Source organism: Arthrobacter sp. 10L424 (assembly GCF_056395325.1).
Genome location: NZ_JBFTJH010000008.1, coordinates 1 through 113,168 on the forward strand (window position 1 = coordinate 1; position 113,168 = coordinate 113,168).

Annotated in this window: 110 protein-coding genes, 1 tRNA gene, 1 other RNA gene and 1 riboswitch (1 of these 113 running past the window's edge); of the genes, 72 read left to right on the plus strand and 40 right to left on the minus strand. The window is 66.9% G+C overall.

The features are described 5' to 3' along the window. Window positions 1–1,096 (minus strand): GH25 family lysozyme (locus AC1DC5_RS13870; RefSeq protein WP_476865537.1); only part of this gene is annotated, 1,096 nt, incomplete at its 3' end. Window positions 1,097–1,678: 582 nt separating this feature from the next. On the opposite strand from AC1DC5_RS13870, the gene AC1DC5_RS13875 reads away from it, so the two are divergent. The 13 genes from AC1DC5_RS13875 to ssrA all read left to right on the plus strand — a co-directional run bounded on the left by AC1DC5_RS13875 (window position 1,679) and on the right by ssrA (window position 11,982). Then, window positions 1,679–2,902, plus strand: coding sequence for a CpaF family protein (locus tag AC1DC5_RS13875; protein WP_476865538.1), 1,224 nt, complete (start codon window positions 1,679–1,681; stop codon window positions 2,900–2,902). Beyond that, a complete protein-coding gene (locus AC1DC5_RS13880; RefSeq protein ID WP_441404588.1) occupies window positions 2,902–3,759 on the plus strand; it encodes a type II secretion system F family protein in 858 nt (285 codons plus the stop codon). The genes AC1DC5_RS13875 and AC1DC5_RS13880 overlap by 1 nt, the downstream gene beginning before the upstream one ends. After that, window positions 3,756–4,697, plus strand: coding sequence for a type II secretion system F family protein (locus AC1DC5_RS13885; protein WP_476865539.1), 942 nt, complete (start codon window positions 3,756–3,758; stop codon window positions 4,695–4,697). Before AC1DC5_RS13880 ends, AC1DC5_RS13885 begins: the two co-directional genes overlap by 4 nt. Before the next feature lie 100 nt (window positions 4,698–4,797). Next, entirely contained in the window at window positions 4,798–5,028 is a 231-nt protein-coding gene (locus AC1DC5_RS13890) for a hypothetical protein (RefSeq protein WP_476865638.1), read from the plus strand. A 57-nt stretch (window positions 5,029–5,085) separates the two neighbouring features. Beyond that, a complete protein-coding gene (locus tag AC1DC5_RS13895; RefSeq protein ID WP_476865540.1) occupies window positions 5,086–5,430 on the plus strand; it encodes a TadE family protein in 345 nt (114 codons plus the stop codon). Further along, on the plus strand, window positions 5,411–5,854 hold the full coding sequence (locus AC1DC5_RS13900; RefSeq protein WP_476865541.1) for a hypothetical protein: 444 nt from the start codon (window positions 5,411–5,413) through the stop codon (window positions 5,852–5,854). Before AC1DC5_RS13895 ends, AC1DC5_RS13900 begins: the two co-directional genes overlap by 20 nt. Before the next feature lie 110 nt (window positions 5,855–5,964). Next, window positions 5,965–6,375 carry a pilus assembly protein TadG-related protein gene (locus tag AC1DC5_RS13905; RefSeq protein WP_476865542.1) on the plus strand — a complete coding sequence of 137 codons (411 nt, stop codon included), beginning with the start codon at window positions 5,965–5,967 and terminating at the stop codon, window positions 6,373–6,375. Between the two features lie 52 nt (window positions 6,376–6,427). Beyond that, entirely contained in the window at window positions 6,428–7,543 is a 1,116-nt protein-coding gene (prfB, locus tag AC1DC5_RS13910) for a peptide chain release factor 2 (RefSeq protein ID WP_476865543.1), read from the plus strand. 216 nt (window positions 7,544–7,759) lie between these two features. After that, on the plus strand, window positions 7,760–8,563 hold the full coding sequence (ftsE, locus tag AC1DC5_RS13915) for a cell division ATP-binding protein FtsE (protein WP_441404595.1): 804 nt from the start codon (window positions 7,760–7,762) through the stop codon (window positions 8,561–8,563). Next, on the plus strand, window positions 8,560–9,474 hold the full coding sequence (gene ftsX / locus AC1DC5_RS13920; RefSeq protein ID WP_441404596.1) for a permease-like cell division protein FtsX: 915 nt from the start codon (window positions 8,560–8,562) through the stop codon (window positions 9,472–9,474). Before ftsE ends, ftsX begins: the two co-directional genes overlap by 4 nt. 25 nt (window positions 9,475–9,499) lie before the next feature. Beyond that, window positions 9,500–10,903, plus strand: a complete 1,404-nt coding sequence (locus tag AC1DC5_RS13925) for a peptidoglycan DD-metalloendopeptidase family protein (protein ID WP_476865544.1) — start codon at window positions 9,500–9,502, stop codon at window positions 10,901–10,903. Window positions 10,904–11,024: 121 nt separating this feature from the next. Continuing rightward, on the plus strand, window positions 11,025–11,495 hold the full coding sequence (smpB, locus tag AC1DC5_RS13930) for an SsrA-binding protein SmpB (protein ID WP_224047014.1): 471 nt from the start codon (window positions 11,025–11,027) through the stop codon (window positions 11,493–11,495). A 118-nt stretch (window positions 11,496–11,613) separates the two neighbouring features. Beyond that, window positions 11,614–11,982, plus strand: a transfer-messenger RNA (tmRNA) gene (gene ssrA, locus AC1DC5_RS13935). A gap of 135 nt (window positions 11,983–12,117) precedes the next feature. Here ssrA and AC1DC5_RS13940 read toward each other — a convergent pair. From AC1DC5_RS13940 to AC1DC5_RS14000, 13 genes are all read right to left on the minus strand, one after another. Then, window positions 12,118–12,252, minus strand: coding sequence for a hypothetical protein (locus AC1DC5_RS13940; RefSeq protein WP_263422131.1), 135 nt, complete (start codon window positions 12,250–12,252; stop codon window positions 12,118–12,120). A gap of 49 nt (window positions 12,253–12,301) precedes the next feature. Next, complete coding sequence (locus AC1DC5_RS13945; RefSeq protein ID WP_476865545.1) at window positions 12,302–12,673, minus strand: hypothetical protein; 372 nt, start codon at window positions 12,671–12,673, stop codon at window positions 12,302–12,304. Window positions 12,674–12,735: 62 nt separating this feature from the next. Then, a complete protein-coding gene (locus AC1DC5_RS13950; RefSeq protein ID WP_476865546.1) occupies window positions 12,736–13,110 on the minus strand; it encodes a fluoride efflux transporter FluC in 375 nt (124 codons plus the stop codon). Continuing rightward, a complete protein-coding gene (locus AC1DC5_RS13955; protein WP_441404600.1) occupies window positions 13,107–13,523 on the minus strand; it encodes a fluoride efflux transporter FluC in 417 nt (138 codons plus the stop codon). The genes AC1DC5_RS13950 and AC1DC5_RS13955 overlap by 4 nt, the downstream gene beginning before the upstream one ends. Next, complete coding sequence (locus AC1DC5_RS13960) at window positions 13,524–14,237, minus strand: metal-dependent transcriptional regulator (protein ID WP_476865547.1); 714 nt, start codon at window positions 14,235–14,237, stop codon at window positions 13,524–13,526. 16 nt (window positions 14,238–14,253) lie between these two features. Next, window positions 14,254–15,540, minus strand: a complete 1,287-nt coding sequence (locus tag AC1DC5_RS13965) for an Nramp family divalent metal transporter (protein ID WP_476865548.1) — start codon at window positions 15,538–15,540, stop codon at window positions 14,254–14,256. Between the two features lie 169 nt (window positions 15,541–15,709). Then, a complete protein-coding gene (locus AC1DC5_RS13970) occupies window positions 15,710–16,468 on the minus strand; it encodes a class I SAM-dependent methyltransferase (RefSeq protein WP_476865549.1) in 759 nt (252 codons plus the stop codon). A gap of 90 nt (window positions 16,469–16,558) precedes the next feature. Then, window positions 16,559–18,025, minus strand: coding sequence for an aminotransferase class V-fold PLP-dependent enzyme (locus tag AC1DC5_RS13975; RefSeq protein ID WP_476865550.1), 1,467 nt, complete (start codon window positions 18,023–18,025; stop codon window positions 16,559–16,561). A gap of 34 nt (window positions 18,026–18,059) precedes the next feature. After that, a riboswitch (SAM riboswitch) is annotated at window positions 18,060–18,173 on the minus strand. 87 nt (window positions 18,174–18,260) lie between these two features. Beyond that, on the minus strand, window positions 18,261–19,718 hold the full coding sequence (locus tag AC1DC5_RS13980; RefSeq protein ID WP_476865639.1) for a glutamyl-tRNA reductase: 1,458 nt from the start codon (window positions 19,716–19,718) through the stop codon (window positions 18,261–18,263). A gap of 177 nt (window positions 19,719–19,895) precedes the next feature. Then, a complete protein-coding gene (gene hisN / locus AC1DC5_RS13985) occupies window positions 19,896–20,708 on the minus strand; it encodes a histidinol-phosphatase (RefSeq protein WP_476865551.1) in 813 nt (270 codons plus the stop codon). Between the two features lie 55 nt (window positions 20,709–20,763). Next, window positions 20,764–21,879, minus strand: a complete 1,116-nt coding sequence (rsgA, locus tag AC1DC5_RS13990; protein ID WP_441404606.1) for a ribosome small subunit-dependent GTPase A — start codon at window positions 21,877–21,879, stop codon at window positions 20,764–20,766. Continuing rightward, a complete protein-coding gene (gene aroA, locus AC1DC5_RS13995) occupies window positions 21,863–23,266 on the minus strand; it encodes a 3-phosphoshikimate 1-carboxyvinyltransferase (RefSeq protein WP_476865552.1) in 1,404 nt (467 codons plus the stop codon). Before aroA ends, rsgA begins: the two co-directional genes overlap by 17 nt. 7 nt (window positions 23,267–23,273) lie before the next feature. After that, the gene (locus tag AC1DC5_RS14000) at window positions 23,274–23,822 is read right to left on the minus strand and encodes a DoxX family protein (RefSeq protein ID WP_441404608.1); all 549 of its coding nucleotides are present in this window, start codon (window positions 23,820–23,822) and stop codon (window positions 23,274–23,276) included. A 333-nt stretch (window positions 23,823–24,155) separates the two neighbouring features. On the opposite strand from AC1DC5_RS14000, the gene AC1DC5_RS14005 reads away from it, so the two are divergent. Both AC1DC5_RS14005 and rsrA read left to right on the plus strand, forming a co-directional pair. Further along, complete coding sequence (locus tag AC1DC5_RS14005; protein WP_476865640.1) at window positions 24,156–25,025, plus strand: sigma-70 family RNA polymerase sigma factor; 870 nt, start codon at window positions 24,156–24,158, stop codon at window positions 25,023–25,025. Further along, complete coding sequence (gene rsrA, locus AC1DC5_RS14010; protein ID WP_441404609.1) at window positions 25,022–25,282, plus strand: mycothiol system anti-sigma-R factor; 261 nt, start codon at window positions 25,022–25,024, stop codon at window positions 25,280–25,282. The genes AC1DC5_RS14005 and rsrA overlap by 4 nt, the downstream gene beginning before the upstream one ends. Before the next feature lie 103 nt (window positions 25,283–25,385). On the opposite strand, the gene AC1DC5_RS14015 is transcribed toward rsrA, so the two are convergent. From AC1DC5_RS14015 to AC1DC5_RS14035, 5 genes are all read right to left on the minus strand, one after another. Next, window positions 25,386–25,460: a 50S ribosomal protein bL37 gene (locus AC1DC5_RS14015; protein WP_104061284.1), complete on the minus strand. Its 75-nt coding sequence runs from the start codon at window positions 25,458–25,460 to the stop codon at window positions 25,386–25,388. A 120-nt stretch (window positions 25,461–25,580) separates the two neighbouring features. Beyond that, a complete protein-coding gene (locus AC1DC5_RS14020) occupies window positions 25,581–26,201 on the minus strand; it encodes a PadR family transcriptional regulator (protein ID WP_441404610.1) in 621 nt (206 codons plus the stop codon). Further along, complete coding sequence (locus tag AC1DC5_RS14025; protein WP_476865641.1) at window positions 26,201–27,028, minus strand: DUF4097 family beta strand repeat-containing protein; 828 nt, start codon at window positions 27,026–27,028, stop codon at window positions 26,201–26,203. Before AC1DC5_RS14025 ends, AC1DC5_RS14020 begins: the two co-directional genes overlap by 1 nt. A 138-nt stretch (window positions 27,029–27,166) precedes the next feature. Then, window positions 27,167–27,766 (minus strand): GDSL-type esterase/lipase family protein, encoded by a 600-nt coding sequence (locus tag AC1DC5_RS14030; RefSeq protein WP_441404611.1) that lies wholly within the window; start codon window positions 27,764–27,766, stop codon window positions 27,167–27,169. A 132-nt stretch (window positions 27,767–27,898) separates the two neighbouring features. Next, window positions 27,899–31,696, minus strand: a complete 3,798-nt coding sequence (locus tag AC1DC5_RS14035; protein ID WP_476865553.1) for a multifunctional oxoglutarate decarboxylase/oxoglutarate dehydrogenase thiamine pyrophosphate-binding subunit/dihydrolipoyllysine-residue succinyltransferase subunit — start codon at window positions 31,694–31,696, stop codon at window positions 27,899–27,901. A gap of 329 nt (window positions 31,697–32,025) precedes the next feature. Between AC1DC5_RS14035 and guaB1 the strand changes: the two genes are divergently transcribed. From guaB1 to AC1DC5_RS14075, 8 genes are all read left to right on the plus strand, one after another. Then, entirely contained in the window at window positions 32,026–33,486 is a 1,461-nt protein-coding gene (gene guaB1, locus AC1DC5_RS14040; protein ID WP_476865554.1) for a GMP reductase, read from the plus strand. 321 nt (window positions 33,487–33,807) lie between these two features. Then, the gene (locus AC1DC5_RS14045) at window positions 33,808–35,145 is read left to right on the plus strand and encodes a hemolysin family protein (protein WP_476865555.1); all 1,338 of its coding nucleotides are present in this window, start codon (window positions 33,808–33,810) and stop codon (window positions 35,143–35,145) included. Beyond that, window positions 35,142–36,206: a hemolysin family protein gene (locus tag AC1DC5_RS14050; protein WP_476865556.1), complete on the plus strand. Its 1,065-nt coding sequence runs from the start codon at window positions 35,142–35,144 to the stop codon at window positions 36,204–36,206. The genes AC1DC5_RS14045 and AC1DC5_RS14050 overlap by 4 nt, the downstream gene beginning before the upstream one ends. A gap of 108 nt (window positions 36,207–36,314) precedes the next feature. Continuing rightward, entirely contained in the window at window positions 36,315–37,280 is a 966-nt protein-coding gene (locus AC1DC5_RS14055; RefSeq protein ID WP_476865557.1) for a metal ABC transporter solute-binding protein, Zn/Mn family, read from the plus strand. 110 nt (window positions 37,281–37,390) lie between these two features. Then, window positions 37,391–38,206 carry a metal ABC transporter ATP-binding protein gene (locus AC1DC5_RS14060; protein WP_476865558.1) on the plus strand — a complete coding sequence of 272 codons (816 nt, stop codon included), beginning with the start codon at window positions 37,391–37,393 and terminating at the stop codon, window positions 38,204–38,206. Next, entirely contained in the window at window positions 38,207–39,094 is an 888-nt protein-coding gene (locus AC1DC5_RS14065) for a metal ABC transporter permease (RefSeq protein WP_476865559.1), read from the plus strand. A gap of 84 nt (window positions 39,095–39,178) precedes the next feature. Next, window positions 39,179–39,808: a TetR/AcrR family transcriptional regulator gene (locus AC1DC5_RS14070; RefSeq protein ID WP_476865560.1), complete on the plus strand. Its 630-nt coding sequence runs from the start codon at window positions 39,179–39,181 to the stop codon at window positions 39,806–39,808. Then, the gene (locus AC1DC5_RS14075; protein ID WP_476865561.1) at window positions 39,805–41,427 is read left to right on the plus strand and encodes an MDR family MFS transporter; all 1,623 of its coding nucleotides are present in this window, start codon (window positions 39,805–39,807) and stop codon (window positions 41,425–41,427) included. Before AC1DC5_RS14070 ends, AC1DC5_RS14075 begins: the two co-directional genes overlap by 4 nt. Here the strand turns inward: AC1DC5_RS14075 and AC1DC5_RS14080 are convergent. Beyond that, window positions 41,424–41,882 carry a Fur family transcriptional regulator gene (locus AC1DC5_RS14080; protein WP_441404709.1) on the minus strand — a complete coding sequence of 153 codons (459 nt, stop codon included), beginning with the start codon at window positions 41,880–41,882 and terminating at the stop codon, window positions 41,424–41,426. The genes AC1DC5_RS14075 and AC1DC5_RS14080 overlap by 4 nt on opposite strands. A 105-nt stretch (window positions 41,883–41,987) precedes the next feature. Between AC1DC5_RS14080 and AC1DC5_RS14085 the strand changes: the two genes are divergently transcribed. After that, window positions 41,988–42,644, plus strand: a complete 657-nt coding sequence (locus AC1DC5_RS14085) for an MBL fold metallo-hydrolase (RefSeq protein ID WP_441404621.1) — start codon at window positions 41,988–41,990, stop codon at window positions 42,642–42,644. Window positions 42,645–42,656: 12 nt separating this feature from the next. On the opposite strand, the gene AC1DC5_RS14090 is transcribed toward AC1DC5_RS14085, so the two are convergent. Beyond that, window positions 42,657–43,754, minus strand: a complete 1,098-nt coding sequence (locus tag AC1DC5_RS14090) for a PLP-dependent cysteine synthase family protein (protein WP_441404622.1) — start codon at window positions 43,752–43,754, stop codon at window positions 42,657–42,659. A gap of 52 nt (window positions 43,755–43,806) precedes the next feature. Between AC1DC5_RS14090 and AC1DC5_RS14095 the strand changes: the two genes are divergently transcribed. Then, window positions 43,807–44,679 carry a sulfurtransferase gene (locus AC1DC5_RS14095; protein ID WP_476865562.1) on the plus strand — a complete coding sequence of 291 codons (873 nt, stop codon included), beginning with the start codon at window positions 43,807–43,809 and terminating at the stop codon, window positions 44,677–44,679. A 197-nt stretch (window positions 44,680–44,876) separates the two neighbouring features. Here the strand turns inward: AC1DC5_RS14095 and AC1DC5_RS14100 are convergent, their stop codons facing one another. After that, a complete protein-coding gene (locus AC1DC5_RS14100) occupies window positions 44,877–46,394 on the minus strand; it encodes an HNH endonuclease (RefSeq protein ID WP_476865563.1) in 1,518 nt (505 codons plus the stop codon). A gap of 124 nt (window positions 46,395–46,518) precedes the next feature. Between AC1DC5_RS14100 and AC1DC5_RS14105 the strand changes: the two genes are divergently transcribed. The 4 genes from AC1DC5_RS14105 (at window position 46,519) to AC1DC5_RS14120 (ending at window position 49,809) form a co-directional block, all read left to right on the plus strand. Then, window positions 46,519–47,046: an RNA polymerase sigma factor gene (locus AC1DC5_RS14105; RefSeq protein WP_476865564.1), complete on the plus strand. Its 528-nt coding sequence runs from the start codon at window positions 46,519–46,521 to the stop codon at window positions 47,044–47,046. Then, entirely contained in the window at window positions 47,043–48,128 is a 1,086-nt protein-coding gene (locus tag AC1DC5_RS14110; RefSeq protein WP_476865565.1) for a CU044_5270 family protein, read from the plus strand. Before AC1DC5_RS14105 ends, AC1DC5_RS14110 begins: the two co-directional genes overlap by 4 nt. A 95-nt stretch (window positions 48,129–48,223) precedes the next feature. Beyond that, the gene (locus AC1DC5_RS14115) at window positions 48,224–49,384 is read left to right on the plus strand and encodes an NAD(P)-dependent alcohol dehydrogenase (RefSeq protein ID WP_476865566.1); all 1,161 of its coding nucleotides are present in this window, start codon (window positions 48,224–48,226) and stop codon (window positions 49,382–49,384) included. Beyond that, complete coding sequence (locus AC1DC5_RS14120; RefSeq protein WP_476865567.1) at window positions 49,381–49,809, plus strand: HIT family protein; 429 nt, start codon at window positions 49,381–49,383, stop codon at window positions 49,807–49,809. Before AC1DC5_RS14115 ends, AC1DC5_RS14120 begins: the two co-directional genes overlap by 4 nt. 7 nt (window positions 49,810–49,816) lie before the next feature. On the opposite strand, the gene hrpA is transcribed toward AC1DC5_RS14120, so the two are convergent. Together hrpA and AC1DC5_RS14130 are read right to left on the minus strand one after the other, a co-directional pair. Continuing rightward, window positions 49,817–53,839 carry an ATP-dependent RNA helicase HrpA gene (hrpA, locus tag AC1DC5_RS14125; RefSeq protein ID WP_476865568.1) on the minus strand — a complete coding sequence of 1,341 codons (4,023 nt, stop codon included), beginning with the start codon at window positions 53,837–53,839 and terminating at the stop codon, window positions 49,817–49,819. 160 nt (window positions 53,840–53,999) lie between these two features. After that, complete coding sequence (locus AC1DC5_RS14130) at window positions 54,000–54,167, minus strand: hypothetical protein (protein ID WP_441404630.1); 168 nt, start codon at window positions 54,165–54,167, stop codon at window positions 54,000–54,002. Window positions 54,168–54,259: 92 nt separating this feature from the next. On the opposite strand from AC1DC5_RS14130, the gene AC1DC5_RS14135 reads away from it, so the two are divergent. Then, window positions 54,260–55,228, plus strand: a complete 969-nt coding sequence (locus tag AC1DC5_RS14135) for a GlxA family transcriptional regulator (RefSeq protein WP_476865569.1) — start codon at window positions 54,260–54,262, stop codon at window positions 55,226–55,228. Here the strand turns inward: AC1DC5_RS14135 and AC1DC5_RS14140 are convergent. The 5 genes from AC1DC5_RS14140 to AC1DC5_RS14160 all read right to left on the minus strand — a co-directional run bounded on the left by AC1DC5_RS14140 (window position 55,225) and on the right by AC1DC5_RS14160 (window position 58,065). Further along, the gene (locus AC1DC5_RS14140) at window positions 55,225–55,530 is read right to left on the minus strand and encodes a protealysin inhibitor emfourin (protein WP_441404632.1); all 306 of its coding nucleotides are present in this window, start codon (window positions 55,528–55,530) and stop codon (window positions 55,225–55,227) included. The two genes, AC1DC5_RS14135 and AC1DC5_RS14140, sit on opposite strands and share 4 nt — an antisense overlap. 59 nt (window positions 55,531–55,589) lie before the next feature. Further along, window positions 55,590–56,648: a M4 family metallopeptidase gene (locus AC1DC5_RS14145; protein ID WP_476865570.1), complete on the minus strand. Its 1,059-nt coding sequence runs from the start codon at window positions 56,646–56,648 to the stop codon at window positions 55,590–55,592. 296 nt (window positions 56,649–56,944) lie between these two features. Then, window positions 56,945–57,265, minus strand: a complete 321-nt coding sequence (locus AC1DC5_RS14150; protein WP_476865571.1) for a hypothetical protein — start codon at window positions 57,263–57,265, stop codon at window positions 56,945–56,947. Window positions 57,266–57,333: 68 nt separating this feature from the next. Next, entirely contained in the window at window positions 57,334–57,771 is a 438-nt protein-coding gene (locus AC1DC5_RS14155) for a hypothetical protein (RefSeq protein ID WP_476865572.1), read from the minus strand. A 108-nt stretch (window positions 57,772–57,879) separates the two neighbouring features. Beyond that, on the minus strand, window positions 57,880–58,065 hold the full coding sequence (locus AC1DC5_RS14160) for a hypothetical protein (protein WP_476865573.1): 186 nt from the start codon (window positions 58,063–58,065) through the stop codon (window positions 57,880–57,882). Window positions 58,066–58,265: 200 nt separating this feature from the next. Here AC1DC5_RS14160 and AC1DC5_RS14165 point away from each other — a divergent pair, with 200 nt between their 5' ends. Next, window positions 58,266–58,721, plus strand: a complete 456-nt coding sequence (locus AC1DC5_RS14165; RefSeq protein ID WP_476865574.1) for an SRPBCC family protein — start codon at window positions 58,266–58,268, stop codon at window positions 58,719–58,721. A gap of 25 nt (window positions 58,722–58,746) precedes the next feature. Here AC1DC5_RS14165 and yidC read toward each other — a convergent pair whose 3' ends face one another. The 5 genes from yidC to AC1DC5_RS14190 all read right to left on the minus strand — a co-directional run bounded on the left by yidC (window position 58,747) and on the right by AC1DC5_RS14190 (window position 62,680). Next, window positions 58,747–59,544: a membrane protein insertase YidC gene (gene yidC / locus AC1DC5_RS14170; protein WP_476865575.1), complete on the minus strand. Its 798-nt coding sequence runs from the start codon at window positions 59,542–59,544 to the stop codon at window positions 58,747–58,749. Between the two features lie 106 nt (window positions 59,545–59,650). Beyond that, window positions 59,651–59,723, minus strand: a tRNA-Arg gene (locus tag AC1DC5_RS14175). Window positions 59,724–59,801: 78 nt separating this feature from the next. Then, window positions 59,802–61,334 carry an FAD-dependent oxidoreductase gene (locus tag AC1DC5_RS14180; protein ID WP_476865576.1) on the minus strand — a complete coding sequence of 511 codons (1,533 nt, stop codon included), beginning with the start codon at window positions 61,332–61,334 and terminating at the stop codon, window positions 59,802–59,804. After that, window positions 61,331–62,203: an FAD:protein FMN transferase gene (locus AC1DC5_RS14185; protein WP_476865577.1), complete on the minus strand. Its 873-nt coding sequence runs from the start codon at window positions 62,201–62,203 to the stop codon at window positions 61,331–61,333. The genes AC1DC5_RS14180 and AC1DC5_RS14185 overlap by 4 nt, the downstream gene beginning before the upstream one ends. 39 nt (window positions 62,204–62,242) lie before the next feature. Further along, complete coding sequence (locus AC1DC5_RS14190; RefSeq protein WP_441404641.1) at window positions 62,243–62,680, minus strand: FMN-binding protein; 438 nt, start codon at window positions 62,678–62,680, stop codon at window positions 62,243–62,245. 245 nt (window positions 62,681–62,925) lie between these two features. Here AC1DC5_RS14190 and argS point away from each other — a divergent pair, with 245 nt between their 5' ends. The 26 genes from argS (at window position 62,926) to AC1DC5_RS14320 (ending at window position 92,381) form a co-directional block, all read left to right on the plus strand. Then, window positions 62,926–64,590: an arginine--tRNA ligase gene (gene argS / locus AC1DC5_RS14195; RefSeq protein WP_476865578.1), complete on the plus strand. Its 1,665-nt coding sequence runs from the start codon at window positions 62,926–62,928 to the stop codon at window positions 64,588–64,590. 5 nt (window positions 64,591–64,595) lie between these two features. Then, window positions 64,596–66,083, plus strand: coding sequence for a diaminopimelate decarboxylase (lysA, locus tag AC1DC5_RS14200; protein WP_476865579.1), 1,488 nt, complete (start codon window positions 64,596–64,598; stop codon window positions 66,081–66,083). Then, window positions 66,084–67,418 (plus strand): homoserine dehydrogenase, encoded by a 1,335-nt coding sequence (locus AC1DC5_RS14205; protein ID WP_476865580.1) that lies wholly within the window; start codon window positions 66,084–66,086, stop codon window positions 67,416–67,418. Continuing rightward, window positions 67,419–68,525 (plus strand): threonine synthase, encoded by a 1,107-nt coding sequence (thrC, locus tag AC1DC5_RS14210; RefSeq protein ID WP_441404645.1) that lies wholly within the window; start codon window positions 67,419–67,421, stop codon window positions 68,523–68,525. Between the two features lie 2 nt (window positions 68,526–68,527). Then, window positions 68,528–69,514, plus strand: a complete 987-nt coding sequence (thrB, locus tag AC1DC5_RS14215; RefSeq protein WP_476865581.1) for a homoserine kinase — start codon at window positions 68,528–68,530, stop codon at window positions 69,512–69,514. A 326-nt stretch (window positions 69,515–69,840) separates the two neighbouring features. Continuing rightward, complete coding sequence (gene rho / locus AC1DC5_RS14220) at window positions 69,841–72,021, plus strand: transcription termination factor Rho (RefSeq protein ID WP_476865582.1); 2,181 nt, start codon at window positions 69,841–69,843, stop codon at window positions 72,019–72,021. A gap of 190 nt (window positions 72,022–72,211) precedes the next feature. Further along, window positions 72,212–73,285, plus strand: a complete 1,074-nt coding sequence (gene prfA / locus AC1DC5_RS14225) for a peptide chain release factor 1 (protein WP_224046965.1) — start codon at window positions 72,212–72,214, stop codon at window positions 73,283–73,285. Between the two features lie 15 nt (window positions 73,286–73,300). Then, window positions 73,301–74,185 carry a peptide chain release factor N(5)-glutamine methyltransferase gene (gene prmC, locus AC1DC5_RS14230; protein ID WP_476865583.1) on the plus strand — a complete coding sequence of 295 codons (885 nt, stop codon included), beginning with the start codon at window positions 73,301–73,303 and terminating at the stop codon, window positions 74,183–74,185. A gap of 42 nt (window positions 74,186–74,227) precedes the next feature. Beyond that, window positions 74,228–74,998 (plus strand): L-threonylcarbamoyladenylate synthase, encoded by a 771-nt coding sequence (locus tag AC1DC5_RS14235; RefSeq protein ID WP_476865584.1) that lies wholly within the window; start codon window positions 74,228–74,230, stop codon window positions 74,996–74,998. Window position 74,999: 1 nt separating this feature from the next. Next, entirely contained in the window at window positions 75,000–75,914 is a 915-nt protein-coding gene (locus tag AC1DC5_RS14240) for a glycosyltransferase (RefSeq protein ID WP_476865585.1), read from the plus strand. 1 nt (window position 75,915) lies between these two features. Next, window positions 75,916–76,872 (plus strand): glycosyltransferase, encoded by a 957-nt coding sequence (locus AC1DC5_RS14245; protein ID WP_476865586.1) that lies wholly within the window; start codon window positions 75,916–75,918, stop codon window positions 76,870–76,872. A 174-nt stretch (window positions 76,873–77,046) separates the two neighbouring features. Beyond that, window positions 77,047–78,921 (plus strand): polysaccharide biosynthesis protein, encoded by a 1,875-nt coding sequence (locus AC1DC5_RS14250; RefSeq protein ID WP_476865587.1) that lies wholly within the window; start codon window positions 77,047–77,049, stop codon window positions 78,919–78,921. Then, the gene (locus AC1DC5_RS14255; protein WP_441404653.1) at window positions 78,918–79,943 is read left to right on the plus strand and encodes an MraY family glycosyltransferase; all 1,026 of its coding nucleotides are present in this window, start codon (window positions 78,918–78,920) and stop codon (window positions 79,941–79,943) included. The genes AC1DC5_RS14250 and AC1DC5_RS14255 overlap by 4 nt, the downstream gene beginning before the upstream one ends. 121 nt (window positions 79,944–80,064) lie before the next feature. Then, complete coding sequence (locus AC1DC5_RS14260; RefSeq protein ID WP_476865588.1) at window positions 80,065–80,550, plus strand: hypothetical protein; 486 nt, start codon at window positions 80,065–80,067, stop codon at window positions 80,548–80,550. Beyond that, entirely contained in the window at window positions 80,543–80,872 is a 330-nt protein-coding gene (locus tag AC1DC5_RS14265) for a hypothetical protein (RefSeq protein ID WP_476865589.1), read from the plus strand. Before AC1DC5_RS14260 ends, AC1DC5_RS14265 begins: the two co-directional genes overlap by 8 nt. A 91-nt stretch (window positions 80,873–80,963) precedes the next feature. After that, window positions 80,964–81,764, plus strand: coding sequence for a F0F1 ATP synthase subunit A (gene atpB / locus AC1DC5_RS14270; protein ID WP_476865590.1), 801 nt, complete (start codon window positions 80,964–80,966; stop codon window positions 81,762–81,764). 79 nt (window positions 81,765–81,843) lie between these two features. Beyond that, complete coding sequence (gene atpE, locus AC1DC5_RS14275) at window positions 81,844–82,062, plus strand: ATP synthase F0 subunit C (protein WP_003804776.1); 219 nt, start codon at window positions 81,844–81,846, stop codon at window positions 82,060–82,062. Window positions 82,063–82,110: 48 nt separating this feature from the next. Continuing rightward, window positions 82,111–82,659, plus strand: a complete 549-nt coding sequence (locus AC1DC5_RS14280) for a F0F1 ATP synthase subunit B (protein ID WP_476865591.1) — start codon at window positions 82,111–82,113, stop codon at window positions 82,657–82,659. Then, window positions 82,659–83,483, plus strand: coding sequence for a F0F1 ATP synthase subunit delta (locus AC1DC5_RS14285; RefSeq protein ID WP_441404658.1), 825 nt, complete (start codon window positions 82,659–82,661; stop codon window positions 83,481–83,483). Before AC1DC5_RS14280 ends, AC1DC5_RS14285 begins: the two co-directional genes overlap by 1 nt. Window positions 83,484–83,570: 87 nt before the next feature. Then, on the plus strand, window positions 83,571–85,208 hold the full coding sequence (atpA, locus tag AC1DC5_RS14290; protein WP_441404710.1) for a F0F1 ATP synthase subunit alpha: 1,638 nt from the start codon (window positions 83,571–83,573) through the stop codon (window positions 85,206–85,208). A 76-nt stretch (window positions 85,209–85,284) separates the two neighbouring features. After that, the gene (locus AC1DC5_RS14295) at window positions 85,285–86,178 is read left to right on the plus strand and encodes a F0F1 ATP synthase subunit gamma (RefSeq protein WP_441404659.1); all 894 of its coding nucleotides are present in this window, start codon (window positions 85,285–85,287) and stop codon (window positions 86,176–86,178) included. 80 nt (window positions 86,179–86,258) lie between these two features. Continuing rightward, window positions 86,259–87,713, plus strand: a complete 1,455-nt coding sequence (atpD, locus tag AC1DC5_RS14300) for a F0F1 ATP synthase subunit beta (protein WP_056426125.1) — start codon at window positions 86,259–86,261, stop codon at window positions 87,711–87,713. Between the two features lies 1 nt (window position 87,714). Beyond that, window positions 87,715–87,999 carry a F0F1 ATP synthase subunit epsilon gene (locus AC1DC5_RS14305; protein ID WP_104172348.1) on the plus strand — a complete coding sequence of 95 codons (285 nt, stop codon included), beginning with the start codon at window positions 87,715–87,717 and terminating at the stop codon, window positions 87,997–87,999. Window positions 88,000–88,009: 10 nt separating this feature from the next. Then, window positions 88,010–88,441, plus strand: coding sequence for a DUF2550 domain-containing protein (locus tag AC1DC5_RS14310; protein ID WP_441404660.1), 432 nt, complete (start codon window positions 88,010–88,012; stop codon window positions 88,439–88,441). A 5-nt stretch (window positions 88,442–88,446) separates the two neighbouring features. After that, window positions 88,447–89,829: an alpha/beta hydrolase gene (locus tag AC1DC5_RS14315; RefSeq protein WP_476865592.1), complete on the plus strand. Its 1,383-nt coding sequence runs from the start codon at window positions 88,447–88,449 to the stop codon at window positions 89,827–89,829. After that, window positions 89,826–92,381 (plus strand): bifunctional lysylphosphatidylglycerol flippase/synthetase MprF, encoded by a 2,556-nt coding sequence (locus AC1DC5_RS14320; RefSeq protein WP_441404662.1) that lies wholly within the window; start codon window positions 89,826–89,828, stop codon window positions 92,379–92,381. The genes AC1DC5_RS14315 and AC1DC5_RS14320 overlap by 4 nt, the downstream gene beginning before the upstream one ends. 633 nt (window positions 92,382–93,014) lie before the next feature. Here AC1DC5_RS14320 and AC1DC5_RS14325 read toward each other — a convergent pair. Beyond that, on the minus strand, window positions 93,015–93,218 hold the full coding sequence (locus AC1DC5_RS14325) for a cold-shock protein (RefSeq protein ID WP_024365900.1): 204 nt from the start codon (window positions 93,216–93,218) through the stop codon (window positions 93,015–93,017). Between the two features lie 318 nt (window positions 93,219–93,536). Continuing rightward, the gene (gene nucS, locus AC1DC5_RS14330) at window positions 93,537–94,232 is read right to left on the minus strand and encodes an endonuclease NucS (RefSeq protein WP_476865593.1); all 696 of its coding nucleotides are present in this window, start codon (window positions 94,230–94,232) and stop codon (window positions 93,537–93,539) included. 59 nt (window positions 94,233–94,291) lie between these two features. On the opposite strand from nucS, the gene AC1DC5_RS14335 reads away from it, so the two are divergent. Together AC1DC5_RS14335 and AC1DC5_RS14340 are read left to right on the plus strand one after the other, a co-directional pair. Beyond that, complete coding sequence (locus tag AC1DC5_RS14335) at window positions 94,292–94,645, plus strand: ATP/GTP-binding protein (protein ID WP_476865594.1); 354 nt, start codon at window positions 94,292–94,294, stop codon at window positions 94,643–94,645. A gap of 125 nt (window positions 94,646–94,770) precedes the next feature. Continuing rightward, a complete protein-coding gene (locus AC1DC5_RS14340) occupies window positions 94,771–95,577 on the plus strand; it encodes an alpha/beta hydrolase (protein ID WP_476865595.1) in 807 nt (268 codons plus the stop codon). An 86-nt stretch (window positions 95,578–95,663) separates the two neighbouring features. On the opposite strand, the gene AC1DC5_RS14345 is transcribed toward AC1DC5_RS14340, so the two are convergent. Next, window positions 95,664–96,845, minus strand: a complete 1,182-nt coding sequence (locus AC1DC5_RS14345; RefSeq protein ID WP_441404666.1) for an AI-2E family transporter — start codon at window positions 96,843–96,845, stop codon at window positions 95,664–95,666. A 318-nt stretch (window positions 96,846–97,163) separates the two neighbouring features. Here AC1DC5_RS14345 and AC1DC5_RS14350 point away from each other — a divergent pair, with 318 nt between their 5' ends. From AC1DC5_RS14350 to AC1DC5_RS14385, 8 genes are all read left to right on the plus strand, one after another. After that, window positions 97,164–99,092: a hypothetical protein gene (locus tag AC1DC5_RS14350; RefSeq protein ID WP_476865596.1), complete on the plus strand. Its 1,929-nt coding sequence runs from the start codon at window positions 97,164–97,166 to the stop codon at window positions 99,090–99,092. Between the two features lie 136 nt (window positions 99,093–99,228). After that, window positions 99,229–100,233, plus strand: coding sequence for a co-chaperone YbbN (locus AC1DC5_RS14355; protein WP_441404668.1), 1,005 nt, complete (start codon window positions 99,229–99,231; stop codon window positions 100,231–100,233). Then, the gene (locus AC1DC5_RS14360) at window positions 100,233–101,333 is read left to right on the plus strand and encodes an NADH:flavin oxidoreductase/NADH oxidase (protein WP_441404669.1); all 1,101 of its coding nucleotides are present in this window, start codon (window positions 100,233–100,235) and stop codon (window positions 101,331–101,333) included. Before AC1DC5_RS14355 ends, AC1DC5_RS14360 begins: the two co-directional genes overlap by 1 nt. A gap of 97 nt (window positions 101,334–101,430) precedes the next feature. Then, entirely contained in the window at window positions 101,431–102,237 is an 807-nt protein-coding gene (locus AC1DC5_RS14365) for an ABC transporter ATP-binding protein (protein ID WP_441404670.1), read from the plus strand. Then, a complete protein-coding gene (locus AC1DC5_RS14370) occupies window positions 102,219–103,790 on the plus strand; it encodes a transporter (RefSeq protein ID WP_441404671.1) in 1,572 nt (523 codons plus the stop codon). The genes AC1DC5_RS14365 and AC1DC5_RS14370 overlap by 19 nt, the downstream gene beginning before the upstream one ends. A gap of 139 nt (window positions 103,791–103,929) precedes the next feature. After that, window positions 103,930–104,712 carry a glucosamine-6-phosphate deaminase gene (nagB, locus tag AC1DC5_RS14375; RefSeq protein ID WP_441404672.1) on the plus strand — a complete coding sequence of 261 codons (783 nt, stop codon included), beginning with the start codon at window positions 103,930–103,932 and terminating at the stop codon, window positions 104,710–104,712. A 90-nt stretch (window positions 104,713–104,802) separates the two neighbouring features. Next, window positions 104,803–105,111, plus strand: coding sequence for a DUF3039 domain-containing protein (locus AC1DC5_RS14380; protein WP_374724962.1), 309 nt, complete (start codon window positions 104,803–104,805; stop codon window positions 105,109–105,111). Window positions 105,112–105,322: 211 nt separating this feature from the next. Continuing rightward, window positions 105,323–107,110 (plus strand): DEAD/DEAH box helicase, encoded by a 1,788-nt coding sequence (locus tag AC1DC5_RS14385; protein WP_476865597.1) that lies wholly within the window; start codon window positions 105,323–105,325, stop codon window positions 107,108–107,110. Window positions 107,111–107,199: 89 nt separating this feature from the next. On the opposite strand, the gene AC1DC5_RS14390 is transcribed toward AC1DC5_RS14385, so the two are convergent. The 3 genes from AC1DC5_RS14390 to AC1DC5_RS14400 form a co-directional block, all read right to left on the minus strand. Then, entirely contained in the window at window positions 107,200–107,547 is a 348-nt protein-coding gene (locus tag AC1DC5_RS14390; protein ID WP_476865598.1) for a hypothetical protein, read from the minus strand. Window positions 107,548–107,661: 114 nt separating this feature from the next. After that, complete coding sequence (locus AC1DC5_RS14395) at window positions 107,662–108,330, minus strand: isochorismatase family protein (RefSeq protein ID WP_476865599.1); 669 nt, start codon at window positions 108,328–108,330, stop codon at window positions 107,662–107,664. After that, window positions 108,330–109,658 (minus strand): nicotinate phosphoribosyltransferase, encoded by a 1,329-nt coding sequence (locus AC1DC5_RS14400; protein WP_476865600.1) that lies wholly within the window; start codon window positions 109,656–109,658, stop codon window positions 108,330–108,332. The genes AC1DC5_RS14395 and AC1DC5_RS14400 overlap by 1 nt, the downstream gene beginning before the upstream one ends. Before the next feature lie 154 nt (window positions 109,659–109,812). On the opposite strand from AC1DC5_RS14400, the gene clpS reads away from it, so the two are divergent. From clpS to rph, 5 genes are all read left to right on the plus strand, one after another. Then, window positions 109,813–110,184, plus strand: a complete 372-nt coding sequence (clpS, locus tag AC1DC5_RS14405) for an ATP-dependent Clp protease adapter ClpS (protein WP_441404677.1) — start codon at window positions 109,813–109,815, stop codon at window positions 110,182–110,184. Further along, window positions 110,177–110,743 (plus strand): DUF2017 domain-containing protein, encoded by a 567-nt coding sequence (locus tag AC1DC5_RS14410; protein WP_476865601.1) that lies wholly within the window; start codon window positions 110,177–110,179, stop codon window positions 110,741–110,743. The genes clpS and AC1DC5_RS14410 overlap by 8 nt, the downstream gene beginning before the upstream one ends. Window positions 110,744–110,850: 107 nt before the next feature. Beyond that, complete coding sequence (murI, locus tag AC1DC5_RS14415; protein ID WP_476865602.1) at window positions 110,851–111,891, plus strand: glutamate racemase; 1,041 nt, start codon at window positions 110,851–110,853, stop codon at window positions 111,889–111,891. Beyond that, complete coding sequence (locus tag AC1DC5_RS14420; RefSeq protein WP_441404680.1) at window positions 111,888–112,685, plus strand: MBL fold metallo-hydrolase; 798 nt, start codon at window positions 111,888–111,890, stop codon at window positions 112,683–112,685. The genes murI and AC1DC5_RS14420 overlap by 4 nt, the downstream gene beginning before the upstream one ends. A gap of 52 nt (window positions 112,686–112,737) precedes the next feature. Next, window positions 112,738–113,168, plus strand: partial view of a ribonuclease PH gene (gene rph / locus AC1DC5_RS14425; RefSeq protein WP_441404681.1) — the 5' portion only. Its footprint extends 328 nt past the window's final position; 431 of the gene's 759 nt are visible here — the first part of the coding sequence; its start codon is at window positions 112,738–112,740; its stop codon lies off the right edge, out of view.

A 113,168-nucleotide genomic window follows, 5' to 3' on the forward strand; every position in this document is an offset into this window, starting at 1 on the left:
GAGAGATTTGGGCGCCGGTCGCTGCGGTCCAGTAGATCGCACCGTTTTGGTAGCCCTGGGATTTGGCTCCGTTCGCGGCGGTCCGTATGTCGGTGGTGGGGTAGCCGAGGGGCCCGGATTCCCAGCCTTGGGCGCCCCAGGCGTCGCGGATGACACCGGATGAGATGCGGGCGCCGTTGGCTGCGGTCCAGTAGATCGCACCGTTTTGGTAGCCCTGGGACACCCCTCCGTTCACGCCGGTCTTCAAACCGGTCACGGCCCGTCCCAGCCCCGGAGAAACAGCCGCCAGATCAGCAATCGCCCTAACAGCGGCTTGCGGAATTCCGGCGTTGGCGAAAGCACTCAACTCTGCGTAGCTCCCGTTCCAGACATTGGAATCTCCGGCGAAAGGGCCGGACTCGCTGTACTGCCAGAAGGTGTAGCTCGACCAGCTCGATGGTAGGGGGCCGGCGTAGTTGCTGGCTGAACTGGGCCAGTAGGCGGTCCACAGCGGGAAGTCGCCAAATCCGGCTGCGTCACCGACGCACTGTTTCCACCACGAAGTGTTGGTATAGATGACCGGCATCCGGCCCGTCAGGGACAGCATCGTATTGCCGAAGTCGCGCGCCCAGCCTGCTAACTGGCCGGCAGACATGTCGTAACAGGTGTTTCCCTGATAGAAGCCATTGATAGTCCGTCCCGCATACGGGTTCGTCTCTAAGTCGAGAACCGGCGGCAGCGTATAACCGTCAGCGGACCAGCGGCCACCGCCCTGGACGAAGATTCTGGCTTGGTCCGCTCCCGAGGACGCCATGGGGTTGGCAAAATGATAGGCGCCCCGGATCATGCCTGCGTTCCGGGCACCTTGGTATTGGGAAGCGAAGGACGGACTCGAATAGTAATTGCCTTCAGTGGCCTTGATATAGGCGAAGCGGGCACCCATGTTCCACTGCTCCTGCCAATTGACGCCTGCTTGGTAGTAACTCACGTCCAGGCCCTGGACGCCAAACGTTGGGGTCCAGGTCCCTTCCGTGGCCAGCGACTCCGTTTTTGCGGGGGTACCACCGGTGGCGCCATGGCCCATCTCGGCACCGCCCGGACCGGCAGCCGCTGCCATCACGGACCTGTAGTCTGCTGGCGCCCCCGTCGTTGTTGCGGAAGGGCTCTGCTGGATTTCAGGGGTAATCGTTGAGGGTGCGCTGGTCGCTGCGGGTGACGGGTATGCCGTTGCGGACGGTGAAGGTGACCAGGTACCGGTAGGAGTCGCCGAGGTGCTCGGTGAGGGCTCGACGGCACCCGCCGGAGCAGCCAGCCCTGCACCCGCCAACAGAGCGGTGGCCAGAAGCGCGGCTCCAGCCCGGCTCTGGAGGTGACTGTTGGGGGGAAGTAGGGTCCGCTTCATTTGCCGCTCCGGAACAATGACACGATGGTGGCCGCGTCATGGTGGTCTCGCACCCGGGCTGAGCAATGCAAAGCTGTCCGCGATGTGAGAATGTCTGACTTGTCGCGCCCACCCTAACATCGCCTACTAGGGTGAACCAGAGTTTCTGGTGTTACTAGTGTGATAATTGTTATGAATCCGGATGGGGGTTTTCCACATACAGCCCGGCCAGGCCTTGTCCCGTGGCCCGCCCAACCTTAGGTTTAACCCAATTGCAGCGCCCCGGGGACTGGGCAAGCAGTCATATTGGGGGCCACTGTGGAGGCTGTACGCATTGTCGAGGACGAAGTCCGCGAGCTGATTCGACGGCGTGGCCTCGACCCGTTGAGGCAGGCCGGTGAAGTTCGCCGCCTTGTCGAGGCAGCCGTCATGGATTACGACGAGCGGGCCCTGCTGGGCCCCCTCCCGCCAATCGGTCCGCTGGAGACAGCCAGGCGGTTCGTCTTCGACGCAGTAGCCGGGTTCGGGGCTCTCCAGCCGCTGCTCGACGACCCGGCCATCGAGGAAATCTGGCTCAACGCTCCGAACGAGATCTACGTGGCCCGGAACGGCGAATCCGAGCTGACCTCGGTTTCCCTCACCGACCAGCAAGTCCGGGACCTTGTGGAACGGATGCTCAAGAGTTCCGGACGCCGGCTCGACATGTCCTCCCCCTTCGTCGATGCCGCCCTTCCGGACGGTTCCCGGCTGCACGTCGTGATTCCGGACGTGACGCGGCGTCACTGGGCCATCAACATCCGCAAGTTCGTCGTGAAAGCCAGCAGGCTCGAACATCTCGTGGAACTGGGCACGCTGACACCGCAGGCAGCCCGGTTCCTCGGCGCGGCCGTGGCCAGCGGCCTCAACATCCTGGTCTCCGGCGCAACCCAGGCGGGCAAGACCACCATGCTCAACTGTCTGGCGGCGAGCATCGGGACCCGCGAGCGCGTCATCACCGTCGAGGAAATCTTTGAGTTGCAGTTTCCGCTGCGGGACGTCGTGGGGCTGCAGTGCCGGCAGCCCAATCTGGAAGGTGAAGGCGAAATTCCCATGCGCAGGCTGGTCAAGGAGGCCCTGCGCATGCGCCCTGACCGGTTGGTGGTGGGCGAGGTCCGCGAGGCCGAGAGCCTGGACATGCTGATCGCCTTAAATTCAGGCATGCCCGGCATGTGCACCGTCCACGCCAATTCGTCCCACGACGCCGTCACCAAGATCTGCACTCTCCCGTTGCTGGCAGGCGAGAACATCTCGAGCGCCTTCGTCGTGCCGACGGTCGCTTCCTGCATTGATCTTGTGGTCCACTGTGCCCGCCATGCCAGCGGACGGAGAGAGGTGACGGAGATCCTGTCCTTGGGCCGTCGAGTGGAAAACGGCATCATCGAGTCCTCCATGGTCTTCGCGCTCTCGGACGGACAGCTGCAACCCAAGGCCAACTCGATGCCGGCCGCCGAGAAGTTCGCCCGTTCCGGTTATGACGTCGCGGCACTGCTGGAGCCGCGCTGATGGCCGCGATGCTCGGCATGCTTGCCGGTGCGGGGCTCCTGCTGGTCTGGTGGTCTGCCTGGGAACAACCCAACGCTGCCAGTGCCAGTCCTTCCAAGACCAGACGTCTGGAGGACCTGCTGCGGACCGCAGGAATCGAGAAGGTCAGCGGCCCCGGCCTGCTGGCAAGCTGCCTCGGCGTCGGAGTCTTCACAACCCTCGTCTTTTTTGCCGTGACCAGGTCCTGGCCGATCGCGGGCTGCTTTGGCCTGTTCGGGGGCTGGCTTCCCATGGCCATCGTGAAATGGCGCGCGCGGAAGCGCTCCGCAGTGCTGCGCCAGCTCTGGCCCGACGTCGTCGACCACCTGCGGTCGGCGATCCGGGCCGGTCTGTCGCTCCCGGAGGCACTCATACAGCTGGGTGACAAGGGTCCGGAGGAACTCCGCCAGGTGTTCCGCGATTTTGGCTCCGACTACCGTTCGGGAGGGCAGTTCGATCCTTCACTGACCCGCCTGAAGGACCGGCTGGCGGATCCCGTGGCCGACCGGATCATCGAGGCCCTCCGGCTGACCAGGGAGGTTGGCGGCTCGGATCTCGGCCGCTTGTTGGGCACCCTGGCGGAATTTCTGCGGGAGAGCGCCCGCACCAGAAGCGAGCTGGAGGCGCGTCAATCCTGGACCGTCAACGCCGCCCGGCTTGCGGTGGCAGCGCCCTGGATAGTCCTGGTGCTGCTGGCAAGCAGGCCCGAAGCGGTGGCTGCATACAACACACCCGTCGGGGCCGCCGTCCTGCTTGGCGGGCTGGCGGTTTCCCTGATCTCCTATGCCGTCATGTTGCGCATTGGTGCGCTGCCGGCCGATGAGAGGGTGCTCCGGTGACCGGGCTGACGGCGGCGGCAGTGGCCTGCGGACTCGTCCTCGGCAGCGGCGCCTGGCTGTTGATGGTCAGGCTGCCATTTATGCGCCCGGCTACGTTTGTTGAACGCATCGCCCCTCAGCTGAAGTCCCATAACGTGGAATCCCGGCTCCTGCGGACCGTACCGGGAAACATCACTCCTTTCGGACCCCTGGAGAGGATTCTGCGTCCGGTCATCGGCGACGCCGTGACGCGGCTGGGGAGACTTAGTCCGGGTTCCTCCGCGTTGAACCGTCGTCTGGCCAGATCCGGGAGCGGCAAGTCACCGGCCGACTTCCGGGCAGAGCAGCTTCTCTGGGGCGCGGCCGGATTTGTCCTTGCGGTCGGAGCCGTCGTTCTTTTCGGCGCGGCCGGACGGTTCAGTCCCCTCCTGGCCGTCGTGCTGGTGCTGGGCGGCGCGGCCGGTGGTTTCATGCTGCGGGACTACCTGCTGGGCGCCAAGGTCAGGAAGCGCGAAGCGCGCATGATGGCGGAGTTCCCCAGCATTGCCGAGCTCATGGCACTCGCGGTGAGTGCAGGTGAAAGTGCCACGGGCGCGCTGGACAGGGTGTGCCGCAGCGCCCGGGGTGAGCTGTCGAAGGACTTCACCCGCGTCCTGGCGGAGACCCGGGCAGGGAAGCCGCTCGTGGAAGCCCTGCAGGAGTTCTCGTCACGGACGGAGCTTGGTCCGTTGCTCCGCTTCGTGGACGGTCTGATCGTGGCGGTCGAACGGGGAACGCCTCTCGCCGATGTGCTGAGGGCACAGGCCCAGGACGTGCGGGACACGTCTAAGCGCGACCTGATGGAGTCCGCCGGAAAGAAGGAAATCGCAATGATGGTGCCCGTCGTCTTTGGCGTTCTTCCGCTGACAGTCTTGTTCGCCGTCTACCCTGGCCTGGCCGCGATCAGCATGGGTTTGTAGATCAGCGCGGCTTTGTAAAAGGGGCAAAAGGAACCGCAAGAAAACAGACGATGACAACCGAACCGACAAAGGGGAGAAAGTGAAACAGATCCCAAACCGCATGGCGCTATGGCTCTGCAGCATCAACCTTGTGCCCGGACTTGCCAGATTTTCCGCGGCACACGAGGTCACGGGACCTGAGCAGGCCGGTGATCACCCCGAGCGGGGCGATGTGCCGGGCTGGGTGATGATCACCTTGATGTCGGCCGTCCTCGTAGCAGCCCTGCTCGCGCTTGCCGGCCCCGCCCTGGAAGGACTGTTCAACCAGGCCATGGACAAGGTCGGGCAGTAGCACGTGCGGCTGCCCGGCAGAGGCTGGGGCAGAACTGACGAGCGGGGCTCGGCGGTGGTGGACTTCGTCCTTGTGGGCGGACTGCTGACGCTGTTCTTCCTCGCCATCATCCAGCTCACCCTGGTCCTCCACGTCCGGAACACGTTGATCGACGCCGCGGCCTCGGGCGCCAGGTACGGGACCCTCGCGGACCGCGGCGCCGGGGACGCCAAAGATCGGACTGCGCAGCTGATTGGGGTCGCGCTCAACCAGGAGTTCGCCACAGACGTGACGACCGCCGAGGCCACGTACCAGGGCGTCCGGACCCTGGAGGTCACCGTCCGCGCGCCTCTGCCCGTGATCGGGCTGATCGGTCCCCGCGCAGTCCTGGAGGTGAAGGGGCATGCGGCCATCCAGCCCTAACGGCGGCGGCGACGCCGAGCGGGGAAGCGCCGTCGTCGAATTCACGTTCCTCTCACTGCTGCTGATGGTGCCGCTGGTCTACTTCATCATCACCATGAGCCAGCTCCAAGGCGGTTCCTTCGCGGTCGTCGGCGCCGCGGACCAGGCCGCCAGGGTCTTCGTCGCCCAAACCGACGCCGCCGGCGGTCGGGCAGCCGCAGAGCAGGCCGTCCTTCTGGCGCTCGCCGACCACGGGCACTCCGCGGCAGGCGCCCGGGTCGAAACGAGTTGCGCCCCGGCAGACTGCATGGCCGCCGGCTCGGCCGTGACGGTCACCGTCCATCTCACGGTGCCGCTGCCGTTGGTCCCGTTCAGCGAGGCACTGAATCTGAACGCGGGGCAACTCAGCGCCTCCGCCACGCAACTGGTGGGCCGCTTCCGATGAGTCGTCCCCCAAAGCAGGGTCCCGGGCAGCGCCCCGGGCGGCGTCCGCGGCAAGAACCGGGCACCGGTCGACCACGCCGGGGCCAGGACAACGACGAGGACGGGCAACTCATGGTGCTGATCATCGGCTACGTGCTGCTCGCCCTGCTGCTGGCCACCGTTGTCACCGCCGCCTCGAGCGTCTACATCGAACACAAGAAGCTCCTGTCGCTGGCCGACGGAGCCTCCGTGGCCGCCGCGGACAGTTTCACGCTGGGACAGCTTGAGACCGCCGGCGGCAGCCCCACCGCCGTCCTCACCGGCGCCCGGGTGCGGGGCGCCGCCGTCGACTTCCTGGACCGCAGCAGCTCCTACACCCGGTTCAGCGGCCTCAGCATCGGGCCGGGAACGGGCAGCCCGGACGGCTCCACCGCCGTCGTGGTGCTCAGCGCCGCCGTCCACCCGCCCGTGGTCAATTTCCTGGTTCCTGACGGGATCAGGATCGAGGCGAGTTCGACGGCGCGTTCCCGGCTCACGCGGTGAGCCCCGGGCCGGGTCCGGGCGGCTCGCACGGATAGCGTAGGCTTAAAAAACCATGGCAAACATTGATTTTCCCGCAGAAATCCGCGCCCTGCGCGCCACGTACACCTCGATCGAGAACGTTTCGAACGTTGAGGCGCTGAAGGAAGACATCGCCGAGCTCAGCGAACGGGCCGGCGAACCGAATCTGTGGGACGATCCCGCGGCCGCCCAGGTGATCACGTCGAGGCTCTCGCATCGCCAGTCCGAACTGGCCCGCCTGAACTCCCTCACGTCCCGGATCGACGACCTGGAAGTCCTCGTGGAGCTGGGCCAGGACGAGGACGACGCCGACTCCATGGGTGAGGCCGCGGCCGAACTGGAGTCGATCCGCAAGGCGCTGAAGGACCTCGAGGTCGTGACCCTGCTTTCCGGCGAGTTCGACGAGCGCGAGGCGGTCGTCACGATCCGCGCCGGCGCCGGGGGAGTGGACGCCGCCGACTTCGCCGAAATGCTGATGCGGATGTACCTGCGCTGGGCAGAACGCCACGGATACCCGACCACCATCATGGACACCTCCTACGCCGAGGAAGCCGGGCTCAAGTCCGCCACCTTCGAGGTCAAGGCCCCCTACGCCTACGGCACGCTCAGCGTCGAGGCCGGCACGCACCGCCTGGTCCGGATCAGCCCGTTCGACAACCAGGGCCGCCGCCAGACCTCGTTCGCCGCCGTCGAAGTCATCCCGCTGATCGAGCAGACTGACTCCATCGACATCCCGGACAACGAGATCCGCGTCGACGTCTTCCGGTCCTCGGGCCCGGGCGGCCAGTCCGTCAACACCACGGACTCCGCCGTGCGCCTGACCCACATCCCCACCGGCACCGTGGTCTCGATGCAGAACGAAAAATCGCAGCTGCAGAACCGTGCCGCCGCCCTGCGGGTGCTGCAGTCCCGGCTGCTGCTGCTGAAGAAGGAACAGGAGGACGCCGAGAAGAAGGCGTTCGCCGGCGACGTCAAAGCCTCATGGGGCGACCAGATGCGCTCCTACGTCCTGAACCCGTACCAGATGGTCAAGGACCTCCGCACCGAGCACGAGGTCGGCAACACCTCGGCCGTCTTCGACGGCGAGATCGACGACTTCATCGACGCCGGCATCCGCTGGCGGACCGACAACCGCAACGCGGACAAGTAGACGCAACCAGTAGGCACAGGCAACCAGCCCCATCCGCCTCTTGCGTCACATCCGCCCCGCGGGTCTAATCCTGCGACACGCCCCCGTGCTCAGCCGGTTCCGCCCGGGCCCGTGCGTATAGTCGAGAAGCCGGAGCTCTACTTCCCCCACTAGAAAGCCCGCGCGCCGGCAGCAGAACTGGGCCCTACCGTCCCCGTCCTGCAGGGTTCTAGGGCCATGATCCGTTTCGAAAATGTCACCAAGGTCTATGACCAGAAGGCGCGACCCGCGCTGGACTCCATCAACCTTGAGATCGACCGCGGCGAATTCGCCTTCCTCGTCGGAGCCTCGGGTTCCGGCAAATCGACGTTCCTGCGCCTCGTCCTTAAAGAGGACCGCGCATCCTCCGGCGCCGTGTATGTGGCCGGCCAGAACGTGGCGAATATTTCCAGCTGGCGCGTGCCCAGGCTCCGCCGAGGGATCGGCGTCGTGTTCCAGGACTTCCGCCTGCTGCCGCAGAAAACCGTGTTCGCCAACGTCGCCTTCGCCATGCAGGTCATCGGCAAGAGCCGCAGCGTCATCCGCGACACCGTGCCCGAGGTCCTCAAGACCGTCGGCCTCGAAGGCAAGGAAAACCGCCTCCCGCACGAACTGTCCGGCGGCGAGCAGCAGCGCGTGGCGATCGCCCGCGCCGTCGTCAACCGCCCCGGCATCCTGCTCGCGGACGAGCCCACCGGCAACCTGGACCCCACTACGTCCATGGGCATCATGGGTGTGCTGGACAAGATCAATCAGAACGGCACCACTGTGGTCATGGCCACCCACGACGACGACATCGTCAACGAGATGCGCAAACGCGTCGTCGAACTCCGCAACGGCGTCATCATCCGGGACGAAGCCAAGGCACTCTACACGTCCATGATTCCAGTCGTGGGCCAGTCCCGCCGGCTGCGGGATGCGAGCGGCCGGGATCCCCAGTCCGCTGCCCCGGCAGCCACCACCCGCGCCGAAGCCCGCGCCGCAGGGGAGGCCCAGCTGTGAGGCTCCAATTCGTCCTCGCCGAGATCGGCAGCGGCCTGCGCCGCAACCTGTCCATGGTGGTCTCGGTCATCCTTGTGACGTTCGTGTCGCTGACCTTCGTAGGCGCCGCCGGCATGCTCCAGCTCCAGATCAACCAGATGAAGGGCTACTGGTACGACAAAGTCCAGGTCGCTATCTTCCTCTGCAGCGACGGTTCGACGGCGGCCGGGTGCGCCACCGGCCCCGCCACTGCGGAGCAGCAGGAAAACCTGCGCAAGGTTCTGGAGTCGCCCGCGGTTGCCCAGTACGTCAACGACTTCCAGTTCGAGTCCAAGGACGACGCCTACAAGCACTTCAAGGAACAGTTCTCCAATTCCCCGATCGTCGACTCGGTGACGCCGGACCAGCTTCCCGCCTCCTTCCGGATCAACATGAAGGACCCGGAGAAGTACCAGATCATCAGCGAAACCTTCTCCTCGCAGGCCGGCGTCGAAACCGTGATCGACCAGCGCCAGCTCCTGGAACGGCTCTTTTCCGTCATGAACGCGGCCTCCCTCGTGGCCGTGAGCGTCGCCGGCGTCATGATCATCTGTGCCATCCTGCTCATTGCCACCACGATCCGGCTCTCGGCCTTCAGCCGGCGCCGGGAGACGGGGATCATGCGCCTCGTCGGGGCGTCGAAGATGGTGATCCAGCTGCCGTTCATCCTCGAGGGTGTAATTGCCGCCGTGATTGGCGCGGCGCTGGCGTCCGGAACGCTGTGGGCCGTGGCGCACTTTTTCCTCGGCGGTTATCTGTCCAGGCAGTATCCCGACACCGCCTTCATCTCCGCAGGTCAGACGCTGATTCTTGCACCGGCACTGATCGGCCTGGGCATTTTGCTGGCAGGGGTATCATCTCTCCTGACGCTACGTCGATACTTGAAGGTCTAGCGTGCTTAACGAAAAAGGAACGTCCATGACATCGCTGCAACGACCCGCCCCGAAACCGGGCCCGGCCCGGCTCCGCGTGGCTGGCCGCCGCAGCCGCCTCGTCAGCGCCACGCTAGCGCTCGTCCTGGCGGCGAGCATGGGCGCGTCTACCCCGGTGGCGTTCGCCGACAACCTTGAGGACCAGCAGGCCACCCTCCGCGACGAGGCGGCCCGGGTCCAGCATTCCCTCGAATTCGTGGACTCCCGTATCGCCCAGGCCGCCTCGGACCTGGTCCTCTACCAGGGCCAGCTTCCCGGTGCCCAGCAGGCCCTGCTGGACGCCCAGGGGCGCGTCGCGAGTGCGGTCAAGGAAGCCGAGGCCCTCGCAGCCCGCGTGGACCTTGCGCAGCAGAACAAGGCCAAGATCACCCAACAGCTCGAGACGGACCAGCAGAAAATTGCCGACACCAAGAAGCTGATCGGCCAGATCGCCACCCAGGCCTACAAGTCCGGCGGTGTGCCGTCCAATCTCTCGCTGTTCTTCGGCTCCAACAACGGCGGCAGCCTCACGGATACCATCGACCTGGCCGACCAGGCGATGCGCAGCCAGAACTCCGCGATGGACAAACTCACCCAGCAGAACGCCACCAACATCAACTCCCGGGCCCGGCTCGAAGCCGTGGAAGCCGAGATCAAGGATCTTAAGGCCAAGGCCGACGCCGCGCTGGCACGCGAACAGGCCGCCCGCGACGAGGCGGAGGCCCAGAAGGCCCAGGTGGACAAGCTCATCGCCGACACCACCCGGCTCGACGCCGAACTCCAGGCAGCCAAGCCGGGAATCCAAAATCAGCTCGCCCAGGTCAAGGCCCAGCAGGACGCTGTCGCGGCTGAAATCGCCGAACGCGACCGCAAGCTGCGCGAAGCCTGGGAAGCCGAGCAGCGGCGCATCGCGGAGGCAGCCGCAGCCGCGGCCCGCGCCCAGGGCCAGGCTAAGCCCCCGTATGTGCCCGCCCCGCCAGGGAACCCGTCCGCGTTCGGCCTCCGGAGCCCCTTCAACGGCGTCCGGATCAGCTCGGGCTTCGGTTGGCGCGCGACGCCGCCGGGCACCATCGACTTCTACGGCCAGGGCGGCTACATGCACACCGGCATCGACTTTGCCGCGGCCTGCGGCACCCCCGTCTACGCCGCGGCGGCAGGCACAGTGTACTCCGCGGGATGGGCCAACGACGGCGGCGGCAACAACGTCAAGATCTCGCACGGCGTTGTCCAGGGCAACTCCCTGACAACGATCTACTACCACAACGTCAGCGTTACGGTATCGCCCGGGCAGCAGGTCAGCCAGGGACAGCTGATCGCCTACTCGGGAACCACGGGCAACTCGACCGGCTGCCACTCGCACTTCGAGACCTGGCTCAACAGCCGGGCCGTTGACCCGATGGGCCTGCTCTGATCCGCCCGGAGCGGAAGCGCTCCGGCCGGACCGCGGCCCTGCCGTAAACTGGAGGAAGCCCTCCGTCCCGGTCCTGCACCGATCCGGTATAGGGCCTCCCCTCGATCCAAGGAGTTCTACCGTGCCGAAAGAAAGTGGCCGTAAGGTAGTGGCCACCAACCGCAAGGCCCGGCACGACTACCTCATCCTCGACACCTACGAGGCCGGCATTGCCCTCATGGGGACGGAAGTGAAGTCCCTCCGCGAGGGACACGCCTCCATGGTGGACGGCTTCTGCACGTTCTACAACGACGAGCTGTGGATGGAGGGCATCCATATCCCCGAATACCACCAGGGGAGCTGGACCAACCACGCCGCACGCCGCCGTCGGAAGCTGCTGCTGCACCGCGATGAACTCACCAAGATCTCGCACAAAATCCGCGAATCGGGCTTCACCATCGTCCCGCTGCAGCTGTACTTCGTCGACGGCCGGGCGAAAGTGGAGATCGGCGTCGCCCGCGGCAAGAAGGAATACGACAAGCGACAGACGCTGCGCGAGCAGCAGGACAAGCGCGAGGCCCTGCGCGTCATGCGCGAGCGGAACCGGCGCTGACGAACCGCCGGACCGGCCAGGGAATGAATCCGGTGGGCCTTGCGTTATGATTGGTAGTCCGGGATGGACTCGTAAGTGTCCAGTCCGGGTTGAAAAAAGATAGTTGATAAAAAAATACGGGGATGATCGGTTTCGACGATGTTAGTCGCGACAGGTGAAGCGGGCCGAGGATGCAGAATTATCTCGTAAACGCTGTCTGCAAACCAATAAGTGCCGAATCAAAACGCACTGACTTCGCTCTCGCTGCCTAAGCAGTAAGACAGTCCGTCAGCCCGAGGTTGCTATTGCCCCGGATCCTGGCGTCATTTAGATAGCCACTGCTGTTTACCTCCGTCATCGGGGTGAACGGGACTCTTAGATGACTGGGCCCGGATCGGCCAGCTGTTTGCAGCATGGCCGGGGCCGAGAAAATCCGACGCAAACTGCGCCCGGAGAAGCCCTGACAACACGACATCGGACGGGGGTTCAATTCCCCCCATCTCCACCATCGGAGCCCCGGAAACGGTGCTCCACCCCGTAGAGTCCCACACAAAAGGCCGGAAGCTTCAGCTTCCGGCCTTTTGCTTTGCCCGGTTGTTGGCAGAAGCGGCCCGGCTGGCGGGCGGCGCTCATCCGAGTGCGTTCAGCGCTTCTTGATGTGGGCAACGGGGTCCGAGTGCGTCTCTGCGACGTTCTTGGACTTCTTCTCGGCCCGTTTTTCCTTGATGGTCTTCACGGGTTTCTTGACCGCGCTCCGGTGCGGCGTTTTGTCAGGCATGTGGGCGCTCCCTAACAGCAGGGGGCCGGGATGGCCCCGTGGTACTAAGTTACGCCTCAGGTACCGCGACGTCCACGATGCCGACGAACCTGCTGCCCACACCCTCATACTCGCTGCGGACCAGCCCGGCGCCGACGCCGGGAACCTCGTACGGGGCGTGGTGCGCACAGCACACATAAGTGAAGTCCGGCCACCACTTCTTCGGCCGGGCAGCCTCGGAGAATCCGCAGACCGCACACGTCAGCTGGACCCAGACCGGGCGTTTGCCGGTCCGGTTGGCCTTGGACTGCACCAGCCACGCCGGCGGGTTGTCCAGGAGTTCGCCGAGCTCGGCGTCGCTGAGCCGGGGCGGGATACTGTGACGGTGGGCCATCTCCAGCGGAATGTCGAGGATCTGGGCTGCTTCACGTCGGGTAACCATCCTTCAAAGATACGGGATGGGAGGGACCTCGAACTGCCCGCGAAAGGCCTGCGTTACGCCCGTCACAGGCCGGTGACGGCCAGCCCGAGCGCTGCCGCGGCCAGGCCGGCGATCAGGTTGGCGGCAATGTTGGCGGCGGCCGCGCGGTACCGCGTCTCGCTCACCAGCCGCACCGTGGCGGTGGTCCAGGAACTGAAGGTGGTCAGGCCGCCCGCGAGCCCGGTCGCGAGACCGGCCTGCCACTCTGCCCCCAGCCCCAGCCGGACCGTCAGCCCCACGGCCGCGCCGATGATGAAGGAGCCGGCGACGTTGACCGCGAGGGTCGCCCACGGCCAGTGCGGATGGCGCCCCGGGTGGTGCGCGAACCAGGAGTCGACGGCGAAGCGCAGCAGGGCGCCCGCGACGCCGAAGACCCCCACCAGGGCGGCGGTGATCATGATGCCTTGCCGGTGAGGTCGGCCAGGGCCTTGCCGGTCTTCCATCCGGCGGCTGCTGCGCCGAGTCCCAGGACGAGGGAGAGCCCGAGGTAGGCCAGCCAGCTGGCATGGAAGCCGCCACGGTACAGCTGGTCAAGGGAGAACACCACCGCCGAAAAGGTCGTGAACGAACCCAGCAGCCCGGGGCCGAGGCCGGCCCGCAGCCAAAAGGCGGTCTTTGGCCGTGCGATCCAGACGGTGGTGAGGGACGCGAGGACAAAACTTCCGACGACGTTGATCACCAGGGTGGTCCACGGGACGCTCCCCGCCGCCTCCGGGAACAGCAGCCCGGCCCCGTAGCGCAGTTCCGTTCCGATCAGGCCGCCGACGGCGACGGCGGCCCAGGCGCGCCAGCCCGGCAGTCCAGCCCGCATTCAGCGCCGTTCGAGGCGGCAGCCGGGATGGGTCGTCTCGCTGTGGACCCAGAGCGCGGAGGCTACTTCCTCGGCCAGGTCGAATTCGCGCCGGGTCCCGCCGGAGCCGATGCGTACCACCAGGGCACCGCCGAAGGGCTTCCTGCCCAGCACCTCGACGTCGGCGTCCAGCGCGATCTTCTCGGCGGAAAGGTAGCGCAGCAGCTCGGGGTTGTCGTCGCTGATGCGGGTGATCAGGCCGGTGTGGCCGTCGTCGAGCTCGCTCATCCGGTGGGCCGCAGGCATCTCCACGGAGCCGTCAGCGGCCGGGATCGGATCGCCGTGCGGATCCCGCACCGGGTTTCCGAGCTTCGCAGCCATCCGTTCGATGAAGGTGTCGGAGACGGCATGTTCCAGGAGTTCGGCTTCATCGTGGACCTCGTCCCAGCGGTAGCCGAGCTCCCGCACGAGGAACGTCTCGATGAGGCGGTGCCGCCGGACCATGGACAGCGCCAGCCGGACGCCGTCGGCCGTCAGCGTGATGGCGCTGTAGGGCTGGTGGTCCACCAGGCCCTGGTCCTTGAGTTTGCGGACCATCTCGGAGACCGAAGAGTTGGCGACGCCGAGGCGCTGGGCCAGCTGGGTGGAGGTGATGGGCTTGTCCTGCCACTCCGTAAAGGAGTAGATGACCTTGACGTAGTCCTCGATCGAGGAGGATGGCAGGCTGGTCTTCACACCGTCCAGCCTACCGTCAGGCGGCGCCGGAGAAGGTCAGCCACAGCAGGACGAGGTTGAGTGCGACCACCAGGACCACGGCGGTGATGGCGGCAACGCGGAGTGCCATTCCGTCCGCGAAGCGGCCCATCAGCGCCTTGTTGCTGGTCAGGACGACCAGCGGGACCAGGACGAAGGGAATGCCGAAGCTCAGGACGACCTGGCTGAGGACCAGGCCCCAGGTGGGATCGAAGCCGATGCTCAGCAGCACTACGGCAGGAATGAGGGTGACGACCCGACGCGTCATCATCGGGATCCGGATCTTGAGCAGGCCCTGCATGATGGAGCCGCCGGCGTAGCAGCCCACGGAGGTTGACGCCAGCCCGGAGGCGAGCAGGCCGACGGCGAAGATGACGCCGACGATCGGACCCAGGTTGGCGGTGATCGCGGCGTGGGCGCCCTCGATGGTGTCCGTTCCCTCCTCGCCGCCCAGGGTCGATGCGGCGAGGAGCAGCATCCCGATGTTCACGATCCCGGCAATGGCGAGGGCCGCCACGACGTCCCAGCGGGTGGCTTTGACCAGGCGCGTCATGGCTGGCGCGGGCACGTGGAGGTGCGGGTTCGGGCGGTGCCGGTCCCGGGAAAGGGCCGAATGGACGTAGATGGCGTGGGGCATCACCGTGGCGCCGAGCATGCTGGCGGCCAGCAGCACGGTGTCCGGACCCTGGAAGCCCGGGATCAGGCCGGCTGCGACGCCCGCCGGGTCCGGCGGGCTGATGAAGAGGCCGGCCAGGAACCCGATGGTGATGATGCCCAGCAGGAAGATGATGATGAACTCGAAGGGCCGCTGCCGGTTCCGGGCCTGGACTGCCAGCAGGAGCATGGAGACGCCGCCGACGATCACGGCGCCGAGGGGCAGGGGAAGCCCGAAGAGCAGGTAGAGCGCGATCGCCCCGCCGACCACTTCGGCCAGGTCGGTGGCAGCGGCCACGATCTCGGCCTGGACCCAGAACGCGCGGCGCCAGACCGGCTTGAGCCGCTCACCGAGGATCTCGGGCAGGCTCTTCCCGGTGACGATTCCGAGCTTGGCGGACTGGTACTGGACCAGCACGGCCATGATGTTGGCGGCCACCAGAACCCAGACCAGGAGGTAGCCGTACTGGGCGCCGGCTGTGAGGTTCGCCGCCACGTTGCCGGGATCCACGTAGGCGATCGAGGCGACGAACGCAGGGCCCAAAAGGCCGATCATGGCGCGGCGGCCGCCCTTTTTCCGCCGGGCGGGTACCTGTGGCGCCGGCGCTTCGTGTCCTGTTACTTCCAGCACGGCGGGCTCCCCTGGGTAGGTGCGTCACGACAACGCGGCCGGTGGCGGCGCGCTGTTGCCCGCCCCATAATTTGTAGCTGCCTATAAACAATTATTAGGCATACCGAAACCATAGGCCAGCGTGCAGATTCGGTGCAACGCCGGCGCGTGAAACCGTGGGCCCGCCGGGTCAGGCCCGGACGGCCCGCCAGCTCTGTGTCAGGTAGGGGAGGGGGAGTATTTCGCCAGGGCCGTGGCCCAGATGTTCGTGCAGGTACCACTCGAGATTGCCCAGGACCTTGGCGCGGACCGCTTCGCTGGCTGCAAGGTAGTAGCTGCGGGACTTGGTCAGCTCCATGATGTCGGCGGTGCGCACGGGATCTTCCCAGCGGGTGAGGTGGCTCTCCAGCCCCCCGAATTCAGGGCCCAGCGGCGGCCTGAAGTGGGGTTTGTGGACGTCGCCGGCATGCATGATCCGCGAGAGCCGGTGCACCCAGGGAACGGACGTGTCCAGCTGGTTCCAGACGAGCCCCAGGACACCATGGGGGCGGAGGATCCTGGCGATCTCCGTGCTGGCCAGCACGGGATCGCACCAGTGCCAGGCCTGGGCGACCGTGACGACGTCGAAAGCCCCGGAGGGCAGACCCGTGTGCTCGGCGGTACCCTCGACGGCGGTGACGCCCGGAAGCGTCCTGCGCAGCTGCTCCAACATGTCGGCCGACGGGTCAACAGCCACCGTGTGCAGCCCGCGCCCGGCCAGCAGCGCCGTGAACTTCCCGGTGCCGGCGCCCAGGTCCGCGGCGTCCTTCGCCCCGGCGGGAATCAGCCAGTCGGCCGAGTCGTCGGGGTAGCCCGGGCGCACGCGTTCGTAGTGCTCCCCGCCGTCCTGGAAGCTCTGCCCGAGCTCCTGGCGCCGTTCCCCGTGCAGTTTGGGGCCACCGCGTGCCACGTGCGATCTCCTTCGGCAGGTCCGGATGGGTACCTTTCGAATTTACCGCACGCGGCAGGGGCTGCGATGCCAGGTTGGTTCCCCGCCCGGTCAGTCCTGGGTGCAGGGGGCCGCGCCGGCAGTGCCGGGCGTGTTGGGTGCCCAGTGCGGGTAGCTGCGGGTGTCGTTGGCCGGAACCCACCTTCCCGCGTCCACCACGTAGTCCCAGCCGAGGCCGGTCTGGCGCAGCTCCTGGATACCGGCGAGCAGACGCTGGGCGTCCTCCAGCCGGGACCCGACTCCGAAGCTGGCCCGCAGCGAGCCGGAGGGCAGCCCGAGCCGACGGAGCAGGGGGTGCGCGCAGAACCGGCCGTCGCGCAGCCCGATGCCGTGTTCGGCCGAGAGATACGCCGCCACCAGGCCCGCGTCGTAGCCTTCAACGGAGAAATTGACGACGCCGATCGTGCCGGTGCCGGCCCCGTTCCCCGGTTCGTGGCCTGCCGGCACGTCGTAGGACGCACTGTCCGCGAAGATCTGGTGAACGGTCACGCCGTCGATCCGGGCGAGGCCCTCGACGAGGAACGACCGGATGGCGTTTTCGTGCGCGTGCCACTGTTCCACGTCCAGGCCGGCGATGACCTGGGTGGCCCGGGCCAGGGTGGCGGCGCCGAGGACATTGGGAGAGCCGCCTTCATGCCGGGCGGGGCCGGTGGTCCAGCTGACCGTGTCAATCCGGGCGTCCTGCACGGCTCCGCCGCCGGCCAGGTGCGGCGTGCCGGCGTCGAGCCAGTCGGGACGGCCCACCAGCACGCCCGCGCCGAAGGGCGCGTAGAGCTTGTGCCCGGAGAACGCTAGGTAGTCGACGCCGTCCGCGGCGATGTCGATCCGCCGGTGCGGGGCCAGCTGGGCGGCGTCGACGACGATCCGGGCGCCGTATTCGTGGGCCAGGGCGGCCAGTGCCCGGATCGGCAGGATCTCTCCGGTGACGTTGGAGGCGCCGGTGACGGCGAGCAGGCTGACGCCGCCGTGGGCGAGTTCCCCGCGGAGCAGTTCCAGCGTGGCGGCGAGGGTGGGCGCGGCGATGACGCTGCGGTGCGGCACCCGCTGCCAGGGCAGAAGGTTGGCATGGTGTTCGATGTCGAGGTAGAGAACCTCGCCGGTGTGCACGCCGTCGACGACGGGCAGGCAGCCGGCCAGCAGGTTCAGGGAGTCGGTGGTGTTCCGGGTGAAGATCACGGCGTCGTCCGGGCGGCCGCCCACGAAATCGCGGACGATGGTGCGGGAGTTCTCGTAGACCGAGGTGCTGATCTGGGAGGCATAGCCGGCGCCGCGGTGGACGCTGGCGTAGAACGGCAGGATTTCGTTGAGGTAGGCCGAGACCACCGACAGTGCGGGCGCCGAGGCACCGTAGTCCAGATTGGCGTAGCGGACGTGGCCGCCCCGGATCAGCGGCGCCTGGATCTCGGCGCCCGTCACCGCGGCCAGCGGACGGCGGGCGATGGCGAACCGCGCATCGGGATGCGCTTGGCCGGCGACGGCATGGAGTTCGGGGGTGGCGGGAATGGTGGCAGTCGTCATGGGACCTCGCTTGAAAAGGACCCCACGTACCGGGGATCCGCGCTTGCCGGGTCCGTTCCGGACCGGCCAGGTCGTCACCCGGGGCACCCCGCCGCGAATGGAGGGTTGCCGGCCAGCAAACCGGGGTTTAGCGCTGGCACTCGTGACCTGTTTCGAGCCTAGGACATTCCCCGCCCGCGCGAAAAGGTGCTGGCTGATTGTGAAGCTGTTTGTTACGCGGGCGCTAGCACACTCGCTAGCACGCTGCGCTGGCTGCGGCGATGCCGGTCCGGGGCCTCGTCAGGAGCTGCAAAGTTGAACAGGTTCCCGGGCATCCGGCGCCCGGGCGGGCGGTGCCGCCGCAGACCGGATTTGCCGTCGCTGCGACCGCTTCGGCGGGCTCTTCGGCGGGTTCCCGGACTGGCCGGGCGGCGTCCCGGCTCGGGGCGGTCCGCTGGCTGCCGGTGGAGATGCTGAGGCCGAACAGGGCATCGAGGGCAGCGGCGTAGTCGTCCTGGCGCCCAAGCGCGGCGAGCTCCCGGCCGCGGACCGTCGGGGTATGGAGCAGGCGCCGGATCAGATGCCGGAGGGCGAGGTTCACGTCGTCAGCCGAGGCAGACCGGCCATGCTGTTTGCTGACGCGTTCCATTTCGCTGTGGAGGACCTGATGGAGGTGCTCGCGCAGGGCGACGACGGCGGTGTCCACGGCGCGCCCGGCTTCCTCTTCCTCGAAGTGGCGTGCCGCCTGCTGGACCAGGGCGCGGGCGCGGCGCAGCGCCGCGGCGTCCGCCGGGGGAGCAGCGCGGTGCACCGATTCCAGCGTGATGAGTTCGACGCCTGGCAGCCCGCCCACGCGGGGGTCGAAATCGTGGCTGGGAGCGAGGTCGATGATGGTGAGCGGACGGGCCGCACCCTCACGCCACCAGGTGAGGGCGGCAGCGTCGAGCCGGGCCCCCGAGCCGCTGCAGCCAATGAGGAGGTCCGCCCCCGCAACGGCTGCCGGCAGCTGGCCGGCGGAGAGGGCGGTGCCGCCCCTGGCCGCCACGAAGGTCTTCGCGCGGCCGGAGTGGGAGAAGACCGAAATGTCGGTACATTTCCGGTTCCGGAGCAGCTCCGCGACGCACGCGGCGTAGGCGCCGGTCCCGAAGAGAACGGCCGACGCGCCGGCGATTCCGGCCTGTTTGGTGCCGTCCCGCGGGCCTCCGGCGGCGGCAAGGTCCAGGGCAACGGAAGCGATGGATCTGCTCGCGCTGCTGAGTGCGGTCTGTGCCCCCACGTCCTTCGCGGTGCGGGATGCGGCCTGGAACAGCCTGCCCAGCCGTCCGCTGGTGGTTCCGGCGGCCTGCGCGTCCGAGAGTGCGCGCCGGACCTGGCCGGCGACTTCGCGTTCACCCACGACGACGGAATCCAGCCCCGCTGCAACGGCGAAAAGGTGTTCCGCGGCCGCAGTTCCCCGTAGTTCCTCGAAGAGGCCCGAAAGGCGGATCGTGGGCAGCCCGGAACCGAGATGGACCGACTCGAGGACGTCCGTGCGGGCGGCTGCCAGGCCCGCCTCGGACGGGACTTCGCAGTAGATTTCGAATCGGTTGCAGGTGGACAGGACCACGGAAGCGGCGACGGGCGAGCCGCCGGCGAGAAGCTGCGGCGCGAGCCCGGTGGCGGCTGCGTGCAGTGCGGCGGCCGATTCGGGCCCCAGGTCCCGGTACTTCGCCATGAGCACCAGTAGTACGGGGCCGATCCCGGCGGTGCCGCCAGTCCGGGCATGAGCTGTGTCAGACAAGGCTGCTCTCCTCCCAAAAAGATGCCCTACCTTGAGGCCGGCTGAGGCCGGCCGTCTTGGACAGCGTCGTACAGGGAGGTTGCGGAATCCTTGGGGCGGGTCCGCGGGTTGCTAGAGCAGGTCGTCCAGGCCGGGGTTGAGGCGCTTGAGGACCTCGGAGTGGAGGATCGAGTTGGTGGCGAGGGCGTTGCCGCCGAAGGGGCCGTCTTCGCCTTCCAGGGAGGTGAAGCGCCCGCCTGCCTCGGTGACGATGGGTACCAGGGCGGCCATGTCGTAGAGGTTCAGCTCGGGCTCGCAGGCGATGTCGACGGCGCCTTCGGCCACGAGGCAGTAGGACCAGAAGTCCCCGTAGGCGCGGGTGCGCCAGACTTCCTCGGTGAGGCCGAGGAACTCGTCGAGGTTGCCGCGCTGCTTCCAGCCGCCCAGGCTGGAGTAGGACAGGGAGGCGTCCGAGAGTTCCGAGACGTTGGAGACCTTCAGCCGGGTGGCGGCGGCCAGCGACCGGCCCATGTAGGCTCCGGCGCCCTTGGCGGCCCACCAGCGTTTGCCCAGTGCGGGGGCGCTTACGACGCCGACCACCGGCTCGCCTTCGTCGACAAGGGCGATCAGTGTGGCCCAGACGGGGACGCCGCGGACGAAGTTTTTGGTCCCGTCAATCGGGTCGATGATCCAGCGGCGGGAGCCGTGGCCGGAGCTGCCGAATTCCTCGCCGAGCACGGCGTCGCGGGGGCGGGAGCGGGACAGCTGGCCGCGGATGGCTTCCTCGGCTGACTTGTCGGCGTCGGTCACCGGCGTGAGGTCCGGCTTCGTCTCGATCCGAAGGTCGAGCGCCTTGAAGCGGCTCATGGTCTGGGAATCTACGGAATCTGCCAGTACATGGGCAAGGCGCAGGTCATCGTTGTAGCTCGAAGCGGGTTGACTCATGGTTCCAAACTACCGCCAAAGCGGGCGGGGGAGCGGTAGGCGGCACCGCAGCCGGCTACGAGACGGTGCCCAGTTCCTTGACGTCCTGTGCTTCCATCCGCGGGTCCGTCCCCAGCAGGCGGCGGAGCGAGGCGAGCCGGGCCGGGCCGGATTCGCCCGCGTGGCCGGCAGCCACCCAGGCGTCCACTCCGCAGTTGACGGCGCTGGAATCGTGCTTGCAGCCCCGCTCGCAGTCGTCGGTGCCGGGCTCGAGGTCCGGGAAGGACCGCAGGATCCGGTCCGGGTCCACGTGGGCCAGGCCGAAGGAGCGGATGCCCGGGGTGTCGATGATCCAGCTGCCCGCCGGGGCATCGTTGACCTTGAGGGCCAGGGCGGAGGACGACGTGTGGCGGCCGCGTCCAGTAACGGCGTTGACCCCGCCGGTGGCGCGCTCGGCGCCGGTCAGGGCGTTCACCATGGTGGATTTGCCGACGCCGGAATGGCCCAGCATGACGGTGACCTTCCCGTCGAGGTGGCCGCGCAGCTGCGAGACGGCGTCCTTGTCCAGGCGCGCGGACAGGCCGTCGTCGGAGCGGGCGTCGATGCCGGAGGCAGCGGAATCCGCCGTCTTGGAGATGATCACCGGGAAGGCAAGGTGCTGGTAATTGGAGAGGAGTTCCGCGGGATCCTTGACGTCGGCCTTGGTGACCAGTAGCAGCGGCTCGATGCCGGCGTCGTACGCGGCGACGAGGGCGCGGTCGATGAAGCCGGTCCGCGGCTCCGGGTTGGCGGCCGCCACGACGATCACCAGCGTGTCGGCATTGGCGACGACGGCGCGCTCGATCGGGTCCGTGTCGTCGGCGCTGCGCCGCAGGAGGGTCTTGCGGTCCTGGATCTTGACCAGCCTGGCCAGCGTGTCCGGTTCGCCGCTGACGTCCCCGACAAGGGAGACGAAGTCGCCCGCAACGACCGGGTTGCGGCGCAGCTCCCGGGCGCGGGCCGCGATGATCTTGCGCTCTTCGGGTGTGCCTTCGGCGACGACGGCGGTGTAGCGGCCGCGGTCCACGGTGATGATCCGGCCGGTGACGGCGTCGTCATAGGCGGGCCGGTCCTTGGTACGGGGCCGGGATCCCTTTTTGTTGGGGCGGATCCGGACGTCGGATTCGTCCCAGGAATCAGTGCTGCGTGCCACCGGCGGAGTCCTTCTCTGCTGCGGTTCGCTGCGCCAGCATGGCTTCCCAGAGTTGTGGGAAGTCCGGCATGGTCTTGGCCGTCGTCGCGATGTCCTCGACCTCGACGCCGGGCACTGCCAGGCCAAGGATGGCGCCCGCCGTGGCCATGCGGTGGTCGGCATAGCTGTGGACGACGCCGCCGCGCAGCGGCGCCGGGCGGATGACGAGGCCGTCGCCGGTCTCCTCGGCATCCCCGCCCAGGCGGTTGATCTCGGCCACGAGGGCGGCGAGCCGGTCCGTTTCGTGCCCGCGGAGATGGGCGATGCCGGTCAGTCGCGAGGGGCCGGTGGCGAGGGCGCACAGTGCTGCCACGGTGGGCGCGAGCTCGCTGGTCTCGTCGAAGTCGGCACCCTTGATCTCGGCCCCGCCGGTGACCGTCAGGGTGCCGTCCGTGAGTGTGACGGCGGCACCCATGGCCGTGAGGATGCCGCGCCAGAGGTCGCCGACCTGCGTGGTCTCTGCGGGCCAGTTGGGGATCCGCACGGTCCCGCGGGTGGCGAGGGCCGCCGCCAGGAAGGGGCCGGCGTTAGAGAGGTCCTGTTCGATCCGCTGGTCAAAGGCGCGGATCGGACCGGGGGAGACAACCCAGTGGTTCGGAACGGAGTCATCGACGCTCACGCCGACGCCGCGCAGCACGGCCACGGTCATGTTGATGTGGTCCAGGCTCGGCACGGGCTTGCCCGGGTTTTCGGCGCTGCGGTGCTCCAGGTGAAGACCGTCAGTGAAGCGGGCGCCGGCCAGCAGCAGGGCGGAGACAAACTGCGATGAGGCGCTGGCATCGATGACGAGGTGGCCGCCGCGGACCTCCCCCGTGCCCTGGACGGTGAACGGCAATGACGACGCCGATCCGCCATCGGGCGCGCTGACCGCTACGCCGAGTCCGGCCAGGGCCTCGATGATGGTGCCCATCGGGCGTTTGCGCGCGTGGGGGTCGCCGTCGAACAGTGACGCCCCCCGGCGCAGGGCCGCGACAGGCGGCACGAAGCGCATGACCGTCCCGGCCAGGCCGCAGTCGATCGCGGCCGGAGCCCCGGAGGGTTCCGTGCTGATGGGCGTGACAGCCAGATCGGGGCCGAAGGCGCCGTCGCCCGGAACCTCGGTGATGGTGGCGCCGAGTTGCCGCAGGGCCTCGATCATCAGGGCCGAATCCCGGGAGTGCAGCGGAGCGCGCAGCCGCGAGGGCCCGTCGGCGAGAGCCGCCAGCACGAGGTACCGGTTGGTCAGGGACTTCGAGCCCGGCACGGTGACCGTCGCGTCAACGGGCCGTTCGGCGAAGGGCGCCCGCCAGAGCGGAGGGGTCCCGGCCGGAAGGGGATGGGCGGCTGCGGTGGGGGTGGTGCCGGTCATTGCTGTTTTAGGCTCCGTGGGTGTGGTCTACGGCTTTGCGCACGGCCTTGTCGGCCTTCTTAAGCTGTTTGCCGGTGGTCTTCTTGACGTCGGCGGCGAGGTGGCCGGCGTTCTTCTTGGCATCGGCTGCGAGGTGTTCGGCGCGCCAGGCCAGGCTGGGCCTGCCATTGGTGTCGACGGAGGCCAGCAGCACGCCGCCGGTCAGCGAGACGTTTTTCAGCAGCTGCTTGCGGCGGGCGTCGCGGCCTTCCTTGGACGTTATGTCCGCACTGCGCCATTCAACGTAGCCGTTGAGCGCGGAGATGACAGCCAGGACGGTGGCTGCCAGGCGTGCTGACTTGCCGAGTGCGAGGAGGACCCCGGCTCCAACCTGTGTGCCGCCGATAACGCGGGCCAGGACCTTCTCGTTGGTCTGGAAGGGAAGGGACTCCGCGGCGCGGCGCAGCAGGGGTGAGAGCTGCGTCGCGGTGTCGTCCGCATTCTTTAGCTTGTCCATGCCCGCAAGGACGAAACTGGAGGCGAGCATGGGCCGGGCGAGAAAGCGGACAAAGGACATGAATTTCCTCCTGGATGGACGAACCGCGGAATCAATGCGGGAGAACCGGTTCTAGTCTTGCACTTTTGCGGAATATTTGCCTGCCCGGCGGGGTTGTGAATGACAGGTCCAGGCCGCCGGTTTGCGGCTGGTCAAGGGGCAAGACAACAAGAGCACGATAACGAGTCAGGCCAGCCCACATGCCGGGCTGGAACACGGTGCCGTGGCTGGAGGATTCCGGCGTGGCGCCAGGGAGGCGGAGATTTGGTTCTGGTGAAGGACAAGCTCACACGTGGCACCGCGCTTATCGGGGACATTGCGCAGCCTGCGGCGGATCCTGCCGCGTTGTGGACGATGGCCCTGCAGGATGGAGCGGTGCGGGCGATTACGGACACCCGCCGGAAGGTAACAGTAGACTTGAAGGCAATGAGCACCATGGATCCGGCCGTTGCGGCCATGCACGAGGCAGCCGGAAACGGCGCGACGCCCGCCGAGTCACCTGTTGCCGGCCCTGCCGGCGCACCCCCCAGCCCTGCCTTGGCGCCCAACGCCGCGCACGATGCGGCCGCCCAGGAGCTGATCGTGGACGGCCAGGCCCTGGATGTTGCGACGGAAACGGCTGAGGACCGCCGGGTGCGGTTCGAACGCGACGCCATGCAGTATGTGGACCAGCTGTATTCCGCGGCCATGCGGATGGCCCGGAATCCCGCGGATGCCGAGGACCTCGTCCAGGAGGCCTACACGAAGGCTTTTTCGGCCTTCCACCAGTACAAGCCGGGCACCAACCTGAAGGCCTGGCTGTACCGCATCCTGACAAACACCTACATCAATCTTTACCGCAAGCGGCAGCGCGAGCCGCTGCAGTCCAACTCGGACACCATTGAGGACTGGCAGCTGGCCCGGGCGGAGTCGCACACGTCCTCGGGACTGCGCTCGGCCGAGGCCGAGGCGCTCGACCACCTGCCGGATTCCGACGTAAAACGGGCGCTGCAGGCCATCCCGGAGGAATTCCGGCTGGCCGTGTACTTCGCCGACGTCGAGGGATTCGCGTACAAGGAAATTTCAGACATCATGAACACGCCGATCGGGACCGTGATGTCCCGGCTGCACCGGGGCCGGAAAATGCTGCGGGATATGCTCGCCGACTACGCCGCCGAGCGGGGATTCAGGGCCGCAGATGCCACCGCGGCGGCCGGAAGCAACAAACAGGAGAACAGGAAATGAGCGACTGCCAGGGACTGGGCGATTGCGATGACGCCCGGATGCAACGTATCTACGAGTATCTGGATGGTGCCCTCACCCGCGATGACATCGCGGAGATCAAGGACCATCTGGACGGCTGCCCCGAATGCTTTGAGCAGTACGACCTCGAATGTGTCATCCGCGTGATGGTGAAGCGTTCCTGCACCGAAGCCGCCCCGGAGAACCTGAAGAACTCGATCCTGGACCGGATCCACTCCAGCAACCCCGTCGAGGCCTGACCCAGGCAGAACCGGCGCCGCCCGAATACGATTAAACAGATGACCCCGGAAACCGTGAGGTTTCCGGGGTCATCTGTCCAAAGCTGTGGTTCCTAAGCGTTGCTTAGGCGTTGGGGCGCTTGCCGTGGTTCGCGCCGCCACGCTTACGGTCACGACGTTTACGTGCACGCTTGCTCATAGCTGGCCTCCTTAATTTTTGGTACTCAAAAGAGCTGCCCTCAAGTCTCCCACATCAGGGGACCCGCCGCGAACCGGCGGGCGGGCAGGTGTCCCGGAGGGGCAATGCAAAGTGAAACGATTAGTCCAGGGAATTCCGGATAGAGATCCGGGCCTGGTCCAGCACCGTCCTGACCGTCTCCAGCGTCACCGGCGTGATCGGGTGCCGGCCGCCGTGGCGGCGCAATTCCACCCGGATGTCGTCGCGGAACGCCTGCACCAGCATCTCCGCTTCCCGCAGCCGGCCATCGCTCTCCTGCGAGTAGCGCTGGCCCGCCAGCGAGGCGACCGTTGAACCGGCCGCGCGGGCCGAGGAGCGTGCGGCCTCGGCGGTTGCCGCCAGGTCCGCCCGCAGCCCGCGCATGTTGTCCTTGATGTCCTGGCGCAGGTTGTCCGCGAGCCGCCGGACCGATGCGGAGATGTCGTTTTCCACGCCGGCAAGTTCGTCCCGCCGGCTGTTCAGCTCCAGGAGCCCGGCCGGGGTGATGCTGTAACGGGTCCGGCGGCCTTCGGTGTGCGTGGCCACGAGCCCTTCCTCTTCCAGCTTGCCGAGCCGCGGATAAATGGTCCCGGCACTGGGGGAGTAGGTGCCGCCGAAACGTTCGCTGAGCGCCTTGATGAGTTCGTAGCCGTGCTTGGGGCCGGTCTCCAGCAGGGCCAGGAGGTAGAGCCGGAGGGCGCCATGGGCGAAGACCGGAGGCATCAGAGCCCCGTTTCGGTGTCCGGGGCCGGCGGGCGGTGGAAGATCGACGTCTTGCCCGAGACGGAGTTGGTGCGGACCAGCATGAGCTGGGAATCGGGCCCGGCGATGGTCTGGACGCCGCCGCCGGGCTGGGCGTACTTCGTGTCGCCAATGACGACGGCGCCGCTGGCGGACTTGGCAATGATGTCCACCCCGACGTCGTGCGGGACGCGGATGGTGACGTCACCCGACACCGAGTTGGCGCCAAAGTCCTGGGTAAAGCCGTGCAGGTCGAAGCTCAGGTCTCCGCTGACGGTGTTGGCGCGGATGTGGCTGAAATCGCCGGAGGCGGTGATCTCGCCGGAGACGCTCTTGGCCGTCAGGACGCCGTGGTGGTTGCGGGCGATCACTTCGCCGCTGACAGTGTTGACGGCCAGGTTTCCGGAGGTGCCGTCGGCCAGGACGGAACCGGAAACCGTGTTGAGCCGGGTGTGTCCGCTGATTCCGGAGACCATGCCGTCGCCGCTGACGGTGCCGGCCTCGACGTCGACGCCGGCTGGCAGGGCGATGCTGATGACCGCCGAGTTGTTGCTGTTGTTGCTGACGGTGTCCATCAAATTCTTGAACCAGCCCTGCGGGCCGTGCAGCTGGTGCCGGACCTCGAGGCGTCCGTCCACGATGCTGATCGCCAGCGGATCGCCGGAGACCTCGGAGACCTCGATTCTGGCGACGGCCTCCTCATGGGTGACGATGTCGAACCGGCCCCGGACTATGCCGAGCTTGAGCGACCGGACGCCGTCGACGTCGATGGTCTGCGGACCGGTGACGGTCCAGTTGTTCTCCGTCATGCTGTTCTCTGACATGGTTCCTCCGGGAGGGCGATACTTCATGCGACGGTTACGATATATCGCGACTATGAAGTCACGATATATCGCCGCAATTGCACGGTCAAGATATATCGCGAATTTCCCGGGGCAGGGCGGGGCCTATTCGGGGGTTTCCATCCCCAGCCACTGGAACCAGCCCCGGTGCAGCACAAGCCACGCCATCAGCCCGTAGCCGGCCTGGCCGGGCGTGCCCCCGTTGGCGGCGAGGTCCTGCCGCCACTGTTCATGGTTGAGCAGGGGGGAGAAGGTGTCGACGTAAAGATGTTTGCGCCGCGTGGTGACATCGGCGAAGGCGGTATTGAGCTCGCCGAGCCGGCGGTTCTGGGCCGGGTCCAGTGACGGCGGCGGGCCCACGACAAAAACCTCGATCTTGCTCTGCGAGGCGGAGTCGAGGATGTTGGCGAGGTTGAGCCGGCTGCGTGCAGTGGAGAGGCCAAACTCGACATCTCGGCCGGAAAGGCCAATCACCAGGCGGTTCTCGTGGTGGCTGTTGAAGCGGCGGCCGGCTTCCTCAAGCCAGCGGGCGGCCAGACCCTCAGTTCCCTCCTGTGGACAGGGAAGGGAATAGCATTCCAACGACAGTCCGTCCTGCGGCGTGCGCGCCAGGACCCGCCCCAGCCAGCCCAGCGCCCGGGGGTCACCCAGGCCGGCCAGCAGTTCATCGCCCACGGCTGCGATCCGCAGCTTTCGATCTTCCACGACTACCTCTTCACTCCAGAGCGTCCATTGAACCGCCCCCGGACGACAACGGTGCCCGGGGACGGTGACGGTTTAAACAACTCTGCCCGGCCGGAGTTGCGTGATCCAATCTCCGGCCGGGCAGCGTTGACCTTACTTACGTGCGAATGCCTGCTTGAGCAGTGTGTCCTGCTCGGCCGAGTGGCGCTTCATCGATCCAGCCGCGGTGGCAGCCGAGGCAGGGCGGGAAACGAGGCGGACCCGGCGGTCCAGCGCGTCCGGAAGGTTCAGGCCGATGAACGGCCACGGACCCTGGTTGGCGGGCTCGTCCTGGGCCCAGACAACCTCGGCGTTCGTGTACTTGGCAAGCTCCGCGGCAATCTCGGCGGCAGGCAGCGGGTAAAGCTGCTCGACCCGGATGATCGCCGTGGTCTTGTCGCCGGTCTTCTGCCGGGTGGACAGCAGATCGTAGTACAGGCGTCCGGAGACCAGCAGGACACGTTCGACGGCGTCGGCCTGCAGCTGCTCGTGCTCGGGGATGACTGGCCGGAAGGTGCCGGTGGTGAAGTCCTCCACGGAAGACGCTGCGGCCTTGAGGCGGAGCAGCTGCTTCGGCGTGAAGATGATGAGCGGCTTCCGCGGCCGGCTGTAGGCCTGGCGGCGAAGCAGGTGGAAGTGCGACGCCGAGGTCGTGGGGTTGGCCACGATCATGTTTTCTTCGGCGCACATCTGCAGGAAGCGCTCGATCCGGGCGGAGGAGTGGTCCGGCCCCTGGCCCTCGTAACCGTGCGGCAGCATCAGCACGAGCGACGAGCGCTGGCCCCACTTCTGCTCGGCCGAGGAGATGAACTCGTCGATGATGGTCTGCGCGCCGTTGACGAAGTCGCCGAACTGCGCCTCCCAGAGCACCAGGGCATCCGGGCGTTCCACCGAGTAGCCGTATTCGAAGCCCATGGCCGCGAATTCCGAGAGCAGGGAGTCGTAGATCCACAGCTTGGCCTGGTCATCGGAGAGGTGAGCCAGGGGCAGCCACTCGTCGCCGTTGGCGCGGTCGTGGAAGACGGCGTGGCGCTGTACGAACGTGCCACGGCGGGAGTCCTGGCCGGCGAGCCGGACGGGAACGCCTTCCATGATCAGCGAACCGAACGCAGCCAGTTCGCCGAAGCCCCAGTCGATGCCGCCGTCGCGGGACATGACTTCGCGCTTCTCGAGGAGCTGCTTGAGCTTCGCGTGGACCGTGAACCCCTCGGGGATGTCGACGTGTGCCTTGCCGATGCGCGCCAGCGTCTCCGCGGAGATCGCCGTCGACGCCGGGGCGCTGATGCCGGAGTCGGACTGCTGTGCCATCGGGCGCTCCAGATCCGATACCGCGGCGGAATCCGCAGTGATGATCGGAATCGGCGACGTCTGCGCGGCATGCGTTTCCGCGAAGACACGCTCCAGCCGTTCCTGGTAGTCGCGGAGCAGCTGCTCGGCTTCTTCCTCGGTGATGTCACCGCGGCCGATCAGGGATTCCGTGTACAGCTTGCGGACCGAGCGCTTGGCCTCGATCAGGTTGTACATCAGGGGCTGGGTCATCGAGGGGTCGTCGCCCTCGTTGTGGCCGCGGCGGCGGTAGCAGACCATGTCGATGACAACGTCCTTGTGGAACCGCTGGCGGAACTCGTAGGCGAGCTGGCCGATGCGGACCACGGCTTCGGGGTCATCGCCGTTCACGTGGAACACCGGCGCCTGGATCATCTTGGCGACGTCCGTGGAGTACGTGGACGACCGCGACGAGGACGGGGCGGTGGTGAAGCCGACCTGGTTGTTGACCACGATGTGGATGGTGCCGCCGGTGCGGTAACCGCGCAGCTGGGAGAGGTTGAGCGTTTCAGCGACAACACCCTGCCCGGCGAACGCGGCGTCGCCGTGCACCATGATCGGCAGCACGGGGAAGGCTTCGCCCTGGTCGAGGCGGTCCTGCTTGGCGCGGACGATGCCTTCGAGGACGGAGTCCACGGCTTCGAGGTGCGACGGGTTGGCGGCCAGGTAGACCTTGGTCTCCTTGCCGTTGTCCGAGGTGAACGTGCCCTCGGTGCCGAGGTGGTACTTCACGTCGCCGGAGCCCTGCACGGAGCGCGGGTCCTGGGTGCCCTCAAATTCGCGGAAGACCTGGGCGTAGGTCTTTCCGGCAATGTTGGTGAGCACGTTGAGCCGGCCGCGGTGGGCCATGCCGATCGCCACTTCGTCGAGTTCGTCGTCGGCAGCGTCGGAGATGATGGCGTCCAGCAGCGGGATCAGCGACTCGCCGCCCTCGAGCGAGAAACGCTTCTGGCCGACGAACTTCGTCTGCAGGAAGGTCTCGAATGCCTCGGCAGCGTTGAGCTTGGAGACGATGCGCAGCTGCTCGTCGCGGCTCGGCTTGGAGTACGGGTGCTCCAGCTGGTCCTGGAACCACTTGCGCTCTTCCGGGTCCTGGATGTGCATGTATTCGATGCCGGTGGTGCGGCAGTAGGCATCGCGGAGCACGCCGAGGATGTCGCGGAATGCCAGCATGGGCTTGCCGCCGAAACCGCCGGTGGGCCATTCGCGGTCCAGGTCCCACAGCGTCAGGCCGTAGGTCAGGACGTCGAGGTCCGGGTGCTTGCGCTGGACGTACTCGAGCGGATCGGTGTCCGCCATGAGGTGGCCGCGGACGCGGTAGGCGTGGATGAGCTGCTGGATGCGGGCGACCTTGTTGATCTCGTCGGCCGGGTCCACCTGCAGGTCCGGGCTCCAGCGCACGGGCTCGTAAGGGATCCGCAGGGATTCGAAGATCTCGTCGTAGAAGTTCTGGGCGCCCAGCAGGAGCTGGTGGACCAGCTTCAGGAACTCGCCGCTGCCGGCACCCTGAATGACGCGGTGGTCATAGGTCGAGGTCAGGGTAAGGACCTTGCTGATGGCGTTGTGCGCGATGATCTTCGCGCTGGCGCCCTGGAATTCCGCGGGGTAATCCAATGCGCCGACGCCGATAATGGCGGCCTGTCCCTTGGACAGACGCGGCACGGAGTGCACGGTTCCGATGCCGCCCGGGTTGGTCAGCGAGACCGTGGTGCCGGAGTGGTCATCGGCCGTCAGCTTGCCTGCGCGGGCACGCTTGATCAGGTCCTCGTACGTGTGCCAGAACTCGGAAAAGTTGAGGGTCTCCGCCTTCTTGATGTTCGGGACCATCAGCAGGCGCGTGCCGTCGGGCTTGGGCATGTCGATGGCGATGCCGAAGTTGACGTGGGCCGGCTGGACTGCGACTGGCTTGCCGTCGACCTCGTCGTAGTAGACGTTCATCGAGGGGAACTGGGCCAGGGCGCGGATGACGGCGTAACCGATCAGGTGCGTGAAGGAGACCTTGCCGCCACGGGCACGGGCAAGATTGGAGTTGATCACCACTCGGTTGTCGATCAGCAGTTTCGCCGGGATCGCCCGCACGCTGGTGGCGGTCGGAACCTCCAGGCTGGTGACCATGTTCGACGCGATCGCCTTGGCCGGTCCGCGGAGGACGGAGACGACGTCTTCCTCGGGAGCCGTGGGGGCCTTGATGTTCTTGGGCAGCTGGGCCGGGATGGGCGCAGTGCCGGGGCCGGCTTCCGAGGTCTTGGAACCGTCGCGGGCAATGGTGGCCGGAGCCTTCTTCGCGGCGGGAGCGGCGGGAGGAGCGGCCGAGGCCGGGGCGGGGGCTGCAGGTGCGGCCGGCTGCGCTGCCGGAGCCGCAGGAGCTACCACGGGAAGTTCGCGGGTGGCGGGGTGCGCAACTGCCGCTGCGCCCGAGGTCCCGTTGGTGGAGGCACTGTCTCCGGCGCCAAAGGATTCGAACAAGGGCCACCACTTGGCATCCACCGTGTTCTTGTCCTGCTGATAACGCTCGTACAGTTCGTCAACGAGCCACTCGTTTCCGCCAAATTCCTCTGGTAGACGGTGGCTAGGCTGCTCTGGCACTTGAATTACGCCTCTTCCATGAGTTTGATTCCCACTGGTTTCACGGTGCCGCAGCACAACGATTGAACCAGTCTCCGCGTCCAGTGAACCCAGACCCCTGCCAGTCTAGTGACGATTCTTGCCAAACCGCCAATAAGGGTGACTCAAATCATCGAGTCGGCTTCAAGCGCCGCCGCGGCGCGTCTTCCGGCCGTCCATCGGGGCTGCCGGCGCGGCCGGCCGGGCAGATGAGCGGACGCGTCCGCAGGGTTCGGGAAGCCTCGCTAGAATCGCTCAGAGAACCCGTTGAGCACCGGAATGCCAATTTTTGCTTACTTTAAGGAGCAGCAGTGCGTTTCCTGACAGAGCCCACCACCGACCTGACCTACTCGGACCTCTTCCTGGTACCGTCCCGTTCCGACGTCACCTCCCGGCTGGACGTGGACCTGTCCGCGGATGACGGGACAGGGTCCACGATTCCGCTGGTGGCGGCCAACATGACGGCGGTGACCGGCAAGCGTATGGCCGAGACCATGGCCCGGCGCGGCGGATTGGCGGTGCTGCCGCAGGACGTACCGCTGGATGTGATCCGCGATGTTGCCTCCTGGCTCAAGACCCGCCACGCCGTCCTGGAGACCCCGGTTACGCTCTCGCCCGCCGACACCGTCATCGATGCCCTGCACCTGATGGGCAAGCGTCCGCACGGGGCTGTCGTGGTGGTGGATGACTCGGGTGCGGTGAGCGGCATCGTCAGGGCCGCCGACTGCGAGGGCCAAGACCGTTTCGCCTCGATCGCCTCGGTGATGCGCCAGCCGCTGGTACTTGACGCCGCCATGCTGGACGACACGCCCGACGGCGACGCCGGCTCCGGCCTGCGCCGCGCCTTCGACGCGATGGACGCCGCCGGGACCGACTTTGCGCCCGTGCAGCGGGACGGTGTCCTGGCCGGGGTCCTCACCCGGAAGGGCGCACTGCGCTCCACGCTGTACCGGCCCTCCCTGGACGGCGCCGGCAGGCTCAAGGTCGCTGCCGCCGTCGGGATCAACGGGGATGTCGCCGGGCGGGCCGCGGAACTCCTCGCCGCCGGGGTCAACGTATTGGTCCTGGACACCGCGCACGGCCACCAGCAGAAAATGTTCGATGCCCTGGCCGCGGTCAAGGGCCTCAACCCGGGCGTCCCCGTGGTGGCAGGCAACGTGGTCACGGCCGAGGCGACGCGGGAACTCATCCAGGCCGGGGCGGACATCGTAAAGGTCGGTGTTGGCCCCGGCGCCATGTGCACCACCCGCATGATGACGGCCGTGGGCCGGCCGCAGTTCTCGGCGGTACTGGAGTGCTCGGCCGCCGCCCGGGCGGCCGGTGGCCGGGTCTGGGCCGACGGCGGTGTCCGCTACCCGCGCGACGTGGCTCTTGCCCTGGCGGCCGGGGCAAGCCAGGTCATGATCGGATCCTGGTTCGCCGGCACGCACGAGAGCCCGGGGGACCTGCAGCAGGACGCCGGCGGGCGGCAGTACAAGGAAAGCTTCGGCATGGCGTCCGCCCGGGCCGTGCAGAACCGCAACCAGCGCGAGGGCGCCTTCGAAAAGGACCGCAAGGCCTTGTTCGAGGAAGGCATCTCCACCTCCCGGATGTTCATCGATCCGGCGAGGCCCGGCGTCGAGGACTTGCTGGACATGATCACCGCCGGGCTCCGCAGCTCCATGAGCTACGCCGGTGCGGCGGACCTTGCGGCTTTCCGGGAACGCGCCGTGGCGGGAATCCAGTCCGCGGCCGGCTACGAGGAAGGCCGTCCGGTCCCGCAGAGCTGGTGAGGCGCCGCGGGCGGAACCGGCCGCCGTGGGGCCCTTCCAAGAGGGTGTCATGACGGCGGCCGGCCGCCGGTGCTCCTGTAGACTGAAATTCTTATGGACAGTAAATCTAGGTGCCGGCCTGGGGGCTGTCAGCGGGGAACGGAATCCGTTCCCGCGCAGTCTTCCCGAAGAGCCGGCAAACCCCGTTCACGTGCCCATCACTCTCCGGCGCGCCACGCCGGAGCCTTCCAGGAATCAGGGTCGGCCGCGGCTGACCATCCTCCGCCGGGGGGATTACGCGGGCAACCACGCGTTGCCCCGGCCCCGGAAGCGGGCCGCTAAATGGAGTGGCTCCTTCTTTTCGCGGGCCTGCTGCTCATCCTCGGAACCGGCTTCTTCGTAGCCGTTGAATTCTCGCTCGTCGCCCTTGACCAGGCGACGGTCCAGCGCGCCGTGGATGACGGCGACACTGCCGCCGCACCCCTGCTCAAATGCCTCAAATCCCTGTCCACGCAGCTCTCCAGCTGCCAGCTGGGCATCACGATCACCACCCTGCTGACCGGGTACGTTATGGAGCCGTCGGTCGGCAAACTGCTCGAAGGGCCGCTGCGCGCCCTGGGAATCCCGGACGCCGCGATTTCCTCCGTGTCCCTGATCCTTGCGATGGCGTTCGCGACGCTCCTGTCCATGCTGATCGGCGAGCTGGTGCCGAAGAACATGGCGATTGCACTGTCGTTCCAGGTCGGCAAGGCCCTGGCCCGCCCGCAGCTGATCTTCACCACCATCTTCAAACCCGCCATTGTGCTGCTCAATGGCTTCTCCAACAAGGTGCTCAATATCTTCGGCCTCGAGGCCAAGGAAGAGATTTCCGGTGCCCGGACTCCGGCGGAACTGGCCTCGCTCGTGCGCCGCTCGGCGGCGATGGGAACCCTCGACGCCGGGACCGCCAACTTCGTCGCCAGGACGCTCAAGTTTTCGGGACGGACGGCAGCGGACGTCATGACGCCCCGCATCCGGGTCGAGACCATCGACGGAGACCAGCCGGTGTCCGACATTGTGGACGCCGCACGCCGCACCGGCTATTCGCGGTTCCCGGTCATCGGGGAATCCTCGGACGACATCCGCGGCGTGGTGCACATCAAGAAGGCCATCGCCGTGCCCTCCGCCCGGCGCGCAAAGCTGGAGGCCGGCGCGATCATGACGGACGTGCTCCGCGTTCCGGAAACCATCCACCTGGATGCCCTGCTGGCGGAACTGCGCGAAGGCAACCTGCAGCTGGCCGTGGTCCTGGACGAATACGGCGGAACCGCCGGCATCGCCACGCTCGAGGACCTGGTGGAGGAAATCGTCGGAGAAGTCGCCGATGAGCACGACAAGGTCCGGCCGGGGCTCCTCCAGAGCGCCTCGGGGGACTGGTACTTCCCGGGGCTGCTCCGCCCGGATGAACTCTCCGAACAGATCCCGGGCCTGACCGTGCCCGACGAGTCTGCCTACGAAACGGTGGGAGGCTACGTCATGAGCCAGCTGGGCCGGATTGCCGCGGTCGGTGACACCGTCGACGTCGGCGGCGGGACCCTGAGCGTCACCCGCATGGACGGGCGGCGGATCGACCGGATCTGCTTCAAGCCCGTGCGGATCCAGGGCGGGAACCACCCGGCCGGGCAGGTAGGTGCCGCATGAGCGACTGGGCAGGAATCCTCTGGCTTGTTGTGCTGTTGCTCGGCAACGCCTTCTTCGTTGGTGCCGAGTTCGCGGTCATGTCCGCGCGCCGGAGCCAGATCGAACCCCTGGCCGAGGCGGGATCCAAGCGCGCGCAAACCACCCTGCGGGCGATGGAAAACGTCTCGCTGATGCTGGCCTGCGCCCAGCTGGGCATCACCGTCTGTTCGCTGCTGATCCTGCAGGTCGCGGAACCGGCCATCCATCACCTGATGGTGGCGCCGCTGGAAGCGGCCGGCGTCCCGGTGGAGATCGCGGACATCGCCGCGTTCGCCGTCGCCCTGCTGCTGGTCACGTTCCTGCACGTCACGATTGGCGAGATGGTGCCGAAGAACATCTCGGTGTCCGTGGCGGACAAGGCGGCCCTGCTGCTGGCGCCGCCGCTGATGTTTATCGCCCGCGTGGTGAAGCCGGTGATCGTGGCACTCAACTGGGCCGCCAACCACATCCTGAAACTGATGCGGATCGAGCCCAAGGATGAGGTCACGTCCTCCTTCACGCTTGAGGAGGTCCAGTCGATCGTGCAGGAGTCGACCCGTCACGGGCTGGTGGATGACGACGCCGGGCTGATCACCGGTGCGCTGGAGTTCTCGGAACATACCGCGTCGCGCGTGATGGTCCCGCTGGACAAGCTGGTGATGCTGAAGTCGGCCACCACACCGGTGGAGTTTGAAAAGGCCGTGAGCCGGACCGGGTTCTCGCGCTTTCCGATGCTGGACGATGACGGGATGCTCTCCGGCTACCTCCACATCAAGGATGTGCTGTCCATCCCGGACGCGGCCTACCACCAGCCGATCGCCGAAAGCCACATCCGGTCCCTGGCGAACCTGTCCATGGACGACGAGATCGAGAAGGCCATGTCAGTGATGCAGCGGACCGGATCGCATCTGGCCCGTGTGATCGGCGCGGACGGAAAAACCCAGGGCGTGCTGTTCCTTGAAGACGTCATCGAGGAGCTCGTCGGCGAGATCAGGGATGCCACGCAGGCCACCGGCTACCGGAGGCTCGGCCAGGACCAGTAGCTGCGACAGTCTCGGAGGTAGCCCTAAATAGGAATCATTCCTATTTAGGGCTACACTCGAATCTGTTGCTATTGCTCCTGATTCTCAATAACAGATCCGAGGTTTCCCGTGCGTCGTCCTGCTGCCCGTGCCATCGTTGCCGCCTTTGCCGGCCTGAGCGTGCTCCTGACGGCCTGCGGCCAGACCCCGGGGAACCCGCAGGGAAGCGCCGACGACGGAATCGTCGACGTCGTTGCCTCCACCAGTGTTTACGGCGACATTGTCAGCACCATCGGCGGCGACAAGGTGCGCGTCGAGTCCATCATCACGCGCACCAGCCAGGACCCGCACTCCTACGAGGCGACCACCCAGGACAAGCTGGCAGTGTCCAAAGCCGAGCTCCTCGTGGAGAACGGCGGGGGCTATGACGGCTTCATCCACAAGCTCGCCGACGACACGGGGCTGGACCACGGCCGCGTCCTGAACGCTGTGGAGCTCTCCGGGCTGGTCCCGGAAGAGGAAGCCGGCGCCTCGCACGACGCCGACGGGCACGGGCACGGCCATGACCATGCGGGCTTCAACGAGCACGTCTGGTACAGCCTGCCGGCCATGGCACGGCTGGCGGATGCCGTCGCTGCCAAGCTCGGTGAGCTGGAGCCGTCCTCCGCGGAGACGTTCCGCGGCAACGCCGCGGCATTCAAGGACTCGCTCGGCGCGCTGGAAGCCAAGCTCGCCGCGGTCAAGGCCTCCGCCGGCCCGGGGGCGGCCGCCGTCACCGAACCTGTGCCGCTGTACCTGCTGGAGGCTGCCGGGCTGGAAAACAAGACCCCCGCCGAGTACCTGTCGGCCATCGAATCCGACGCCGATGTCCCGCCCGCCGTGCTGAAGACCGCCGTCGACCTGGTGGGTTCCGGCGGCATCAAGCTGCTGGCCTACAACCTCCAGACCGAGGGCCCGCAGACCCTCGCCCTGAAGGACGCCGCAGTGTCGGCCGGGATCCCGGTGCTCGACTTCAGCGAGACCCTCCCGGACGGCAAGGGGTACCTTCCGTGGATGACGGACAACGTGGACGGCATCGTCCGCACGCTGTCCTGAGGACAGCCCCGGGGCCGGGCTGGGCCTAAGATTATCGGAACGGCGTGAGTAGACCGCGCGTGCAGACAGTGCAACCATCCAGGCTTGCGCAGAAATCGAGGAAAGCGAAGTTGACCCCTGTAGTGAGTCTCCGCGGTGCCTCCCTCGCGTTCGGCGAACGGACTCTCTGGGAGAACCTGGATCTGGACATCAACCCGGGGGAATTCTTCGCCGTCCTCGGCCCCAACGGCAGCGGTAAGACGACATTCCTCAAAGTGCTGCTCGGGCTGCAGGAGCTCACGTCCGGGACCGCAGTGCTGGACGGCCACCCCGTGGAGCGGGGGAGCCGGCGGATCGGCTACGTCCCGCAGCAGAAGTCCTTCGACCCCGACACTCCGCTGCGGGCCCGCGACCTCGTGGGCCTTGGCGTCGATGGCCACCGGTGGGGCATCCGCCTTGGTGCCGCCCGGGCCAACCGGAAGATCGACCGGCTGCTCGAGCTCGTGGGCGCGCAGGACTATGCGAAAGTGCCGGTGGGCCAGCTCTCCGGCGGCGAGCAACAGCGGCTGCGGGTGGCGCAGGCCCTGGCCGCCGGTCCGAAGGTTCTGCTGTGCGACGAGCCCCTGCTGTCCCTCGACCTTCAACATCAGCAGGCTGTCAGCGCCCTGATAAATGAACAGTGCCACGAGCAAGACAGCGCCGTGGTGTTTGTGACGCATGAGATCAACCCGATCGTGGACTACGTCGACCGCGTGCTGTACCTGGCCGGCGGACGGTTCCGGGTGGGGACGCCGGAGGAAGTCATGACCACCGAGGTCCTGTCCGATCTCTACGGCAGCCATGTCGAAGTGATCAACGCGAACGGTCGCTTGGTGGTGGTCGGTGTCCCCGACGCCACGACCCACCATCACGAAGACGCGCATGCCGTGGCGGGGGAGGTGGGCTAGGTGGACCTGGAGAGCCTGCTCAATTCAATCTTCAACTTCGAAAACTACGGCGAACTGCTCATTCTCGTCCAGAACTCGATCTGGGCCGGGGCGGTCCTGGGCCTGCTGGGCGGCCTCGTGGGTACTTTCGTGATGAAGCGGGACCTGGCCTTCGCCGTGCACGGAATCTCCGAGCTCTCCTTTGCCGGCGCGGCGTTCGCCCTGTTGATCGGCGTCGACGTCGTGCTGGGTTCCCTGGCGGGCTCCGTGGCCGCCGCCCTGCTGCTGGGCCTGATGGGGGTCCGCGCCAGGGACAAGAATTCGACCATCGGCGTGCTCATGCCGTTCGGCCTCGGCCTGGGCATCCTCTTCCTTTCGCTCTATGAAGGCCGTGCGGCCAACAAGTTTGGCCTGCTCACCGGGCAGATCGTCTCGGTCGGAACGGTCCAGCTGCAGGTGCTGGCGGGTGCCGCCGTCGTCGTGATGCTGGCCCTGGTCGCCATCTGGCGGCCGCTGACGTTTGCCAGTGTCGACCCCGACGTCGCCGCTGCCCGCGGAGTGCCCGTGCGGGCGCTGGCCCTCGGTTTCATGCTGCTGTTGGGCGTCAGCGTGGCGCTCTCCATCCAGATTGTCGGCGCCCTCCTGGTGCTGGCGCTGCTTATCACTCCCGCGGCTGCCGCTATGCGGGTGACCTCATCGCCGCGGCTGGTGGTGGTCCTGAGTGTCGTGTTCGCCGTGACGGCAACGGTGGGCGGCATCCTGCTGGCCCTCGGCGGCCGGATCCCCATCAGCCCCTACGTGACCACGCTGTCGTTCTTCATCTACGTCGTCTGCCGTATCATCGGCGGCGTCCGGGCCAAGCGCGGAATCAACGGCCGGATTGTCCGGAGGGCGGCGCCGGCCGCCTGAGCCGTCGCAGCCTGGCGGCTGCAAGTATGCATCACTGCAAGTATGCATTTGTGCAATCGTTGCAGTCGTGCAATTATTTAACCCATGACTGATGCTGTTTCGATGCCCCTGCGTGAGCGCAAGAAGGCTGAAACCTGGATGGCCCTCCATGAGGCGGCCGCGTCTCTTGCGCTGCAGAACGGCGTCGAGCAGACCACGGTGGAGGCCGTCGCCGCGAGTGCCGGCGTCTCCCCGCGGACGTTTTTCAACTATTTCCAGGCCAAGGAAGACGCCATCCTGGGCCTGCGAGAGCCTGTCCTCGAAGCGTCGCTGCTCACAGGGATCTCCGTCACTGCGGACGATCTGGTGGGGCAGGTTGCGGGCCTCCTGATGACCGTTGCCTCGACCGCGCTCGGTGGCGCCGACCGCGCACGCCGCCGCCAGCTGATCGCCCGGGATCCGCACCTGGGCCGCCGCCACATGGACTACATGGTCAAAGCCGAGACGCTTGTCTGCCAGGGGCTCGCCGGCCTGCTGGCGGAGGATCCCGACTGGGCGGCCGGCGCCGAAGGCTTCGGCCCCGAGGAGTCCGCGCGCATGCTGGTCATGATCGCCGGCGTCCCCATCCGCTTCAAACTCACCTCCGCCGATTTCGACCCCGTCGAGGGGCTTTCCGCGGAAACCCTCCAGCCGTCGTTGGCACTGCTCCACGAACTCCTAAGGAAACTCTCATGACCACGCACGCTGTCCCCGCCACGGGACCTGCCGGGGAAAAACAGCACATGGTGCTGCTGTTTGTCGGCCTGATGCTCTCGATGCTTCTTGCGGCACTGAACCAGACGGTGCTCAGTACCGCGCTGCCCACCATCGTGGGTGAACTCCACGGCGTCAGCGACATGCTCTGGGTCATCACCGCCTTCATCCTCGCCTCCACCATCACCATGCCGATCTACGGCAAACTCGGCGACCTTATGGGACGCAAAGCCCTGCTGATCGCCGCCATTGTCCTGTTCATGATCGGGTCCGTCATCGGCGGCCTCGCCAACGACATGGGTGTCCTCATCACCGCCCGAGTCGTCCAGGGCCTCGGCGGCGGCGGCCTGATGATCCTGTCGCAGGCCGTCATCGCCGACGTCGTACCGCCCCGCGAACGCGGAAAGTACATGGGAATGATGGGCGGCGTCTTTGCCATCGCCTCCGTCGCCGGGCCGCTGCTGGGCGGCTGGTTCACTGAAGGACCCGGCTGGCGCTGGGTGTTCTGGATCAACATCCCCCTGGGCCTGCTGGCGCTGGCCGGGGCCGTCTTCTTCCTCAAGCTGCCCAAGCACAGCGGCAAGCCGCGCCTGGACCTCGGCGGCATGGTGCTGCTCGCGATCGCCACGACCTGCCTTGTGCTGTTCGCGACCTGGGGCGGCGGCAAGTACGAGTGGACCGATCCGGTCATCCTGGCCCTGATCGCCGGCACCATCCTCAGCGCTGTTGCCTTCGTTCTGGTGGAGCGGCGCACGGCCGAGCCCATAATTCCGCTGCACCTGTTCAAAGACCTCAACTTCAACCTCTCGACCATTGCCGGGCTGCTGATCGGTGTGGCCATGTTTGGCGCCATCGGTTACCTGCCCACCTATCTGCAGATGGCCTTCAGCGTCAACGCCACCGAATCCGGGCTGCTGATGATCCCGATGATGGGCGCCCTGCTGGTTGCCTCGGTCGTCTCGGGCCAGCTGGTCAGCCGCACCGGCCGCTACAAGTGGATGCCGATTGCCGGCGGCGTACTGGTCGCAGTCGCCCTCGTGCTGCTCTCCACCCTGAAGCCGGGAGCGCCGCTCTGGGAAATCTGCGCCTACCTCGCTGTGATGGGCCTGGGGCTGGGCCTGAGCATGCAGATCATGGTGCTGATTGTGCAGAACTCCTTCCCGCTGCGTGAAGTCGGCACTGCAACGGCGTCGAACAACTTCTTCCGGCAGATCGGGGCCACCCTTGGCTCCGCAGTGGTGGGAAGCCTCTTTGCGAGCCGGCTGGCCGAATTGCTCGCCGAGCGGTTGCCGGCCGCAGCCACCGGGGGAGGTGCCCCGGGAGGATCGAACTCACTGACTCCCGCGGTGGTCAGCCACCTGCCGGCGCCGATCAAGGAGGCCATCATCTCCTCTTACAACGACGCGCTGACGCCGATCTTCATCTGGATGGTGCCGCTGGCTCTGGCCGCCGCCGTGCTGATGTGCTTCGTCAAGCAGAAGCCGCTGGCCACCGCCATTGAGCACGACGTGCTGTCCGAATCCATTTCGGAGGGCAACATCCTGATCACTGCCGACGACGCCGACGACGCCCTCGCTCCTGCCCGCGGAGCCAGGGCCTAGGCGGTAGTCCGGGCCGTGCACTCCGGGCACAGCCCAAAAATTTCGACGGTGTGTTCCACCGCGGTGAAGCCGTGCTCGGTGGCGGTCCGCGCGGCCCAGGCCTCTACCGCCGGCGCCTCGACTTCGACGGCCTTGCCGCAACTGCGGCACAGCAGGTGGTGGTGATGGCCGGTGACGGCGCAGCGCCGGTACACGGCCTCGCCGTCGGCGTTCCGGAGCACGTCCACCTGGCCCTCGTCAGCGAGGGACTGCAGGATCCGGTATGACGTGGCGAGGGACACCGACGTGCCGCGCTCCTGCAGGATGCGGTGCAGTTCCTGGGTGCTGACGAAGTCCGTCAGCTCGTCCAGGACGGCGCTGACCGCGAGCCGCTGCTTCGTGACGCGCTGCTCTTTGGCCGCGGCGGGAGCCGGCGCCGCTGCCCGGCTGCCGTTGGCGGTGGCGCCCTGGGACATCGTGGAACTCGCTTCGCTGGTGGTCTCGATACGGGATGGTGGCAAGGTCCAAGATTACCAGCCGGGCCCGTGGACACCGCTTTGCCGGAACCCTAGGCTGGCCGGATGATGCTGACCAAATTCACGCATGCCTGTGTCCGGCTGGAGAAGGACGGCAAGGTGCTGGTGTTCGATCCGGGGAACTTCTCGGAGGCGGACCTGGCCCTCGCCGGCGCCGATGCCGTGCTGATCACGCACGAGCATCCGGACCATATCGACGTCGACGCCGTCACTGCCGCCCTGTTGGCCGGCGATGCGCTACAGATTTACGCTCCGGCAGGCGTCGCGGCGCAACTGCGGGAGAAGGCGCCCGACGCCGGGCAGCGGATCCATACGGTCGCCACCGGCGAGGACTTCGAGACGGCCGGGTTCTCCATCCGGACGTTTGGAGGCCAGCACGCGGTGATCCATCCCCAGATTCCGGTGGTGGCCAATATCGGCTATTTCGTGGACTCGAACGTCTACCACCCGGGCGATTCCTTCATTGTGCCCGACGGCGTGGACGTGCGGACACTGCTGGTGCCGATCCACGCACCCTGGAACAAACTGGGTGAGGTGGTCGACTTCCTGATCGGTGTCCGGGCCCCGAGGGCCTTCCCGATCCATGACGCGCTGCTCAATGACAACGGGCGCGGACTGGTGGAAGGGCATGTGACGCGGTTCGGCGCCAAGTACGGCACGGAATACCGGCACCTCTCCAGCGGGGATACCGTCGAGGTCTAGGGGTGCATGGGCCTAGGCAGGCCAGGCCCCGCTGGCGAAGAAGTCGCGGATGGTCGCTTCATGCGGCTCGGGATCCAGTCCCTGGGCCTGCAGCCACTCCGGGTCGTAGTAGTTGCCGGCGTAGCGGTCGCCGCCGTCGCACATTAATGACACGACACTGCCGCGGCGGCCCTCGGCGATCATCTCGGCGATGAGCTGCCAGACGCCCCACAGGTTCGTGCCGGTGGAGGGCCCGGCATGCAGGCCGGCGTGGTGGTTCAGATGACGCATGGCCGCCACAGAAGCCGCGTCCGGGACCTGGATCATGTGGTCGATGACGGCCGGGACGAAGCTGGGCTCCAGCCGCGCCCGGCCGATCCCTTCGATCCGTGACGGCTGGCCTGCCGGCGCCGCGTGCGTTCCGCCGGCGCCCCTTCGGTTTTCCAGCCACCCGGGGTAGAACGCGGAGTTTTCCGGATCCACGACTGCGAGTTCAGTGCTGTGGCGCTGGTACCGGAGGTAGCGGCCGATGGTGGCGCTGGTGCCGCCGGTGCCTGCACCCACGACGATCCAGCGGGGGATCGGGTGCTCCTCCAGGGCAAGCTGGCCGAAGATGGACTCGGCGATGTTGTTGTTGCCGCGCCAGTCCGTGGCCCGTTCGGCGTAGGTGAACTGGTCCATGTAGTGGCCGTTGGTGCGCCGGGCGAGGTCCCCGGCAGCCTCATAGACCTCCGAGGCGTGGTCCACTAGCAGGCACGAGCCGCCAAACTGCTCGATCAGGGCGATCTTCTCCCGGCTGGTGGTCCGGGCCATCACAGCGATGAACGGCAGCCCCAGCAGCCGGGCAAAGTAGGCTTCCGACACGGCCGTGCTGCCGCTGGAGGCCTCCACAATGGTGGTGCCTTCCGAGATCCAGCCGTTGACCAGCCCGAAGAGGAACAGCGAGCGGGCCAGGCGGTGCTTCAGGCTGCCGGTGCGGTGAGTTGACTCGTCCTTGAGGTACAGCTGGACGCCCCAGTGCTCGGGAAGCGGGACGGAATACAAGTGAGTGTCTGCGGACCGGTTGTTCTCGGCGTTGATTCTGCGGATCGCTTCGTCGGCCCATGCCCTGTCCTGCTGCTGCACTCTCATCACCGCACCAGCCTACCCGCGGGGGCAGGTCCCGGATGGATAGAGTTGGCGGATGCAGACCCTTATGGACGTGGCCACCTTGAAGGACCGGCTGGACGGCGCCGGCACCGCCGGGCAGCGAACAGTGTTGCTCGATGTGCGCTGGGCACTCGGCGACCCGCACGGCCGGGAACACTATCTGGCGGAACACCTCCCCGGTGCACTTTTTGTGGACCTCGCCGCCGAACTTGCCGGACCCGCGGACCCCAGCCGCGGCCGCCACCCGCTCCCAACCCTGGAGCAGTTCCAGGCGTCTGCGCGCTCCTGGGGCATCCGCAGCGGCGACGTCCTAGTGGCCTATGACGACAGCGGGAACATGGCCGCCGCGAGGCTCTGGTGGATGCTGCGGAACGCCGGTCTCGCCGACGTTTACCTGCTCGACGGCGGCCTGGCCGCCTGGCGTGGTGCGGGCTACGCCGTCGAAAGCGGCGAAGGGCGGGCGGAGACCGGCGACGTCGAGTTGATGGACGGCGCACTGCCCGTGATCGACGCCGGGCAGGCGGCCTCGTGGGGCCGGCAGGGACTGCTGCTGGACGCCCGGGCGGGGGAGCGGTACCGCGGCGAGTTCGAGCCCGTTGACCCGAGGGCGGGCCATATCCCGGGAGCCGTAAGCGCCCCCACCACCGCAAACCTGGGTGCCGACGGCAGGTTCCTGTCCCCGGCGGCGTTGCGGGAGCGGTTCACCGATCTCGGCGTCCGGGCCGATGTCCCCACAGCCGTCTACTGCGGCTCAGGCGTCACGGCGGCCCACGAAGTTGCGGCCCTGGAAATCGCCGGATTCCCTGCGGCACTCTATCCGGGGTCGTTCTCCGAGTGGTCGAATAACCCTTCAAACGACGTTGTGACCGGGGACGCTCCGTATCCCAGCGGGACCGGGACGCATTAGGGCGACCGCCGTATTCGGATGGGACCGCTGCACCTTCGTGGTGCCGCCCTGTATCCAGGCGCGGCTGCTGCACTTTCAGTACGCCGTCCCAAACTCCCTCCGGTAGTTCCTGTAAACCGCCCGCCGATCACTGCGATGGTCGGGCGGATTCGCTCGTGCTGAAGTTTCCGGTAGCCCCACCCATTCCGGCGGCGGGCTCATGCCGCCGGAAGAACTGCAAGACGGGCGACGGCGTGTTTTAGGCTCTTGGCGTGGTGTCGAAGTTTGCGGCGGTGATTCCTGGCTTCGGTCGCCGCTACGTCAACCCTGAGCGGTGGCGGCCCAGCCAGCATCGTCCCCGGGAGTGGTGGTGCGGTGGATTGGTAGCTGTGGCCGGTGGGGGTGGTGACTTCGATGGTGTGTCTTGGTCCTGGACGTGGTCTGACGCGCCAACCAGGGGTTTCTTTGGTGTGGTTGCAGGCTTCGCAGAGTCCGGCGCCGTTGCTGTGCGTGGTGGGGCCGCCGTGGTGCCAGGGGATGATGTGGTCCAGGTGCCGGATCGGGGCGTCGCAGTAGGGCGTCCTGCAGGTCTCGTCCCGGGCATGGACAATGCGGCGGAGCCCGGGCGGGAAAATCCGGGCGCGGGAGTCCATCGCGGTGAGCTCCCCGGTGCAGGGGGCTGTGTAGAGCCGCCGCAGCCAGAGCCTAAGGTCACAGTCGTCGTCGGCGGTGTCCGTGGCCGTTCCCTCGGCTCGTGCTCGGCCGGCGTCTGTTCCTGCCACGCCGCCGCCTGCTCCGGTTCCGAGCTCTGTTTCCTGGCGTGCGCCGCGCGCTTTTCCCCCACGCTTGAGCAGCTCCCGTGCCCAGCCGGCGGGGACGATGCCGTAGCCCGGGAGGCGGGCGGGTTCGCTGTCGCCCTGGAACAGGGTGCGGTCGGTCATCACGAGCTGGATCTCGACGCCGGTGATCCCGCTGGGAGTGCCGGTGGTGCGTTCGACGAGGGCGTCCGCCATGAGCTGGCCGCGGGTCCGAGGGTCCCCGGCAGAACGCAGTGAGTCGGCGTGCCGGGTGAGGGCGGCGTGCATCGCGACGCCGGCGGCGACGGGGAGCAGGGCGGTGAGATAGCACATGGTGTCCGGGGCCGGGCGGAGGCTGACGTGCCGTTCGGTGGCGGCGTGGCTGGAACGCTGGGTGACCGTGCGTGGGTCCCGCCGGTAGGCTGCCGCCCGGGCGGCGGCGATGATGGCCCGGTCCCCGGCGCCGTCGAAGGTCCCGGCGTCGGCGGCCAGCTCCTCGTCCACTGCAGCACGGTCGGCGGCGGACAGGCAGGCAGTCTCGCGCACGAGAAGCGTCGCGCGCCATTCGTTGAGCTTTCCTTTATCCAGCGCGGCCAGGGTGTGAGGCATCTCCGTAACAAGCGCCTTGGCCAACCCCAGGAGCCTGCTGCCCTTGGCCGGTGATTCCCGCCGGGCCAGTGCGACCTGCGCGCCCACCCCGGCCCCGAGCTCGGCCGCGGGCATCCCTGCGTCGGACTGTTCACGGCGCTGGAGCAGATCGAGTGTGACGGCATGCCTGGCCTGACGGGCGGCCAGGGCGCACTTCAAGTTCTCCAATTCGCGTGTTTCGGTGACCAGTGCCGCGGCGCTGGCCGGGGACGGGATCCCTGCCAGGATCCGCGCCAGGTCCGCGACCGTCACTGTCGCCGAAACCACGTCGGGCTCTTGCTTGCCGTCCATGGAACCCAGTCAATCAGGCACCTGTGACAATAATGCCCGTGGTGCCGTTTCCGCCGTGCGGGGCAATCGCGAGTTTGTTCAGCCCTGTCGTTACACTTTCGATGTTGCCGGACATTAATGGGGTATGAGCTTGCAAGCAGTCCGGACGGTTCCCGGGAATTTGGAACGCGAGAAGCGTTTCCTGGCCGCGCACGCGGCCAGCCATGACCGCATTTACCGCTATTTTCGACGACGAACGGACGGCGCCAGCACCGCGGAGGATCTCTGTTCTGAGGTTTTCAGGATCGCGTGGGAAAAGCTGGCCACTGACGGCGACCTGTCCGTCATGGTCCTGTTTGGCGTGGCCAAGAATGTCCTTCGAAACCACGAGCGTTCCGCCGTCCGGTCCGCGAATCTCATCGGCGCTCTCCGGTCCGAGCGGGGCGACGAAGCCCCCAACCATGATTCGCCCGTCCGGGAAGCATTGGAGCGACTCAGTCCGGACGAACGTGAGGTCCTGCTGCTGACCTACTGGGACGGCTTCACTTCCAAGGAGATTTCCGACCTGCTCAACACGAGTGCAACGGCGGTCAGGATGCGCCTTCACCGGGCACGCAAGGCATTGAGCCACCTTATTCGCGCACAGCCACAGGCAGAGGGTGCAGACCTATGAACACGAATACAACCACTGACCAGATTCGTCGCCGGCTGGCAGCCGTTGATCCGGCGGCAGAAATCACCGACGACGAACTGACCCGGAGCCGCGATCGATCCCTGGCGGCCATGCAGTCCCTCGCAGAGGCGGCTCAGGACAACGGCCGTGCGACCGTTTCAAACAAAGCGGCCCCACACCTTGCGCCCACAGAACTTTCCGCCCGGCGTCCGCGCCGCACACGCATGTGGCTGACGTCGGCCGCCGCCGCTGCTGTGGTCGCAGCACTGATAGCGGGAGATGTCATCGGCCTTGCCGGCTGGCGCGGCGGAGCCACCGCCCAGGCTGCGGAAGTGCTCAACAACGCTGCGGAGACGACCATCAAAACGACTGACCCGGTGGTGAACCCGGGCCAGTATCTGAGGATCAAAAGCACCAATGTCTGGGCTTCATACTCCACGGAGCAAGACGGATCCCAGTACCGGTGGCTGGATACGGAAAAATCGGACATGTACATTCCCGCTGACCGCTCCGCTGAATGGGTGTGGCACCGATCGGGACGCGTACCCACGACCTTCTTCGACGCCACGTCTAAGGACTACGTTCTCAAGCAGAACATACGGCCCTACCCGGAGTTGTTGCGTGCGCGCAACGGAGCCTTCTACGGAAGCTCGGGCTGGTGGGACGCCACGGATCTGTCCAAGCTGCCCCGCGACCCCTACCGGCTGCTGAACAGCATCTACAAACAAACCGTGGGGAAGGGCCAGTCCGTCGACGGGGAAGCGCTCGTGTTCATCGCGGACCTCCTGAGGACCGGCGTCGTCCCTGCCGACCTGCGGGCCGCGCTCTACAAGGCCGCGGCCATGATCCCCGGGGTGACAGTCACCGAAGGCCAGGCCAACCTGGATGGCCGCACCGGTGTGGCCATTGGTCGCCTCGAGGAGGGCCCGGCCAGAACACGTCAGGAGCTCATCATCGACCCCGGGACCGGGCTGCTGATCGGAGAGCGATCTGTGCTTACCCAGGCCCAGGAGGGCATTCCGGCGGGAACAGCAACGACCTGGACTGCCATCGAAACGTCCGTCAGCAACACGGCACGGTAGAAGTTGTCCGAGCCGAGCTTCAGGCCTCGCGCGGCCACGGTGCACAAGGTGGCCCCAATTGGCCCGGAAACAACTCCCGGGGGTAGCGTCGGGGCATGACTCCCGGACGCCCCGTACCGCCGCCCCTTGCCAAACCGCTTCCTGAGCTCACCGTGGACACGCCGGATACCGCCGGCGGACCCCGCCTTGCCGCCGCCTACGGCGCGACAGCCGGCGACAGCGGCCTGGTTCCCCTGACAGTTGCGCGCCGCGCTCCGAAAGAGGACGACGTCGAGATCGACATCGAATTCTGCGGGCTCTGCCACTCGGACGTCCACGCCACACGCGGCGAGTGGGGCACCCAGAACTACCCGCTGGTCCCGGGCCACGAGATCGTCGGCCGCGTCAGCCGGGTCGGTTCCGCCGTCGACGATTTCACCCCCGGCGAGCGGGTGGGCGTCGGCTGCCTGGTGGATTCCTGCCGGGAATGTGACAGCTGCCTCGACGGCCTGGAGCAGTACTGCGAAAACGGCATGACCGGGACCTATGGCTCGAAGGACCGCCGCAACGGCGACGCCACCACCCAGGGCGGCTACGCCACCTCGATCGTCGTGGACCGCCGCTATGTCCTGCACGTCCCGGACGGCCTCGACCCCGCCGGGGCCGCACCGTTGCTGTGCGCCGGCATCACCACGTACTCTCCCTTGCGCCATTTCGACGTCGAGGAGGGGGACGTCGTCGGCGTTGTCGGTCTGGGCGGGCTGGGGCACATGGCCGTGAAGCTGGCCAAGGCCATGGGCGCCGAAGTGAAGGTCTTCACCACGTCGGAGTCCAAGGTAGCCGCGGCCCGGGAGCTCGGCGCGGACGAGGTCATCCTGTCCGGCGACGCGGCCCAGATGGACGCCGCCAACCGCAGCATCGACGTCATCATCGACACTGTCGCGGCACCGCACGACCTCAACCCGTACTTCCGGACCCTGCGCGTCGACGGTGCCCTGTTCCAGCTCGGGCTCCCCTCGGAGGACATGCCGCCGGTAAACCCCGGTGCACTGATCCGGCGCCGGATCGCCTACGCCGGGTCCCTGATCGGCGGCATTGCCGAGACCCAGGAGATGCTGGACTTCTGCGCCGAGCACGGCGTCACCTCCGACGTCGAGGTGGTCAAGGCCGGGAAGCTCAACGAGGCCTACGACCGCATGGTGGCCGGAGATGTGAAGTACCGTTTTGTCCTGGACACCAGTACCCTCGGAACACCCTCGGAAAGGGCAGACGTATGAGCACTCTCTTCACCCGGATCATCGACGGCGAGATCCCCGGCCGCTTCGTCTGGCGCGAGGACGACGTCGTGGCGTTCCTGACGGTGGGCCCGCTCGCCGACGGCCACACCCTGGTGGTGCCCACCGAGGAAGTGGACCGCTGGACGGATGCTTCCCCTGAGGTGCTGGCACGCGTGATGCACGTGGCCCAGAAGATCGGCGCCGTGCAGGTCGACGTGTTCGGGGCGGCGCGGGCCGGACTCATTGTGGCCGGCTACGAAATCAACCACCTGCACGTCCACGTGTGGCCGTCCAACACGATGGCGGACTTCGACTTCGGCTCGGCGGACCAGAACCCGGACCCGGCGCGGCTGGACGCCAACGCGGAGAAGCTGCGCCAAGGGCTCCGGAAAGCCGGGCACGCCGCCCACGTCCCGGACGCCTAGAAGACCGCTACGCCGGCGCCAGCGCCTTGTTCAGCACCGCGCGGATCCGCTTCTCGGACACCGAATAGGCGGTGCCGAGCTCGACGGCGAAGAGGCTCACCCGGAGCTCCTCGATCATCCAGCGGACCTGGGTTAACTCAGCGCCGGCCCGCCGGCCCGGGAGCAGGGCCGACACAGCGTCGTCGTAGTCGTCCTCGATGGCCTGGACCGCGGCCATGTGCTGGGCGTCCCGCTGGACGTTGGTCGGGAGTTTCTCGAGGCGCTTCTCGATCGCTGCGAGGTAGCGCGGCAGCTGGCTGAGCTGGCTGTAGCCGGTGCGTGCCACAAAACCGGGGAACACCAGTTGCTCCAGCTGGCTCTTGATGTCGTTGAGGGCGCTGATCAGGGCCAGGCTGGTGGTTCCCTTGAGCGCCTTCTCGATCCGGCGGGTGCTGGCCAGGATGCGCTCCACGACGGCGGTGACGGTGAAGACCGTGTCGATTAGTTCCGCGCGGACCTTCTCGTACAGCGCGTTGAAGGACGCCTCGTCCCACGGCAGCTCTGCGGGGGTGAGCTTGTCGATTGCGGCGAGGGCGCAGTCCGCAATCAATGCCGTGACAGAGCCGTGCGGGTTCTGGCTGAACGTCAGCTTCTCGGTATTGTTCAGGTGCTCCAGGACGTAGCGGTCCGGCGGCGGCACCCTGAGGGCGAGCAGGCGGATGACCCCGCCGCGCATGGCCGGTTCCTGTTCCGAGCTGGTCTGGAAGAGCCGCAGGGCCACGGAGGATCCCTCATCCACCAGCGCAGGGTAGCCGGTGACAGTATGTCCCTTCACCGTGCCCTGGACCTGGCGCTGCAGTGTCCCGAAGGTCCAGGAAGTCAGCCCCGCCTGTTCGGCGAAACCGGTCGAGGCGGCCGACGCCGCGGTTCCTGCTGCCGTGCCGGGCGCCTGAACCGCGGCCTTGCCGTTGGCCTGGGCTTTCGACCTGCCCTTTGAGGCGGGCGCCGTCGTCGCGGGCGTGGCGCCCAGCGATTCGGCGATGGCCCGGCGCGTGGCCGGCGCCAGCCGGTCCTGCAGCGCAGTGAGGTCCTTGCCCTCGTCGAGGACCTTCCCTTGGGAGCCCACGACGCGGAAGCTGACCCGCAGGTGCGGCGGAACAGCGTCCCAGTTCCAGGAATTCGGCGGGATGACCTGGCCGCGGATCCGGCGCAGGACGAGCTCGAGGGAGGCCTCCAGCTCGTCGGCGGCCGGATCGAAGTCGGCTTCGAGGGCCGCGACGGCCTGCCGGGCTACGTCCGGCGCCGGCACAAAGTTCTTGCGGACCTGCTTGGGCAGCGACTTGATCAGGGCAGTGACCAGTTCCACCCGCTGGCCCGGAATCAGCCAGCGGAAGGCGGCGTCGTCGAGCTGGTTCAGGAACAGCACGGGCACCTCGGCGGTGACGCCGTCGGACGGGTTGGGCGGCGAGCCGGGGGCCACGGGGTGGAACTCGTAGCTCAGCGGCAGCTCGAAGCCCTTGTGCAGCAGGGATTTCGGGTAGGCAGAGTCATCGAGGGCATCGGCGTCTTCGCTGATCAGCAACGCCTGGTCGAAATCGAGCAGTGCGGGGTCCTGCTGCCGGGCGTCTTTCCACCACTTGTCGAAGTGCCGCTCTGACACGACGTCCCTGCCGACCCGGGCGTCATAGAACTCGAAGAGCGTCTCGTCGTCCACCAGGATGTCCCGGCGCCGCATCCGTGCCTCCAGCTCCTCGACCTCGTGGAGCAGGGCCCGGTTGCGGTGGAAGAACTTGTGGTGGGTCTGCCAGTCGCCCTCGACCAGGGCGTGCCGGATGAAGAGCTCCCGGCAGAGTTCCGAGTCCACCTTGCCGTAGTTGATCCGGCGGCTCGGAATGATGGGCACCCCGTACAGCGTGACCTTCTCATGGGCCATCACTGAGCCCATCTTCTTCGACCAGTGCGGTTCGCTGTAGCTGCGCTTGACCAGGTCCGGGGCCACCTGCTCCACCCAGAGCGGATCGAACTTCGCGGCCACCCGTGCCCACAGCCGGCTGGTCTCCACGAGTTCGGCGGCCATCACGAAGGTGGGGGACTTCTTGAACAGGGCCGATCCCGGGAAGATCGCGAAGCGGCTGCCGCGGGCGCCGGCGTACTCGCGCTTGCGCTCGTCGAGGATGCCCACGTGGCTCAGGAGGCCGGAGAGCAGGCTGATGTGGATGCCTTCATGGTTGCCCACCGGATCGGCCAGGCGCTTGTTGTCCAGGCTGATGCCGAGCGGGCGGGCCAGCTGGCGCAGCTGGGCGAACAGGTCCTGCCACTCGCGGACGCGCAGGTAGTTGATGAACTCGGCGCGGCAGAGCCGGCGGAACGCCGTGGAGGAGAGCTCCTGCTGCTTCTCCTGGACGTAGTTCCAGAGGTTCAGGAAGCCGGTGAAGTCCGAGTTCTCGTCCCGGAAGCGTGCGTGCTTCTCCGCGGCGAGCTGCTGCTTGTCGGTCGGGCGTTCGCGCGGATCCTGGATGGTCAGCGCCGCAGCCAGGATCATGACCTCACGGACGCAGCCGCGCTTGCCGGACTCGACGATCATCCGGCCGAGCCTCGGGTCGACCGGCAGCTGGGCAAGCTGCTGCCCGACGGCGGTCAGCCCGCTGCCGTTTCTGCCTCCGTTCCGGCCGGCAGCCGGGCGTCGGCCGGAGCGGCTGTCGCCGTCGCCCGTCTCGTCCTGCGGCCCCGCCGCGCTGAGGGCACCGAGTTCGCGGAGCAAGGTGACGCCGTCGTTGATGGCGCGGGAGTCCGGGGGCTCCACAAACGGGAAGTTCTCCACGTCCTTCGGCCCGCGCGCCACGCCCATGGCGGTCATCTGCAGGATGACCGCGGCAAGGTTGGTGCGCAGGATCTCCGGATCAGTGAACAGCGGCCGGGACTCGAAGTCCTCTTCCGCGTAGAGCCGGATCGCGATGCCGTCGGAGACACGGCCGCAGCGGCCGGAACGCTGGTTGGCCGACGCCTGCGAGACGCGCTCGATCGGCAGGCGCTGGACCTTGGTGCGGTGCGAGTAGCGGGAGATGCGCGCGGTGCCGGTGTCGATGACGTACTTGATGCCGGGAACCGTCAGGGATGTCTCGGCGACGTTGGTGGCGAGCACGATCCGGCGTTTGCTGCCCGGGTGGAAGACCTTGTGCTGTTCCTGCAGGCTCAGCCGGGCGAAAAGGGGGAGCACCTCGGTGCCGGCCAGTTTCCGGTTGGACTGGATCCTGCCGTTGAGGGCCTCAGCAGCGTCGCGGATTTCGCGCTCGCCGGAGAAGAAGATCAGGATGTCGCCGGGAGCCTCCAGCGCGAGTTCGTCGACGGCGTCGCACACTGCGTCCAGCGGGTCGCGGTCCTCTTCGAGTTCGTCGTCGGAGGCGGCAACTGCATCCTCGCCGGTGCCGGCGCCGCCGGCCGGCTGGGACAGCGGCCGGTAGCGGATCTCGACCGGATAGGTGCGGCCGGAGACCTCGATGATCGGCGAGGGCTCTTCTTCGCTGCCGAAGTGCTTGGCGAAGCGCTGCGGATCGATGGTGGCCGAGGTGATGATGATCTTCAGGTCGGGCCGCTGCGGCAGGATCCGCTTGAGGTACCCGAGGATGAAGTCGATGTTGAGGCTGCGCTCATGCGCCTCGTCAATGATGATGGCGTTGTACTTGCGCAGCAGCTTGTCGCGCTGGATTTCGGCCAGCAGGATGCCGTCGGTCATGAGCTTGACCTTGGTGTTGCGGCTGACCTCCCCGGTGAACCGGACCTGGAAGCCCACTTCCTGGCCGATCTCGACGCCGAGTTCCTCCGCGATGCGCTCGGCGACAGTGCGGGCGGCCAGCCGGCGCGGCTGCGTGTGGCCGATCAGCCCGTTCTCGCCGAGGCCAAGCTCCAGGCACATCTTGGGAATCTGGGTCGTCTTACCGGAACCGGTCTCGCCGGCGATGATGGTCACCTGATTGGCCGCGATGGCGGCCATCAGGTCCTCGCGGCGCTCGGAGACCGGCAGCTCGGCGGGGTAGGAGATATGCAATGTCATGGCTGCACACAGTCTACTGGGAAGTGTCCCCGCGGGTTGCGGCTCCGTTGCGGGTTCCGGGACGGGTTCCAGGACAGAAAGGTGCCCGGTCCCTCTCGGGGCCGGGCCGGTTGTGGCTTTACTTCGATTGGGGGCAGTGCGATCCGGGTTCTGGACCGGATTAGAAGATCCGGAAGGTGTAGTTGCTGCTGGGAAGGTCGAGGGCGGACCAGTAGTCTTCCGAGCGGACCGGCGGGTTATGGCCCAGCCCGTCCTTCCGAAGAGCGGCGATCGTGGCGGCGACGCCGATGACGATGAGGACGATGACTGCGATTCCGATGAATTCCATACCTCCATGGTTCTCCGGTGGCACAGACAACAGAAGTGGCAGAAATGCCCAAAAAGCTATAATTTCTGCCACTGTTCTGGCAGAATGGAGGCATGATCAAATCAGTGGCAATGATCGTGGTCCCCAACTTCTCGATCTTCGAGTTCGCGACCGCGTTCGAAGTGTTCGGCATCGACCGCTCGGCGCGGGGGAGCAGCGTCCCCGCGTTTGATTTCCGCGTCTGCACGCCCGTGCCGGGCGATGTTCCGATGAAGTCCGGGCCGTCCATGCATGTGGGGCTCGGGCTGGAGGCAGCCGAGGACGCGGACCTGGTCATCATGACCCCCTTCGGCCACGACCGGGACGTCCCCGAATCCGTCCTGGATGCCCTGCGCGCAGCCCATGCGCGCGGCGCGTGGGTCATGTCCATCTGTTCCGGGGCGTTCGCGCTCGCCCGGGCCGGCCTGCTGGACGGCCGCCGCTGCACCACGCACTGGCACTACTCCCAGGAGCTCGCCAGCCGGTACCCCGCCGCCCTCGTGGACGAGAACGTCCTGTACGTCGAGGACAGCCGGATCATCACCAGCGCCGGCACAGCCGCCGGCATCGACGCCTGCCTGCATCTGGTCCGGGTGGAATTCGGCGCGAATGTGGCGGCGGCCATTGCCCGTGACATGGTGGTTCCGCCGCACCGCGACGGCGGCCAGGCCCAGTTCATCGACCGGCCGATCCCGCGCTGCGGCTCCGAGCCCATGGAGGAACTCCTGCAGTGGATGGTGCGGCATCTGGAGGAGGACCATTCGGTCAACGAACTCGCCGCGCGGGTCCACATGTCGCCGCGGACGTTCGCCAGGCGCTTCCGTTCTGAAACGGGAGCGACTCCGGCCGCCTGGCTTAATTCACAGCGTGTGCTGCGGGCCCAGGAACTGCTGGAGACCACGGACCTCAATATCGACGAAATCGCCCGCGAATCCGGCTTTGGCCACTCCGTGCTGCTGCGGCACCACTTCGCCAAGGTGCTGGACACAAGCCCGCAGTCCTACCGCCGCACCTTCCGCGGACATCTGGCCGCCGCGGTCTAGGGAGCCAGACCGTCCGACGGCGGCGGCTCGGCCGCCGCCTTGGTCGTCTCGACGAGGTCCCGCCACGGTCCGGTGACGGCCTGCTCCGGCAGGGTGGCACGGCGCTGTCCGGCCCGGATGCTGTACAGGAACCGGTCCGGCTGGCCGTCGGCCGCACCCCGGCCCGACGCGGCGACGGCGTCCCACGGGCAGGCCTCAATCAGCGGCTGCCAGAGGTCTGTATCCTCCGGTGGCGTGGGCTGCACGGTCCACGTCCGCTTCATGCCGGCAATGCCGCCGCTGCGCTGGACAGTGATCTTCATGAGTCGGTGATTTTCATGAGTCGCGGATCTTCATGGGGCTCGGATCGTCATGAGCCTGGTTACCGCCGGGCTCCCGGGAACTTTACCTTCACAGTTTCCCACGCGGAGCGCACGGCGTCATGCTCTGGGGAATCCGCCCCAAAAAGCTCCTTGGCGGACGCTGCAGTGGCCTTGGCGAACGCGCCGAACGTTGCGTTCGGGGCCAGCGAGCCGCCGGTCAGCGTGTCGTACCAGATCCGGCCCGGCGCGTCCCATGCGTTGCCGCCGAGGCTGGTGGCCACCAGGCAAAAAGCCCGGTTGGGGATGCCGGAATTGATGTGGACGCCGCCGTTGTCAGCGCTCGTGTGGACATAGCCGTCCATCGAGTCCGGCTGCGGATCCTTGCCGAGCACGTCGTCGTCGTACGCAGATCCCGGGGTCTTCATGGAACGCAGAGCCTTCCCCTGGACCTGGTCCGTGAACAGGCCCTCGCCGATCAGCCAGCTGGCCTCCGCCGTCGCCTGCCGCCGGACGTGCTGCTCAACGAGCGCACCAAACACGTCCGACATCGATTCGTTCAGCGCGCCGGCCTGGTTGCGGTAGACCAGCCCTGCCGAGTACTGGGTGACGCCGTGGGCGAGCTCGTGGCCGATCACGCTCAAGGACTTCGTGAACCGCTGGAACACCTGGCCGTCGCCGTCGCCGAAGACCATTTGCCGGCCGTCCCAGAACGCGTTGTCATACAGGCGCCCGTAGTGCACTGTGGCCTCGAGGTGGAGGCCGTTGCCGTCAATCGAATTCCGGCCGAAGGCCTCGGCATAGAGGCGGTGGGTGTACCCCAGCCCGTCGTAGGCCTCGTCGGCGGCAGGATCACCGGTGGGAGGTTCCCCTTCCTTCCGGACCACGCTGCCGGGAAGCTGCTCGGCGGACTTGGCGTCGTAGATCGTCCGTTCCGGCGGGGACGGCTGGGGTTCCCGCATGCCGGGGTGGCTGCCGGGCCCTGGCACAGCCCGCGACGCCTGGACGCTGGGGAGGTGCTGCAGGGCTTCCTTTGCCGCACGCGCGGTTGCCGAGAACTCCGGATCGCGCTGGGCTGCCAGGCGGCGGAGCAGGTACGGAGGGATGATGGAGCAGTACATGTGAGACCCCTTTGTGCTTCGGCGGGATCCCGACGCGGTGCTGCAGCCGGCACCCAGTCCAGCCACCCGGCCGCCGGAACCCCGCTGCCGATGCAGACAGCCTACGAGTGACCACCGACAATTGGCAGGGGCCGCGCCCGCTTTCCGGCCAGAGAGCTCAAACGTATAGCGCGGCCAACTAAGGGACGGCCCACGACCAGGTCCGCGGCGGCCAGCGTCAGCCGGGCCGGGATCACCCACTGATTCCGGCCTGGCCATTTTGCCGGTGGCGGGGCGGCCTCGGACGGCAATCCCCGTCACACAATAAACAACGACCAGGGTGGCACGCCGCGGCGTGCAAATCGTCGCACAGCCCGGATGGTGTCAAGGTAGTCCTCGGTACGGACAACGTCCGGGGACCCGTCAGGATGAGCGAAATAGAGGTCAGGAATTCGACCCGGTCCATTGTCAGTTGAGTGGATGATGCTGCGGCAGGCTTCAAGCAGGCGCTTTCGATTCATCCCTTTCTGCAATTCGTCGGCCCGTTGACGGAACCATGCTGCGGACGTATCTTTTCCAAGCTCATCCAGGTAAACAGATAGCCTTGACAGCAGCAGCACACCCTCGTTTACTCGCATGTCCAACCCATTTCCCCCAGAAGTTCTATTTTCCCGAAGCAAGCTTCTCACGGCGCTTGTTCACGCGGTTAGGGCGTGGTTGCGTCGCCATCGGGGTTTTCGTTGGTCCCTGAAGCTGGAACCACCCTTCGGTGGATGACCGTGCCGCCATCGCATTGGACCGGCTCATTAGCGCGGAGGGACTCAACGGCAACTTGGCGGCATACATGCACTGAGCCGTCTTTGGTGACGTTCAGGGTGTAGCGACCGGGGAGACTCCCGTCGTTCCCGTGCCATGACCCGTCGTAAATGCTCACATCATCCACGGAGTAGCCCGACATGAGGGACAGCACTTCGGCGTCCCGCTCTCTACGATCATCCACCCCGCTGCTCAAGACAATACCGAGCACAGAAGAGACCAGAAGAACCCCCACGATTACGGCGATCTTGCCCCGCACGGACTTCGCGACAGGAAACTTGCTGGCGCCCTCGTCAAGTTCAACCTCATTGTCTTGCAGATCGCGCACGTCAGTCCCTTCCAGCCTCATCCGCTACGCCAATTCAGCGGGCTTCGCGGCCGGCTGTTGGGTCCTGGGTGCTCCTTCGCAGACAACGGAAACCCCGACCCTGTTCCTCTACGACGCAGGGCGTGTGGCCAGAATGGCCTTGGATGCGAAGACAACACCGGCAAGAAGGAGAACGACGGCGGACCCGATCAGGTACCAAACGCCGTCGGAAGTCAGAGCGGTGTAGACGCCGATGAGAGAGAAAATAACTGCCCCCAGCGACCAAATGAGCGTTGCCCTTCTGGTGTTATTCATGAGCCCAGCCTAGGCCAAGGATCTGAACGGGAGTCGGCTGGCGGGGCCTGCTGGGTCCAGTGCTGCCCGGCGCAGGGCTCCGGACCGCCATGGTAGGGACACCCGAACGGCACCGCCAACAACCATTGACAGCATCATTGAGATTCCTTCGTCTGTACTGCGCACTATTCGCCGGTTCCCGCCCGGACGTAAAATCATCCATGGAAAAGTTACGGTATTCGGTGACCGTCAACGCCCCCGTGCAGGCCGTGTGGACCACGATGCTGAGCAATGCCACGTACCGGGAGTGGACCAGTGTGTTCAACAGCGAATCCTCCTACGAGGGGAACTGGGACCAGGGCAGCGAAATCCGGTTCCTTGGGCCCGACGGCGACGGCTCGGTGGCGGGGATGATCGCAACGGTGGAGGAGAACAGGCCGAACGAGCTGATCTCCCTGCGCTACATCGGGCAGGTCGTCAACGGTGAGGACGACACCACCAGCGAGGCAGCGAAAGCCTTTATGGGCGCCCATGAAAAATACGCCTTCAGCGAGTCAGGGGGCACCACAACGGTGGACGTGGAGCTCGACAGCGAAGAGGAATTCGTGGCTATGTTCGACGACGCGTGGCCGCTGGCGCTGGCGGAGCTCAAGGCCATCGTGGAATCCCGGACCTGAGCCGGCCGGCGTCTCCTGCCCGGCCTCAGGACCGGGGGTCAAGGACGAATTGCTGCACCATGGTCCAAATATTGGTCGTGGTCCAGTAGATCAGAACGCCGATCGGGAAGATGATACCGCCCGCGCCGAAGACGAGCGGCAAGGCATAGAGCAACGCCTGTTGCTGCCGCATGACGGGGCCTGCCACGGTCTCCGCGGACATGTTCCGGGCCATAACGTGTTTCTGCGTGATGAACTGCGCCGCCGTCATGGTGAGGATCATTACGATCGAGAGGATCCACACGGCCACCACGTTGCCGCCGGGAGGCGTGCCGTGGAGCATGGACGCCGCCAGCGGGGCGCCGAAGATGCTCGATTCCCCGAATTGCACCACCTGCTCCGCGCTCATCGCCCCGATGCCCTGGCCTTTGGCAGCCGCTGCCGGGATGCCGGACAGCACGGTGAAGAGAGCAAAGAAGAATGGCACCTGGATCAGCAGGGGAAGGCAGGCCGAGAACGGGTTGGTGCCGTGCTTCTTGTACAGGGCCATCTGTTCCTGCGCCATGGCCTGCCGGGAGAGCGCGTCGGTCCTGCTGTTGTACTTTTCCTGCAGCTCCTTCAGGTCCGGCTGCAGCTGACGCATGCGGCGCTGTGCCCTAATCTGCTTCAAGGCGACGGGAATCAGGGCGGCGCGGATGACCAGCACCAGGCCGATGATGGACAGGGTCCAGGTCCAGCCGCTGGCCGCCGGCATGCCGACAATGCTCAGGCCGTCGTGGAGTCCCACCAAGATCGCCGAGACCAGCCACTGGAACGGAAACAGCAGCGCTGCACCGAAGTCCATCCGATGTCCCCGTTCGTAGGGCCGCGACGCGGCCTTTGCACTTACACAGTGCCAGCCAACACGAAAGAACCCCCAGAATCCAGTGGATCCTAGGGGTTCTTGTTTGTGCCCTCGATTGGAATCGAACCAACGACCTTCTGCTCCGGAGGCAGACGCTCTATCCCCTGAGCTACGAGGGCAGTCAGGGTTCCTGCCGTGACCGGCGGGACGTCCTAGAGCTTAGCAGGAAGGGGGGCTTCAAGGGAAAATCGACGCGCTCAGTACCCGGAGAAGGAGTCCACATGGATCCGGCGGGCCCCGGCCCGGCGGGCGGCGGCGCGGAGGGAACGGACGCTCGCCGGAGAGCCGGACACAAAGACCTCCCGGGCCGCGACGTCAGGAACCAGTTCTTTCAGCGAGGCGCCGTCGATCCGGGCAGCACCCGCATCCTGCATAAACGCCGGCGGTACCGAGCCGTCGGAAAGCCGGGCGATGACCCGCGCACCGGTGCGTTCGAGTTCCTCGGCGTAGGCGAGTTCATCGGCATTCCTGGCCAGGTACAGCAGGACCACGTCCCGGTCCCCGGCGTTCCCGGACAGCTGTGCCATAAATGGGGTGATGCCGATGCCGGCGGCGATCAGCAGCACCGGCGCTCCGGGAGTCCGCGGCAGGACGAAGTCGCCGCCCACGGTGGTGGCCGTCAGCTCGTCGCCTGCTTCCAGGGCCAGGAGCGACTGCTTGGCCGTGGACAGCGGCGCGGCAGTTCCCACCCCGATCGTGAGCTCCGCCGCACCCGGAGGACTGGTCAGGCTGAACACCCGGCGGCGGCCTTTGTGATCGGCCTTCCCGTGCGGCAGGTTCAGTTCGATGTACTGTCCCGGGATAAAGCGGAGCGGGCGATCGGGCTGGAAGCTGAATTCCGTCGTCGTCGGCGTCAACGGGCGGGAGCCGCGGAAGCGGAGCAGGACGCGGCCGCGCTGGCCGGCGATGAAGGCGAGCGCGTTCCCCACGAGCAGCGCCAGTTCGGGGGAGTTGGCCACGAAGCCCAGGTTGTACGGCACGGCGAACAGCAGTCCGACGACGGCGGCCAGCGCCAGCTGCTGCCACCGGCGCGGCGGGAGGGTGAGCGGCTCGGTCAGCATGAAGCCGACAAAGAAAAGCACCGGGCGCTGGGCTATGGGCTGCCACAGCGCCTCGCCCAGCGCCATGCCGGTGCGCAGCAGTTCCGCGGCAATAATGGACACCGCCACCACCGTGAAGACGGTCGCCATCAGCAGCTTCCGGACCCGGAACAGGACCAGCAGGACCCCGGGCAGCACGAGCCAGAGCATTGCGGGGGTGGCGGCCCACCACGTGGCGATATTGAGTCCCGTCAGCCCGGTGATGAACGCGCCGGCCGCCGCCGGATTGAAAATATGGCGGCCGCGCCAGGCCAGGGCGTATTTGGACGCCGACGCGATCACACAGGCGAGGGCGACGCCGGCCAGGTCCAGGTACTGCAGCCCCGCGGAGAACTGCGTCGGCCAGAAAAGGAAATAGAGCAGCAGACCGGTGATCAGTGACGATTCCGAGTGCGGGCGCACATGGAACAGGGCCGCAATGGCGCGGTTGGAGGCGTACGTCAGGCCGAGGCAGAGCACCAGGTGGGCAATCATCTCCGGAAGCCCGAACGTCAGCCAGCCGAGCACATTGAGCAGCAGGCTGTAGCCGGCCAGCACAGCAAGGACCCAGAGGACCAGCCGGTACATGGTGAACCGGCCCAGCGCCGTGTCCAGCCGCGAACTGATGGGAGTGGAGATGGTTGTGGTCATGAGAACAGCACTCCTTCAAAATCGGCCGAATACTCCGCGTGGCCGTCTGAGTAGACGGTCAGCCACGAACAGTCGAACTCTTCCCGCAACCGGGAGCCGTCGACGAAGAACAGCGCCGTTGCCAGCGCGTCGGCCACCATGGCGCTCGCCGCCATCGCCCAGCTGGCGACGACGGTGCGCACCGGCGCCCCGGTGGTGCCGTCCAGGACGTGGTGCAGCCCGTCGCCCCAGACGCGCCGGTTGGCGGCGGAGGCGCAGAGCGCACCGGCGCCGAGGCTGACGATGCCAATGGCCCGGGTCCGGTCGTAAGGATGCTCAAGGCCCACATCGACCGGCATCGGCCCGGCGTTGAGCAAGTCGCCGCTCGCGTCGATGAGGTGCTCTCCGACGCCGCCCTCGTGCAGGACACCGGACAACAGGTCCGCCAGTTGTCCCTTTCCGGCCGCCCCGACGTCGATCACCACCGGGGCGCGGGTGGTCAGCACGCTGCCCTGCCAGTCCAGCACCTCGTCCCAGGGCGGGGCGGGCAGGGGCGGGCCGCCCTGGCGCAGGGAGTAGGTGGCGTCATAGCCGAGTTGTTCCAGGCTGCCGCCGATGAGCGGGGTCATGGCCCCGCTGGTAAGCCGGTACAGGGTTTCGTAGAGGGCACCCAGGTCGCCCGCCCCGGCGGGCAGCTCATGGCGCCCCGGGTGCCGGGCCGCGGCGGAGATCAGCGAGTCCGGCCGGAAGCGGGACCAGGCGGCGTCGTAGTCAGCCACGGTGTCCAGCAGCCGGCGGCAGAGCGCGCCGGAGAGCGGGGACGGTGTCGAAAGCTCCCAACGGGTACCGATCCCGTCGAAGCTGAAGCCCGTCCAGCCCGGATGCGGCACGTTCCCTCCTGCTTGCTGATCGCCGGCTATGACTGGCTGCTAGGCCCCGGCCTCGGACTTGATCTTGTCCACGGCCTGGTTGAAGCCGCCGCTCGTCAGTGATGAACCTGCCACCTTCGAGACCTTGATCTCGTCGAGTTTCTTGCCGACGATCTGGGACTGGATGCCGCCGGAGAACTCGCCCTGGAACTTCCGGGTATTGGAGTTGGTCGGGTGCGGCGTGATTTTGACGCCGGTCACGGTGCCGCCAGCGAGCGTAAGTTCCACACCCACGGTCTCGTTGCCGTTCGGCGAGACGTAGTTGCCGTCCGCGCTGTAGGTCCCGTCCTTGTAGGTGCCGGCACCCGCGGCGGCTGACGGTGCGGCGCTGGTGGCCGGCGGGGTGGAAGCCTGCCCGGGGGCGCAGCCGGCTGCCGAGCCGGCCAGGGAAAGTCCGGCGATGCCGACGAAAACGCTTTTTCGGAGAGAGGTGTTCATGCAGCGGCTCATTTCTCTAGCGACGATCGGGTGGGGAGTGAAGGAACGCTGTGGCCCCCAAGGATGGCCCGCAGCGGATACTCCGATAACGACGTGTAAATCAGCGTAGTGGTTCACCCTGTGATCCTGCCGCCGTGAGCTGTGGTTTTTCCGGCGGTGCCCAGGCAGCGCGCCCGGAGGCGGGCCCCGTTGTCATGACGGGCGCCAAATTCCGCCACACTGCGGGCCACCGGTAGGCTGGAAGTGTGACCCCAGAAGAACTCTCCCTCGCCATATCCGCCTGCCTGAAGGAAGCCGTCGACGCCGGCGAAATCGGGCTTTCCGCATCCGACGTCCCGGATGAGGTGCGCGTTGAGCGTCCGAAGAACCGGGACCACGGCGACTGGGCCACCAACATCGCCCTTCAGCTGGCCAAAACCGCGGGGACCAACCCCCGGGAGTTCGCCTCCGTCCTGAGCGCCCGGCTAAAGACCATCGACGGTGTGTCCGCCGTCGACATCGCAGGACCGGGGTTCCTGAACATCACCGTCGACGCCGCCGCCGCCGGTGCCCTCGCCAAGGCCATCGTCGAGGCGGGGCGTGCTTACGGCACCAACACGGCGCTCGCGGGCCACACGGTCAACATGGAGTTCGTTTCCGCGAACCCCACCGGCCCGCTGCACATCGGCCACACGCGCTGGGCCGCCCTGGGCGACGCGATCGCCCGCGTCCTCCGGGCTTCCGGCGCGGACGTCACTGCGGAGTACTACATCAACGACGCCGGATCGCAGATGAACGTCTTCGCCCACTCCGTGCTCTCGCGGCTGCACGGCCGCGGCGTTCCGGAAGGCGGCTACCCCGGCGAGTACATCGCGGATCTTGGCCATGAGGTGCTGACCCAGCACCCGGACATCCGCGAACTGACCGACGTCGCCGCCCTGCCGGTGATCCGCGGCGCTGCGTACAAGGCGCAGCTGCACGACATCAAGAGCACCCTCGCCGGGTTCGGCGTCGAATTCGATGTCTACTTCTCCGAGCAGGAACTCCACGACGCCGGAGCGATCGAGGACGCCGTCGCGCGGCTCCGGGAACAGGGCCACGTTTACGACGACGGCGGTGCAGTCTGGCTGCGCACGACCGACTTCGGTGACGACAAGGACCGCGTGATGATCCGCGCGAACGGCGAGCCGACCTACTTCGCCGCCGATGCCGCCTATTACTTGTCCAAGAAGGACCGCGGCTACACCGAGAAGATATACCTCCTCGGCGCCGACCACCACGGCTACATCAACCGGCTCAAGGCAATCGCGGCCGCGGCCGGCGACGACCCCGAGGTCAACATCGAGGTCCTGATCGGCCAGCTGGTTTCCGTCAACGGCGCCAAGCTCTCGAAGCGGGCCGGCAACATCATCGAGCTCAAGGACCTCATCTCCTGGCTGGGCAAGGACGCAGTCCGCTACTCGCTGGCGCGCTTCCCCGCCGATTCGCCCCTGACCCTGGACCCGGAGCTGCTGAAGAAGCACAGCAACGAGAACCCCGTCTTCTATGTCCAGTACGCGCATGCCCGTTCCCGCGGCACCGCCCGCAATGCCGTTGCCGCCGGGGTGGAGCGCAGTGTGGACGGCGAAGACTGCTTCGAGGCCTCGCTCCTCGACCACGCGACGGAGAACGAGCTGCTCTCCTACCTGGGCAGCTACCCCTCGATTGTGGCCAAGGCTGCTGAACTGCGCGAGCCGCACCGGGTGGCCCGCCACCTCGAGGTCATCGCCGGTGCCTACCACCGCTGGTACGACGCCTGCCGCGTGGCCCCGCAGGGCGACGAGCCGATCACCGACCTGAACCGCACCCGGCTGTGGCTCAACGACGCCACGAGCCAGGTGCTGGCCAACGGACTGGAACTGCTGGGCGTCTCGGCGCCGGAACGGATGTAACCGCCATGACCACGAGCCCGTCCAACCCTGCCCCGTTGAACCCGGCCGGCGCAGCGTCCCCGCTCGCACCGGAGTGGCTGCAGGTCCCCGCCGACCTCAATGCCTTGCACGAGCCGCTGTGGGCCGGCGGCGTCGAACGTAACGACGCCGGCGAACTCGCCATTGACGGCATCTCCGTCAGCGAGCTCCAGCGCCAGTACGGCACGCCCCTGTTTGTCCTGAGCGAGACCGACTTCCGCGCCCGGGCACGCGCCTTCTCCGACGCCTTCAATGACGCCTTCGCCGACATCTGCGGGGGAGTGGACGTCTACTACGCCGGCAAATCCTTCCTGTGCACCGCAGTGGTCCGCTGGGTCGAGGAAGAGGGCCTGCGGCTGGACACGGCCTCCGGCGGGGAACTCGCCGTCGCAGCCCGCGCCGGGATCCCCGGCGCCGACGTCGCGCTGCACGGCAACAACAAGTCCGACGGCGAGATCCACCGGGCGCTGGACCTGAAACTGGGCCGGATAGTGGTGGACAGCCTCGCCGAGCTCGAGCGCGTCGCGGCGATCGCCGCCAACCGCGGCGAAACCGCCAAGGTCATGCTGCGGCTGACCCCGGGGGTCCACGCCCACACCCACGAGTTCATCGCCACGGCCCACGAGGACCAGAAGTTCGGCCTCTCCATGGCGGGGGACTCCACCGAGCAGGCCGGCCTGTCCGCGGCGGAGGAAGCCGTGGCAGCCGCGTCCGGCTACGCCAGCATCGAACTGCTTGGCCTGCACTGCCACATTGGATCGCAGATCTTCGAACCGGACGGCTTCGCCCTCGCCGCGGAGAAACTGCTGGACTTCCTCGCCGCGATGCAGGCCAAGTACTCGATCGTGCTCCCCGAACTCGACCTCGGCGGCGGCTACGGCATCGCCTACACGCCGGTGGACACCCCGCGCCCGGCTGCCGAAATCGCCCAGGCGATGGCCGCCGTCGTCCGCTCCAAATGCGCTGAGCTGGGGATCTCCGCCCCGCGGATTTCGATCGAACCTGGCCGTGCGATCGTCGGCAGCACCACGTTCACGCTCTATGAAGTGGGCACGCTCAAGACCGTCCGGGTCGACGCCCCGGGCGAAAAAGCGGAGAACGACGTTACGCACCCGCGCCGCTATGTGTCGGTCGACGGCGGAATGAGCGACAACCCGCGTCCGGTGCTGTACGACGCGGATTACTCGGCAATTCTGGCCTCACGGACGTCGGACGCGGCCCCGGAGTTGTCCCGCGTAGTGGGCAAACATTGCGAGAGCGGCGACATAGTTGTTAGAGATGTATATCTGCCCGAGGACGTGGCAGCCGGTGATCTGCTCGCTGTACCGGGTACCGGCGCCTACTGCTGGGCCCTGTCAAGCAACTACAACTATCTGGCCCGGCCGGGCGTAGTCGCTGTGCGCGACGGATCTGCCCGGCTCATTGTCCGCGGGGAAACCGAAGAAGATCTGCTCAACCGCGACATGGGAGTCTGAATGACCGAATTGCGAACCCTGAAAGTAGCCCTGCTGGGCTGTGGCAACGTCGGGGCCCAGGTTGCGCGGATTCTCCTCGACGACGCCGACATGCTGGCGTCGCGGGCCGGCGCCCGCCTGGAGCTGGCCGGCATCGCCGTCCGCAACATCGACGCCCCCCGCGAGGTCGAGCTGCCGCGGGAGCTGTTCACCACCGACGCCGAGACCCTCGTCAAGGACGCCGACCTGGTGATCGAGCTGATGGGCGGCATCGAGCCCGCCCGCAGCCTGATCCTGGCCGCCATGCGGAACGGTGCGTGCGTGGTCACCGGCAACAAGGCGCTCGTTGCCAAGGACGGTCCCACCCTCCACGAGGAAGCGGACAAGGCCGGCGTGCAGCTGTCCTACGAAGCCGCCGTGGCCGGCGCGATCCCCATCCTGCGGCCCATCCGGGACAGCCTCTCCGGCGACCGGATCACCCGGGTGCTCGGCATCGTCAACGGCACCACCAACTTCATCCTGGACCAGATGGATTCCACCGGGGCCCAGTTCGCCGACGCCCTGGCTGAGGCGCAGCGCCTGGGCTACGCGGAGGCCGACCCTACGGCCGACGTCGAGGGCCACGACGCCGCGTCCAAGGCCGCGATCCTTGCCTCGCTGTCCTTCCACACCCGCTTCTCCCTGGACGATGTGTACTGCGAGGGCATCAGCTCCGTCAGCGCCGCCGACATCGCGGCGGCGAAGGACGCCGGGTTTGTCATCAAGCTGCTGGCAATCGCCGAGAAGCTGGGGGCGGCCGCAGGCACGGAAACAGCCGACGGCAACACCGGCGTCTCCGTGCGGGTGCACCCGACGCTGCTGCCGCGGGAGCACCCGCTGGCTGCAGTCCACGGCGCCTTCAACGCCGTCTTCGTCGAGGCCGAAAACGCCGGCGAGCTGATGTTCTACGGCCAGGGTGCCGGCGGCAAGCCCACCGCCTCCGCCGTGATGGGCGACCTCATCTCCGCTGCCCGCAGCATCGTCCTCGGCGGCCCCGGCCGCGCTGAGACGACGACTGGCCAGGTCCTGGCGCTGCCCATTGCCTCCGCGGTTACCAGCTACTACATCGGCCTCGACGTCGCGGATCAGCCCGGTGTGCTGGCAAAAATCGCCCGTCTCTTCGCCGAGCACGGGGTCTCCATTGAAATCATGCGGCAGACCATCCACCGCGATGCTGATTCCAACATCGAATCAGCGGAACTCCGGATCGTGACCCACCGCGCAAGCGAGGCTGCACTGGCAGCCACCGTCGAGGCCGTCAAGGGCCTGGACGTCATCAATTCCGTTACATCCGTACTGCGGGTAGAAGGAGTCTAAGTGGCTCACCAATGGCGCGGCGTCATCCGCGAATACGCTGATCGTCTGCCTGTCACCGAGGAGACGACGGTCATCACCCTGGGGGAGGGCGGCACCCCGCTCGTCCACGCGCAGCAGCTCTCCGCGCTCACCGGCAGCGATGTCTACCTCAAGGTCGAGGGGATGAACCCGACCGGCTCCTTCAAGGACCGCGGCATGACTATGGCCATGACGGCCGCCGTCGCCGCCGGCGCCAAGGCCGTGGTGTGCGCCTCCACGGGCAACACCTCCGCGTCCGCCGCCGCGTACGCCACCGCCGCCGGGCTCAAGTGCGTGGTGCTGGTGCCCGAAGGCAAGATCTCCATGGGCAAGCTCAGCCAGGCGATCGCGCACGGTGCAACCCTGCTGCAGGTCGACGGCAACTTCGACGACTGCCTCGACATCGCCCGCAAGTTGGGTGAGTCCTACCCGGTGTTCCTGGTCAACTCGGTCAACCCCGCCCGGATCGAGGGCCAAAAGACCGGCGCGTTCGAAGTGGTCGACTCGCTCGGTGACGCCCCGGACTTCCACGTGCTCCCGGTCGGCAACGCGGGAAACATCACCGCGTACTGGAAGGGCTACAAGGAATACTGTGCGCCCTTCGAATCCGTGACCGCCGGCACGCTCGCCGCAGTCTCAACCAAGACCCCCGTCATGTGGGGCTTCCAGGCCGCGGGTGCGGCACCGTTCGTCGCCGGCCACCCGATCACGGAACCCGATACGATCGCGACCGCCATCCGGATCGGAAACCCCGCGTCCTGGGAGACCGCCGTCGCCGCGCGCGACGAGTCCGGCGGCGTAATCGAGGCCGTGACCGACGAGGAAATCCTGTCCGCCCACCGCTGGCTGTCCGCCCGTGAAGGCGTCTTCGTCGAGCCGGGCTCCGCTGCCGGCGTCGCCGGGCTGATCAAGAAGCACGCCGCCGGCGAAGTGCCGGCGGGCAAGACAATCGTCATCACGGTCACGGGCCATGGCCTCAAGGATCCGCAGTGGGCGCTCCGCACCGAGGACGGCAGTGAAGTGCAGCCGGTCAAGGTCTCGAACGACGTGGTCACCGTGGCCACAGCCCTGGGCCTGGAAGAAAAGTAGCCGTGGAAACCACCCTCACCATCCCGGCCGAGTCCGCCGCCGACACCCCGGCGGTTCCGGCCGGGCAGCTTGTGACGGTCCGCGTGCCGGCCACGAGCGCGAACCTCGGACCCGGGTATGACAGTCTCGGCCTGGCGCTGACGCTGTTCGACACCCTGACGGTGGAAACCCTGGACAGCGGCGAGCTGGAGTTCGAACTCAGCGGGGAAGGCGCGGAATCCCTGCCCCGCGACGCCAGCCACCTGGTGGTCAGGGCCATCACCGAGGCCCTGCACCGCCTCGGCTTCCGGCACGAGGGCTTGAGGATCACCGCCGACAACATCAATCCCCACGGCCGGGGCCTTGGCTCCTCCGCCTGTGCCGTGGTCGCGGCCGTGACCGCTGCCAACGCCCTGGTTCCGGAGCCGTTCCGCCGGGACAAGGACTGGGTCCTCCAGCTCACCAGTGAGATGGAAGGCCACCCGGACAACGTCGCACCCGCGATTTTCGGCGGACTGGCGCTGTCATGGCAGGACAGTGACCAGTACAGCAGCACCTGCGCGGCCGTGGCCGCCACGGTCATCCCGGTGGTAGCCGTGCCGGACTTTGAACTGTCCACCGAAGCGGCGCGGGCCCTCCTGCCCGCCTCGGTTGGCCACCACGCCGCGGCCATGAATTCGGGGCGTGCGGCCCTGCTGATCCACGCGCTGACGCAGAAGCCGGAATTCCTGCTGGCCGGCACCGAGGACTACCTGCACCAGAGCTACCGCGCCGCGGCCATGCGGCCCAGCGCCGACCTGATCGCTGCCCTGCGGCGCGCAGGCTTCGCCGCCGTCGTCTCCGGGGCCGGTCCCACCGTGCTGGTCCTTGCCAACGGGGAGGCCCAGGCGGAGGCCGCCGTCGGGTTTATCGACTCCTTCACGTCCGGCAACACGCCGGAGGTGGGCTGGCGTGTGATGAAGCTGGCTGTGGACGTTGAAGGTGCTAAAGTGGAAGTGCACCGGCGGTAATCACGCAGGCGGTATGTAAAATACCGTTCACAAGACCGCGATGTTGGCCTAGTTGCCTCTCTCATCTTTCACTGCGCAATATTTTCCGGTGCCACCTGCTTTCGGTCTGACGCAGGAATCCGCAGAAACTATCTCTGCCTCCCTGAAAAGTCAGCCCGCCGTTCCTCATTTTCGGAACGCGCCAGGTGAATGCAGTATCCGGCCGTGCTGGCCAATATCCATCCGGCAGGGCCGAAAATCGCGGCTGCAGATCTGAACTGCAGCCCGGATCAAAATCATCGCGTCCAGCTCCTAGCCTGGACGCCGTCGAGGGGGAAGGATCCTTCGTGACCGAAACCACTGAGCTGTCTTCAGCTGTGGAAACATCATCTTCTGCTGCCGGATCGTCAACGGCAGCACCCGCCAAGAGCAGCGGCCTCGCCGGCCTCAAGCTCGCCCAGCTCCAGGCTCTTGCCAGCCAGCTGGGGATCTCCGGCGGTTCCCGGATGCGGAAGGGCGATCTTGTGACCGCCATTTCCGCCCACCGCGCCGGCACTCCCGTGAGCAAGGCTCCGGCCCGCGCTGCTGAAAAGGCGACCGACAACGGCACCGTCTCCCAGTCCGCGGCTCCGGCTGTTGCACCTGCCGCCGCCGATTCCGAGGCCCCGGCCCAGGAAAACCCGCGGGCCCGTGGACGTGGCCGCAGCCGCCGCGCCGGCAGCGACGGTGTCATCACGACTCCCGCCGCCGAAGCACCCGCCGCTGCTCCCGCAACGGAAGCCCCCGCGGCTGCCGCCGAGACCGGTTCTGTTGACACCGGCGCTGCCGGTGCAGGTTCTGCCGCCTCCGCTACCGAAGGCAGCGACCGCACCCGCCAGCCCCGCACCCGCAACCGCCGCCGCGGCGAAGCCGCCGAGCCGACCGGAGGTCAGGGCACTGCCCAAGGCGCGGCCCAGGGCTCCGCACCGGCTGTCGAGGCCCCGGCCGAGCAGCGCCAGGCTGACCAGCGCACCGAGCAGCGCCAGGCTGAACAGGGCAGCGATGACGGCCAGCGCCGTGAGAACACCCGCACCCGCGGCGCCCGCGACGAGGCTGCCGGCAGCCGCGATAACACCCGCGACAATGCGGGCAACCGCGACAACGCCCGCGACAATGCGGGCAACCGCGACAATGACGACAGCGACGGCGGCAGCCGCCGGAACCGCCGCAACCGGCGCGACCGCAATGACCGTCCCGACCGCTCCGGCGGGCAGGACAGCCGCGACAACACCTCACGCAACGACCGCTTCCGTGACCGCAACGACCGCCGCCGGGGACGCGCCCAGGGGCCGGACGTCGACGACGTCGAGGTCACCGAGGATGACGTCCTGCTGCCCGTCGCAGGCATCCTGGACGTGCTGGAGAACTACGCGTTCATCCGCACCTCCGGCTACCTGCCCGGTCCGAACGACGTCTACGTGTCCCTCGCCCAGGTCAAGAAGTACAACCTGCGCAAGGGCGACGCCGTCGTCGGTGCCATCCGCGCCCCGCGTGAAGGCGAAGACCGCAGCCAGCAGCAGTCCGCCCGCCAGAAGTTCAATGCCCTGGTCCGCGTCACCTCGGTCAACGGCAAGACGCCCGAGGAACTCAAGGACCGCGTCGAATTCGCGAAGCTCGTCCCGCTGTACCCCTCCGAGCGCCTGCGCCTCGAGACGGACCCGAAGAAGATCGGCCCCCGCGTCATCGACCTGGTTGCCCCGATCGGCAAGGGCCAGCGTGGCCTGATCGTTTCGCCGCCGAAGGCCGGCAAGACGCTCATCCTGCAGTCCATCGCCAACGCCATCACCACCAACAATCCTGAGGTCCACCTCATGATGGTGCTCGTTGACGAACGTCCCGAAGAAGTCACGGACATGCAGCGCACCGTCAAGGGCGAGGTTATTGCCTCTACCTTCGACCGTCCCGCCGACGACCACACCACCGTGGCCGAGCTCTCCATCGAACGCGCCAAGCGCCTCGTGGAAATGGGCATGGACGTTGTGGTGCTCCTCGACTCCATGACCCGCCTGGGCCGTGCCTACAACCTGGCAGCACCGGCTTCCGGCCGCATCCTGTCCGGTGGCGTCGACTCCGCCGCGCTGTACCCGCCGAAGCGCTTCTTCGGTGCAGCCCGCAACATCGAAAACGGCGGCTCGCTCACCATCCTCGCCACCGCGCTCGTTGAGACCGGTTCCAAGATGGACGAGGTCATCTTCGAAGAGTTCAAGGGCACCGGCAACATGGAACTGCGCCTGTCCCGCCAGCTCGCGGACAAGCGCATCTTCCCGGCCGTGGACGTCAACGCGTCCGGTACCCGCCGCGAAGAGAACCTGCTTTCCCCCGAGGAAGTCAAGATCATGTGGAAGCTGCGCCGCGTCCTCTCCGGTCTCGAGACGCAGCAGAGCCTTGAGCTGCTGACCAACAAGATCCGGGAGACCCAGAGCAACGTCGAGTTCCTCATGCAGGTGCAGAAGACGACGCTTGGTGCGAAGTCCGATAACGACAAGTAGCTGAGCTAACCGCCCGAAAATTGGCGGCCCTTCCCGGGCCGCCAATTTCCCGGGCGGTTGTTGCGTTAACCGGTTCCTCCGCTTCAAAGCAACGCGAGGTCACCTATCGCCCATCAGGGCCGTTGCATTGGGCGGTAAGTGACCCCGCGTTGCAGTAACTAGACTTGAGAGAGTCGAAAGAGGTTTGAAAATGTTTGAGTCCGTACAGGGCCTGTTGGATGAGCATGATGCTATCCAGGCGCAGCTGGGGGATCCTGCTGTTTATGCTGACCAGAAGCTTGCCCGGAAGCTGGGGCGGCGTTCTGCCCAGCTGAACGGCATTGTCGAGGCGTACCACGCCTGGCACGGCATCCAGGATGACCTGGCGGCTGCCAAGGAAATGGCGGACGAGGACCCGGAGTTTGCCGCGGAGGTGCCGGAGCTCGAGGAATCGCTGGAGACGGCTGCGGCGAAGCTGCGCCGGCTGCTGATCCCGCGGGATCCGGACGATGCCCGCAACGTGATCCTCGAGGTCAAGGGCGGTGAAGGCGGCGACGAGGCCGCCCTGTTCGCGGCCGACCTGCTGCGGATGTACACCCGGTACGCGGAATCCCGCGGCTGGAAGACCGAAATGATCTCCGCCAACGAGTCGGACCTCGGCGGCTACAAGGACGTCCAGGTGGCGATCAAGGGCAGCTCCAACGATCCCGCCGAGGGCGTCTACGCCCGGCTCAAGTTCGAGGGCGGCGTGCACCGTGTGCAGCGCGTTCCCGTGACGGAATCCCAGGGCCGCATCCACACGTCGGCTGCCGGCGTGCTGGTGCTTCCGGAAGTCGACGAGCCCGAAGAGCTCGAGATCAACCAGAACGACTTGAAGATCGACGTCTACCGTTCCTCCGGCCCCGGCGGCCAGTCCGTCAACACCACCGACTCCGCCGTCCGGATCACCCACCTTCCGACCGGCATCGTGGTGGCCATGCAGAACGAGAAGTCGCAGCTGCAGAACCGCGAAGCCGGCATGCGCGTCCTCCGCGCCCGCATCCTGGCGCACCAGCAGGAGCAGATCGACGCCGAAAACTCGGCCCAACGCAAGTCGCAGATCCGCACCATGGACCGCTCCGAGCGCATCCGCACCTACAACTACCCGGAAAACCGGATCGCTGACCACCGCACGGGCTACAAGGCGTACAACCTGGACCAGGTCATGAACGGCGACCTGGAACCGGTCATCCAGTCGGCCATCGAGATGGACGAACAGGCCCGCCTCGACGCCATCGGCGACTAGTCCGGCCCCGTCTTGATGACAGAAGGCAACGGACTGAGCCTCGCGGACGCGGTCCGCGAGGCCACCGTCGCCCTGACCGCCGCCGGCGTCCCGAGCCCCCGGGTCGACGCCGAACTCCTGGCCGAGCACCTGCTTGGCGTCGGGCTCGGCAGACTGCGCGCGATGCTGCTGGGGGACACGCCGGCACCGGAAGGCTATGGGGAGCTCGTCGCGGAGCGGGCCCGGCGTATTCCGCTGCAGCACATCACCGGCGTCGCGCATTTCCGCTACCTCGAACTCGCAGTGGGACCGGGGGTCTTCATTCCGCGGCCGGAAACGGAATCCGTGGTGCAGCTCGTGCTGGACTGGCTCAAAGACACGGGCCGGCTGCAGGGCACGTCGCATCCCAAAGTTGTGGACCTTGGCACGGGCTCCGGGGCCATCGCCGGTTCGATCGCCCACGAAGTCCCCGGCGCGGAGGTCCACGCCGTCGAATTCAGCGAGTTGGCGCACGCCTGGGCGGCCAAAAACCTTCTGCCCCTCGGCGTCCACCTCATCCGCGGTGACCTGCGCGATGCCTTGCCCGCGCACAACGGAACCTTCGACGTCGTCGTCTCCAATCCTCCCTACATCCCCGCCGAAGCCATCCCCAACGAACCCGAAGTAGCGCTGCACGATCCGCCCGAGGCGCTGTACGGCGGGGGAGCGGACGGCATGGAACTTCCGACGGCGGCGGCGGCCTCGGCGGCCCGGCTGCTGGTCCCCGGGGGCTACTTCGTTATGGAGCATGCCGAAGTCCAGGCCGAATGGATCGCCGCCATGGTGGAGCGGTCCGGGCTGTGGACCGGGGTAACCACCCACCGCGACCTCAACGGCAAGGACCGGGCCACCAGCGCCGTCCTCGCCGGCCCGGCTGCCTGACGGTGGCCCGGGCACTACCCGACGTGATGAAAGAATAGGCCAGTGACGACTAGCTACGATTGCACGGCAGCCGAGGAACGCGCTGCAGGACTCGAACATGCGCAGCGGGCCATCAGGGAGCACAAGTGTGTGGTCCTCCCGACGGACACCGTGTACGGGATCGCCGCCGATGCGTTCTCCCCCCTCGCCGTGACCTTGTTGCTCGCGTCGAAAGGCCGCAGCCGCAAGATGCCGCCGCCCGTCCTCATTCCGCGGCTCAATGCCCTGGACGGCCTCGCCACCGAGGTCCCGGCCGAGGCCCGTCGCCTGGCCGAGGCGTTCTGGCCCGGCGGACTGACCCTGATCCTGCATGCCCAGCCGTCCCTCGACTGGGACCTCGGCGAAACCAAGGGCACCGTCGCCCTGCGGATCCCGGCCGACGACGTCGCTCAGGACCTGCTCACGCTGACCGGACCGCTGGCAGTCTCTTCGGCGAACCGCACGGGCCAGCCGGCGGCACAGACCGCGGCCGACGCCGAAGCCCAGCTCGCCGAGTCGGTGGAGGTCTACCTCGAAGGCGGGCACCGCCCGGCCGAGGGCGCCGACGCGCTGCCGTCCACCATCGTCGACGGCACCGCCGTGCCGCTGCGGGTGGTCCGCCAGGGCGCCATCAGCCTGGAACGGCTCCGTGAAGTTGTCCCTGGCGTGCTGGGCGTCGGCGAGGAGCCTGCCGCCGTCGAGACCCCCGCAACCCCCGAAGCCAGTGCAACCGACGAAGCCGGTGCAACCCCCGAAGCTGGCGCAACCGCCGTCGACGATTCCCCGAGGAACTGACATGCAGCCCAAAGTCGCCGTCGCGGCAGTAACCTTTGACCGCCATGAGGAACTCACCCTCCTCCTCAAAGGCCTTGCCGAACAGACCGCCCCCATCCATTCGATCGCACTCGTGGACTCGGGCACCGTTCCGGCGACGGAGGTCGTCAGCGCCGGCGGGGACAACATCAACTACCTGCGCTCCGAAGCCAACCTCGGCGGCGCCGGGGGATTCGCCTACGCGATCCTGGCCGCCATGGCCAGCGGCGCGGACTGGATCTGGATGATGGACGACGACGGCCACCCCGAGGATGCAAGCTGCCTCGCCGAACTGCTCAAGACCGCGGAGGAGCACCAGCTCGACATCGTGAGCCCGCTCGTCGCCGCCACCGCCGACCCCAACCGGCTCTCGTTCAACTTCCGCATCAACGGGCTGCTGACCAACGACCGCTCCCGGCTGGCGCCGATGGGCTACCTCCCGGACATGGTGCACTTCTTCAACGGCGCCCTGATCCGCACCGAGGTCTTCTACAAGATCGGAATCCCCGACGTGAAGTTCTTCATCCGCGGCGATGAAGTCGATTTCCTGTCGCGCGTGAAGAAGGCCGGCCTGAAGTACGGCACACTTGCCACTGTCGCGGTGCAGCACCCCGCCACGTGGACCGAGATGAAGCCCGTCTTTGGCGGTTTCATCACCCCGGTCATCCCCGAGGGGGAGTTCAAGCGATACTGCTACTTCCGCAACCGCGGCTACCTCACCCGCAAATACCGGAACCTGCGCTGGTTTGGCGCGGACATCGTCGGTTTCCCCTACTACTTCCTGAAGAACGGGGACCTCAAAGGCCTGGCGCACTGGTTCGGGGCCTATTCCACCGGTTTCCGCGGAAAGGGCTTCGGCTCACCCGCCCGGCTTATGTCCACCAACCGCCAGGCCTGATGTGAAGAACCTGTTTGCCGTCGTCGTCACGTACAACCGTGCCGACTTCCTGCAGAATCTGCTCGATTCCTTCAGCCGCCTGACCACCCGGCCGGACCGGATCGTGGTGGTGGACAACGCCAGCACTGACCACACCGCCGACGTCGTCTCCCGCGCCATGACCGCCGGCGGGCTGCCCATCCAGTACGAACGTCTGCCCGCGAATGTGGGCGGCTCCGGCGGGTTCTCCCGCGGCGTTGACCTTGCCCTCGGCGCCGGCGCAGAGTGGCTGTGGCTCATGGACGACGACGTCGAGGTGCTCCCGGGGGCCGTTGAGGCGCTCGATGAGTTCACGCCGGAGTACTCCTGCATGATCGGTCGGCGCTACGACGCCGCTGGCAAGCCGTTCTTCTGGCAGCACCATTTTGTTGAGGCGCTGGGCGTCTTCCTGCCCGTCCGCGGCGATGTGTTCCGTACGTCCCAGGTTTTCCCCACCAACGTCGGAAATTTCGAGGGCATGCTGATCCAGGCGTCGGTGGCCCGGACCATCGGGCTGCCGGACCCGCGGTTCTTTATCACCTGGGATGACCTGATCTACGGCTGGCTGGCCGCACAGCAGACGCCGGTGGTCTACGTGAACGCCTTTGTCATCAAGAAGGTCCGGGCACAGCGCCAGGTGGACCTGGGGGTGCGCCACCTCAACGATTCTTCCGACCTGAGCCGCCGCTATGTGATGCGGAACCGGGGCCACGTGGCGCAGTACCTGCGCGCGCACGGCAAGTACCACCGGCTCGGATTCGGTGCCGGGACGGCACTGACCTACCTGAAGGAACTCGTGCGCCTGGTGCTGGTTGAACGCCGCATCAAGGGGGCCGGTGCCCTGTGGCAGGGATGGCGCGAATCGCGCGGCATCCTTGCCGACCGCAGCTGGCAGCCGATGCCGCCGGTGGCCTCCGGGACGGCCCCGGATCAGGGCTGACTCCGGCACGGATCAGGCTGGACCAGCCCCTCGTGACCGGCACGGAGCCCGGTTTCCATCCCGATAGCGATTAGTATCGTGGGAGACCCGGGTGCTGTCCGACAGTTGCACGGCGGGTAATTTTTGAAACAGGCGCATGGCCGCCGTGGTAGTGGAAGTCGGTTGCAATCTCTGTTGACTACGAAATCTGAAGCGCGCGAACCCGCCGCAGCACGGGACGAGAAGAAGCCCCCGCTCTGGATCTGGATCCAGCTTTTCCTCGACTCGATGTCGTGGGTTGTGGCGATCATCCTGGCCCTGCTGCTGCGCTACGAGATGGGCATCCGCGAAGAACAGCTGGTCAGCGCCATCATCATCATGGCCATCGCTATCGTTGTGCAGGCCGCGGCCGGGTACGCGCTGGCACTGTACCGCGGCAGGTACCCCTTCGGCAGTTTCCAGGAGGCCAAGGCCCTCGTCTTCGTCACCGTGATTGTGGCCGCCTCCATCACGCTGAGCCTGCTGGTGCTCTATGAAACCATCGGGATCGGCCGCAGCGTCGGTCTCATCGCGTTCCCGTTCGCCTGCCTCTTCATGGGAGCAGCCCGCTACGCCAAGAGGCTCTACGTCGAGGGCAAGAACCGCCCCGGCGAGGGCGCGCAGAACACCCTGATTTATGGTGCGGGCTTCCTCGGCAACTCCCTGCTGACGCGCATGCTGCAGGATGCCGATTCGCCGTATTTCCCGGTAGGGCTGATCGACGACGACCCCACCAAGAAGCACCTGCGGCTCTCCGGCGTCCAGGTCCTGGGCCGCGGCGATGACCTGCCGGCCCTCATCCGCCGCACCCGCGCCTCCGTGCTGGTGCTGGCCTTCGCCAACGTGGAGGCGGCCGTGGTCCGGCGGATTTCCGACGCCGTAGCCGGACTGAATGTCAGGGTGCTGGTCCTTCCCCCGCTGCGCGACATGCTTGGCCGGGGGGCGCCCGAAGGTTTCTCCGATTTCCGCGACGTGGCGGTCGAGGACCTGATCGGGCGGCGGCCGGTGGACATCAAGGTCGACGAGATTGCCGGCTATATCAAGGACAAGCGCGTCCTGGTCACCGGTGCCGGCGGCTCCATCGGCTCCGAGCTGTGCCGGCAGATCGTCCAGTTTGCTCCGGCGGAACTGATCATGCTTGACCATGACGAAACCGGGCTGCAGCAAACTCAGATTTCCATCACCGGGCGGGGACTGCTCGCCGGGCGTGACACTGTCCTGGCCAGCATCCGCGACGGGGCCGCCCTCCAGGAGATTTTCCAGGACCGCCGCCCGGAGGTAGTGTTCCACGCTGCCGCCCTCAAGCACGCACCGCTGCTGCAGCAGTATCCGGTCGAGGCCTGGAAGACCAACGTCCTGGGCACCCTGAACGTGCTGCGCGCCGCCGAACGCACCGGCGTTTCACATTTTGTGAATATTTCCACCGACAAGGCGGCAAATCCGACGACGGCGCTGGGACACTCCAAGCGCGTCGCCGAAAAGCTGGCCGCCTGGATGGCGGGCCAGACCGGCTTCAAATTCGTCTCCGTCCGGTTCGGCAACGTGATGGGAAGCCGCGGCTCGATGTTGCCGCTCTTCACGGAACAGATCCGCGTCGGCGGACCCGTGACGGTGACGGACCCCGAGGTCACCCGCTTCTTCATGACGATCCCGGAGGCCTGCCAGTTGGTGATCCAGGCCGGCGCGATCGGACGCGGAGGCGAGGTCATGATCCTTGACATGGGGGAACCGGTCAGGATTCTGGACGTCGCCCAGCGCATGATCGCGATGTCCGGCAAGAAGGTAGACATCATCTACACCGGGCTCCGTCCCGGAGAGAAGCTCCATGAGGAACTCGTGGGGACGGGCGAGTTGGACGAGCGCCCCCTGCATCCGAAGATTTCGCACACCCGGGCCCACGAGCAGGACCCGGACGGGCTGGACCTTGATGTCTGGCTGGCCCGCTGTGAGGCGGAGCAGGGCCTGGACATCGAGTCCATCCCTGACGACGAGGCGGATGAACCGGGCGAGAGCATCAGGGCGGCGTCATGATGCCCGTCTACCTCGCCGCCGGCATCACCCTGCTCGCGAGCATCCTGCTTCCGTTCGCGGTCAAGCCGTGGCTGGTCAGGATGGGCGTCGTTGACGTTCCTTCGGCCAGGTCGTCCCACGCCCGGACCACCATCCGCGGCATGGGGGTGGCCGTGTCCCTGGCCACCGGCATCGGATATGCGGCCGCCGTCCTGCTGGGGGCGGTGACAGTGGACCGGTCGGTCTTCCTTGTGGTCCTGGCGATCATCGTCGCGAGCGCGGGAGTGGGCTGGATCGAAGACCTCCGGGGTCTCTCCATCCGTGGCCGCGCCGCCGCGCAGCTGGGGATCGGTGCTGCCGGGTCCACGGCCCTGCTGGTCCTCACCGGCCAGTCCTTCTGGTGGCTGCCGCTGGCCGCGCTGGCCATTGCCGCCTATATCAACATTGCCAACTTCATGGACGGCATTAACGGGATTTCCAGTTTCCACGGCATCCTCGCGGGCAGCTCGTATGCGGTGGCCGGAGCGTTGTCCGGGCAGCCATGGCTGACCGCCGGCGGCGCCGTGCTGGCCATGGCCTTCCTGGGGTTCCTGCCGTGGAACCTCTCCCGGGGCTCCGTATTCCTGGGCGACGTCGGCAGCTACCTGCTCGGCGCCTCGGTTGCGGCCCTGGCGGTGGCAGGGTTCCTGAGCGGCGTGTACGTGGAATATGTCCTGTCCCCGATCCTGGTGTACCTGGCCGACACCGGGTACACCCTGCTGCGCAGGATCAACGCCGGCGAACGGTGGTACGCGTCCCACCGCGAGCACGTGTACCAGCGGCTGACCGACGTCGGCTTCTCGCACCTGCAGTCGGCCGGCACTGTCTCGGTATGCACGGCCGCAGTGATCGTCCTTGGGTTCATCGCGGCCACGGCACCGCTGCCCGCGGTGGTGCTCTGCGTGGCCGGAAGCCTGGCCGTACTGGCGCTCTACCTTGCCTCCCCGGACCTCATCCGGCGCCTCCGGCGGCGGAAGAAGGTCACCCGGGTGCCGGCGTCCTAGACACCGCAACGGCGCCAGATGACGAACCGGACAACGGCGTGTTCTATCTCGTGTAGAATTCAGGGGCGGGTTCACGCCGCGACGTCTGACCAGCAACCAACACCTCGACGATTGGGATCACATGACCTCCAACGCCGAACCCGGGCGAACGCCCGGCGCCGGACCCGTTGGTGTCTCAGGTCCCACAAAATCCTTGTGGCTGCGCCTGCTGGCCATCAGTTCGGCCGTTGGCGGCGGCGCCCTGCTGCTCACCAGCCTGACGGCACTGCTGCTCGACGGCACAGCTGCCGCGCTGTCATCCCTCTTCGGCGGGGTGCTGGTGATCGCCTTCTTCGCGATCAGCCTCCTGGTCGGACACTTCGGCGGCCGGAACCATTCTTCCGGTGCCATCGGCCTGTTCGCGGCCACCTACTTCATCAAGGTCGTCGGCTTTGCTGTGGTGCTGTTCGCGATCGGCAGCCCCGAGTGGCTGAACGGGGGCTGGTTCCTGGCCGGCGCCGTCGTGACCGTGGTCCTGTGGCAGGCTGCCGAGATCTACGGTTTCAGCAAGTCACGGCTGCAGCTCTATAACGACCCGGAGATCCCTGAAGGCGGCACCGATGTTTAGCCGCAAAGACCGGCAGAAGAACAAGCCCCGCACCCCTCAAAGCACCTCCGGAGCCCCCGGTGTTTCCGACAACGGACGCGACGGCGGATACAACGCCGGCATCGCCGTCTTCAGCTACATTGTTGGCGGAATCCTCGTCTGGAGTTTGATAGGGTGGGGTCTGGATAATCTGTGGGGAACCCGCTGGATTGTGCTCGCAGGCGCCCTGCTGGGAGCCGCGGGAGGGTTCTATCTTTCTCATATGCACGGCCTCACCAGCCCGGATAATTCCGTTGGCGGGGACAATGCTGCACGTGGCCCGTCCAAGGACGAGGATCAGTAATGCCAAATAATTTCACAGGGGGACAGGCCGGCAGCTACGCCGCCTTTTCCCTACCAACGCCCAATGATGGACACTGCAGAGAGGAAACGCGTTGATCGCGCTTGCGCTCCCGGCCCAAGATTCAGGAACTTTTACGCCTCCTGGAATTGAAGAAATCCACCTGCCGGCAATTCTGCCGTGGGGGGCGGCCGATGGATTCTCCAAGCAGATGCTGCTGGTAATCCTTTCGGTCGTTATTATCTCTACATTCTTTCTGCTAGCTGCGCGGAAGCAGCAGCTGGTCCCCGGCAAGCTGCAGTTCGCAGGCGAGGCCGCTTATAGCTTCGTCCGCAACGGCATCGCCAAGGACATCATCGGCGGCCGGGACTTCATGAAGTACGTCCCGCTGTTGTTCACCCTCTTCTTCTTCATCCTGGTGAACAACATCTACGGTGCCATCCCGCTGATCCAGCTTCCGACCTTCTCGCACGTCGGCGGTGCCTACGTGCTCGCGGGGATCGTGTACGTCACCTGGATCGCCATCGGCGTCAGGAAGAACGGCCTGAAGTACTTCAAGCTCGCTACGGTTCCTTCCGGCGTTCCCTGGTACATCCTCCCGATCGTTATCCCGATCGAGATCATCTCCAACTTCCTGGTCCGCCCGGTCACGCACAGCCTCCGTCTGTTCGCCACGATGCTGGCCGGCCACCTCATCGTCATGATCGCCGGTTCCGGCATCGAGTTCCTCGTGATGCAGGAAAGCGTCCTCATGAAGGGCGCGTCCGTACTCGTCCTTGGCGGCGCCATCGCGATGTACATGCTCGAGGCGCTGATCATGGTGCTGCAGGCCTACGTCTTCACGCTGCTGACCGCGATCTATATCGAAGGCGCCCTAAACGCCGATAGCCACTAGGCTCCCACAAACTTCCCCTCACGGGGATGAAGCAACCCAAACAACCTGCCACATAGGTGGCATCTTGAAAGGAAGAAAAATGGAAGGCTCCATCAACGGCTCCCTCAACCTCATCGGCTACGGCCTCTCCGCCATCGGTGGTGGTATCGGTGTGGGTCTCGTGTTCGCCGCCTACATCAACGGTGTGGCACGTCAGCCGGAAGCCCAGCGCGTCCTGCAGCCGATCGCATTCCTCGGCCTTGCGCTGACTGAAGCCCTCGCCATCCTCGGCCTGGTCTTCGCGTTCGTTCTCAAGTAAACAGAACAACCGAACATCCAGAACCGAGTAGATAAGGACGGGTGAAATATGCATCAAACGATCATCTCAGCCGCCACAGAGGGCACTAACCCTCTGGTTCCCAATCCCTGGGAAATGCTTGTCGTCTTCGCCGGCTTCGCTGTTCTCATGTTCATCGTGGTCAAGTACGTTGTCCCGATGTTCGAGAAGACCTTCGCCGAGCGGGCGGAGGCCATTGAAGGCGGCATCGCCAAGGCTGAAAAGGCACAGGCAGAGGCTTCCGCTGCACTCGAGGAGTACAAGCAGCAGCTCACCGATGCCCGTGCCGAGGCCAACCGCATCCGCGAGGAAGCCCGCGCCGAAGGCGCTCAGATCCTTGCGGACCTGAAGGAGAAGGCAGCTGTAGAGTCTGCCCGCATCACGGCACAGGCCCACGCTGCGATCCAGTCCGAGCGTCAGGCGGCCGTTGTGTCGCTCCGCACGGAGGTGGGCACGCTTGCCACCACGCTGGCAGGCCGCATCGTCGGTGAGTCCCTCGAGGACGACGCGCGTTCGGCCCGTGTGGTTGACCGTTTCCTGGCAGATCTGGAGAACCAGAACGCAGGTGCAGCTAAGTAATGGCAGGTGTATCGAGCGAATCGCTGACCGCAGCCCTGGTGGCGCTGGAAGCCAAGCTTCCTTTTGCCTCGCTGCAGTTGGCTAAGGAACTCTTCGGAATCCTGGGAACGGTGGACAGCTCGGCTGGCTTGCGCCGCGCCCTGACTGACCCGTCCCGCTCCGGTGACGAAAAGTCGGCGCTTATCAAGCAGCTCTTCAGTGGGAAAGTCTCCGCGGATGCTGTGGAAATTGCGAGCGGACTGGCCGGCTCACGCTGGGCATCCGCCCGGGACATCGGCGATGCACTCGAGACTCTTGCCGCTTCGGTGGTCATCGCCGTTGCTGAAAACAAGTCTGCCGTCTCTGCCTCAGGAATCACCGGGCTGGAAGCGCTGGAGAACGATCTGTTCTCCTTCAACCAGGCTGTGGAGTCCAACCACGAGGTACAGCGTGCTGTGTCCGAACCGCAGGCCAGCCCGGCTGCCAAGGTTGCCCTCGCCGAAAAGCTCGTGCCCAGTGCCAGCGAAGAAGCGAAAGTCCTTATCGGACAGGCAGTTTCGCAGCCGCGCGGGCTCAAGGTGACCAAGCTTGTCCGTCGTTTCGCCGAGCTGGCAGCCAAGCGCCAGCAGCGCTGGATTGCAACGGTCAGTGTCACCCGTCCGCTGACGGAGACACAGACCAGCCGCCTGCAGGCGGGGCTCAACGCCCTCTACGGTCGCGAGCTCAAGATCAACATGAACGTTGACCCGGCACTTATCGGTGGCATCCGGATCCAGGTCGGTGACGAAGTGGTAGACGCTTCGGTCCTCGCCCGCCTGGGCCAGCTTCACCGTCAGCTTGCCTAGCCAGCCGGACAAGCACAACTTAACGAAACGAAACCCCGGTCATCGTGAGCAACGATGATCACGAAAACAGGAGAGCAGGGACTGCAGATGGCCGAATTGACCATCAACGCCGACGACGTCCGTAATGCGTTGAACGAGTTCGCGGCGTCCTACGAACCCGGAAACGCAGAGCGCGTAGAGGTCGGCCGTGTAACAACCGCAGGTGACGGCATCGCCCGTGTTGAGGGCCTTCCCTCGGTCATGGCGAACGAGCTGCTTCGCTTCGAAGACGGCACCCTGGGCCTGGCCCAGAACCTCGACGTGCGCGAGATCGGCGTCATCATCCTCGGTGACTTCACTGGCATCGAAGAAGGCCAGGAAGTTCACCGCACCGGACAGGTTCTGTCCGTACCGGTGGGCGACGCCTTCCTCGGCCGCGTAGTCGACCCGCTGGGCGAGCCCATCGACGACCTCGGCGAGATCAAGGCCGAGACCACCCGTGCACTGGAACTCCAGGCGCCCGGCGTGACCCAGCGCAAGTCGGTCCACGAGCCGATGCAGACCGGCCTCAAGGCTATCGACGCCATGATTCCGATCGGCCGCGGCCAGCGTCAGCTGATCATCGGTGACCGCCAGACCGGCAAGTCGGCAATCGCGATCGACACGATCATCAACCAGAAGGCCAACTGGGCTTCCGGCGATGTCAACAAGCAGGTGCGCTGCATCTACGTGGCCATCGGCCAGAAGGCATCCACGATCGCGGCTGTCCGCCAGACCCTCGAGGACAACGGCGCACTGGAGTACACGACCATCGTGGCTTCCCCCGCGTCCGACCCCGCAGGCTTCAAGTACCTGGCACCGTACGCCGGTTCGGCAATCGGCCAGCACTGGATGTACGGCGGCAAGCACGTCCTCATCGTGTTTGATGACCTCTCCAAGCAGGCCGAGGCCTACCGTGCAGTATCGCTGCTGCTCCGCCGCCCGCCGGGACGCGAAGCCTACCCGGGCGACGTTTTCTACTTGCACTCCCGCCTCCTGGAGCGTTGTGCCAAGCTCTCCGACGAGCTCGGTGCAGGTTCGATGACCGGCCTGCCGCTCATCGAGACCAAGGCAAACGACGTCTCCGCGTACATCCCGACCAACGTGATCTCCATCACTGATGGCCAGATCTTCCTGCAGTCGGACCTCTTCAACGCCAACCAGCGTCCGGCCGTCGACGTGGGTGTCTCCGTTTCCCGCGTGGGTGGCTCCGCCCAGGTCAAGTCCATGAAGAAGGTCTCCGGTACCTTGAAGCTGGAACTGGCCCAGTACCGCGACATGCAGGCGTTCGCAATGTTCGCGTCGGACCTCGACGCCGCATCGCGCCAGCAGCTGACCCGTGGTGCACGCCTGATGGAACTGCTCAAGCAGGGCCAGTACTCGCCGTTCCCGGTCGAGGACCAGGTCGTCTCCATCTGGGCCGGCACCAACGGACACCTGGACGACGTTCCGGTTGAGGACATCAACCGGTTCGAGACCGAGTTCCTGGAGCACCTCAAGCACAAGTCCTCCATCCTGACGACGCTGGCCCAGACCAACGTCATGAGCGATGACACTGCAGAAGCACTGAAGACCGCGATCGTGGACTTCAAGAAGGGCTTCTTCGGCGAGGGAGACAGCCTCCTGGTGGGTGCGGGCCATGAAGAGCACGCCGCCATCGACGAGGCACAGGTCGACCAGGAAAAAATCGTCAAGCAGAAGCGCTAGTTTCGCTGGCAGGGACTGCCGGGACCTTCGCGGGTTCCGGCAGTCCCGGCCACCGGGATCTTAGGAAAGGATAAGTATGGGAGCCCAGATCCGGGTCTACCGCCAGAAGATCAGCTCGACGACGTCGATGCGCAAGATCTTCAAGGCGATGGAACTGATCGCTACCTCGCGCATCGGCAAGGCCCGGGCACGCGTAGCAGCTTCACTGCCTTACGCAAACGCCATCACGCGTGCCGTTTCTGCTGTCGCAAGCCAGAGCGAAATCGACCACCCGCTGACCACCGAGCCGGAGCAGATCCGCCGGGCCGCCGTCCTGGTAATCACCTCGGACCGTGGCCTCGCAGGATCGTACTCCGCGAGCGTGCTCAAGCAGGCCGAAGGCCTCAACGAGCTGCTCGTCGAGGAAGGCAAAGAAGTCAAGATGTACCTGGTCGGCCGCAAGGCGCAGGCATACTTCGACTTCCGGAACCGTCCTTACGAGCGCGTTTGGACCGGCGGCACGGACGCACCGGAGTTTGCCACCGCACAGGAAATCGGCGAGGCATTGCTGGCTGACTTTGCGACCGATTACGCAGAGGGCGGCGTCGACGAGATTCATGTCGTCTACACCCGCTTCAAGTCAATGGTCACGCAGGAGCCGACGGTTGTCCGTCTTCTCCCGCTTGAGGTTGTCGAAGAGCAGGCATCGTCCGAATCGGACCTCCTGCCGCTCTACGAATTCGAGCCGGAAACGGAGCAGGTTCTCGATGCTCTGCTGCCGCGCTACATCGAATCACGTATCTTCGCCGCGATGCTGCAGGCAGCAGCTTCGGAGCTCGCTGCCCGCCAGCGGGCAATGAAGTCCGCCGGCGACAACGCCACGGAGCTCATCAAGAAGTTCACGCGTCTGCGCAACACCGCCCGCCAGGCTGAAATTACGCAGGAGCTCTCCGAAATCGTGGCCGGTGCCGACGCGTTGAACGCGTCATAACCTCCCCGAATTCGGAACCAGCTGTACCTGCACCAAAGTAAACTTAACCCCAACGCCATCTACTGAGTGAAGTGAGAGAGATGACTGCCACAGCTACCGAACACGTAGCCGCGACGACCGGTGCTACCGGCCGTATTGCACGTGTTATTGGCCCGGTTGTCGACGTCGAATTCCCGGCTGACGCAATCCCCTCGATTTACAACGCACTCACCACCGAGATTACTCTCAACGGTGAGACCAAGACGATCACCTTCGAGGTTGCTCTGCACCTCGGCGACAACGTCATTCGCGCCATCTCCCTGCAGGCAACCGACGGACTCGTCCGCGGCACCGCTGTAGTGGACTCGGGCGCCCCCATCTCCGTCCCCGTCGGCGACGTCGTCAAGGGACACATCTTCAACGTCCTCGGACAGCCGCTTGACGTGGCTGAGTCGGAACTCGAGATCACCGAGCGCTGGCCCATCCACCGCAAGGCTCCCGCCTTCGCGACGCTCGAGGGTTCCACCGAGATGATGGAAACCGGCATCAAGGTCATTGACCTTCTCACCCCGTACATCAAGGGTGGCAAGATCGGTCTGTTCGGTGGTGCCGGCGTCGGCAAGACCGTTCTGATCCAGGAAATGATCACCCGTGTTGCCCGCAACTTCGGCGGCACCTCGGTGTTCGCCGGTGTCGGCGAGCGTACCCGTGAAGGCAACGACCTCTGGGTTGAAATGGAAGAGGCAGGCGTCCTCAAGGACACCGCCCTTGTCTTCGGCCAGATGGATGAGCCGCCGGGAACGCGTCTGCGCGTGGCCCTGTCCGCGCTGACCATGGCGGAATACTTCCGCGATGTGCAGAACCAGGACGTGCTGCTCTTCATCGACAACATCTTCCGCTTCACGCAGGCAGGCTCCGAGGTTTCCACCCTCCTCGGCCGCATGCCGTCCGCCGTGGGCTACCAGCCCAACCTGGCTGACGAGATGGGTCTCCTCCAGGAGCGCATCACGTCCACCAAGGGCCACTCGATCACCTCGATGCAGGCCATCTACGTCCCCGCAGATGACTACACCGACCCGGCTCCGGCCACGACCTTCGCACACCTCGACGCGACCACGGAACTTTCCCGTGAAATCGCTTCCCGTGGTCTGTACCCGGCCGTTGACCCGCTGACGTCGACCTCCCGCATCCTGGATCCGCAGTACATCGGCAACGACCACTACAACACGGCCGTCCGCGTAAAGCAGATCCTGCAGAAGAACAAGGAACTCCAGGACATCATCGCCATCCTCGGCGTTGACGAACTGTCTGAAGAGGACAAGATCGTCGTGTCGCGTGCACGCCGCATCCAGCAGTTCCTCTCGCAGAACACCTACACCGCCAAGCAGTTCACCGGCGTCGAAGGCTCCACCGTGTCTATCAAGGACACCGTGGAAGGCTTCACCGCGATCTGCGACGGCGAGCTGGACCACATCGCAGAGCAGGCGTTCTTCAACGTCGGCGGCCTGGATGACGTCGAGCGCCAGTGGGCCAAGATCCAGGAACAGACCAAGTAATATGGCTGAGCTTGAGGTTGAGATTGTCGCAGCAGACCACTTTGTGTGGTCCGGAGCGGCCAAGATGGTCAAGGCCCGCACCAGCGATGGTGAAATCGGAATCCTGCCCGGCCACTCGCCCCTGCTGGCGATTCTGGCCGAAGGTGAGCTGGCCATCGAGCCGGTTTCCGGTGACCGCATTGCTGTAGTGGTCGACGGAGGATTCTTCTCCGTCGACAACAACCGGGTCGTCATTGTTGCTGACAACGCCCAAATGGGCGACGCGGCTACTGCGGGGATCCGCTAGCACGACCTTGATGAACGATACTGTTTTTCCGTTCATCGTCCTGGCAACGATCTTTGCGTTGCTGGTACTTGCACTGTGCCTTTCCGGGGTGCGCCGCTTCAATCTGCGGCGCGCCCTGGGCACGGTGGACGCCTCCATTTGCACGGCTGGAAACAGCTGGCAGATGGGGGTTTGTCGTTATCAGGACAACGACCTTGAGTGGTTCCGCCTTGCCTCGCTGAGCATGCGGCCAAAGCACACTTTCCGCCGGAGCTCGCTGGAGCTGATCGGCAGGCGCAAGCCCACCGAATCCGAGCTGGTCAAGGTCCAGCCCGATGCCGTGATCGTTGAACTCCGCTATGAAGGGCAGGACGTCCTGCTCGCGATGCGGTTCGACGCCTACACCGGGCTGTCTTCCTGGCTTGAAGCCGGGCCGGTCGTCGGCGTCGGCACCTGGCGCTAGCCGCGGTGGACTTCCTCGAAGACCTCCGGCTGGTCGACGGCCCGGTGCTGTGGATTGCCTGGGCTGCCGGCGCCGCGGGCGTTGCCTACTTGCTCTGGCACGGCGCACGGCGCCGCCACGGGAATACCGCCACCCCGCGCCGGTTGGGTTTCCTCCTTGTCCCCGCCGCCGCCATCCTGGCTGCCGCCGCGCTGCTCGCCGGCGTGCACTGGCTGATGATCTACGCCTTCTCGGTCTTCCCGGAGGAGCTGCCCTGCGAGGTCCTGGCCTGGTCCCTTCTCCCGGTCACGGCACTGCTGCTCTGGGCCTTCCGCCTGTGGGGGATCTGGCGGCCCGGAAGCGACCCGGCCCCCGGGCAGGGAAGCCCCCGGCACCCGGCCCGCGCGGCCGGGGTGGCAACGGGTGCGCTGCTCGGCGTGGTCCTGCTCTCCGCCGTCCAGATCAACGGATACTTTGGCCTCAACCACACGATGAGCGACCTGATGGGCACCGCCGTTGCCCGGATCCAGCCGCTGGAAGACGGGCTGAAACGCGCTCCCGGAGCCCCGGCCGGCGTCAGCCTCTCCGAATGGACCCCCCCGGCTGAACTGCCCGACGGCGGCGTGCTGCGGCGGGCCGTCATCCCCGGCACCACCTCGGGCTTCGGGAGCCGCGAGGCCTACATCTATCTGCCGCCCGCGTACCGGACCACCCCCCGGCCGGCCCTTCCCGTCCTGGTCCTCTTCTCCGGCCAGCCCGGCGCACCGGCAGACTGGCTCACGGGAGGGGCGCTGCGCAGCCGCATGGACAGGTATGCGGCCGAGCACCACGGCGTGTCCCCGGTAGTGGTGGTGGTGGACCCCAACGGCTCCGCCTCGGGCAACACCCTCTGCATGGACAGCAAAATCGCCCGGGCCGACACGTTCCTCGCCGCGGACGTGCCTGCATGGATCAACCGGACGCTGGACGTGGACCCGGACCCCTCGCGGTGGGCGGCCGGAGGATTCTCCTTCGGCGGGACGTGTGCGATGCAGATGGTGACCCGGCACCCGGACGTTTACAGCTCCGCCCTGGCCTTTTCCAGCGAGAAGGAACCCGCCCTCGCGAAGGAGCGGGAGAAGACCATCGCCGCGTCTTTCGGCGGCGACACCGAGGCCTTCGACCGCCAGACGCCGCTGCGGCTCATGAAGGACAACCGCTTTGACGGGCATGCCATCTATTTTGGCGCCGGTGAACGGGACCCCGAATTCATCGGCTACATGGATCTTTTGTCCGATGCGGCGCGCTCCGCCGGGTTCACCGTGGAGGCCCACCGGATTGCCGGTGCCGGGCATTCCTGGGAGACCGCGTCCAGGGGCCTGCCCGGCGGTCTCGACTTCCTGGCCTCCCGCTGGGGCATCCCGCAGTGAGTCCGGGAGCAACGGCACAGAAGAAGGGGACCGGGGCCGCCTCCCTTCAGGGCCTCGGCCTCCACGGCGTCCGGCAGTCGCTGGGGCATCTGCGCGCCATACCCTTCACCCTTGCCGTCCTCGCTGTCTTCCTGATCACCGGCGCAGCCACCGGAAGCTTTCTCTCCGGGCCACCGGAATCGCTGCTCGACGTGGCGTCCGTCAGTGCCCCGGAGCTGAAAGCAGGGCAGTGGTGGGCGCTGTTCACGTCGATGTTCTTCGCCACGAACCTGCTGGCCTACGCCGCGGCCGCGCTAATGATCCTGCTCCTGCTGGGCCTCGCCGAGCGGCAGCTGGGGACGCGGCGCACCGCAGTGTTCTACTTCGCCGCCCAATTCGCGGCGGTGACGCTGTTCCTGCTCCTGACCCAGCTGGCGCGCTACGTCGACGACGGCTGGCTCAGCCGGATGGTCAACGCGCGGCTGATGGGCCCCTACGCGGCGGTCATCGCCGTCTCGCTGGCGTCCAGCGGGCTCCTGCCCACGCTGTGGCAAAGGCGCCTGCGCACCGCCGTCATCTCCATCTCCCTCATGCTTGTGCTGTACGTCGGGCATGCCGAGACGGTCGTCGGGTTCGCCGGGGCACTGGCCGGGCTGGCGGCGGGCTGGTGGATCCAGGGCGACAAGGGCACCCTGCACCGCCACCGCTCCACAGGCCGCGAGACCCGCAACCTGCTCGCGCTGACCGTGGCGATTTTCGCCGTCGGGCCGATCTTGACGGCGACCGTCCGGACGCCCACCGGGCCTCTGGCCCTGCTGCGGGACGTCGTCCTGAACCCGCTGCCCACGCTGAACCAGCTGGAACAATACTGCGGCGGCACCCTGGATGCCACGTGCCTGGAGGCGGGGCGCGCCGGCTTCGCGGGGCCGCTGGGCCTTGCGCTGGCGGTGGTCCCCGTGGTGCTGCTGCTGATCTGCGCCGACGGCATGCGGCACGGCCGCCGGCTGGCCCTGCGGATCGCGATCATGGTCCAGCTCGCCGTGACAGCCATGGCCGCCGTCTACCTGACCCTGGTCGCCAGGATCCCGCAGTACCCCAACCGGCCGCGCACCGGAGTGATGGGATCCGGGTTTGTCCACATTCTGCCGCTCGTGGTGGTCCCGTTGGTGCTGGTGGTGCTGCTCACTGCCAACCGGCGCCAGTTCCGCGTCGAAACAAGTCCACGGGCCCGCCGGGCCCTCGCCGCCGTCGTCGGCGGCACCTGGCTGGTGCTCGCCGCCTGCTACACCGGAGTGTGGCTGGCCGCCGGCGGCATGGACCGCGACGGCGGCCTGCTGGGACTGGCCGCCGAGCTCTCCCGCCAGTACCTGCCGTTACCCATCCCGGGAATCTACAGCCGCATCTTCCAGGGCCGCGACGCCGTCGAGGCTTTCCTGTTCGCCACCTCCGGAATCATCTTCTGGGCGGTCACCCTGGCCGCCGTCTGGCTGGTACTGCAGCGCCGGCTGCACCGCACCGACGCCGGGGCGGAGGACCGCGACGTGGCCCGTGGCCTGATCCGCCAAGGCGGGGACTCCCTGTCCTGGATGGCGCTGTGGGAGCCCAACAAGTACTGGTTCGCACCGGAGGGCCGCGGGGGAGTGGCGTACCAGCAGCACGGCAACGTCGCACTGACGCTGGCCGGGCCCTTTGGCCCGGCGGCGTTCCACGAAGAGGCCGCAGCAGGCTTCATCCGCTACTGCGCCGAACACGCCCTCATCCCGTGCTTCTACTCCTGCACAGACCAGTTGTGGCCGATGCTGCAGGGCCGCGGCTTCCGGCGGGTGGCGGTGGCCCAGGAAACCAGGCTGGCGGTTCGCTCCCTCGAGTTCAAGGGCAAGGACTGGCAAAACGTCCGCACGGCCCTGAACCGGGCGGAGAAGACCGGGGTGCGCGCGGTGTGGGGCCGCTACGCCGACTTTTCACCGGCGCTGCGCGCCCAGCTGAGCGAAGTATCGGAGGAGTGGGCCGCCCAGAAGTCCGTCCCGGAGATGGGCTTCACCCTTGGTGGCATCGACGAGCTTGTTGACCCGGAGGTGCTCTGCTGCGTGGCCGTCGACGCCGAGGGGCAGGTCCAGGGCGTTACGAGCTGGCTTCCGGTGCACACGGAGGGGCGCGTTGTGAGCTGGACGCTGGACTTCATGCGCCGGCGCGGCGACGCCTTCCCCGGCGTCATGGAGTTCCTGATCGCCTCCGCGGTGCAGGAGCTGCGCAGCTCAGTGGAGGTCATCTCGCTGTCCGGATCGCCGCTGGCCAAGGACATGGCGCAGGTGGCGGACGTGGCCGGCGAGGAGGCGGCGGCCGGCGGCCTGGCGGGGATCCTCGACGTCGTCGGGAAAGCACTGGAGCCCGTGTACGGGTTCCGTTCGCTGGCCAGCTTCAAGTCCCGTTTCAAGCCCGACTACCGGACGTTGTACCTCTATTACCAGGACCCCCTGCAGCTGCCGGCGATGGGCCGGGCGCTGAGCCGGGCCTACCTGCCCGGATTGTCCGTGCGCCAAAGCGCACGGCTGCTCAGGACCCTTGTGCGCTGACCCTGCGTCATGGGCATTCTGCACGGCCCTTGACCACAACCTGGGGCAACAACCCTGGGGCGCCCACACAGGGCACGATTGCAGGGCAACATTGCAGGGCAACAAGGCGGCAGCACGGGCGGCAACAATTCGGGCCGGCCAATGTTGGCCCCCAATACGGTAACCAAACAATGCAGGGCAATGTGCCAAACAATGGCGTTAATAGGACGGACGAAGGGTGTATCGATCGGGCCAGTTTCCCGTTGCGGGTGGGGCAAATCCTCGTTAGCTAAGGTTGACGCCGAAAACTGCCCGGCGGGCGCCGCCCATAAACCTCGCATCGACGGAAGCTCCCGGCACCGCAGCTCGCCGTCAGGGGCGCTTTTGAACACCATTTCCGGCCGCTTGGTCCGGTGACCGCGGCGTGTCCGTGTCAAAGTGCCCCCGGACCGCAGCCTCCGGGCGGGACCGGCGGCGGACCAGCCCGGAAGCTCGAAGCCCCGGCAGGACGCCCGTGACACGCCCGGCAGGTGCCCACGTCGTGTCCGATAGCCCAAACGATGCGCCAACAAGGCAAAAAAGTGATCCCCGGCTCCGAAGCCGGGGATCACTTTTTTCGCGGAGACCGCCGCAGGCAGTTTCCGCTGCGGGGTACTAGACCAGCGTTACGCCGGTAGCCTGGGGGCCCTTGGCGCCCTGGCCGATTTCGAACTGAACGCGGGCGTTCTCGTCGAGGGTCTTGAAGCCGCCGGTCTGGATCTCCGAGTAGTGAACGAAGACATCGCCATCGGAGTCATCCGGGGTGATGAAGCCGAAGCCCTTTTCAGCGTTGAACCACTTGACAGTTCCCTGTGCCATGTATTTCTCCTCATTATGGATCTTGGTTAAGTCCGGCACACTTCGTGCCGGACTTGGTCACTCCGCGAGAAGAACCTTGGCTGTGGGACCGGAATACCGGGCTTCGGCGGCAGGCGCTTCACGCTCGCAACATGTCTTGCGAGCATGAAAAAACACCTACACAAAGACTCGTATAAGAATTTCATGACAGTTGCGTCAGGTCAACGGGCACGGCGCACAATTGGCATAAATTTTGTACAAAGTATCGATGAATGCCTGGGAAGGTGCATTAGCTGCAGCATTCGCGGCCTTTCCGGCTCGCTGGCCGGTCGCCGCCCTTTAGAAGAGCCGGGATTCGACGTCGTCGACTCCGCGCATCGCGTCATAGTCGAGGGTGATGCAGTCGATGCCGCGGTCGTTTGCCAGGACCTTGGCCTGGGGCTTGATCTGCTGGGCGGCGAAGATCCCGCGGACCGGAGCCAGCAGCGGGTCGCGGTTGAGCAGTTCAAGGTAGCGCGTGAGCTGCTCGACGCCGTCGATGTCTCCGCGGCGCTTGAGCTCGATGGCCACGGTGCCGCCCCTGGCATCCCTGGCCAGGATGTCCACCGGGCCGATGGCGGTGAAGTACTCGCGGCGGATGAGGGAGAAGCCGGCGCCCAGAAGTTCGATCTGGTCGGCCAGCAGCCGCTGCAGGTCCGCCTCCACGCCGTCCTTGATCAGCCCGGGGTCCTGGCCGAGCTCGTGGGAGGTGTCATGGAGCTGCTCATGGATGTTGATGATCAGCCGGTCATCGGTCTTGGCCGACTGGACGGTCCACTGCTCCACCACGCCGGTTTCGACGTCGACCTCGTCCGGAGTGGAGACCCGCAGGGACGCGGGAGGACTCATCCAGTTCAACGGCTTGTAGGATCCGCCGTCTGAATGGACCAGGACGGAACCGTCGGCCTTGACCAGCAGGAGCCGGGTGGCAAGCGGAAGATGGGCTTTGAGCCGGCCGACGTAATCAACGGAGCAACGGGCTATCACTAAACGCACCCGGTCAACACTACCGTCTGCGGGGACAGGAGGCACCCGGACTGGGGCAGAATGGAACCATGCCCCGTTCCAACCGCCCCCGCCGTGCCGTCCCAGGACGGGCCGGATCCGGCAGGGGAGCGAAGCCCGGAGTGAAGGGCGGCCCGGTGCCCGAGCTGGACCTTGAGCGCGCACGCTCGGGGTTCGCGCGCCGTGAGAGTGCGCCGGACGGCGAGTGGTCGGTCCGGCCCATCACCGCCGGACGCGCCGAGAAGACCTACATCTGTCCGGGCTGTTCGACGGCGGTGCTGCCCGGCGTGGCCCATCTCGTCGTGTGGTCCGAGGACCACCTCTTCGGGGCGGCCGCGGGGCTGGCGGAGCGGCGGCACTGGCATACCAACTGCTGGACCTCCCGCAGCTACCGGTACCGCTGACTGCTTCGCGGAACATCTTGGCCTGCCGGCTGCGCTTGCTGTCTCCGTCTGCCAAATTCGCCTGCCGTCTTCGCCTGGCGGCTGCGCTTGCTGTCTCCGCTTGGTGCCTTCGCTAAGCTGGACGCATGAGTTTTGACCCGGCGTCGTACGTCTTCAGCCAGCCTTCCGCACCGACCGCGATCCGCGCCTCCACGGTTCTGCCCGCCCGCCGGGAGAACGTGGAGCTCCGCACCGGCGACGGTCACCGGCTCGTCGGTGAGCTGGCGCTCCCGGAGTCCGGCGAGGTGAAGGCCACCCTCATCACGCTCCATCCGCTGCCCACCCACGGCGGCTTTATGGACTCGCATGTCTACCGCAAAGCCTCCTACCGTCTGCCCGCCCTCGCCGGGATCGCCGTGCTCCGTTTCAACACCCGCGGCACCGCCTCGCCGCGCGGAACCAGCGACGGAGCGTTCGAGGAGGGCATCGGCGAACGCCTGGACGTCGAGGCGGCCGTGCAGTTCGCCGTCGACCGCGGCCTGCCGAACCGCTGGCTGGTGGGCTGGTCCTTCGGGACCGAGCTCGCATTGATGTACGGCGCTACGGAGCCGGTGGCCTCTGAGGTGGAGGGCGCCATCCTGCTCTCGCCGCCGCTGCACCGGGCCACTGACGTGCACCTCAAGGAGTGGGCGGCCTCCGGCAAGCCGCTCAAGGTCCTGGTGCCCGAGCACGACGATTACCTCCAGCCGGCCGCGGCCACGGAGCGCTTCGGGGTGGTGCCGCAGGCCCGCGTCGTGGGCGTGGACGGCGCCAAGCACCTGTGGGTGGGGGAGAAGTACGCCGGCCGGGTGCTGAACGAGATTGTCGAGGAGGTGCTGCCGGGAGGCTACGCCGGCTCGGGTACTGGACTGCCGCAGGAATGGGACGGTCCGGTCGCGACGGCGCACGCCTGAGGGCACGCTGCAAAAGACGCTACGAAAAAGGACGGCCGCTGCGTGGATCCACGCAGCGGCTGTCCTTTTTCGTAGCGAAATGCTTGCTAGTGCTTGTCCTGGCGGACGATGAAGATCTCCTTGACCAGGAGCATGATGGCGGCTGCGGTGGGGATCGCGATCAGCGCACCCAGGACACCCAGCAGGCTGCCGCCGGCGATCACCGAGATGACGGCGACGGCGCCTGGAACCGCGACGGCCTTCTGCATGATGCGCGGGGAGATGAAGTAGGCCTCGAACTGCAGGTAGGCGAAGTAGCAGATGGCATAGACCACGGCGGTCTGCCAGCCGGCCGTGAGGGCGATCAGCGTGACGATCACGCCGGCGATCAGGCCGCCGACCAGCGGGATGAAGGCCAGCAGGGCCACGACGAAGGCCAGCAGCACGGCGAACGGGACGCCGACGATCGTCATGACGATGAACGCGAAGGTGGCGTTCACGAGGGCGACGACGGCCTGGCCGATCACGTAGTTGCCCACCGAACCGGTGATTTCCTCCGACAGGGCCTCGACCCTGGCACGGCGCGACCGGGGGGCCAGGCGGTAGCCCCACTTCTTCATGGCCGGCAGGGCGGCCAGGAAGTAGAGGCTGAGCACCAGCACGATCAGGGCGCCGAACAGGCCGTTCGCCACGGTCGAGCCGAAGCCGACGACGCCGCCGAAAATGCCGCCCATCGCCTCCGGGTTGTTGACGAACTTCTCCAGCTCCTGGGTGATGCGTTCCCGCACCCCGTACTGGTTGTCGATGCTGCGGAAGAAGTCGGAGTTAATGAACTCCGTGATCCAGCTCGGTGCCTCCTCGACGATCTGGGTGACCTGCTGCACGATCGTGGGAATCAGTGTGGCAAAGAAGGCGGCGACGGCCAGGGCCAGGGAAGAAACGGCCACCACAATGCCGGCGGCGCGGGGGAACTTCTTCGCCTCGAGCCAGCGCACCACCGGGTCCAGGCCCAGCGCGATGAACAGCGCCGCCACGATCCAGAGGAGCAGCTGCGTTGTGTTGGAGCCGATCCAGTAGACCAGCAGGGCCACGCCGACGCCGACAGTACCCATGAACCCGACGTAGAGGGGGTGCTGGGAGGACATCCGCGGGCCGGGATCGCCAAAACGGGTGCCCGTCTCGGTCTCGGGTGTCGTCTCGTCGTCCTGTTCCGGGGGCATTTCGAAGCGCAGGCGCGGCTGGGCTCCCGGGAGGGGCTGGCGCAGGCGATGGGCCATAGCGTTCAGCATTCCGGCCAAGGCTGACCGGCGGGGGGAAACCTGCTCCTGCGGACCGCCTGCCGTGCTGCCGGATTCCTGGCTTTCTTCTTGTCCTGAGAGGGGCGGATCCGTGTATCCAGTCACTGCGTTGAAAGCCCTTAATCCTTGAGAATTTTCCCGTCGGTGCCGCGGTCACGGCCCTACTGTGATGATCAACGCAAACACTATCAGCAGGCTTGTTTTGGCGCGGTGAGGCGGCTTCTGCGGAGGCCGCGGAAGGGGTTGACAAGCAGGCCGATCTGACTCCGTGGTAACAAAACCGTTACTATTGAAGCTAAGTGTCCGCTGATGATAGGTAATATTTTGCGTTTCAAGACTGCAGTTGCATTAGTGCTGCTCGGCCTCCTGACACTCCTGGCCGGTATCGGCCAAAAGACTTTCTGGGCCCCGGCCGAGACCGTAACCGCCACCGCACCGTCCGGTGCCACCGCGGCGCCGCTGACCGTATTTGACGAGAAGCTTCGTACCATGCGGGACGGCACGGTGACGATCAATGTCAAGGGCGAAGGCACCTTCATGCTGGCCGCCGGGCGCCCGGACGACGTCGAGGCCTGGGTCGGTCAGACCGCGCACAACACGGTCTCCGGCGTGTCCGAGGACGGCAAGGCGCTGCAGTTGACGCATGCCGACGGCGAAGCGACCGCACCTTCACCGGCGGGTTCGGATCTGTGGGTCAGCACGGAGAACGCCAGCGGCGAGTTGAAGTACGACTGGACCCCGCCCGCCGACGGCGACTGGTCGCTGCTGCTCGCGACGGACGGCACGAAGCCCGCCCCGACGTCGATCACCATGACCTTCCCGAATGACACCTCTACTCCGTGGGCCATCCCGTTCATGGTCCTGGGCGGCCTGCTGATCCTGGCCGGCGCCGCCCTGCTGGTGCTCAAGCCCAAGTCCGGGACCCGTTCCGGGACCGGCGGCGGTTCAGGCGATGGTTCGACCGGTGGGAGCGGCTTTGCCCGCCGTGCGCAGGCCAAGGCCGCGGCCCGCAACGAAGCCCGGAAATCCGCCGCAGCCACGGCAGCGGTCCCCGTTGTCGACTCGCCGGCAGCTGACTCGAAGGGCGCAGCCCCGACAAACACAGCCCCGACAAACACGGCCCCGACAAGCCCGGACCCGGCAAATACTGGCCCGACGAACACCACCCCCAAGGGCGCCGCAGAGAAGTCCGTTGCCGCGCCGGCCACCGTATTGCAGCGGCTGAGGCGTTCCGGAGCGGTCGTGGCCGTGCTGACGGCCACCGCCGTCGCCGGCAGCGGCGTGGCGGCTCAGGCCAGCCAGGCGCCGGCCCCGTCGCCGGGCACGTCGTCCGCCGCAGCGGAGCAGGCCCCGGATTCGCCGGTGCTGGTCGATGCCCAGTTCCGCCGCATCCTGGAGCAGGTTGCCAGTGCGGTCGACGCCGGCGATGCCGCCAAGGATGCCAGCAAGCTGGAGCCTCGCGTGGCCAATCCCGAACTCGAAGTCCGCACGCAGAACTACAAGATCCGGTCCCAGGTCGGCTCGTATGAGGCCCGCATGCCGGTCCGTGCCACGAAGCTGCTCACCACCGTGGTCACCGAGAAGCGCAGCTGGCCGCGCACGGTCATGGCCGTCACCCAGGGCGAGGGCAACGTAGTTCCGCAGCTGCTCACCCTCACCCAGGCCTCCGCGCGGGAGAACTACAAGCTGGTCCTCACAACACCGCTGCAGCCGGGGACAACTTTCCCGGGGATCGCACGCGGCGGCACGCAGACTGTGGCGCCGTCGGATAAGTCGGGCCTCCTCTACAGCGGCGAGGAAGCATTGGGCGGCCTGGGCGACCGGCTGAATTCCGCCGATTCCGCGTTCAAGGACAAGCTCGCCGAGGGCGAGTCCTCCCCGTACATTGCGGACACGCTGGCCTACCAGGCCGATGTGGTGAACTCCGGCGTCAACGGCACCTTCTCCTTCACCCACAAGGTGGTCCCGGAGAGCGTCGTGGTGTTCCGGACCGCCGACGGCGGGGCGCTCGCCCTGGGCCGCCTGAACTTCGCGTTCGACGGTACCCCGAAGGCCGAGGGCGACAAGCTGACCATCGGCGACGACGCAGCTGCCCTGGCCGGCGGCAAGGAGACCAGCACCGGCATGGTGCTGAACTTCGCCGAGTCCGTGGCTGTCTACATCCCGCCGGCCGGGTCCCAGGACCCGATGAAGCTCGTGGCCGCGACCCGCGGCCTCACGGGAGCCAGCTTCAAGTAGGACAGGGCCAGCCCTGAATGAAACGGCTGACCGAAGCCACGCTGACAGGAAAGACCCGGCCGCCTGGCCGGGTCTTTTCTGCTCTCCGGGTCCGCCAGGTGGCACCGCCCGGGGCCGATGTGGCTAGAGTGGAACCATGACTTCGCCAGCTTCCCGACCGGTCCCGCCTGCTGCCGCCAACCCGCTTAACCTGCGGGGCGCCGTCGACCTCTCCGCCCTGAAACAGCGACAAGCCGCGCCGCCGGCCGCGGCTGGCCCGGCAGGCATGCCGGGCGCTCCGGGGGCACCGGACAACGGGGACGCGGAGCACGGCAGCCGTCGGCTGCGGGTGGACATCACCGAAGCCAACTTCCAGGAACTCGTGGAGCTGTCCGCCCAGGTTCCCGTCGTCGTCGCGCTCTGGGCGGCGTACTCGCCCGGCTCAGCCGAACTGGTTGACGTCCTCGAGCGGATCGTGGACGGCTACGACGGCCAGCTGGTCCTTGGCGCCGCCGACGTCGAGGTGTTCCCGCAGCTTGCCCAGGCGTTCCAGGTCCAGGCGGTTCCCACCGCCGTCGCCCTCGTCAAGGGCCAACCGGTGCCCCTCTTCCAGGGCGGCGCCGAGGAAACGCAGGTCCGCGGCCTGTTGGACGAACTGCTTAAGGTCGCCGCCGCCAATGGCGTGTCGGGACGGATCGGCACGGGCGGCCCCGGCGCCGCCGCCCCCGAGGCTCCGCCCCTGCCACCCCTGCACCAGAAGGCCTTCGACGCGATCGAGGCCGAGGACTACGCCGCGGCCGCGGACGCTTACCGCCAGGCGCTCCTGGAGATGCCCGCCGACGCGGAAGCCAAGGCCGGGCTCGCCCAGGTGGAGCTCATGGGCCGGCTCCAGCCGGTCTCCGCCGCGGACACGGACGCACTGCGCAAGCTGGCCGCGGACGAGCCGGACAACCTCGAAGCCCAGCTTGGTGTTGCCGACGTGGACATCGCCGGCGGACACGTCGAGGACGGGCTCGGCCGGATCGTCGCGTTCATCGGCCGAAACTTCGGCCCCGAGCGCGAAACGGCGCGGGTCAGGTTGTTGGAACTGTTCGACGTCGTGGGCACCGGCGACGACCGGGTCGCGAAGGCTCGCCAGAACCTGGCACGGGTCCTCTTCTGATGGGATCCGCGCTCTTCACGCCGCTGGACCTGCGCTCCCTGCACCTGCAGCACCGCGGCTGGGTATCGCCGATGTGCCAGTACAGCTGTGAGCCGGAAACCGGCGAAGGGGTCCCCAACGACTGGCACCTGATGCATCTGGGCTCCTTCGCCACCGGCGGCGCAGCCCTGATCCTCACCGAAGCGGCCGCCGTCAACGCCGCCGGCCGGATCAGCCCGCGGGACGCCGGACTCTACAACGACGACCAGGCGGCGGCGTGGGAACGGATCACGGCGTTCGTCCACCGGCACGGATCCGCGGAGACCAAGATCGGCACCCAGTTGGCGCACGCCGGCCGGAAAGCGTCGTCCTACTGGCCGTTCTCCGGCCAGAAGGGCACGGTGGCTGCCAACGACGGCGGCTGGCCCATCGTGGGTCCCGGCACCTCGGCCTTTGACGGCTACGACGCCCCCTCCGCGTTGTCGGAGGAGGAGATCGGCGGCGTGATCGCCGATTTTGCCGCAGCAGCGGAGCGGGCCGTCGGTGCCGGCTTCGACACAATCGAAATCCACGGCGCGCACGGCTACCTCCTGCACCAGTTCCAAAGTCCGCTGGTCAACGACCGCACCGACCGCTGGGGCGGCGACGAGGCAGGCCGGAACCGGCTCACCCTGGCCGTGGTGGATGCCGTGCGCAACGTCATCCCCGACTCCATGCCGCTGCTGCTCCGGATCTCCGCCTCGGACTGGGCCGAGGGTGGCATCGATGCGGAGGCGTCGGTGCGGATGGCCAAGGCGGCCTCGGAACATGGCGTGGACCTCGTCGACGTTTCCAGCGGCGGCGCCGTGGCTTACCAGCAGATCCCGGTGGGGCCCGGCTACCAGACCGATTTCTCCGCCCGGATCCGGCGCGAAACCGGAGTCAGAACCGGGACGGTCGGGCTGCTGACCTCGGCGGGCCAGGCCGAACATGCCGTGGCCACCGGACAGGCCGACGGCGTCTTCATCGCCCGGGCCGCCCTGCGCGACCCGCACTGGTGGCTGAGGGCCGCGTTCGAACTCGGCCATGAAATGGCCTGGCCGCCGCAGTACGAACGTGCCATTCCGCGCCACTCCTTCTAGCGGCCTGCGGGCGGGACTTCCGGCGGAGAGTGTCCGCCCATGGGGGTACGCCTTGCGGACGATCCATTCCGGGTAGGGTGGCGGTTAGTCTAACGACATGACTTTTCAGCAACCGCATCCGCCTGCCCCTGAAAGCCAGCCAGCCCCGCCGGTGCCCGCGCTGTCCCTGCGCGGGCTCGCCAAGCGCTTTGGCGGCAAGATCGCCGTGGACGGTATCAGCCTGGACGTTCCGGCGGGCTCCTTCTATGGAATCGTCGGTCCGAACGGCGCCGGCAAGACCACCACCCTGTCGATGGCCACGGGACTGCTGCGGCCCGAGTTCGGCACCGCGTTCGTGCACGGGGTGGATGTCTGGAAGCAGCCGCTGGAAGCCAAAAAACTGATGGGCATCCTGCCCGACGGCGTCCGGCTCTTCGACCGGCTGACCGGCGAGCAGCTGGTGAGCTACGCCGGGCTGTTACGGGGCATGGATAAGGACGTCGTGGCAGGGCGCGTCAAGGAGCTGCTCGCGGCACTGGACCTCAGCTCCGACGCCGGCACGATGGTGGTGGACTACTCCGCCGGCATGACCAAGAAGATAGCGCTTGCCTCGGCCCTGATCCACGCACCGCGGCTGCTGGTGCTCGACGAGCCGTTCGAATCCGTCGACCCGGTGTCCGCGGCCAACATCCGCGACATCCTGGACCGCTATGTGGCGTCTGGCGGCACGGTCATTGTCTCCAGCCACGTCATGGACCTCGTCCAGCGGATGTGCGACCACGTCGCCGTCGTCGCCGCCGGACGGCTGCTCGCCGCCGGGACGGTCGAAGAAGTCCGCGCGGGCGAGTCCCTCGAAGACCGCTTCGTCCAGCTGGTCGGCGGCCGCAACCCCACGGAAGGTCTCGAATGGTTGCGCACCTTCTGAGGCTCAAGCTGATCCTGCTGCGCAACAGCGTCCGGCGCAGCCCCTGGCAACTTGTGGGCCTCGGCGTCGGCGTCCTGTATGCCCTGGGACTCGTGGGGCTCGCCATCGCGGGACTCCTGTTCCTCCGCGGGGAGGACGCCGGCTTGGCGCACACTGTCGTGGTGCTGGGCGGCGCCGCGGCACTTTTGGGGTGGGCCGTCGTCCCGGTCGCTGCCGCGGCCGCGGACATGACACTGGACCCGGCACGGTTCACCACCTTCGCTGTGCCGATGCCGCAGCTGCTCACGGGCCTGGCCCTCGGCGGGCTGATCGGCATCCCGGGCACGGCGACCACGCTGGTGGCGCTTGGCACCGTCGGGACCTGGTCCCGGAGCCTGCCCGCCGCGGGCGGCGCCCTGGTGGGCGCGGTCCTCGGCGTGCTGAGCTGCATCGTCCTGTCCAAGGTGGTCACCACCGCCACCGCAGGGCTGGCCAGTTCCCGCCGTTTCAAGGACGTCAGCGCGGTGATCTTCCTGATACCCCTCATCCTGATGGGCCCGATCATCGCCGGCATCGCCGACGGGATTGCCAGTTCCGGGGATTTCCTGACCGGGCTGGCCCGCACGCTGTCCTGGACGCCGGCGGGGGCCGCGTGGTCCCTTGGCGGCGACCTTGCCGCGGGGAGCTACGGCGCCGCGGCCCTCAAGTTCCTGATCGCGCTTGCCACACTCGGCGGACTCGCGTTCTGCTGGAAGCTCCTGCTGCAGCGCGCGCTCGTGACGCCGCCCTATGCCGGCAGTTCCCGAAAGCGGGCCGGCGGGCTTGGCTTCTTCGGGCTGTTCCCGGCGACGCCAACGGGCGCGGTCGCCGCACGGTCCCTGACCTACTGGCTCCGGGACCCCCGGTACTCTGGCTCCCTCGTCATTGTCCCGCTGCTCCCGGTGCTGCTTCTGTTCCAGGCCACCCAGACGGGATCCTACGGGCTGCTCCTCTTCATCGGCCCGCTGACCGCGTTCCTGCTTGCCTGGTCCATCTCAGCAGACGTCTCCTACGACAACACCGCCTTCGCGCTGCATCTCTCCACGGGCGTGCGGGGCGTCCACGACCGGCTCGGCCGGGCGGTGGCATGCCTCGTTTTCGCGCTGCCGGTGGTGCTGGCGCTCAGCGTCCTGCCGTTCCTGATCGGTGCGGACTGGCAGCAGTTGCCCGCGGTGCTCGGCTTGTCCCTCGGCGTCCTGTTCAGCGGGATCGGGCTTTCCTCTGTCGTCTCGGCACGCTACACGACGGCCGTGCCGCTCCCCGGGGACAGCCCCTTCAAGAAGCCGCCCGGCAATGTGGCGCAGACCCTGGCGGTGCAGTTCGGCGGGATGGGGGCACTCCTGGTCCTGATGATCCCGGAAATAGCGCTCGTGGTGGCACAGTTCGTCACCGGAAGCGCCGTGCCCGGCTGGATCAATCTGGTCCTGGGCCCCGTCCTGGGGCTCGTGTTGTTCGCCCTCGGAGTCAGGCTGGGCGGCAAATGGCTCGATGCACGGGGGCCGGAACTGCTTGCCCAGTTGGCCGTCAACCGCTGACGCGGGCGCCGCGGGCGGGACTGGGATAACCTGCCCCTAGGGGCGGATCCGGCAACGGGTGCGGCCAAGCGCCAGTGCAACGGTAAGGCAGCGGTACAGGCCGCAGCGGCCGCGGCAGTGCAACGGTAAAGGCAGGGCCATGGAAGTCGTCATTCTGTCCGGCAGCAAGCCAGCCGCCGCGCTCGCGGCCGATGCCGTGGAGGCGCTGCTCAGGCGCAAACCCGACGCCGTCCTGGGCCTGGCGGCAGGTTCGTCCCCGCTGCCGGTCTACAACGAACTCGCGCTGCGGCACGAACGGGCCGGCCTGGACTTCAGCCGGGTGCGTGCCTTCGCCCTGGATGAATATGTGGGGCTGCCAGCCGGACACGCGGAGTCCTACCATGAGGTGATCCGGCGCGAATTCACCGAGCGGGTGAACATCGACCCGGCGAACGTCCGCGGCCCGGACGGCTCGGCCGCGGACATCCCCGCCGCCTGCCAGGCCTACGAGGACGCCATCCGCGAGGCCGGGGGAGTGGACCTGCAACTGCTGGGCGTCGGCACCGACGGCCACATCGGATTCAACGAGCCCGGGTCCTCCCTGGCCTCGCGGACCCGGATCAAGACGCTGATCGAGCAGACACGCCGGGACAACGCACGGTTCTTCGGGAGCCTGTCCCACGTCCCGCACCACGTTGTGACCCAGGGACTGGGAACCATCCTGGAGGCCCGGCATGTGATCCTCATTGCCACCGGCGCGCAGAAGGCGCAGGCCGTCCGCGACCTCGTGGAAGGACCCGTCGCTGCCATCTGCGCGGCCTCGGTCCTGCAGCTGCACCCCCATGCCACGATCCTGCTGGACGAGGCGGCGGCGTCGTCGCTGCGGCTCGCCGACTACTACCGCCACAGCTATGAGAACAAGCCCGCGTGGCAGGGGCTGTAGCACTCCACCGTCAACATGCCGCCGCCGCACTCCCGCCCTGCTGGTGCCGTTTCGTCCGATCCAGCGGCTAAGATGGGACTCATGAACAGCATGACCGATCCTCTCGAAAACGACCCGATGCGCGAGCTCTCCGGAGCCGGGACGTCGACGGCCACGATCGAGCGCGAGGAACTGCGCCAGGAAGTCGAACCCGGTGACCGGGAACGCTTCTCGCACTACGTGCGCAAGGAAAAGATCATGGAATCCGCGCTGTCCGGGGAACCCGTCATCGCCCTGTGCGGCAAGGTCTGGACGCCGGGCCGCGATCCGAAGAAGTTCCCCGTCTGCCCTGAATGCAAAGAGGTCTACGACGGCCTCCGCCCGGGCAGCGACGGCGGCAAGGGTTCCGGCGACAAGTAGCACGGCCGCGCCAGGCGGGGACGCAACGGCTCCGCGCGTCCCGCGCTGACAAGCGCCGCCCCGTGCCGGGGTAGCCTGTTCTCCCGATGAATGGTGCCCGGTCCATGCTGGCCGGTGCTTGCTTACGGTTTATCCGAAAAAGATTGGTGTTTTTTGTGCTTAAGTGGGTTTCCCCGTCAGCGGCAGCAGCATGCGCAATGGAGGGCCCTCAGTGACAGAGACACTCTTCGGCGGACCCGTACTGCCGCCCGCGTATCCCGAGCGGGCAGCCTGGGGCACCGCGCCGAAGCTCCGTGCCTGGCAGCAGGAGGCCCTGGACAGCTATTTCGCCACGCATCCCAGGGACTTCCTCGCAGTCGCTACCCCCGGCGCCGGCAAGACCACCTTTGCCCTGCGGGTGGCTTCCATGCTGATCGAAGCCAACATCGTCAACCGCGTGACCATCGTGGCGCCCACCGACCATTTGAAGCGGCAGTGGGCCGACGCGGCCGCCAGGGTGGGCATCGCCATCGATCCCAACTTCAAGAACGCTGACGGCCAGCACGGCCGCGGCTTCATCGGCGTCGCGGTCACGTACGCGCAGGTGGCGAGCAAGCCGATGCTGCACCGCGCCAAGACCGAAGCCGCCCGCACGCTGGTCATCCTTGATGAAATCCACCACGGCGGCGAGGCGCTCTCGTGGGGTGACGGGCTCCGCGAAGCCTTTGAACCCGCGGCGCGCCGGCTCTCACTGACGGGCACGCCGTTCCGTTCCGACACGTCGCCGATCCCGTTCGTGGAATACGCAGAGGACCGGGACGGCATCCGGCGTTCCAAGGCCGACTACACCTACGGCTACGGCAAAGCGCTCCGGGACCACGTGGTCCGGCCCGTGATGTTCATGGCCTATTCCGGCCAGATGCGCTGGCGCACCAGCGGCGGCGAGGAGATGGCCGCCTCCCTCGGTGAATCAGCCGTCACCAAGGACGTCACCTCCCAGGCCTGGCGGACCGCCCTGAACCCGGCGGGCGAATGGATTCCCGCCGTGCTTGCCGGGGCGGACAAGCGGCTCAGCGAGGTGCGCCGGACCGTTCCCGACGCCGGCGGGCTGGTCATTGCGACCGACCACGAGGACGCGCGCGCCTACGCCGGGCAGCTGAAGCGGATCACCGGCGAGTCGCCCACGGTCATCCTCTCGGACGACACAAAGGCCTCCAGCAAGATCGAGGAGTTCACCGCCAGCGAGAAGCGCTGGATGGTGGCCGTGCGCATGGTCTCCGAAGGCGTGGACGTCCCCCGGCTCTCCGTCGGCGTCTACGCGACCTCCACCGCCACTCCGCTGTTCTTCGCCCAGGCCGTGGGGCGTTTCGTGCGCGCGCGGAAGCGCGGTGAGACGGCGTCGGTCTTCCTGCCCTCGGTGCCGCAGCTCATGGCGCTGGCGAACTCCATGGAAGCCGAACGGGACCACGCCCTGGACCGCCCGGAGAAGGAGGACGGCGACGGCCTCTTCAACCCGGAAGACTCGCTGATGGACGAGGCGAACCGCGAGGAGAAAGCCTCCGATTCGCTGACCAAGGGCAAGTTCGAGGCCCTGGATTCGCAGGCCTCCTTTGACCGTGTGCTGTTCGACGGCGGCGAGTTCGGCACCGGCGGCGAGGTGGGTTCGGAGGACGAGCTCGACTTCCTCGGGATTCCCGGCCTGCTCGACGCCGAACAGGTCGGCACGCTGCTGCGCCAGCGCCAGCACGAGCAGCTCAACCGCAAGAACGCGCGCGCACCGCAGGGTGCGGCCGGTCCGGCCGCGGCCGCTGCCGTGCCGGACCACCGCATGCTGATGGACCTGCGCACCGAACTGGCAAAAAACGTCGCGGCCTGGTCTGCGCGGACCGGCACGCCGCACGGCGTCATCCACACCAAGCTCAGGACGGTCTGCGGCGGCCCGGCCGTGGCGCAGGCCAACGAGGAGCAGCTGCAGACCCGGCTGCGCAAACTGCAGGACTGGTTCATCGGCCGGAAGTAGGGGCGGCAGGCACACGGCGGAGCACAAAAAAGGGACCGGGGTTAACCGGTCCCTTTCTTGCGAAAGATTTCGCAGCTGCGGGCTCGACGCTACTGGGTGCCGGCGGTGCAGAGCTCGCTGAGTTTCTGGCCCGCCTCGGTGTAGGAGCCGTGCAGCTCCTCCAGCTTGGCGTTGTCGGGGTTCTCCTGCGCGGACGCGTCGAGGAACTCGATGATGGAGTGCAGCGGAGTCTGCAGTTCCTTGGACGCCGTCGCCTCGATGGGCCGGAGCCGGTTGGCGAGGCGGATCATCCCGGCCTTGTCCGCGGCGGACGTGGGTCCGGCGCCGACAGACTGGATCCGGGCGCAGCTCTCCGCAGTGGTGTCTTGCGGCGCAGAGCAGCCGGCAGCGCCGAGCAGGGCCCCGGCAGCGATCAGGACGGTCAGGGTCTTCTTCATGATGTACTCCGGGGTTCTTACTGGTCAGACGATATTGGCAAGGATTTCGAGTCTACTGCGGCGGCACGGCTTTCCCGTCAGCGTGCAAGGAACGTGCGGGCGAAAGACGCCGCCTCAGGCGATGTCTACGCCGCCGAGTTCCATCTCCGCGATGGCGTCGTCGAGATCCTCGGCCACCCCGACGGTGAGATCCCGCAGCACAGTGACCGAGTACCCGGCCTGCACGCCGTCGAGGGCGGTCGCCCTGACGCAATGGTCGGTGGCGATTCCGACGACCACAACGTCCTCGACGTCGTGGCTCTGCAGCCAGTCGTCGAGCCCGATCGCATCCTCGCCGGCCAGAGGCTCGCCGCCGGTCTCGACGTTGAGGTCACCGCCGGGGGCGCCCCCGGCGACCGGCATGGCGCCGGGCTTCCGGTCCCCGGTGGGCACGGCGTCGTCCGGGGCCAGCAGGCCCTCAAAGCCCGAATAGGCCGCGGTGAACTGGCCCTTGCGGAAGTAGGCCTGGATGTATTCCGTGTCGAGGTCAGGGTGGAGATCGGCGCCGCGGGTACCGGCCACGCAGTGCTTCGGCCAGCTGTCGATGAAGTCCGGCTCCTCCGAGAAGTGCGAACCGGGATCGACATGCCAGTCCTGAGTCGCCACGACGTGGTCGAACTGCCCGTGGTGGGCGTCGACGTATTCGCTGATGGCGCCGGCGAGCTCCGCGCCGCCTTCGACGGGAAGGGAGCCGCCTTCGCAGAAATCGTTCTGGACGTCGACGATGATGAGGGCGCGGGACATCAGTTCTCCTCGTACGTGGTGGGGATGGCTGCTTCGCCGCGCTGCAGCCGGTTCACGACTGCGGGAAGCTCCTTCATGGTGTCCGCGTGGCGCTGGCGTGCGCGCAGCACACCCTCGGGACCGGTCCAGCCGGGCAGCAGTTCGCCGTTCTTGACGAACTGCTGCAGCAGGGGCCGGTCGTTGCCGTCGTCCTCCGGGCGGTGCCCGATTCCGACGATCTCCTGGGTGGCTGTGCCGCGTTCGTTGAGCTTGCGCAGCGCGTACTTGCGCCCTCCCTTGCTGGTCTTGTTCTTGGCGGCCTTGGCGACGGGTTCGAATTCGCCGCCGTCGTCCGTGCGGCTGACCAGCTTGTAGACCATGCTGGCGGTGGGGGCGCCGGAACCGGTCACGAGGGACGTGCCGACGCCGTAGGAATCCACCGGGGCGGACTGCAGGGCGGCGATGGCGAACTCGTCCAGGTCGGAGGTGACGATGATGCGGGTCCGCTCATTGCCCAGGTCGTCCAGGAGCTGGCGGACCCACTGCGCCTGCGCCACGAGGTCGCCGGAGTCCAGCCGCACCGCGCCGAGCTTGTCACCGGCCAGTTCGACGGCGGTACGCACCGCCGCCTCGACGTCGTAGGTGTCCACCAGCAGTGCGGTGCCGGCGCCCATCGAGGCGATCTGCGCCTCGAACGCCTCGCGCTCGGAGTCGTGCAGGAGAGTGAAGGAATGCGCGGCCGTGCCCACGGTCTTGAGCCCGTAGCGCAGGCCGGCCTCCAGGTTCGAGGTGCTGTCGAAGCCGGCGATGATGGCGGCGCGGGCGGCGGAGACGGCCGATTCCTCCTGCGTGCGGCGCGAACCCATCTCCACGCAGGGGCGGCTGCCGGCCGCGGTGATCATCCGCGAGGCCGCCGAGGCGATCGCGCTGTCGTGGTTGAGGATCGACAGGATGTACGTCTCAAGGATGCACGCTTCTGCGAAGGTGGATTCAACAATGAGGATGGGGGAGTTCGGGAAGTACGCTTCGCCCTCCGCGTAACCCCAGATGTCGCCGGAGAAGGAGAACCCGGCCAGATAGTCCAGGGTCTCCTCGTTGACCACCTTGGTGCGGCGGAGGAAGTCGATTTCGACGTCGCCGAAGCGGAAATCCGCGATGCCCTCCAGCAGCCGGCCCGTGCCGCCCACAATGCCGTAGCGGCGCCCGTCCGGCAGCCGCCGGGCGAACGCCTCGAACACTGACTTGCGGTGGGCGGCGCCGGAATGCAGCGCGGCCTGCAGCATGGTCAGCTCGTAATGATCGGTGTACAGGGACGTGCGGGGACGGTCCCAGCCAGCTGAGGTACTCACGAATTCACTCTAGTCCCCACCGGCTCCCACGTCTCGCTTCGCTTCGCCGCGGGGCCCTCGCCGGCGTGGGCCCACCCACCGGCTCCCACGTCTTGCTTCGCTTCGCCGCGGGGCCCTCGCCGGCGTGGGCCCATCATCCACATAGAATGGACAGATGACCCTCAGCGTTGCGCTCGGCCCTGATACCCAGGAGAGCACCCAGACCGGAACAGCGACGTCGACCGATGTCCTGATCGCCCCGGACGTCCCGTGGAACCTCGTGATCTGGAACGATCCGGTGAACCTGATGAGCTATGTGAGCTACGTGTTCCGCAGCTATTTCGGCTACTCGGAGGCCAAGGCGAACAAGCTTATGCTCGAAGTCCACAAGAAGGGCCGCTCCATCGTGGCGCACGGCAGCAAGGAGCAGGTGGAGCAGCACGCCGTCGCGATGCACGGCTACGGTCTGTGGGCCACTGTGGAAAAGGCCACCGGCGGCGCCGGATCAGGCGGGGGATCGGGCAAGGGCAAGGGAAAACGTGGCTAAGGCATTCAAGTACGGCATCAAAGGCATCAGCGGCTACCTGGAACCGGCCGAGCGGGAACTGCTGCGCAGCCTGTTCGACGACGTCGTGTCCATGCTGGAGCCGGAGGAACGCGCCAACGAGGACCCCCTCGCGGCGCTGGTGGGACTCGACGCCGACGCCCGCGAACCCTCGGACCGTGCCCTCCGCCGGCTGCTTCCGAGCGTTTCGAAGAACGACGCCGCCGCCTCGCTGGAGTTCCGCCGGTACACCGAGCGGTCGCTGCGTGAGAGCAAGATCGGCGCGCTGAAGGCCGCGTCCCTCGGACTGGACAAGGACGAGCTGGTCCTGACGCCCGACGACGCGCGGCACTGGTCCATGGCGCTCAACGACGTCCGGCTGGTGCTGGCCGAACGGCTGGACATCCGCGACGACGAGGACGCCGGGCACGTGCACCTGATGCAGGACTGGTCGCAGGCCGAAGACGTCGAGAGCTACCTGGCGCTCGTCTACAACTTCACCACCTGGCTCCAGGAATCCCTGGTCCAGGCAATGCTGCAGTCGCTGGAGACGCGCGGCTGAGCTGCGGCTCAACAGTGCCTGGGCAGCGGCGTGTGACACATTTGACATGAGTCGGACAACACAATGTGATGGCCGGGCCCGTGGCTAAGCCCTATCCTCGAATAATCATGACTTCAGCATCGAGCATGGATCCGGCAGCGGGAGCTGTTGCGGACTCCCCAGCGAGCAGTACCGGCAGCAGCCAGTCCGTCAGCCAGGCCGACAGCGAGATGGGTTCGCGTCCGATCGGTGTGTTTGATTCCGGCGTCGGCGGACTCACCGTGGCCCGGTCCATCATCGACCAGCTGCCCAACGAATCCATCCTTTACGTCGGCGACACCGCCCACGGCCCGTACGGTCCGCTCCCCATCGCCGAGGTCAGGGCCAACGCCCTGGGGGTGATGGACGAGCTGGTGGATTCCGGCGTGAAGCTGCTGACCATCGCGTGCAACTCCGCCTCGGCCGCCGTGCTGCGGGACGCCCGCGAACGCTACACGGCCCGGTACGGGATCCCCGTCATCGAAGTGATCCAGCCGGCCGTGCGCCGCGCCGTCGCCGCCACCCGCACCGGCCGGGTGGGTGTGATCGGAACCTCCGCCACCGTCGGCTCCCGAGCCTACGAGGACACCTTCGCCGCCGCCCCGGACCTGCACATCACCTCCGCAGCCTGCCCCGCGTTCGTGCCCTACGTCGAAGCCGGCATCACCACGGGCCCGGAGCTGCTCGCCGTCGCCCGGGAGTACCTGGAACCACTCAAGGCCGCCGGGGTCGACACAGTCGTGCTGGGCTGCACGCACTACCCGCTGCTGACCGGCGTCATCTCGTATGTGATGGGAGAGGACGTCACGCTCGTCTCCAGCGCCGAGGAGACGGCGAAGGATGTCTACCGCGCACTGGCCTCCCGCGGGCTGGAGCGCACCGACGCCACGGCGCCCGAACACAACTTCATCGCCACGGGAGACGCCTCGCAGTTCGAGCACCTCGCCCGGCGCTTCCTCGGCCCCGAGGTCCTCAGCGTCCGCCACGTCGACCATGTGGCGGCCCAGTACCCCACGGGCAGCCTGGCCAGGATCACGCCGGAAATGATTGCCGCTGCGCAGGCCGGCGCGGGCCGTCCACGGATCTCCAACTTCGTTGGCGGATCCGCGGGCGGGGGAACCCTGCTGTGAAGCTGACCATCGTGGGCTGTACCGGATCGTTTCCGGGTCCGGGCTCGCCGGCGTCGTGCTACCTGCTGACCGCGAACGACGGCGAGCGGGACTGGAAGATTGTGCTGGACCTCGGCAGCGGGGCGCTCGGCGCCATCCAGCGCTACACCGATCTCGAGGACATTGACGCCATCTTCCTCACCCACCTGCACCCGGACCACTGCATGGACCTGTGCGGGCTCCACGTCGCCGTGCGCTGGAAGCCGGGCGGCTGGGGCCGCGGCAGGATTCCCGTGTGGGGGCCCGCCGCCACCGCCGACCGGATGGCCACGGCCTACGGCCTGGAACTGGACCCCGGGATGCACGAGGAATTCGACTTCAGCAACTGGTCCGAGCGCAAGCCGGTGACCATGGGCCCTTTCACGGTCACCCCGTACGCCGTCAACCACCCGGTCGAAGAGGCCTACGCGCTCCGCGTGGAGGTCACCGAACCGGACAAGGACGGCAACCCCGTCACCCGGGTGCTCAGCTATTCGGGGGACACCGACTCCTGCAGCGGCCTCGAGGATGCGGCCCGCGACGCCGATCTTTTCCTCTGCGAGGCAGCCTTCGAGGAGGGCCGCGACGACGGCATCAAGGACGTGCACCTGACCGGCAAGCGGGCGGGGGAGGCCGCCGTGGCCGCCGGTGCCCGGCGGCTGCTGCTGACCCACATTCCCGTCTGGACCTCGCCGACCACCGTCATGGCCGAAGCCAAGGGTGTCTTCGGCCAGCATGTGGCCGTGGCCGTGGCGGGTGTGCACTACACCATCTGAACGGGGCCGGGCACCGCGCGCCGGGACCTGCCAGGGTCGATAAGCTAATGGCATGACTTCCGAAGCCCTTACCGCCCCCATCATCCGCGCCGACGGCCGCACGCCCGATCAGCTCCGGCCGATCAGCATCACCCGCGGCTGGTCCAAGCAGGCCGAAGGATCGGCCCTGATCGAGTTCGGCAACACCCGGGTATTGTGCACGGCCTCCCTCACCGAGGGCGTGCCCCGCTGGCTCAAGGGCGAAGGACGCGGCTGGGTCACGGCCGAGTACGCCATGCTGCCGCGGGCCACCAACACCCGCTCCGACCGCGAGTCCGTCAAGGGCAAGATCGGCGGACGCACCCACGAGATCTCCCGTCTGATCGGCCGGTCGCTGCGTTCCATCATCGACACCAAGGCCCTGGGCGAGATCACCATCGTGCTGGACTGTGATGTCCTGCAGGCCGACGGCGGAACCCGCACCGCCGCCATCACGGGCGCCTA

Bases quoted from the DNA above. Each gene is read 5' to 3' on its own strand.
- AC1DC5_RS14025 (WP_476865641.1), bottom strand. From the start codon at position 27,028: ATGACGGAGAACAACTGGACCGTCACCGGTCCGCAGACCATCGACGTC.
- atpA (WP_441404710.1), top strand. From the start codon at position 83,571: ATGGCCGAATTGACCATCAACGCCGACGACGTCCGTAATGCGTTGAAC.
- AC1DC5_RS14285 (WP_441404658.1), top strand. From the start codon at position 82,659: ATGGCAGGTGTATCGAGCGAATCGCTGACCGCAGCCCTGGTGGCGCTG.
- AC1DC5_RS13900 (WP_476865541.1), top strand. From the start codon at position 5,411: ATGCGGCCATCCAGCCCTAACGGCGGCGGCGACGCCGAGCGGGGAAGC.
- AC1DC5_RS14020 (WP_441404610.1), bottom strand. From the start codon at position 26,201: ATGCCTCCGGTCTTCGCCCATGGCGCCCTCCGGCTCTACCTCCTGGCC.
- AC1DC5_RS14150 (WP_476865571.1), bottom strand. From the start codon at position 57,265: ATGCGAGTAAACGAGGGTGTGCTGCTGCTGTCAAGGCTATCTGTTTAC.
- prfB (WP_476865543.1), top strand. From the start codon at position 6,428: ATGGCAAACATTGATTTTCCCGCAGAAATCCGCGCCCTGCGCGCCACG.
- AC1DC5_RS14050 (WP_476865556.1), top strand. From the start codon at position 35,142: ATGAGCGACTGGGCAGGAATCCTCTGGCTTGTTGTGCTGTTGCTCGGC.
- AC1DC5_RS14325 (WP_024365900.1), bottom strand. From the start codon at position 93,218: ATGGCACAGGGAACTGTCAAGTGGTTCAACGCTGAAAAGGGCTTCGGC.
- AC1DC5_RS14090 (WP_441404622.1), bottom strand. From the start codon at position 43,754: ATGAGAGTGCAGCAGCAGGACAGGGCATGGGCCGACGAAGCGATCCGC.
- AC1DC5_RS13945 (WP_476865545.1), bottom strand. From the start codon at position 12,673: ATGGTTACCCGACGTGAAGCAGCCCAGATCCTCGACATTCCGCTGGAG.
- AC1DC5_RS14110 (WP_476865565.1), top strand. From the start codon at position 47,043: ATGAACACGAATACAACCACTGACCAGATTCGTCGCCGGCTGGCAGCC.
- AC1DC5_RS14205 (WP_476865580.1), top strand. From the start codon at position 66,084: ATGACCGAATTGCGAACCCTGAAAGTAGCCCTGCTGGGCTGTGGCAAC.
- yidC (WP_476865575.1), bottom strand. From the start codon at position 59,544: ATGGACTTCGGTGCAGCGCTGCTGTTTCCGTTCCAGTGGCTGGTCTCG.
- AC1DC5_RS14000 (WP_441404608.1), bottom strand. From the start codon at position 23,822: ATGTCCTTTGTCCGCTTTCTCGCCCGGCCCATGCTCGCCTCCAGTTTC.
- AC1DC5_RS14240 (WP_476865585.1), top strand. From the start codon at position 75,000: ATGCAGCCCAAAGTCGCCGTCGCGGCAGTAACCTTTGACCGCCATGAG.
- AC1DC5_RS13940 (WP_263422131.1), bottom strand. From the start codon at position 12,252: ATGCCTGACAAAACGCCGCACCGGAGCGCGGTCAAGAAACCCGTGAAG.
- AC1DC5_RS14295 (WP_441404659.1), top strand. From the start codon at position 85,285: ATGGGAGCCCAGATCCGGGTCTACCGCCAGAAGATCAGCTCGACGACG.
- AC1DC5_RS14105 (WP_476865564.1), top strand. From the start codon at position 46,519: ATGAGCTTGCAAGCAGTCCGGACGGTTCCCGGGAATTTGGAACGCGAG.
- AC1DC5_RS14280 (WP_476865591.1), top strand. From the start codon at position 82,111: ATGCATCAAACGATCATCTCAGCCGCCACAGAGGGCACTAACCCTCTG.
- AC1DC5_RS13925 (WP_476865544.1), top strand. From the start codon at position 9,500: ATGACATCGCTGCAACGACCCGCCCCGAAACCGGGCCCGGCCCGGCTC.
- AC1DC5_RS14365 (WP_441404670.1), top strand. From the start codon at position 101,431: ATGACTTTTCAGCAACCGCATCCGCCTGCCCCTGAAAGCCAGCCAGCC.
- AC1DC5_RS14115 (WP_476865566.1), top strand. From the start codon at position 48,224: ATGACTCCCGGACGCCCCGTACCGCCGCCCCTTGCCAAACCGCTTCCT.
- AC1DC5_RS14145 (WP_476865570.1), bottom strand. From the start codon at position 56,648: ATGTACTGCTCCATCATCCCTCCGTACCTGCTCCGCCGCCTGGCAGCC.
- clpS (WP_441404677.1), top strand. From the start codon at position 109,813: ATGACCCTCAGCGTTGCGCTCGGCCCTGATACCCAGGAGAGCACCCAG.
- hrpA (WP_476865568.1), bottom strand. From the start codon at position 53,839: ATGACATTGCATATCTCCTACCCCGCCGAGCTGCCGGTCTCCGAGCGC.
- AC1DC5_RS14075 (WP_476865561.1), top strand. From the start codon at position 39,805: ATGACCACGCACGCTGTCCCCGCCACGGGACCTGCCGGGGAAAAACAG.
- AC1DC5_RS14130 (WP_441404630.1), bottom strand. From the start codon at position 54,167: ATGGAATTCATCGGAATCGCAGTCATCGTCCTCATCGTCATCGGCGTC.
- atpD (WP_056426125.1), top strand. From the start codon at position 86,259: ATGACTGCCACAGCTACCGAACACGTAGCCGCGACGACCGGTGCTACC.
- AC1DC5_RS14340 (WP_476865595.1), top strand. From the start codon at position 94,771: ATGAGTTTTGACCCGGCGTCGTACGTCTTCAGCCAGCCTTCCGCACCG.
- AC1DC5_RS14370 (WP_441404671.1), top strand. From the start codon at position 102,219: ATGGTTGCGCACCTTCTGAGGCTCAAGCTGATCCTGCTGCGCAACAGC.
- AC1DC5_RS14085 (WP_441404621.1), top strand. From the start codon at position 41,988: ATGATGCTGACCAAATTCACGCATGCCTGTGTCCGGCTGGAGAAGGAC.
- prmC (WP_476865583.1), top strand. From the start codon at position 73,301: ATGACAGAAGGCAACGGACTGAGCCTCGCGGACGCGGTCCGCGAGGCC.
- AC1DC5_RS14345 (WP_441404666.1), bottom strand. From the start codon at position 96,845: ATGCTGAACGCTATGGCCCATCGCCTGCGCCAGCCCCTCCCGGGAGCC.
- ftsE (WP_441404595.1), top strand. From the start codon at position 7,760: ATGATCCGTTTCGAAAATGTCACCAAGGTCTATGACCAGAAGGCGCGA.
- AC1DC5_RS14265 (WP_476865589.1), top strand. From the start codon at position 80,543: ATGTTTAGCCGCAAAGACCGGCAGAAGAACAAGCCCCGCACCCCTCAA.
- AC1DC5_RS14100 (WP_476865563.1), bottom strand. From the start codon at position 46,394: ATGGACGGCAAGCAAGAGCCCGACGTGGTTTCGGCGACAGTGACGGTC.
- AC1DC5_RS14005 (WP_476865640.1), top strand. From the start codon at position 24,156: ATGGCCCTGCAGGATGGAGCGGTGCGGGCGATTACGGACACCCGCCGG.
- AC1DC5_RS14180 (WP_476865576.1), bottom strand. From the start codon at position 61,334: ATGACCACAACCATCTCCACTCCCATCAGTTCGCGGCTGGACACGGCG.
- AC1DC5_RS14360 (WP_441404669.1), top strand. From the start codon at position 100,233: ATGGGATCCGCGCTCTTCACGCCGCTGGACCTGCGCTCCCTGCACCTG.
- AC1DC5_RS14080 (WP_441404709.1), bottom strand. From the start codon at position 41,882: ATGTCCCAGGGCGCCACCGCCAACGGCAGCCGGGCAGCGGCGCCGGCT.
- AC1DC5_RS14355 (WP_441404668.1), top strand. From the start codon at position 99,229: ATGACTTCGCCAGCTTCCCGACCGGTCCCGCCTGCTGCCGCCAACCCG.
- AC1DC5_RS14165 (WP_476865574.1), top strand. From the start codon at position 58,266: ATGGAAAAGTTACGGTATTCGGTGACCGTCAACGCCCCCGTGCAGGCC.
- AC1DC5_RS13955 (WP_441404600.1), bottom strand. From the start codon at position 13,523: ATGCGGGCTGGACTGCCGGGCTGGCGCGCCTGGGCCGCCGTCGCCGTC.
- AC1DC5_RS14160 (WP_476865573.1), bottom strand. From the start codon at position 58,065: ATGAATAACACCAGAAGGGCAACGCTCATTTGGTCGCTGGGGGCAGTT.
- nagB (WP_441404672.1), top strand. From the start codon at position 103,930: ATGGAAGTCGTCATTCTGTCCGGCAGCAAGCCAGCCGCCGCGCTCGCG.
- AC1DC5_RS13905 (WP_476865542.1), top strand. From the start codon at position 5,965: ATGGTGCTGATCATCGGCTACGTGCTGCTCGCCCTGCTGCTGGCCACC.
- aroA (WP_476865552.1), bottom strand. From the start codon at position 23,266: ATGACCGGCACCACCCCCACCGCAGCCGCCCATCCCCTTCCGGCCGGG.
- lysA (WP_476865579.1), top strand. From the start codon at position 64,596: ATGACCACGAGCCCGTCCAACCCTGCCCCGTTGAACCCGGCCGGCGCA.
- AC1DC5_RS14310 (WP_441404660.1), top strand. From the start codon at position 88,010: ATGAACGATACTGTTTTTCCGTTCATCGTCCTGGCAACGATCTTTGCG.
- AC1DC5_RS14350 (WP_476865596.1), top strand. From the start codon at position 97,164: ATGATAGGTAATATTTTGCGTTTCAAGACTGCAGTTGCATTAGTGCTG.
- AC1DC5_RS14380 (WP_374724962.1), top strand. From the start codon at position 104,803: ATGACCGATCCTCTCGAAAACGACCCGATGCGCGAGCTCTCCGGAGCC.
- AC1DC5_RS14305 (WP_104172348.1), top strand. From the start codon at position 87,715: ATGGCTGAGCTTGAGGTTGAGATTGTCGCAGCAGACCACTTTGTGTGG.
- AC1DC5_RS14095 (WP_476865562.1), top strand. From the start codon at position 43,807: ATGCAGACCCTTATGGACGTGGCCACCTTGAAGGACCGGCTGGACGGC.
- AC1DC5_RS13975 (WP_476865550.1), bottom strand. From the start codon at position 18,025: ATGACGACTGCCACCATTCCCGCCACCCCCGAACTCCATGCCGTCGCC.
- AC1DC5_RS14390 (WP_476865598.1), bottom strand. From the start codon at position 107,547: ATGAAGAAGACCCTGACCGTCCTGATCGCTGCCGGGGCCCTGCTCGGC.
- AC1DC5_RS14190 (WP_441404641.1), bottom strand. From the start codon at position 62,680: ATGAACACCTCTCTCCGAAAAAGCGTTTTCGTCGGCATCGCCGGACTT.
- AC1DC5_RS13880 (WP_441404588.1), top strand. From the start codon at position 2,902: ATGGCCGCGATGCTCGGCATGCTTGCCGGTGCGGGGCTCCTGCTGGTC.
- AC1DC5_RS13950 (WP_476865546.1), bottom strand. From the start codon at position 13,110: ATGATCACCGCCGCCCTGGTGGGGGTCTTCGGCGTCGCGGGCGCCCTG.
- AC1DC5_RS14135 (WP_476865569.1), top strand. From the start codon at position 54,260: ATGATCAAATCAGTGGCAATGATCGTGGTCCCCAACTTCTCGATCTTC.
- hisN (WP_476865551.1), bottom strand. From the start codon at position 20,708: ATGAGTCAACCCGCTTCGAGCTACAACGATGACCTGCGCCTTGCCCAT.
- AC1DC5_RS14395 (WP_476865599.1), bottom strand. From the start codon at position 108,330: ATGTCCCGCGCCCTCATCATCGTCGACGTCCAGAACGATTTCTGCGAA.
- AC1DC5_RS13980 (WP_476865639.1), bottom strand. From the start codon at position 19,718: ATGGCGAAGTACCGGGACCTGGGGCCCGAATCGGCCGCCGCACTGCAC.
- atpE (WP_003804776.1), top strand. From the start codon at position 81,844: ATGGAAGGCTCCATCAACGGCTCCCTCAACCTCATCGGCTACGGCCTC.
- prfA (WP_224046965.1), top strand. From the start codon at position 72,212: ATGTTTGAGTCCGTACAGGGCCTGTTGGATGAGCATGATGCTATCCAG.
- murI (WP_476865602.1), top strand. From the start codon at position 110,851: ATGACTTCAGCATCGAGCATGGATCCGGCAGCGGGAGCTGTTGCGGAC.
- AC1DC5_RS14140 (WP_441404632.1), bottom strand. From the start codon at position 55,530: ATGAAGATCACTGTCCAGCGCAGCGGCGGCATTGCCGGCATGAAGCGG.
- AC1DC5_RS14260 (WP_476865588.1), top strand. From the start codon at position 80,065: ATGACCTCCAACGCCGAACCCGGGCGAACGCCCGGCGCCGGACCCGTT.
- AC1DC5_RS14070 (WP_476865560.1), top strand. From the start codon at position 39,179: ATGACTGATGCTGTTTCGATGCCCCTGCGTGAGCGCAAGAAGGCTGAA.
- AC1DC5_RS13890 (WP_476865638.1), top strand. From the start codon at position 4,798: ATGGCGCTATGGCTCTGCAGCATCAACCTTGTGCCCGGACTTGCCAGA.
- AC1DC5_RS14045 (WP_476865555.1), top strand. From the start codon at position 33,808: ATGGAGTGGCTCCTTCTTTTCGCGGGCCTGCTGCTCATCCTCGGAACC.
- AC1DC5_RS14335 (WP_476865594.1), top strand. From the start codon at position 94,292: ATGCCCCGTTCCAACCGCCCCCGCCGTGCCGTCCCAGGACGGGCCGGA.
- rsrA (WP_441404609.1), top strand. From the start codon at position 25,022: ATGAGCGACTGCCAGGGACTGGGCGATTGCGATGACGCCCGGATGCAA.
- AC1DC5_RS14120 (WP_476865567.1), top strand. From the start codon at position 49,381: ATGAGCACTCTCTTCACCCGGATCATCGACGGCGAGATCCCCGGCCGC.
- AC1DC5_RS14255 (WP_441404653.1), top strand. From the start codon at position 78,918: ATGATGCCCGTCTACCTCGCCGCCGGCATCACCCTGCTCGCGAGCATC.